At 43.5% G+C, this 108429-nt stretch carries 96 protein-coding genes, 3 pseudogenes and 1 riboswitch; of the genes and pseudogenes, 16 read left to right on the forward strand and 83 right to left on the reverse strand.

Features of this window, described 5'->3' with window-relative positions; translation table 11 throughout:
- Positions 1-118: 118 nt before the first annotated feature.
- The 5 genes and pseudogenes from GVJ38_RS03825 to GVJ38_RS03845 all read right to left on the reverse strand — a co-directional run.
- Positions 119-604, reverse strand: coding sequence for a dihydrofolate reductase (locus GVJ38_RS03825; protein ID WP_159721852.1), 486 nt, complete (start codon positions 602-604; stop codon positions 119-121).
- Between the two features lie 8 nt (positions 605-612).
- Positions 613-1560, reverse strand: coding sequence for a thymidylate synthase (locus GVJ38_RS03830; RefSeq protein WP_159721853.1), 948 nt, complete (start codon positions 1558-1560; stop codon positions 613-615).
- A gap of 14 nt (positions 1561-1574) precedes the next feature.
- Positions 1575-3461 (reverse strand): ABC-F family ATP-binding cassette domain-containing protein, encoded by a 1887-nt coding sequence (locus tag GVJ38_RS03835; protein WP_159721854.1) that lies wholly within the window; start codon positions 3459-3461, stop codon positions 1575-1577.
- A 144-nt stretch (positions 3462-3605) separates the two neighbouring features.
- On the reverse strand, positions 3606-4211 hold the full coding sequence (locus GVJ38_RS03840) for a MarR family winged helix-turn-helix transcriptional regulator (RefSeq protein WP_159721855.1): 606 nt from the start codon (positions 4209-4211) through the stop codon (positions 3606-3608).
- Positions 4212-5063: 852 nt separating this feature from the next.
- Positions 5064-5416, reverse strand: a pseudogene (locus GVJ38_RS03845) (transposase); the annotation flags it as partial.
- Between the two features lie 205 nt (positions 5417-5621).
- Between GVJ38_RS03845 and GVJ38_RS14260 the strand changes: the two are divergent.
- Both GVJ38_RS14260 and GVJ38_RS03855 read left to right on the forward strand, forming a co-directional pair.
- Positions 5622-6212 (forward strand): streptococcin A-M57, encoded by a 591-nt coding sequence (locus GVJ38_RS14260; protein WP_235032806.1) that lies wholly within the window; start codon positions 5622-5624, stop codon positions 6210-6212.
- 2 nt (positions 6213-6214) lie between these two features.
- Positions 6215-6661, forward strand: a complete 447-nt coding sequence (locus tag GVJ38_RS03855; protein ID WP_159721857.1) for a hypothetical protein — start codon at positions 6215-6217, stop codon at positions 6659-6661.
- 351 nt (positions 6662-7012) lie between these two features.
- Here the strand turns inward: GVJ38_RS03855 and GVJ38_RS14265 are convergent.
- The 5 genes and pseudogenes from GVJ38_RS14265 to GVJ38_RS03875 all read right to left on the reverse strand — a co-directional run.
- A pseudogene (locus GVJ38_RS14265) lies at positions 7013-7325 on the reverse strand (IS30 family transposase); the annotation flags it as partial.
- Positions 7326-7486: 161 nt separating this feature from the next.
- Positions 7487-7939: a hypothetical protein gene (locus GVJ38_RS03860; protein WP_159721858.1), complete on the reverse strand. Its 453-nt coding sequence runs from the start codon at positions 7937-7939 to the stop codon at positions 7487-7489.
- A gap of 59 nt (positions 7940-7998) precedes the next feature.
- Positions 7999-8376: a thioesterase family protein gene (locus GVJ38_RS03865; protein ID WP_159721859.1), complete on the reverse strand. Its 378-nt coding sequence runs from the start codon at positions 8374-8376 to the stop codon at positions 7999-8001.
- Between the two features lie 17 nt (positions 8377-8393).
- Positions 8394-9608, reverse strand: a complete 1215-nt coding sequence (locus GVJ38_RS03870) for a CCA tRNA nucleotidyltransferase (RefSeq protein WP_159721860.1) — start codon at positions 9606-9608, stop codon at positions 8394-8396.
- Positions 9605-9952 carry a nucleotide pyrophosphohydrolase gene (locus GVJ38_RS03875; RefSeq protein WP_159721861.1) on the reverse strand — a complete coding sequence of 116 codons (348 nt, stop codon included), beginning with the start codon at positions 9950-9952 and terminating at the stop codon, positions 9605-9607. Before GVJ38_RS03875 ends, GVJ38_RS03870 begins: the two co-directional genes overlap by 4 nt.
- 237 nt (positions 9953-10189) lie before the next feature.
- Here GVJ38_RS03875 and GVJ38_RS03880 point away from each other — a divergent pair, with 237 nt between their 5' ends.
- Positions 10190-11092, forward strand: a complete 903-nt coding sequence (locus GVJ38_RS03880) for a YitT family protein (RefSeq protein ID WP_159721862.1) — start codon at positions 10190-10192, stop codon at positions 11090-11092.
- Positions 11093-11313: 221 nt separating this feature from the next.
- Here the strand turns inward: GVJ38_RS03880 and GVJ38_RS03885 are convergent, their stop codons facing one another.
- From GVJ38_RS03885 to GVJ38_RS03900, 4 genes and pseudogenes are all read right to left on the reverse strand, one after another.
- Positions 11314-11550: a hypothetical protein gene (locus tag GVJ38_RS03885; RefSeq protein ID WP_159721863.1), complete on the reverse strand. Its 237-nt coding sequence runs from the start codon at positions 11548-11550 to the stop codon at positions 11314-11316.
- A 170-nt stretch (positions 11551-11720) separates the two neighbouring features.
- The gene (locus GVJ38_RS03890; protein ID WP_159721864.1) at positions 11721-12044 is read right to left on the reverse strand and encodes a hypothetical protein; all 324 of its coding nucleotides are present in this window, start codon (positions 12042-12044) and stop codon (positions 11721-11723) included.
- Positions 12045-12295: 251 nt separating this feature from the next.
- Entirely contained in the window at positions 12296-14428 is a 2133-nt protein-coding gene (locus GVJ38_RS03895; protein WP_159721865.1) for a peptide cleavage/export ABC transporter, read from the reverse strand.
- A 341-nt stretch (positions 14429-14769) separates the two neighbouring features.
- Positions 14770-14958, reverse strand: a pseudogene (locus GVJ38_RS03900) (response regulator); the annotation flags it as partial.
- Between the two features lie 492 nt (positions 14959-15450).
- On the opposite strand from GVJ38_RS03900, the gene GVJ38_RS03905 reads away from it, so the two are divergent.
- Complete coding sequence (locus GVJ38_RS03905; protein ID WP_159721866.1) at positions 15451-15636, forward strand: Blp family class II bacteriocin; 186 nt, start codon at positions 15451-15453, stop codon at positions 15634-15636.
- A 23-nt stretch (positions 15637-15659) separates the two neighbouring features.
- Complete coding sequence (locus GVJ38_RS03910) at positions 15660-15941, forward strand: hypothetical protein (protein WP_159721867.1); 282 nt, start codon at positions 15660-15662, stop codon at positions 15939-15941.
- Positions 15942-16431: 490 nt separating this feature from the next.
- Here GVJ38_RS03910 and GVJ38_RS03915 read toward each other — a convergent pair whose 3' ends face one another.
- From GVJ38_RS03915 to GVJ38_RS03950, 8 genes are all read right to left on the reverse strand, one after another.
- Complete coding sequence (locus GVJ38_RS03915; RefSeq protein WP_159721868.1) at positions 16432-17175, reverse strand: response regulator transcription factor; 744 nt, start codon at positions 17173-17175, stop codon at positions 16432-16434.
- 58 nt (positions 17176-17233) lie between these two features.
- Positions 17234-18487 (reverse strand): sensor histidine kinase, encoded by a 1254-nt coding sequence (locus tag GVJ38_RS03920; protein ID WP_159721869.1) that lies wholly within the window; start codon positions 18485-18487, stop codon positions 17234-17236.
- Positions 18488-19888: 1401 nt separating this feature from the next.
- Positions 19889-22192: an InlB B-repeat-containing protein gene (locus GVJ38_RS03925; protein ID WP_159721870.1), complete on the reverse strand. Its 2304-nt coding sequence runs from the start codon at positions 22190-22192 to the stop codon at positions 19889-19891.
- A gap of 209 nt (positions 22193-22401) precedes the next feature.
- Positions 22402-24786: an InlB B-repeat-containing protein gene (locus tag GVJ38_RS03930; RefSeq protein ID WP_159721871.1), complete on the reverse strand. Its 2385-nt coding sequence runs from the start codon at positions 24784-24786 to the stop codon at positions 22402-22404.
- A gap of 193 nt (positions 24787-24979) precedes the next feature.
- On the reverse strand, positions 24980-27340 hold the full coding sequence (locus GVJ38_RS03935) for an InlB B-repeat-containing protein (RefSeq protein WP_159721872.1): 2361 nt from the start codon (positions 27338-27340) through the stop codon (positions 24980-24982).
- Positions 27341-27486: 146 nt separating this feature from the next.
- Complete coding sequence (locus tag GVJ38_RS03940; protein WP_159721873.1) at positions 27487-28050, reverse strand: YpiB family protein; 564 nt, start codon at positions 28048-28050, stop codon at positions 27487-27489.
- A gap of 16 nt (positions 28051-28066) precedes the next feature.
- Complete coding sequence (locus tag GVJ38_RS03945) at positions 28067-29317, reverse strand: tetratricopeptide repeat protein (protein WP_159721874.1); 1251 nt, start codon at positions 29315-29317, stop codon at positions 28067-28069.
- Positions 29318-30370, reverse strand: a complete 1053-nt coding sequence (locus GVJ38_RS03950; protein WP_159721875.1) for a hypothetical protein — start codon at positions 30368-30370, stop codon at positions 29318-29320.
- A gap of 293 nt (positions 30371-30663) precedes the next feature.
- Between GVJ38_RS03950 and GVJ38_RS03955 the strand changes: the two genes are divergently transcribed.
- The 4 genes from GVJ38_RS03955 (at position 30664) to GVJ38_RS03970 (ending at position 34190) form a co-directional block, all read left to right on the forward strand.
- The gene (locus GVJ38_RS03955) at positions 30664-30834 is read left to right on the forward strand and encodes a hypothetical protein (protein WP_159721876.1); all 171 of its coding nucleotides are present in this window, start codon (positions 30664-30666) and stop codon (positions 30832-30834) included.
- A 223-nt stretch (positions 30835-31057) separates the two neighbouring features.
- Entirely contained in the window at positions 31058-31981 is a 924-nt protein-coding gene (locus tag GVJ38_RS14145) for a hypothetical protein (RefSeq protein ID WP_200849451.1), read from the forward strand.
- Positions 31982-32240: 259 nt separating this feature from the next.
- Complete coding sequence (locus GVJ38_RS03965) at positions 32241-33191, forward strand: Ltp family lipoprotein (protein ID WP_159721877.1); 951 nt, start codon at positions 32241-32243, stop codon at positions 33189-33191.
- A 69-nt stretch (positions 33192-33260) separates the two neighbouring features.
- Positions 33261-34190 carry an SHOCT domain-containing protein gene (locus GVJ38_RS03970; RefSeq protein ID WP_159721878.1) on the forward strand — a complete coding sequence of 310 codons (930 nt, stop codon included), beginning with the start codon at positions 33261-33263 and terminating at the stop codon, positions 34188-34190.
- Between the two features lie 189 nt (positions 34191-34379).
- Here GVJ38_RS03970 and GVJ38_RS03975 read toward each other — a convergent pair whose 3' ends face one another.
- From GVJ38_RS03975 to GVJ38_RS04035, 13 genes are all read right to left on the reverse strand, one after another.
- The gene (locus tag GVJ38_RS03975) at positions 34380-34739 is read right to left on the reverse strand and encodes an MmcQ/YjbR family DNA-binding protein (RefSeq protein WP_159721879.1); all 360 of its coding nucleotides are present in this window, start codon (positions 34737-34739) and stop codon (positions 34380-34382) included.
- A gap of 81 nt (positions 34740-34820) precedes the next feature.
- On the reverse strand, positions 34821-35096 hold the full coding sequence (locus GVJ38_RS03980; RefSeq protein ID WP_159721880.1) for an HU family DNA-binding protein: 276 nt from the start codon (positions 35094-35096) through the stop codon (positions 34821-34823).
- 295 nt (positions 35097-35391) lie between these two features.
- A complete protein-coding gene (locus GVJ38_RS03985) occupies positions 35392-35685 on the reverse strand; it encodes a hypothetical protein (protein ID WP_159721881.1) in 294 nt (97 codons plus the stop codon).
- 4 nt (positions 35686-35689) lie between these two features.
- Positions 35690-36934 (reverse strand): replicative DNA helicase, encoded by a 1245-nt coding sequence (locus GVJ38_RS03990; RefSeq protein WP_159721882.1) that lies wholly within the window; start codon positions 36932-36934, stop codon positions 35690-35692.
- Between the two features lies 1 nt (position 36935).
- Positions 36936-37646, reverse strand: coding sequence for a conserved phage C-terminal domain-containing protein (locus GVJ38_RS03995; RefSeq protein ID WP_159721883.1), 711 nt, complete (start codon positions 37644-37646; stop codon positions 36936-36938).
- 239 nt (positions 37647-37885) lie between these two features.
- Complete coding sequence (der, locus tag GVJ38_RS04000; protein ID WP_159721884.1) at positions 37886-39196, reverse strand: ribosome biogenesis GTPase Der; 1311 nt, start codon at positions 39194-39196, stop codon at positions 37886-37888.
- A gap of 116 nt (positions 39197-39312) precedes the next feature.
- Positions 39313-41700: a leucine-rich repeat protein gene (locus GVJ38_RS04005; RefSeq protein WP_159721885.1), complete on the reverse strand. Its 2388-nt coding sequence runs from the start codon at positions 41698-41700 to the stop codon at positions 39313-39315.
- A gap of 212 nt (positions 41701-41912) precedes the next feature.
- On the reverse strand, positions 41913-44279 hold the full coding sequence (locus GVJ38_RS04010) for a leucine-rich repeat protein (RefSeq protein WP_159721886.1): 2367 nt from the start codon (positions 44277-44279) through the stop codon (positions 41913-41915).
- Between the two features lie 507 nt (positions 44280-44786).
- Positions 44787-46007, reverse strand: coding sequence for a 30S ribosomal protein S1 (rpsA, locus tag GVJ38_RS04015; protein WP_159721887.1), 1221 nt, complete (start codon positions 46005-46007; stop codon positions 44787-44789).
- Positions 46008-46149: 142 nt separating this feature from the next.
- Positions 46150-46821 carry a (d)CMP kinase gene (gene cmk / locus GVJ38_RS04020; RefSeq protein WP_159721888.1) on the reverse strand — a complete coding sequence of 224 codons (672 nt, stop codon included), beginning with the start codon at positions 46819-46821 and terminating at the stop codon, positions 46150-46152.
- A gap of 348 nt (positions 46822-47169) precedes the next feature.
- A complete protein-coding gene (locus GVJ38_RS04025; protein WP_159721889.1) occupies positions 47170-48111 on the reverse strand; it encodes a LysM peptidoglycan-binding domain-containing protein in 942 nt (313 codons plus the stop codon).
- Between the two features lie 105 nt (positions 48112-48216).
- The gene (locus GVJ38_RS04030) at positions 48217-49608 is read right to left on the reverse strand and encodes a RecQ family ATP-dependent DNA helicase (RefSeq protein WP_159721890.1); all 1392 of its coding nucleotides are present in this window, start codon (positions 49606-49608) and stop codon (positions 48217-48219) included.
- Positions 49599-50585: a helix-turn-helix domain-containing protein gene (locus tag GVJ38_RS04035; RefSeq protein ID WP_159721891.1), complete on the reverse strand. Its 987-nt coding sequence runs from the start codon at positions 50583-50585 to the stop codon at positions 49599-49601. Before GVJ38_RS04035 ends, GVJ38_RS04030 begins: the two co-directional genes overlap by 10 nt.
- Positions 50586-50609: 24 nt before the next feature.
- Here GVJ38_RS04035 and GVJ38_RS04040 point away from each other — a divergent pair, with 24 nt between their 5' ends.
- Positions 50610-50825, forward strand: coding sequence for a ferredoxin (locus tag GVJ38_RS04040; RefSeq protein ID WP_159721892.1), 216 nt, complete (start codon positions 50610-50612; stop codon positions 50823-50825).
- Between the two features lie 126 nt (positions 50826-50951).
- Here GVJ38_RS04040 and GVJ38_RS04045 read toward each other — a convergent pair whose 3' ends face one another.
- The 11 genes from GVJ38_RS04045 to GVJ38_RS04095 all read right to left on the reverse strand — a co-directional run bounded on the left by GVJ38_RS04045 (position 50952) and on the right by GVJ38_RS04095 (position 60982).
- On the reverse strand, positions 50952-51554 hold the full coding sequence (locus GVJ38_RS04045; RefSeq protein WP_159721893.1) for an ECF transporter S component: 603 nt from the start codon (positions 51552-51554) through the stop codon (positions 50952-50954).
- 191 nt (positions 51555-51745) lie between these two features.
- A riboswitch (FMN riboswitch) is annotated at positions 51746-51864 on the reverse strand.
- 64 nt (positions 51865-51928) lie between these two features.
- Entirely contained in the window at positions 51929-52645 is a 717-nt protein-coding gene (locus GVJ38_RS04050; RefSeq protein ID WP_159721894.1) for a pseudouridine synthase, read from the reverse strand.
- Positions 52624-53226 (reverse strand): SMC-Scp complex subunit ScpB, encoded by a 603-nt coding sequence (gene scpB, locus GVJ38_RS04055; RefSeq protein WP_159721895.1) that lies wholly within the window; start codon positions 53224-53226, stop codon positions 52624-52626. Before scpB ends, GVJ38_RS04050 begins: the two co-directional genes overlap by 22 nt.
- Complete coding sequence (locus tag GVJ38_RS04060) at positions 53223-53969, reverse strand: segregation/condensation protein A (RefSeq protein WP_159721896.1); 747 nt, start codon at positions 53967-53969, stop codon at positions 53223-53225. The genes scpB and GVJ38_RS04060 overlap by 4 nt, the downstream gene beginning before the upstream one ends.
- Positions 53969-54325 (reverse strand): GNAT family N-acetyltransferase, encoded by a 357-nt coding sequence (locus GVJ38_RS04065; RefSeq protein WP_159721897.1) that lies wholly within the window; start codon positions 54323-54325, stop codon positions 53969-53971. Before GVJ38_RS04065 ends, GVJ38_RS04060 begins: the two co-directional genes overlap by 1 nt.
- 78 nt (positions 54326-54403) lie before the next feature.
- A complete protein-coding gene (gene xerD / locus GVJ38_RS04070) occupies positions 54404-55294 on the reverse strand; it encodes a site-specific tyrosine recombinase XerD (RefSeq protein ID WP_159721944.1) in 891 nt (296 codons plus the stop codon).
- A gap of 172 nt (positions 55295-55466) precedes the next feature.
- The gene (gene fur / locus GVJ38_RS04075; protein ID WP_159721898.1) at positions 55467-55922 is read right to left on the reverse strand and encodes a ferric iron uptake transcriptional regulator; all 456 of its coding nucleotides are present in this window, start codon (positions 55920-55922) and stop codon (positions 55467-55469) included.
- Between the two features lie 112 nt (positions 55923-56034).
- On the reverse strand, positions 56035-56895 hold the full coding sequence (locus GVJ38_RS04080; protein ID WP_159721899.1) for a CvfB family protein: 861 nt from the start codon (positions 56893-56895) through the stop codon (positions 56035-56037).
- Between the two features lie 137 nt (positions 56896-57032).
- Positions 57033-58142, reverse strand: coding sequence for an RNA polymerase sigma factor RpoD (gene rpoD, locus GVJ38_RS04085; protein WP_159721900.1), 1110 nt, complete (start codon positions 58140-58142; stop codon positions 57033-57035).
- Between the two features lie 22 nt (positions 58143-58164).
- On the reverse strand, positions 58165-59976 hold the full coding sequence (gene dnaG / locus GVJ38_RS04090; RefSeq protein WP_159721901.1) for a DNA primase: 1812 nt from the start codon (positions 59974-59976) through the stop codon (positions 58165-58167).
- A gap of 367 nt (positions 59977-60343) precedes the next feature.
- Positions 60344-60982 (reverse strand): lysozyme family protein, encoded by a 639-nt coding sequence (locus GVJ38_RS04095; protein WP_159721902.1) that lies wholly within the window; start codon positions 60980-60982, stop codon positions 60344-60346.
- Between the two features lie 169 nt (positions 60983-61151).
- Here GVJ38_RS04095 and GVJ38_RS04100 point away from each other — a divergent pair, with 169 nt between their 5' ends.
- Positions 61152-61874, forward strand: a complete 723-nt coding sequence (locus GVJ38_RS04100; RefSeq protein ID WP_159721903.1) for an alpha/beta fold hydrolase — start codon at positions 61152-61154, stop codon at positions 61872-61874.
- A 5-nt stretch (positions 61875-61879) separates the two neighbouring features.
- The gene (mprF, locus tag GVJ38_RS04105; protein WP_159721904.1) at positions 61880-64465 is read left to right on the forward strand and encodes a bifunctional lysylphosphatidylglycerol flippase/synthetase MprF; all 2586 of its coding nucleotides are present in this window, start codon (positions 61880-61882) and stop codon (positions 64463-64465) included.
- A gap of 102 nt (positions 64466-64567) precedes the next feature.
- On the opposite strand, the gene dnaJ is transcribed toward mprF, so the two are convergent.
- From dnaJ to rpsB, 25 genes are all read right to left on the reverse strand, one after another.
- A complete protein-coding gene (gene dnaJ / locus GVJ38_RS04110; RefSeq protein WP_159721905.1) occupies positions 64568-65734 on the reverse strand; it encodes a molecular chaperone DnaJ in 1167 nt (388 codons plus the stop codon).
- 207 nt (positions 65735-65941) lie between these two features.
- Positions 65942-67786, reverse strand: coding sequence for a molecular chaperone DnaK (gene dnaK, locus GVJ38_RS04115; RefSeq protein WP_159721906.1), 1845 nt, complete (start codon positions 67784-67786; stop codon positions 65942-65944).
- A gap of 52 nt (positions 67787-67838) precedes the next feature.
- A complete protein-coding gene (gene grpE / locus GVJ38_RS04120; RefSeq protein WP_159721907.1) occupies positions 67839-68408 on the reverse strand; it encodes a nucleotide exchange factor GrpE in 570 nt (189 codons plus the stop codon).
- A gap of 20 nt (positions 68409-68428) precedes the next feature.
- Positions 68429-69478, reverse strand: a complete 1050-nt coding sequence (gene hrcA, locus GVJ38_RS04125; RefSeq protein ID WP_159721908.1) for a heat-inducible transcriptional repressor HrcA — start codon at positions 69476-69478, stop codon at positions 68429-68431.
- A 120-nt stretch (positions 69479-69598) separates the two neighbouring features.
- Positions 69599-70756 carry a radical SAM family heme chaperone HemW gene (gene hemW / locus GVJ38_RS04130; RefSeq protein ID WP_159721945.1) on the reverse strand — a complete coding sequence of 386 codons (1158 nt, stop codon included), beginning with the start codon at positions 70754-70756 and terminating at the stop codon, positions 69599-69601.
- A gap of 407 nt (positions 70757-71163) precedes the next feature.
- Entirely contained in the window at positions 71164-72120 is a 957-nt protein-coding gene (ribF, locus tag GVJ38_RS04135; protein ID WP_159721946.1) for a riboflavin biosynthesis protein RibF, read from the reverse strand.
- Between the two features lie 2 nt (positions 72121-72122).
- Positions 72123-73055, reverse strand: a complete 933-nt coding sequence (truB, locus tag GVJ38_RS04140; protein WP_159721909.1) for a tRNA pseudouridine(55) synthase TruB — start codon at positions 73053-73055, stop codon at positions 72123-72125.
- Positions 73056-73198: 143 nt separating this feature from the next.
- Positions 73199-73531 carry a DUF805 domain-containing protein gene (locus tag GVJ38_RS04145; protein ID WP_159721910.1) on the reverse strand — a complete coding sequence of 111 codons (333 nt, stop codon included), beginning with the start codon at positions 73529-73531 and terminating at the stop codon, positions 73199-73201.
- A gap of 116 nt (positions 73532-73647) precedes the next feature.
- Positions 73648-75714 (reverse strand): cation:proton antiporter, encoded by a 2067-nt coding sequence (locus GVJ38_RS04150; RefSeq protein WP_159721911.1) that lies wholly within the window; start codon positions 75712-75714, stop codon positions 73648-73650.
- 4 nt (positions 75715-75718) lie between these two features.
- Positions 75719-76009, reverse strand: coding sequence for a hypothetical protein (locus tag GVJ38_RS04155; protein ID WP_159721912.1), 291 nt, complete (start codon positions 76007-76009; stop codon positions 75719-75721).
- A 211-nt stretch (positions 76010-76220) separates the two neighbouring features.
- Positions 76221-76568 carry a 30S ribosome-binding factor RbfA gene (rbfA, locus tag GVJ38_RS04160; protein WP_159721913.1) on the reverse strand — a complete coding sequence of 116 codons (348 nt, stop codon included), beginning with the start codon at positions 76566-76568 and terminating at the stop codon, positions 76221-76223.
- Between the two features lie 176 nt (positions 76569-76744).
- A complete protein-coding gene (infB, locus tag GVJ38_RS04165) occupies positions 76745-79387 on the reverse strand; it encodes a translation initiation factor IF-2 (RefSeq protein ID WP_159721914.1) in 2643 nt (880 codons plus the stop codon).
- 12 nt (positions 79388-79399) lie between these two features.
- Complete coding sequence (locus tag GVJ38_RS04170; RefSeq protein ID WP_159721915.1) at positions 79400-79702, reverse strand: YlxQ-related RNA-binding protein; 303 nt, start codon at positions 79700-79702, stop codon at positions 79400-79402.
- Complete coding sequence (rnpM, locus tag GVJ38_RS04175; RefSeq protein ID WP_159721916.1) at positions 79695-79991, reverse strand: RNase P modulator RnpM; 297 nt, start codon at positions 79989-79991, stop codon at positions 79695-79697. Before rnpM ends, GVJ38_RS04170 begins: the two co-directional genes overlap by 8 nt.
- 17 nt (positions 79992-80008) lie before the next feature.
- A complete protein-coding gene (nusA, locus tag GVJ38_RS04180; protein WP_159721917.1) occupies positions 80009-81283 on the reverse strand; it encodes a transcription termination factor NusA in 1275 nt (424 codons plus the stop codon).
- An 11-nt stretch (positions 81284-81294) separates the two neighbouring features.
- Positions 81295-81768: a ribosome maturation factor RimP gene (rimP, locus tag GVJ38_RS04185; RefSeq protein ID WP_159721918.1), complete on the reverse strand. Its 474-nt coding sequence runs from the start codon at positions 81766-81768 to the stop codon at positions 81295-81297.
- A 159-nt stretch (positions 81769-81927) separates the two neighbouring features.
- Positions 81928-86271, reverse strand: coding sequence for a PolC-type DNA polymerase III (locus GVJ38_RS04190; protein WP_159721919.1), 4344 nt, complete (start codon positions 86269-86271; stop codon positions 81928-81930).
- 160 nt (positions 86272-86431) lie between these two features.
- On the reverse strand, positions 86432-87700 hold the full coding sequence (rseP, locus tag GVJ38_RS04195) for an RIP metalloprotease RseP (protein ID WP_159721920.1): 1269 nt from the start codon (positions 87698-87700) through the stop codon (positions 86432-86434).
- Positions 87701-87875: 175 nt separating this feature from the next.
- A complete protein-coding gene (locus tag GVJ38_RS04200) occupies positions 87876-88667 on the reverse strand; it encodes a phosphatidate cytidylyltransferase (protein WP_159721921.1) in 792 nt (263 codons plus the stop codon).
- Entirely contained in the window at positions 88664-89464 is an 801-nt protein-coding gene (locus GVJ38_RS04205) for an isoprenyl transferase (RefSeq protein WP_159721922.1), read from the reverse strand. The genes GVJ38_RS04200 and GVJ38_RS04205 overlap by 4 nt, the downstream gene beginning before the upstream one ends.
- A gap of 280 nt (positions 89465-89744) precedes the next feature.
- Complete coding sequence (locus tag GVJ38_RS04210) at positions 89745-90347, reverse strand: DJ-1/PfpI family protein (RefSeq protein ID WP_159721923.1); 603 nt, start codon at positions 90345-90347, stop codon at positions 89745-89747.
- A gap of 128 nt (positions 90348-90475) precedes the next feature.
- On the reverse strand, positions 90476-91033 hold the full coding sequence (gene frr / locus GVJ38_RS04215; RefSeq protein WP_159721924.1) for a ribosome recycling factor: 558 nt from the start codon (positions 91031-91033) through the stop codon (positions 90476-90478).
- Between the two features lies 1 nt (position 91034).
- A complete protein-coding gene (pyrH, locus tag GVJ38_RS04220) occupies positions 91035-91757 on the reverse strand; it encodes a UMP kinase (protein WP_159721925.1) in 723 nt (240 codons plus the stop codon).
- 138 nt (positions 91758-91895) lie between these two features.
- Complete coding sequence (gene tsf / locus GVJ38_RS04225) at positions 91896-92777, reverse strand: translation elongation factor Ts (protein ID WP_159721926.1); 882 nt, start codon at positions 92775-92777, stop codon at positions 91896-91898.
- Between the two features lie 76 nt (positions 92778-92853).
- On the reverse strand, positions 92854-93651 hold the full coding sequence (gene rpsB / locus GVJ38_RS04230; protein WP_159721927.1) for a 30S ribosomal protein S2: 798 nt from the start codon (positions 93649-93651) through the stop codon (positions 92854-92856).
- Positions 93652-93933: 282 nt separating this feature from the next.
- Between rpsB and GVJ38_RS04235 the strand changes: the two genes are divergently transcribed.
- Positions 93934-94410 carry an arginine repressor gene (locus GVJ38_RS04235; RefSeq protein WP_159721928.1) on the forward strand — a complete coding sequence of 159 codons (477 nt, stop codon included), beginning with the start codon at positions 93934-93936 and terminating at the stop codon, positions 94408-94410.
- A 92-nt stretch (positions 94411-94502) separates the two neighbouring features.
- Here GVJ38_RS04235 and GVJ38_RS04240 read toward each other — a convergent pair whose 3' ends face one another.
- The 4 genes from GVJ38_RS04240 to argF form a co-directional block, all read right to left on the reverse strand.
- Entirely contained in the window at positions 94503-95555 is a 1053-nt protein-coding gene (locus GVJ38_RS04240) for a BMP family lipoprotein (RefSeq protein WP_159721929.1), read from the reverse strand.
- Positions 95556-95772: 217 nt separating this feature from the next.
- Entirely contained in the window at positions 95773-96036 is a 264-nt protein-coding gene (locus GVJ38_RS04245) for a hypothetical protein (RefSeq protein ID WP_159721930.1), read from the reverse strand.
- Between the two features lie 56 nt (positions 96037-96092).
- Complete coding sequence (gene argS / locus GVJ38_RS04250) at positions 96093-97784, reverse strand: arginine--tRNA ligase (protein WP_159721931.1); 1692 nt, start codon at positions 97782-97784, stop codon at positions 96093-96095.
- A 266-nt stretch (positions 97785-98050) separates the two neighbouring features.
- Positions 98051-99061 (reverse strand): ornithine carbamoyltransferase, encoded by a 1011-nt coding sequence (argF, locus tag GVJ38_RS04255; protein WP_159721932.1) that lies wholly within the window; start codon positions 99059-99061, stop codon positions 98051-98053.
- 222 nt (positions 99062-99283) lie between these two features.
- Between argF and GVJ38_RS04260 the strand changes: the two genes are divergently transcribed.
- Both GVJ38_RS04260 and GVJ38_RS04265 read left to right on the forward strand, forming a co-directional pair.
- Complete coding sequence (locus GVJ38_RS04260; RefSeq protein ID WP_159721933.1) at positions 99284-100249, forward strand: nucleoside hydrolase; 966 nt, start codon at positions 99284-99286, stop codon at positions 100247-100249.
- 8 nt (positions 100250-100257) lie between these two features.
- A complete protein-coding gene (locus GVJ38_RS04265; protein ID WP_159721947.1) occupies positions 100258-100812 on the forward strand; it encodes an ECF transporter S component in 555 nt (184 codons plus the stop codon).
- 58 nt (positions 100813-100870) lie between these two features.
- Here GVJ38_RS04265 and tsaD read toward each other — a convergent pair whose 3' ends face one another.
- The 7 genes from tsaD to galE all read right to left on the reverse strand — a co-directional run bounded on the left by tsaD (position 100871) and on the right by galE (position 107370).
- Positions 100871-101896: a tRNA (adenosine(37)-N6)-threonylcarbamoyltransferase complex transferase subunit TsaD gene (gene tsaD, locus GVJ38_RS04270; protein ID WP_159721934.1), complete on the reverse strand. Its 1026-nt coding sequence runs from the start codon at positions 101894-101896 to the stop codon at positions 100871-100873.
- On the reverse strand, positions 101889-102323 hold the full coding sequence (gene rimI, locus GVJ38_RS04275) for a ribosomal protein S18-alanine N-acetyltransferase (protein WP_159721935.1): 435 nt from the start codon (positions 102321-102323) through the stop codon (positions 101889-101891). Before rimI (GVJ38_RS04275) ends, tsaD begins: the two co-directional genes overlap by 8 nt.
- 1 nt (position 102324) lies before the next feature.
- Positions 102325-102870, reverse strand: a complete 546-nt coding sequence (rimI, locus tag GVJ38_RS04280) for a ribosomal protein S18-alanine N-acetyltransferase (protein WP_159721936.1) — start codon at positions 102868-102870, stop codon at positions 102325-102327.
- Positions 102854-103561, reverse strand: coding sequence for a tRNA (adenosine(37)-N6)-threonylcarbamoyltransferase complex dimerization subunit type 1 TsaB (tsaB, locus tag GVJ38_RS04285; RefSeq protein WP_159721937.1), 708 nt, complete (start codon positions 103559-103561; stop codon positions 102854-102856). The genes rimI (GVJ38_RS04280) and tsaB overlap by 17 nt, the downstream gene beginning before the upstream one ends.
- Before the next feature lie 159 nt (positions 103562-103720).
- Entirely contained in the window at positions 103721-104704 is a 984-nt protein-coding gene (locus tag GVJ38_RS04290) for a LacI family DNA-binding transcriptional regulator (protein ID WP_159721938.1), read from the reverse strand.
- 12 nt (positions 104705-104716) lie between these two features.
- On the reverse strand, positions 104717-106198 hold the full coding sequence (gene galT / locus GVJ38_RS04295; protein WP_159721939.1) for a UDP-glucose--hexose-1-phosphate uridylyltransferase: 1482 nt from the start codon (positions 106196-106198) through the stop codon (positions 104717-104719).
- A gap of 176 nt (positions 106199-106374) precedes the next feature.
- The gene (gene galE / locus GVJ38_RS04300; RefSeq protein WP_159721940.1) at positions 106375-107370 is read right to left on the reverse strand and encodes a UDP-glucose 4-epimerase GalE; all 996 of its coding nucleotides are present in this window, start codon (positions 107368-107370) and stop codon (positions 106375-106377) included.
- A gap of 210 nt (positions 107371-107580) precedes the next feature.
- Here galE and GVJ38_RS04305 point away from each other — a divergent pair, with 210 nt between their 5' ends.
- Positions 107581-107748 (forward strand): DUF3042 family protein, encoded by a 168-nt coding sequence (locus GVJ38_RS04305; protein ID WP_159721941.1) that lies wholly within the window; start codon positions 107581-107583, stop codon positions 107746-107748.
- An 82-nt stretch (positions 107749-107830) separates the two neighbouring features.
- Here GVJ38_RS04305 and GVJ38_RS04310 read toward each other — a convergent pair whose 3' ends face one another.
- The gene (locus tag GVJ38_RS04310; RefSeq protein WP_159721942.1) at positions 107831-108181 is read right to left on the reverse strand and encodes a DUF488 domain-containing protein; all 351 of its coding nucleotides are present in this window, start codon (positions 108179-108181) and stop codon (positions 107831-107833) included.
- Between the last annotated feature and the right edge of the window lie 248 nt (positions 108182-108429).

The raw sequence follows: 108429 nt of genomic DNA on the forward strand, positions 1-108429 counted from the left end.
AATTTAATAAAACGTACAATTTCTGGAATAAAAGTCATCCGCTGCGTAAGCATTCGACTTTTTTGCAATTTTGAATGAAACATAGTTTTCAGATTTTTCTGAAATTATTTGTGCAACACTAGTGATACGTCTCAAAATAATAGGGATAGGGATTGTTGGCATCTTTTTCGCCGACTTTTTTTTCCACTAAGTGCCAGCGGGTCCAATCAATTTCCGGAAAATACGCGTCGCCGGTAAATTCCGCATCGATCAACGTGCGATAGAGACGATCACAGTTAGGAATAAATTCTTCGTAAACTGCCGCGCCGCCTGCGATAAAGACATCTTGCTCACAGCGGGCCGCGTAATCTAAGACCGCTTGTTTGTCGTGGAGCACTATGACGCCAGCTGGTGCGATGTAATCTTTCGCACGTGTCAACACGATCGTTTGACGGTTAGGCAGCGGCCGGCTCCCCATCCCTTCAAACGTTTTACGCCCCATTACAAGTGTCTGATGTTCCGTCATCTGTTTGAAAAATTTCAAATCATTTGGCAAATGCCACGGCAAGCGGTTGGCTTTACCGATCAAGCCATTTTTAGCTTGCGCCCAAATTGCAATTAACATCGCGTCACCTAAACAGCTACCGGCGCTTTGATCGCCGGTGCTGGGTCGTAGCCTTCTACTTTAATGTCATCCAGCTCAAAGTCAAAGATCGATTGCTTGTCTGGATTTAATTTCAAGGTCGGAAAGGCTTTTGGCGTCCGCGTCAATTGTTCTTTCATTTGCTCGATGTGATTCAAATACAGATGCACATCGCCAAACGTATGAACGAAATCCCCAACTTCGAGGCCGGTCTCGTGGGCGATCAAATGCGTCAACAGCGCGTAGCTAGCGATATTAAACGGCACTCCTAAAAAGACATCGGCACTGCGCTGATACAGCTGACAACTGAGCTTGCCGTTATTGACGTAAAATTGGAACAACGTGTGGCACGGCGGTAGTGCCATCGTCGGTACGTCTTCAGGATTCCAAGCTGATACGATCAAGCGGCGCGAATCAGGATTTTTTTTGATCATCTCGATCACATCCCCTAATTGATCGATAAAACCGCCCTCTTTTTTCTCCCAGTGACGCCACTGGGAACCATAAATGTGCCCCAGATCACCAAATTTTTCCGCAAAGTCTGCGTCGTCTACGATCTGCTGACAAAAAGCTTTCAACTCTTGCTGGTATTGCTGATTGAACGCTTCATCGACTAGCGCTCGCCGGCCAAAATCAGTCATATCCGGTCCGGTGTAGTCTGGAGAATTGACGTAACGCTCAAAGGCCCACTCGTCCCAAATATGATTGTTATGTTGTAACAAATAGCGAATATTCGTGTCGCCTTTTAAAAACCACAGCAATTCACTTTTGATCAAGCCAAACGGAACTTTTTTCGTCGTTAACAAAGGAAATCCTTCCTGCAAATCAAAACGCATTTGGTAGCCGAATAAACTTTTGGTCCCGGTACCGGTGCGGTCGCTTTTTTCATGGCCTGTCTCTAACAATTTCCGGCCGAGATCTAAATACGCTTGTTCCATTTTATTTGTCTCCTTTATTGATCCGCTCGTTCGCTCAAATATTCCCAGCGGTCCATTTTTTCTTCTAGGGCTGCCTCGGTATCCGTGACAGCTTGCTGTAATTCTTGCAATTTGGTGAAATCATCACCTTGGTGGTTCATGTCTTCTTTTAACTGTTCGATTTTTTCTTCTAATGCGGCGATCTCATCTTCGATCACTGCCCACTCTTTTTGTTCATTGTACGATAATTTTTTCTTTTTCGGCTGCGTCTTTGCGGCATCAGTTTTTGTTTTGACTGGTTTCAAATTTTTTTCAGTTGCTTGCTCTTGGGCTAAAAAATCAGTGATTGAGCCAAAATAACGTTCGATCACACCGTTGCCTTCAAAGATCAACAATTTCTCAGCGACTTTATCTAAGAAATAGCGATCATGAGACACCGTGATGACCGTTCCAGCAAAATCACGCAAATAATCTTCCAACACTGTCAAAGTCGCGATATCTAAATCATTAGTTGGTTCATCTAATAACAATACATTCGGCTGTTGGATCAATAATTTCAATAAATACAAGCGACGTTTTTCGCCACCGGATAATTTTTTGATCAACGTACCGTGCATAAAACGTGGAAATAAAAAACGTTCCAACAATTCAGCGACACTGATCTGCGTCCCATCGGCTTGTTTGACCTCGCTTGCGGCTTCTTGCAAATAACTGATCATCCGCTTGTCAGGGTCCAACGCTTCATTTTGCTGCGTGTAATAAGCCAACTTAACTGTCTCACCGACTTCTAACACGCCAGCATCAAGCGGAATGCGCCCGGCTAAAATGTTCAACAAGGTCGATTTACCCGCGCCGTTTTTCCCCGTGATCCCTAGCCGTTCCCGTGCTTGGATCAACAGATCGAAATGCTGCAAGATCGTTTTACCATCGATCGTGTAGCTCGCGTCTTTTAATTCCAAAACTTTTTTACCTAAACGGGTCGTGGCGATCGTCATTTCCAATTGCTCATTGGCTTCGACTTGATTGAGATTTTCTTTCAAATCTTCAAAGCGATTGATGCGGGCTTGCTGTTTTGTCGTGCGGGCTTTCGCTCCGGCTCGCATCCAAGCCAGCTCTTGTTTATATAACTGCTGCCGCTTGTTTTCTTGTTCGGCTTCCACTCGATCCCGCTCCGCTTTTTGTTCGATATACGCTTCATAGTTGCCGGTATATTCATACAATTTTCCAAACGACAATTCAAAGATCCGTGTCGTGACGCGATCTAAAAAGTAACGATCATGGGTCACCATCAACAGTGCACCAGTGTAATGCTTCAAATAATTTTCCAGCCACTCGATCGCATCATAGTCCAAGTGGTTGGTGGGCTCGTCTAATAATAACAGATCTGGCGCATCGATCAAGACTTGCGCGAGACCGACGCGTTTGACTTGACCTCCTGAAAGCTCGCCGATTTTTTTCTCTAACGTGGCGATCCCTAATTTTTGCAAGATCGCTTTGGCCTCGGAATCCGCATTCCACGCATCTTCTTTATTCATCGCTTCTTCGGCTTTAGTGTAGCGAGCCAATAACGTTTCATCAGTCGGCGCTTCATTTAACGCTAACAGCGCCGCTTCATACGCGCGAACGGTTTGCATCAACGGATTATTGCCGGCAAAAACTGCGTCTAACACCGTCGTCTCCGGCGAAAACGTTTGCGTTTGCGCTAAATACCCAATGCGATAATCATTCGGCTGTTCAATCGCCGACACATCTCCGTCGCCGCTATCCAGTCCGGCTAAAATATTCAACAAACTCGTCTTACCGGTCCCGTTGACGCCAATCAAACCGATGCGATCTTTTTCGTGGATCATAAACGAGATCCGATCAAACAACGTCTTATCACCAAACGTCTTATGTAAAGCTGTTACTTTCAATTCTTTCATCTGCGCCACCTCGAAATTTCTCTAAGCCATTGTAACAAAAAAAAAGGAAATGCGACACATCTTTGTGCCACATTTCCTGGGACTTGCTAATTGGTAGGCCAGCTAGATTTCTCCCGCTGACTTTTTGCTTATTTTATTTTTCGGCTATTCACCAAAATCAAAATCATGGAAATGCCGCATCCCATCATGGGGACCGCCGTGACCATGGCCATGCATCCCGCCATGACCGTGTCCGCCGCCGCAGCCAGGACCAAAGCCTGGATGTCCGCCAAAGCCGCCGCGACCACCGCCAAAACCAGCAAAATTATCTTGTTCAGGCGCATCACCGATCTGGTCTTTGATTGCGTCATTCAACTTGTCCAGTAAACGGCTGAACTCTGCTTTTTCTTCCTCAGAAAAATCCGCGAACAGTTCATCATCAAATTGAGGTCGTTCGCCAACTTTTTCAGCTTCGGCTTGACCTAGTTCCGTTAAATGGATGATCATCACGCGGCCGTCTTCTTCTGATGGTGTGCGGGTGATCCATTCTTTGTCTTCCATTTTTTTCAACAGTTCACCAACGGATTGAGGCCGCATGCCTAAAACAAAGGTCAATTCTTTTTGGCTGATCTCCGGATTCAATTTCAATAACGCTAAGACCCGACCTTGTCCGCGATGAGGACCAAAAGCTTGGCCTTTGCCCATCTTACTATGGAAGTAACGGTGCAATTCTCGTTGGGTATTCATAAAATCATTCATCATGTTTGACATAATATTCGCTCCTTTAAGTAATTAAGGTACCTTACAAAAAGAAGTATACAGGTACCTGATCGTTTTGACAAGAGATAAACCGCAATTTATTACGGTACCTTATTTATTTCTTAATGATTGGGGCATTCATTAAAAAGTATGTACTCTCATATGTCTGTTTTTCTGTGCCACGCTTAACTTACCAAGGAGATAGCAATGCTAGCAACTAATTACAGTGATTTTCGCAAAAATCTGAACAGCTAGCTGGATTCCATTGACTAATACGTTCAGGATGATTTACTGACGTTTCAAGATTATTTTTATCTCTTGAAATCAGCATGTGGTATATTCAACTTGTTTCAAAAATAGCCTTACAAGAAGGAGAGATTCCCATCAACAAATTAGAATTAAACACTAAAGAATTGCAAAAGCTCCACGGAGGATGCATACGTCACTAAAAACTGCACACAGCATAGAGAGAGGTCACGCTTTTGAAACACTTAGTTAAAAAAACAAGAACGCAATCAGCATTTTTTATTGTACTCATGTATCTAGCAACAAAAGATGCCTTTAATATGTGCAATTTTTTATTGGGTACGAGTATTGCATGTAGTTTCTTTTTTTAGGGAATTATTTGTATGATAAGAAAAGCTGAGCGAAACCGTTTGACTCTCAAAAAATAAGGTGAAGACTCTAGCAAAACCTCCCCTCTTTCTTCATCTTATTTCCGAAGCTAGCTATTTTTAGACTTGGGATCACAAATTTTTTATTGGTCCCAAATGTCAAATTAAGTTGGACAAATCATTTTCATTCATGTAACTCAAAAAAACTTCCAATGGTGTTCGATAATTCAATGACTTTTAATGTAAGAACATCGAAGAACCCTTTTTCAAACATCCGATAAAGCGTACGTACTGAACAATTGATTGGATACTCTGCTCGACCGATAATCACATCCGGCACCACCCTTGAGCCACTTTCTTTTAAATGTAGTCTGTTTGTTCAGAAGCTAAGAGGATTGGATGTCTACCGCACCGAGTCTTGTTTTGTTTGTACTGTTGGTAATAATCTAAAACAGTGTTTCCTTGTTCTAAAAAGTGATACACCTTGTAAATCGTTTGTTTTGAACGCTGTAAGTTGCGTGCAACTGAGGTAACCGGGGCACCAATTTTGAAATAAGAGGCTATCATCACGAGTTCGTCTGTTGTAAGATGGGCATAGGTCATTTGTACTCACTCCTTATAATTCTTTGGTCGGAACTATTTTGAGCGTAGCACAAATGACTTTTTAACTGTCTAGCTTAATTTTACAATTAACGATTCAAAAAAATTAACTTTTGAATAATCAGAAAATTAAAAAGACATTTACAATTTATTTTTTATTTGATTTAATTAGAAATGTAGCAAAAATAACTTATTAGGAGTGGGAAAAATGTTTAAAAAGTCAAAGGTTTTTTGCTTTATCGCAACTGCTTTGTTGGGAATAACACCATTAATCACTAGTGCTTCAGGTGCTTTCGCTGCTGAGGTAGCATCACAGGAAATAACAAATAAAAATATTCAAACTGATAACGAAATATCTGATGAAGAACTAGTTTCTGAACTTAGATTTTACTTTGAAGAAGCTGGTTACTTAGATAGTAATAACCAGTATGTAATAACTGATCTGCAAGCATTGCAAGCAAGACGAAATATAGGGGGAGATAGAGCGTTAGCAGCTGATTTTTTCTTTAATACTTTAGTTTCTCCACAATTGCAGCGTAACGGATTTGGAGAGTATGCTAAATGTGTAATTTTGAATTCTATTCCATTTGGAAGTATTGTCTATGACTGTTTAACTGGCCAATCAAAACTTCAAGCATTTGTGAATGCTCTTGCTAGTAAAAATTTTGATTATGCTGTTGATATGTTAAAAGGTATTGCTGCTACAGTCTTAACTCCGGCGCAGTTAGCAAAATTTAATTGGGTAGTAATAGTAGTTTCGGTCGGAGCAACAGCGGTTTCTTGTGCGGCTGGTAGATAAAATTGTCATATGAAACAAGTCAGTATGAAGAATTTATCAAAAAAATAGGTTTAGTGCCTAATCATAATTTTTGTTTAGGATTTAGATATCCAAGTAAAATTATTGATTGGATAAAAATGCCAATTATAGACGCATTGATTTATAAAGTCGATTTACTTATTTTTACGGAGAATGAAATGATTGTTAAGAGAATTGGTTCTATATTTTCTACAGATGGATTAGATGATAATAATATTTATAAAGATTATTTTAGAATAAAAAAGTCTGATATAAAAAGCTTTTCTATAGAAAAAAGAACTACGATCAGCCCTCAAATAAGCTATTGGCTAAAAATTAAAATTTCTAATAGAAAAAGAAGTCTAATCTTTTTAATTTTTGAGAACACAACAATTCCATCATCAAATATACAATTCCTTATCAAAAGTAATTTTTGTGGACTCCGTTCATAAAGGTGCTTTGTTTCAATAAGAAAAGATTAGTTTTCCAAATATGTTAGCGGGTTTCTGGGTTTCTAAGCCTAATTGTTAAATCGAGAGTCTATCTAAGTAGCTATTCTAGATAGATTCTTTTTTTGTAATGTTGTACTTTGAAGAATTGAATCATTTATTATAATGTACTTCTCCTGTGTTTGAGTCATATTAGGAACACAAACTGTCTTTAGGGTAATATGAACAAGGTTATCGAGGCTGAGAAACCGTATGAATAAAGGAACTTTGGGCTATTTTGGCCCGAAGCTAAACGCCGCTTTTCTACCGGATTAAAAAACTCTGCATGGTGTCTTGCAGGGGTGAGGCGTTAACTGAATAATTGATTGGATACTCTGCTCGACCGATAATCACATCCGGCACCACCCTTGAGCCACTTTCTTTTAAATGTAGTCTGTTTGTTCAGAAGCTAAGAGGATTGGATGTCTACCGCACCGAGTCTTGTTTTGTTTGTACTGTTGGTAATAATCTAAAACAGTGTTTCCTTGTTCTAAAAAGTGATACACCTTGTAAATCGTTTGTTTTGAACGCTGTAAGTTGCGTGCAACTGAGGTAACCGGGGGGCACCAATTTTGAAATAAGAGGCTATTATCACGAGTTCGTCTGTTGTAAGATGAGTATAGGTCATTTGTACTCACTCCTTATAACTCTTTGGTCGGAACTATTTTGAGCGTAGCACAAATGACTTTTTAACTGTCTAGCTTAATTTTACAATTGGCGTGATAAAATTTTATCATCCCTCAAGCAAAAAAACTTCCAACTGCTTACGCTCGTTGGAAGTTTTTTGCTTTAAAATTCGCCGCCATACACCATATCGACATCTTTTTCGGGATCGATCACGATGTAGAGGTTGTTCGTTTTTTCTGAGATCTTCGTTGATTGGTAAATATTGTCCAAGCCTTCATTGTCTTTATCTTTATACGGGAAGTACACTAGATCAGGTCGACCAGTATGGTACAAGATCTCCATGCGTTCGATGTCTTCGAATTTTGTCGCGCGTTCAAACATCCCCATCTCTAAGCCGCCAAGGTTGATATCAGATGTCAACACGTGATCACCTTCTTGGTAGATCTCGACTTTGAAGCCGGCACACGGATGGATCTCAACAAATTCACTGCCATGGATGCGGCCAAAACTCGTCGTGATGTGTTTGATCCACAGATCGCCGATAAAGCGCCGTTCGATCGTCCACGTCTCACCATTGCGGAAATAAAACTTTAATGCTGTCATTTCTCTTGCCATGCTCATTCTCCTCACAATTCTCTTAATGCTTTCATTTTATCACAACTAGAAGTAAACGGTCACACATTCTGATCTTGCGCTAATTTTTCCATAAAATGAGCAGCGTTGACGATCACCCGCTGATGCTGGGCTTCCCCGACTTTGCGGGTGCCGTCTGTTGCGGTCAATTGAAAATCAACGCGATTTTTGTGCTGCGCGCAGATTTCTGCTGTCACCGTGATCGTTGCCCCCACACGGCTAGGTGCTAAATGTTTTAGCTCCATCGTAAAGCCAACGCTAGTTTGTTCTGGTTGTAACACATCGGCTAACAGTTCTTTGGCACAATTTTCAAACATCGCGACCAAACTAGGTGTCGCCAACACGTCCAAATCTCCAGAGCCGACGTGTTTAGCTGTTTGTTGCTCGGTCACAGAATAGTCTTTGACCAATTGTTCCATCTTAATGTCCTTCTTTCTTATTCATTTGGTTGAGCAAATGTTTTGGCTGCAGCGATCAAGGCATCGGCTTTATTTTCCAAACGTCTTTCCACGACCGCGCGTTCTAAATGTTGGAGCGTCTCATGAATCCACGGTCCGCGCGGCAATGTGATTTCCTGTAACAAGTCACTACCTTTTACCGCCAAGTCTTTCAATGAATGCAGCGGCAGATTTTGATAGACCAGTCGCACGCGGGGCAAATTCGGTTCTTGTCCGTAATACCGCAACAAATATTCCGTTGAAAGTGCCAGCTCCCGCCCTAACTGATACAGCGTCCACTCGTCCCACTCTTGTTTTTTACGAAAGGCTAATGCGGGAACCATTTGCCGGACATCTTTGATCAGTTGATTGGAACATTTCCACTCTTTTAAAAATGGCGCAATCTCGTTTTCAGCTAACCGCAGCTCCATCACTAACAACGTCCACGCTTGGCGCTCAGTTGGGATCGCCGGGCCTGTGAGATCCGCAAACCGCAACAACGCTTCGCCGGCTTCTCGCAATCCCGGGCAATATTCGTAACACTCTGATTCCACAAACGACGCCAGGCCTGCTTGGCGAAATGAGCCGATCAACAATTTGACGAACTCGACATTGATCCGCTCAACAGAAATTTTTGCCAGAAGCGAATGGTATTCATGGATCGCTTCAAAGGTTTCATTTTCCAAATTAAAACCCAGCTGACTGACAAATCGCAACGCCCGCATCATCCGCAACGCGTCTTCATGAAACCGTTCGTAAGGATTGCCCACCGCGCGCAAGACTTTGTTCCGCAAATCGACTAACCCGTCAAATAAATCGATCACCGTGCCATCGATCCCGACTGCTAGTGCGTTGATGGTAAAATCGCGCCGTTTCAAATCTTCTTTTAACGACCGAACAAACTCCACCGAATCCGGCCGGCGGTAATCTTGATAGGTTGATTCCGTCCGAAACGTCGTGACTTCATACGTGTCTTCGCGAGTCACCACCATCACCGTGCCGTGATCGATCCCGACATCGATCGTCCGCTGGAATAAACTTTTGACCTCAGCGGGAAACGCGCTAGTGGCGATATCAACATCATGGATCGGTTTATTCAGTAGGATGTCTCGCACACTACCGCCGACATAATACGCTTCAAAGCCAGCTTGTTGCAACGTTCGCATGATCGGCAGCGCCCCTTGAAATTCTAACGGTAACGTTTCTAATCTCATTTTTCTGCTCCTGTCTGACCATCTTTGCGCGGAAATCGAAATTGATCGCGCGCGTAAAATTTCTGCATATTGGCATTGAAACTTTCCGTTAGATCAATGTCTAGTGAATTGGCCATGATCAAAGTCACGAACAACACATCGCCTAATTCTTCTTGGACTGTTTTTGGTTGCTCACTCGTTTTTTTCGGTTTCTCACCGTAGTAATGGTTGATCTCACGGGCCAACTCCCCGACTTCTTCGGTCAAACGTGCCATCTGAGCCAGCGGTGTAAAATAACCGGCTTTAAATTGCTGGATATACGCATCAACTTCTTGCTGCATCGCAACTAAAGTTTTTTCTTCCATCGAATCACCTCAAAACTATCTTAACAAAAAACACTCCGCTTTCCCATCATGTTGTTGTAACCGATGAAACTTCATGCTATGTTAGAAGAGAATAAGACGCGTCAAGCAGATCATAAGCGGCAAATCAAGAGGCGGTGCAGCAGTTCATTTCTGTTTCCCGCTAGCTGGAAGAGAAGTAGCTTCCAGTTTCTTGGTTTGTCCTTCTTCTTGTCTGGTGCGATTAAGGAGGTAGTTAGTATGGAAACAACAACGACTATGACGCGGATCAAAGAGATCTTTTTCATCGTCGTCGGCACGGCGATCTACGCGTTTGGGCTGGTGTATTTGAATATCGCCAATCATTTAGCAGAAGGCGGCGTGACCGGGATTACCTTGATCATCCGAGCGCTTTTCGGGATCGATCCCGCTTATACGACGCTTTTGATCAATATCCCGCTGATTTTGATCGGGGGCAAAATTTTAGGGAAACGTTCGTTTTATTACACGATCTTAGGAACGGTGTGCTTGTCTGCTTTTTTATGGATCTGGCAGCGCGTACCCTTTACCATCAATTTGGATCACGATCTGTTTATCGTCTCACTGTTAGCCGGGATCTTCGCCGGTTTTGGTAGCGGCTTAGTCTATCGCTACGGCGGAACGACCGGAGGAGCCGATGTCGTCGCGCGAATTTTGGAACAAAAAAAAGGCCTCACGATGGGGAAATCACTCTTAGTTTTTGACGCGATCGTCTTGTTGTGCTCGCTTTCGTATCTTGATTTGAAACGCATGATGTACACGTTGATCGTTTCGTTTGTATTTTCTCGGGTCGTCGATATCTTATCTTCTGGTGGTTATGCCGCAAAAGGTGTGATGGTCATCTCCAACCGCAGCGAAGAGATCGCGCAACTATTGATGGAGCATTTGGAACGCGGCGTGACGTATTTGCACGGTGAAGGCGGCTTCTCGTCTGATCTGAAAAAAATCATCTACATCGTCGTCTCGCCACAAGAGATGAACGAGTTGAAAAAAATCATCAATACCGTCGATGAAAAAGCCTTCATCTCCATCATCAATGTGCATGATGTCGAAGGCGAAGGCTTTACTTTCTTAAAACCCCAACGTCGAAAATTCCGCTTGAAAAAGCCGAAGAAAGTTGGCTAGAAAAGTTCGCAGCTGCTGAGGCTGTGAACTTTTTTTGTGGTAAAAAAACGAATAACTTTGAGGAAAAATCGGATGATCAGCATGACAGATCACCCGTTCAAACTATCAGACAGGCATTGAAAGAATAGAAATTTATTTACTACGTTTTTTGACACGATAAAGGCCTAAGATTCTTTTGCTATTGTGCTTAGGGTTCTTGTGAATGAGGTAAAGAATCATTCTTAATTGAGCAAAATATCTTTCAAACTGTTCCAATAGGTTTTCTTGCCAACAATAAGGGATAATTCTCCCGTCAATCCATAACGATTATTGAAATTTTTAGGTGAGGCCAAAATACCATTAACGATGCAAAAAGCTCCTTGCTTAGAAGTGTTACTAGTCTCGGAAATTTCAGTTAAAGTGCCTTTAATAACAGTTGGAGCCACACCTTTTTTATCTAATTTAAAATGAACTTCCATTCCTGTTCTAACTGACGTCATTTCATTGGCCGGTATTAAAGTTTTATTTTTTATATAAGCTTCTGTTAACTCAGATAACTTTTGCTTTGTTGAAGCTATTACTTGTTCTTTTATTTACTTTATCTTTTCATTTTAACTCTTTTTTTCATTATCAGAGCTGATTGGAACAACTAATTTTGCTTGTTCACCTTGAATTCGTTCGATTTCTTTTTTAGCTGTGCAATTTGTTCATCAATCGTTGCTAAAATCATTGCTTTTAGCTGATTTTTTTGTTCTTCTGGTGTATCCGATAATTGAAACTGCCAAGATTGATACTTTGTTTGTAGTTCATTAGAGAATCCTTGAACATTTTGTTGACTTATCCATACAGAACGAACAGCTCCCCATTCATTCTGCTCATTTTGATATATGTTTAATTGCTGGGAAAGCTGTATTTGAGTTTGTTGGTAGCTCTGCTGCGCCTTTTGATTTGTTTCTATACTTTGTTTATTCACATAGTTACTAGATGCCTTCTCCGCCAATAAACTGTTTAGCTGATTGCTATTATCATCTCCTGAAAAGAGATTTCTACCTTGAGTTAAATTATCAATAAATAATTGACCTGCTTTCTTTTGTTCATCAATTGTTTTATTTGTTTGTTCAAGTTGGCGTTTTTCATTAACTAAATTAGCATTATCGAATTTCTAAGTATAAATATTAGAATAATCTGACCACTCTTGTTTTCCATCGTTACCTTCTCCCCATACTAAATTTCCCAAAGTTTTTGGTAAATACCTTGATTAAATCTCAAAAAATCATGTGATCCCTGCTCTACAAAATAGCCTTCATGAAGGACAAGTATTTGATCACACGTTTTAGCAATCGGTAAGCGATGAGTAATAAAAAGTAAGGTTTTATCTTTAAGGTTAAGAAGATACTCTAAAATCATATGTTCCAACAATGTGTCCAATCCGCTAGTCGCTTCATCTAAGATAAGAATATCAGCATCCTTTAACAATGCCCTAGCGATTGCTAATCTTTGTCGTTGCCCCCCAGATAAATTGGCTCCACCTTCTTCTAACACTGTTTCAAAACGCAAGGGTTGTTCATTGATAAAATTACTAAGTTGGACAGCATGACAAACTTCTAGGACTTCATCAAAACTTGGAGAAAAAGGTAAGCCAAAGGTTAAGTTCTCAAAAATTGTTCCACTAAAGAAAAAAGATTCTTGCGGAACATATGTTACATGTTCTCGTAATTGTTTATAGTCAATGTCTAAATGATTGATTTCTCCATACTGAATTGCGCCTCCTGTAGGCAAATAGAAATTTACAAGTAATTTCGCTAATGTTGATTTGCCAGAACCACTTACCCCCACCAAAGCTATTTTACTATTTGCAGGAATAGTGCAAGAAATATTTTTTAACGTAGATTCTTTCATATTATAGGAAAAAGATAGATTATTTATCTTAATTCCTTGTTGAAAGTTATCGTTAGAAATACTACGATTGACTCCAATATTCACTTGTTCTGACTCAATGGCAAAGACTTCATTTAATCGTTTATTAGCTACTTGAGCAGTTTGCATCTTTACTTGTAAATCAATAATATTTTGTAATGGATCTGTAAAAAATACAAGTAACGCATTATATGTGATGAGTTGCCCTAAAGTAATTGTACCCTCCATTACGTAATAAGATCCTAACCAAAGAATTAACGCATTACTAATTAATTGGATGATGTGTTTTAGTCCTTGTTGTGCGTTTCCTAAAGTAATAGTACGGAGAGACTTTTTCATTAGCTTAATAAATTCTCGATTTACGTGATCATATACCTTTTCTTCCCCACTATAAGCTTTAATTGTTTCCATGCCTTTAAGGCTCTCAATGATACTTGAATTCAGTGTGGCTCCCGCAGACATTTCTTCTTGATTCGCTTTTTCATAACTTTTGACAAAAGCTAAAATTGCCACGAGGTAAAAAGGTAAAGAAGCCACAGTGATAAAAAAGAGGGTTGCATTTTGAATAGCTAATGTAGTCCCAACTATTAAGACCATTCCGATATCTAGAAAGGCAGAAAGAGTAGCGCCAGTCAAAGCATCAATAACTTTATTCGCATCTAAGAAACGTGAAATAATTTCTCCTGATTTTCGCGTTGCAAAAAAGGTCATGGGAAGCGACAAAACATGTTTAAAGTAGCTCAACATGATCGCCATACTCATTCGTTGCCCTAAAATTACTAATAGATAGCTGCGGCTATATTCAAAAAGAACTCTGAATAAATAGACAATTATTAACCCAATAGAAATAACATTTAATGTTGACTTAGCTTGGTTAGGTATAAAATAATCTAAGATTCCTTGATAGTAATAAGAACTGCCAATACCAAATAAAGTGATGAAAAATGCTGCCAAAACGATATGAAAAACTAAATTCCTTTGTTGCCAAATAATTGGTAAAAACGAACTTAAACCAGCAGCTTTTTCTTTGTTAGGCGTATAAGAATCCTTGGGAGTGGGCAGAAGTAATACACCAGTCCATTCTTCTGAGAAGTCATCAATTTTCTTTCTACTTTTTCCCTTTGCTGGATCTGCGATAAGTAACTGCTCGCCAATGATTCCATATACAACTACATAATGCATGTGACTGTTATCAACAATTACGTGAGCAATCAACGGGATCGGAAGTTCTTTCTCTTGCCATACATTTTTTTCTGCCTGAATAGCTAAACAGTCAAAATCCAATTTTTCCATTGCTGTTTTTAGTCCAAAAACCGAGGTTCCTCTCAAGTCTGTCCCTGAAAATTCACGGAGTTTATGGAAGGAAATCTCTGTTTTATAGTATTTTAAAATCATAGCTAAGCAAGCGACACCACAATCTTTTTCATCTAGTTGCCGCATTCAAGAAAACGTTTTCATGAGCTAGTTTTTATCCTTTCCAATAATGAACTGATTACTTCTTCAATAATTCTTTATTTTGGAATCTTCTCAATCGAATAATTTCTTGTTACCTTTGGTTCAAAATAGAGTCCTCATTCTTTAAAGTCAAACTCCACTATCTGTAGGAAAATTAGTCAAACATTTCTGGCTTGCACGAAATAATTACAGGTAGCGTCTGCTATCTCACCTAATTTCCTAGAAAATTTATATTGACTGTTTTTGTCGTTTAGACCGACTCAATGAGGAGTGTAGTGGGTTCAACAAAATAGATTTCTTACCTAGCAACCGGAAAAAATTGTGAGCTGATTGAAAACAGAATCTTTTGTGACAAAGCCTAAAGCTTTGATGTGATGTTGAATTGTTAGCGGAATCAATTCATCATGTGTCGTGATAAAAATAATTTTGGCTTGAACATCTTTTTCCCGGATCTCTTCTGCAAGATCAATTCCATTCATCGTATGATTTAAATCAATATCGAGAAAATAAATTCCCTATCTCGGTAAGATATTTCCAAAATAAGTAATAAGCATATATAAGAATGATATTCGATCTCCCACTAGATAGCTGGACTATAAAAGTAATCGGTAAAATAAACATGATAACTGATGCTCGCTTCTTAATTATTACACGTTTATTCACTGCTAAAAACAATTCATAAAAAATAGCAGATCTCGAAATAATCATAAGCTATACACTATCGTCTCTATTCAACTCAAATTCATCTAGCGACTTTTTTCACTAGTTTTTATTTTCACAGTCAACACTCCCCCATTGTCAATAACTTAAGAGTAGTATGCCATAACTTTAAAATTAAAAGGGAAGTCTTCCTGAACCTCAGGGGAACTATTCCTGAATGAAGTATTTTACCGAAATAAACCATTTAAGAAGAAAAACCACGGGTTCAGGAAGGATTTTTCAAGAGAAAAAAAGTTATGATATAGTCACGTTGTACCAAAAAATAATTAGAAGGAGCGTGTTAAAACATGCAAAATGTTAAAGAATTGACTGTTCAAGAAATGCAAAAAACTATCGGTGGTGACGATGTAAATTGCGCCATTAACACAGTAGGTGGAGCATTAACCGGAGGCTTTGGCGGAGGTGTTGTGGGATTTTTTGGATCATGTGTTAGATGGGGATATAATAAAAAACCTCAACATGGTTGGCATTAATAGGTTTTATAGGAGATAACTCCATGACTGATAAGAAAAAATCAAAGGTAGTTTTTTATAGTTTTGGAATTATAGGATTATTTTTGAATAAACTAAAAAGAAATAATTCTATTCTCCGAAGTAAAAAGAAAATTTTTTTTATAGCATCAATGATCTTTGCCCTATCATTAATTTATATGGACATAGTTCTATATTTGTTTGGATACAGTATGCCTAAACAAAAAATGATATATTTTAGCATAATTTCAGTTTTTAGTATATTGTATGGCATTTCTGCAGCCAATTATTTTCATAAATCCAAATAAATAGTTGTCAAGTACCGCAGAGCATAGATAAACACCGTTTCAAGCAGTTAATAATGGCTTGAGACGGTGTTTTCTTTTTGAAAAATTATTTAATTGGGTTAATTCTAATTTCTATCATCAAATCCTATCAGGAACTTTTCCGTTCTTCTATAACCAGCTAATTTATTTAAATTCATTGTGGCAAAAACAAGCATCACACAATATTGATATTTTTAACAATCTACGAAGCCTTTTCCAACGTAAGCCATGTTTTTCTTTTCCACCTGAGAAAACTAGCTCAATAATCTCTTTTCAGCTTTGTCTGAGAACGGATGTAAAACCAAAATAATTTCTAAAATCTGTCGTTCGTTTACGAATCATACGCGAAACTCCTTGATATCACTGTATTGTTATTTATGCTGTACTAAAAAAGACTGTAAACTTAAATCATTTGCACAATTTTGTCTACAGTCTAATAAACTAGTTTGTATTCTTTCAAATAATGTACTGATTATTTTTTCAATAACTCTTTTATTTTTGAAGCCTTTCCAATCGAATAATGTCTTGCTACATTTGGTTCAAAATAGAGTTTTCGTGTTTTAAAATCAAACTCTTTCACCTGTCGAAGATTGGCTAAACATTTCCGACTCACGCGAAATAATTGCGGGTAGGACTCTGCTAACTCACTTAGTTTTCCATAAAATTCATATTGACCACTTTTGGTACGTAGCGCGACTCGATGGGGAAGTGTAGCAGATTCAACAAAATAGATTTCTTGCATAGCGACGGTAAAAGATTGTGAACCAATCGAAAATAGAAATGCTTGATCTTGATCAACCCTTGTCGCATCAATTCTTTGTTGAGCAAGAAGTAATAATTCGATAATTTCTGCCCGATAGCTCTCCAATGATTGATCTTTTACTACAAAGCCTAACGTTTCGACACGACGTTTCATTGTTAGCGGAATCAGTTCATCATGTGTCGTGATGAAAATAATTTTGGCTTGAACATCTTTTTCCCGAATCTCTTCTGCAAGATCAATTCCATTCATCGTATGATTTAAATCAATATCGAGAAAATAAATTCCCTGCTTCGGTTGGAAGTTTTCCAGATGTTTCGTCACTTCTAGCGGACTTTGGGTCTTTAGTTGGATCTCAAATAGCTCGTTATGAAAAAGGATAAAATTTTGAATAATGGTCTCTAATTGATTTAACTGAATTATTTGATCTTCACAAATGATAATTGGATAAGTCATCAGATCACCTCGGATATTTCATTAAAAGTAGCTGCGTAGAAAAGATCGTCTCTGTTTTTTAGTACTGAATAAACATATTCGGATTCTTTTTATTGAAGTCTTGAATGGTATGCAAACCTATACCTGAATGGCCTTCTTTGGTTGATAGTCCTTTTCTAGGTAATGCATCAATTGCGATAGCCGTTTGGTGATAGCTGTTTTCAATCAAAAACTCCAATTGAGATTCATCCTGATAGATCATTAAGGATAAGCTCATTTCATGGCTTTCTCTAGCTGCTTCGATGGCATTATCCAACAAAATTCCCATTATTCGCACACAGTCAAAAATTGGGATCGGAACGTCCGCTATTGCTTTTGAACATTCAAACTGACAAGAAACCTTTTGTTCATTGGCTTGATCAAATTTTGAAATCAAGAGACTTTTTAGATAATCATTTTTTAGATTGTTAAAATCACTATAATCAAACGGTTTATTCGAAAGATACGTTGCGGAATATACTTCAAGGTTAATTATTTGATTAAGTAATATTGAATTATTCTCCAGCTCCGCAGCTTCTTTCAAGCTTAATAATAGATTTTTATAGTCATGTCTAAATTTAATAAGTTGTTCTTGGCTTTGTTCCAATCGTTCAGTATATTTTTTCAAGCTAATCAACTGTTGTTGCTCCAGTTGTTGTCGGTAGTTCTCTTTTTGGCTAGTAAGCATTTTAAAAAATAGAAACAGTACGATCCCCGTTTGAATGACTAAAAAAACAATCAATCCTATAACAAAATGATCACAAGCATTATAATAGTGAGCAGCATAAGGAATTAAAAACAACATTAAGAACAGCATTAAAAACAGATAGAGCAGTAAAAAAGAGGTTGACTGAGAGCTATATTTTCCAACGAATGAATAGAGCTTCTTCTTATAAAAAAATAGATAACTACCTATGATTAGTGACTTAAAGAAAAGTTGGATAAAAACACGATTAAAGCCTACTGCATACTCGTCTGAAACAAAAAATAGTATGAGCATTGAGCTAAAAATAGAAACGATATAGGTAATGGACATACAGATAAGTAAGTCATTTAAAAGAACATAATCATTTTTCCCTTTTGTTTTTAATAATAAATAACTGAACAAGATAGGAATCATTTCCGCTAAGTCATTAAAGAACTGAGCCATAAAAGTAATCGGCAAACCACACATGGCAACTAGTACTCGCTTTTTACTAGTTCCTTGATTATTCACGGTTAAAAATAAGCCATAAAAAAATAGACTATCTATGAACAATCGTAAAACAGATATGTTTGACTCAATTTGAATCATTTAAAATAACTCCTTCCAATAGAAATTTATTAGAAGAAAATACAACTTCAACATTTTTAAGTAATATTTCCAGTCGGATTGACGTAATTTTTGCTGCTGTTCCTAGCTTTTATCAGTTTAAATTTTTTAGTATCTAGCAACTTTTTTAATTACGTTTTATTTTCTTAACTAATATCCTTTCGTAATTAATCAAATAGTCTGCCATAGATTTAAAATTAAAGGGAAAGAATTCCTGAACTCCAGTAAATCATTCCTGAATACCTATCTCGGGCCCATTTTTTTCGCTTAAGAAGAAAAACTACCGTGTTCAAGCAGAGAGAAATAAGTTATAATCTATTCGTTTTGTTCTGAAAAACAAGTAGAAGACGCGCTTGAAAGCCGGAAAAAGTAACTGGATTGACTATGAAAAAGTATAAATCGATTAGTAATAATGAATTGAGAAAATTTGATGGAAGTAAGAAAGCGCAGGAAGCTCAATTCCATTATCGAATTGGAGCTAAGTATCATCAGAAGTGTGTGTGTGTTTAGCTGGTGGCTAGAAAAAAGTGCCAAATTCCTAAATCAATAACTTGGACAAAAAGGCAAATGCTTGATCAAACGAATAAGACAATTTTTGTGATCGTCTCTTTATTCAGCAAAAAAACAGCTCTATAAACTGACTCGGAGCAAATAGATTGATGAGGAATAGAAAGCTATTTTGAGAATTATACAAAAATAACTTAAGAAATGGAACATTTTTTTAGCGCATAATCAAATAATCTTTATTTATTTTGAACTTTGCAGTAAAAGCCGACATTTCAAAGAAAATAGCATCTCGGTTTATTATTTCGACAGATCTAATTTTAATCAAGCCCAATCGCACTTGAATAAGTTGATTAGTAACCATTCTTTTTATTATAAATAAGCTATTCCTCAACTTGGCTAACCCTATCCTTGAGGAATTATTATCTCGGGGAAGTTGTATTGAGCTATTTAAGCCGCGAACATACTATGCCCCATCCATTAATAACTAACACCATGCTGTTTCCTTAGTTTCAGAATGGCCATATAATTTCAGAACGCTTTATTTTTGATGCAATAGTCGGTTATCTCTTTTACAAGGACTAATACATCTTTGCTTATATCGTCACTGTTTAATAAATATCACAATTATCTTAAATTAATTTAGCTTAAGGCCCATTTATTTCACTGATCAAAAAATTGAATGTGGCGGTCAGCTAGCTATTTCAATGTGCGTAATGATGGGCTAAGCACTGTACTTTTTGAAATTTATGTACTCAACCAATGAGTCTATCTTGCTTCAAAAATTAAACAAAAAAATCCCAAGCAACAGCTCGCACCGTTACTTGGGATTTTTGTTTCATTTACTTTTTTGCCACGGAAAAACTTACTCAATTCACTTTATTCCGCTCCTGCTGGTTCAACACCATAAAACGCGATGCCTTCATCTAACCAGCCTTGGCCTTCTAACCATTTGGCTTCCGCTTGGCTCTTGGTGAATAAATGGCTGCTGGAATCTTTGGCGTTTGGATTGAAGACGCGGTAGATGGGCACGGCTTTATTGGTTTCATCGGAATAAAACCCAATGCCTTCATCGCGCCAACCCGCTTTGACCACGTCATCGCGTTCCGGTACGTCTTTGGTGTAAAAATGCTCGCCGGAATTTGGATTGTAGACCCGATAAACTGGCGTGCCTTTTTTCGGTGTAGTCCACGCCGTCCCTTCATCTTTCCAACTTAACGAGATCAACCAATCCCGTTCTTGTGCACTTTTCGTATAGAAATGTTCACCGGAATTTGGATTGTACAATCGATACAACGGCTCTTGGCCAACATCTTCTGGCGTTTCTGATTTCCATTTGGCATACAACGTGAAATTCGTTTCGATCGGCTGATTGAAATCATAGGCTTTCGTTAACGCCGCGTCGGTGTACCAACCGTCAAAAGTATAACCTTTCTTCGTTGGGTCGGTTGGCTTTTGTAGCTGTTCGCCTTTTCGCACCGTTAACGGCGTAATACTTGAGCCGCCATTCACATCAAAGGTCACGGTCTCATGTTCCACTGGTGCTTCATTGTGCCGCCAACCAGCCTGCAAGGTCATGTTTTCGGTGACTGGTTTCGTGAAATCATAGGAATGATTCAGATCAGAACTCGGGAACCAACCTAAGAATGTATAATCCGCTCGTTTAGGATCGGCTGGTTTTTTCAGCGAATCCCCTTCGATTACCGTTTCGGAAAAGATTCTGCCGCCGCCAGCTGGATCAAAAGTTACGGTGTATTTGTCTTTGATTTGGAGGGTAAAATTTTTAGTGGTGCTCCCGTTATTGTTGATCGCTTTGATCGTGATCGGAAATGTTCCTGCTTCAGTCGGTGTACCTAGAAAGCGACCTTGTTTTTCATCAAAGCCCATGCCCTTTGGTAGATTGCCGGTCACTTCGTAGAGATACACGTCACTTTTGGCTACCACCGTCTCATTATAAGGCTCGCCAATCACGCCACTTGGCAAATCAGTCGTTTCAAACTGCGGTGCTAGTAAGACGCCGGGTTCGAATTTTTGATTCACTGCATCCCACTTAAATAAATAGTTTTGGGCGGCGTCGCCTTCCCCGATCGTTGCGATCCGATCTGCACCATTTTCTAAATAAAAATAAAAATTATGATCATCAGGGTGGTTATCGGTCAAAGTAAAAGCACTTTGTCCCGGTAATTGAACTTTTGTCGGCAACGAAATGTTGGTGGCATCCAGTGTCCCAAAACTGTGGTTCGCCGGCGCGATCGTATCGTAGTGCGTCGGATCAAGTTTGACACTGCCGCCGTTGATGGTCAGACTCGTTTTTATCGCGCCACCTGCTTGCTCCGGTGCATCGTCGGTAACGGTCAAAGTCCCGCCATTTACCACTGCCGATTCCGGATCTAATGAATAAATGCCATAGACGGAACCTTCACAAATCACTTGTCCACCATTAAGTTCAAACGAGGTTTTAGCTTGTTGGCCTAAGATCCCCATCCCGAGCTGACCGTTTAATGTCAGCTTGCCGCCATTTACTTGAAGCTGATTGGGTTCAGCTAGGTCGCCGGTATAGCCACCACTTGGAGCAGTAACTTTCATTTGCCCACTATTAAGGGTAATATTGCCGGACATTCCAGTCACAGTACTGGTGATTTGCATTGAGCTGTCTGCCGCACGATTGATGGTGAAATTTCCATTCAGTCCCACGGGCACAGCTGAAGCATCTCCCACTGCCGCAATTGCCAAAGTGCCGCTACCCGTGATGATCGCACTAGCTCCCGGCATCGTAGACAGCCCAGCATCAGTTATTTGCCCAGTCGTTGCACAATTACCGATAAAGTTTAAAATTTGTCCTGTCCCGGCACTGACTTTCATGCCGACATCGGTTTTGACATTGTCCAGCGTCAAGTTGACTGCCTCGGTCGTATTGATCACGATCCCTTGCGTACTACTAGTCGTGACGCCTGGTTTCATGCGAATCGTATACGTGCCGCCTTTAATAAATTCGACAACATGCATGCCTTGTTGATAACCGTCCTGATCCCCTTGAATCTCATAATCGCCAAATTCATGCCAGTCAGTCGTTGCCGCGTACGCCACGTGACTGTCGCTTGCGTGATCCAAGATTGGCAAGGCTGTGCTCAAGTGAAAACCTAATACTAAACTAGCCAATAAAATCGCTTTTCCACACTTCATTTTCTTCCTCCTTTACTGATGGCTTAAAAACATTACTCATTAATTAAATTACGTTCTAATTTGAGTATAGCAAAATTAACAAAAATTATGAATTGATTAGAATTTTTTGCTCTTCGCACACAAAAAATCCCAAGCAACAGCTCACACCGTTACTTGGGAAATTTTTATTTGATCGTCGGTTCGCCACGGAAAAACTTACTCGATTCACTTTATTCCGCTCCTGCTGGTTCAACACCGTAAAACGCGATGTTTTCATCCAGCCAGCCTTTAGTTGTTAGCCAATTGACTTCGGCTTGACTCTTTGTAAACAAGTGGCTGCTGGTATTTTGAGCGTTTGGATTGAAGACGCGATAGATCGGTACGGCTTTATTGGTTTCATCGGAATAAAACCCAATACCTTCATCGCGCCAACCCGCTTTGACTACATCATCGCGTTCCGCTGCATCTTTGGTGTAGAAATGCTCGCCGGAATTTGGATTGTACACCCGATAAACCGGCGTACCTTTTTTCGGTGTGATCCACGCGGTGCCTTCATCTTTCCAACTTAAGGAGATCAACCAATCCCGCTCTTGTGCACTTTTCGTGTAGAAATGTTCACCGGAATTTGGATTATACAGTCGATACAACGGCTCTTGGCCAGCATCTTCTGGCGTTTCTGATTTCCATTTGGCATATAATGTGAAATTCGTTTCGATCGGTTGATTGAAGTCATAGGCTTTCGTTAACGCCGCATCGGTATACCAACCATCAAAAGTATAACCTTTCTTCGTCGGGTCGGTTGGTTTTTGCAGGCGCTCGCCTTTTCTCACTGTTAGTGGCGTAATACTTGAGCCGCCATTGGAATCAAAAGTGATCGTCTCGTGTTCAATTGGTGCTTCATTGTGCCGCCAGCCAGCCTGCAAGGTCATGTTTTCGGTGACTGGTTTGGTGAAATCATACGAGTGATTCAGATCTTTTTCCGGGAACCAACCTAAAAACGTATAATCCGCTCGTTTGGGATCGGCTGGTTTTTTCAGCGAATCCCCTTCGATTACCGTTTCGGAAAAGATTCTGCCGCCACCTGCTGGATCAAAGGTCACGGTGTATTTGTTTTTGACCTGTAACGTGAAAGTTTTTTCGGTATCCCAACCAAGATTGTTGGCTTTGATCGTGACGGTGTAGGTCCCAGCTTCAGTCGGAGTCCCAGAAAGCGCGCCGGTTTTCGCATCAAAATTCATCCCGGTTGGCAACTTGCCATCCAGTTCATAACTGTCAGCGTTTTTAGCCGTGATTGTTTGATTGTACACATCACCCACAACCGCAGCTGGTAAATCCGTCGTGTCAAAGACTGGTTTCGGAATCAAAACGCCCGGTTCGAATTTCTGATTGGCGGCATCCCATTTGAATAAATATTTTTCCATTTGGTCGCCATCACCAATTGATGCGATCCGATTCGCACCATTTTCCAAGTAGAAATAAAAATTATTGTCATTTGGATGGTGGTCTGTCAATTCAAACGCTTTTTGTCCTGGCAATTGGACAGTTGTCGGCAACGTGATATTCGTTCCGTCTAACGTGCCAAAACTGTGATTTACCGGCGCGATTGTACCATAGTGATCAAAATTGAATTTAACACTACCACCATTGATATTGAAATTAGGTTTTGGCTGATCTGCTATCCAATCCCAATCTTCCCCATCGCGCAATGTAAGAGTTCCACCATTAATAGCAACTTTTGTAGCACTATCAGCTGATAATCCAATAATAGCACCATCGCTTATCACTTCTCCGCCGTTCATTTCAAATGTACTACCATTAATGATTTGAATTCCTGCAGATATATGCTCAAGATCACCCAGTTGAACTTTCCCACCATTGATCTGGAGCTTTTTAGTAGATGTAGAAGAATACTCTGTAGATTTGTAACACGAATCACCCATCACTTTAATATTTCCACTATTAATTGTAGCATTTCCTTCTATCCCAAATACAGCACCCTGTGCTTCCATCAATCCAGTTGGACCACGATTAATCGTCACTTGTCCACTACCGTCATAGTTCGGACCATCATCAGCACCATCAATTCCTCGAGCATAACCTGTCTCTGGAGCGCCAGAAAATATCAATGGGTCATTCCCACGAATTTCAACAGAAGTCCCATTGTAAGTCGTCAAACCACTTTGAGACCCTCTGATTTGACAGTCCCCAACAAAATCTAGGACGTGCCCCACTCCATTAAATACTCGAATCCCTGATAACGTACCGCTGTCTTTCAAGGTTTGAATCTTAACTTGATCAAAGGTCAAATTAACCGGCTCATCCGATTTAATATAGATACCAGTCAAACTATTTTTAATTTGATCAACATTTTTGATTGTGTAATTTCCACCTTTAGTAAAAACTAACGGTGGAGATTTTGGATACTTCCCCGAGTCATCTAATGTAAAGCCACTCGGATCACCTTGCACCTCAAAATCTCCAATTTGCTTCCACTCGTCTTCTGCCGCATACGCCACATGACTACCACTTACTTGATTTGATCCTGGCACGAACATACTCAACTGAAATCCCAATACCAAACTAGCTAATAAAATAAATTTTCCTTTATACTGCATTCCGTTTCCGCCTCCTTCTTTCAATGCTACCTCTACCTTTTAGAAAACGCTAGTTACTTTTTTAACTAAACTATTAATTAAATTATATCAAAGTGAATTAAAATTATGAATTGATTAGAATTTTTTGCTCTTCGCACACAAAAAATCCCAAGCAACAGCTCGCACCATTACTTGGGAAAATTTTATTTTAACTTTATTCCGCTCCTGCTGGTTCAACACCGTAAAACGCGATGTTTTCATCCAGCCAGCCTTTCGTTGTCAGCCCATTGACTTCGGCTTGACTCTTCGTAAATAAGTGGCTGCTCGTGTTTTTAGCGTTTGGATTAAAGACGCGGTAGATCGGTACGGCCTTATTGGTTTCATCAGAATAAAAACCGATGCCTTCATCGCGCCAACCGGCTTTGACTACGTCATCACGTTCCGCTGCGTCTTTGGTGTAGAAATGTTCACCGGAATTTGGATTATACACGCGATAAACGGGCGTGCCTTTTTTCGGTGTGATCCACGCGGTGCCTTCATCTTTCCAACTTAATGAGATCAACCAATCTCGTTCTTTTGCACTTTTCGTGTAGAAGTGTTCACCGGAATTTGGATTGTACAACCGATACAACGGCTCTTGGCCAGCATCTTCTGGGGTCTCTGATTTCCATTTGGCATATAATGTGAAGTTCGTTTCGATGGGCTGACTGAAATCATAGGCTTTCGTCAATGCCGCATCGGTGTACCAACCATCAAAGGTGTAGCCTTTCTTTGTTGGGTCGGTTGGCTTTTGTAGCTGTTCGCCTTTTCTGACGGTGAGTGGCGCGACACTCGAGCCGCCATTGGAATCAAAAGTGATCGTCTCGTGTTCAATCGGCGCTTCATTGTGGCGCCAACCCGCATGTAACGTCATATTTTCCGTGACAGGTTTGGTGAAATCATAGGAGTGATTCAGATCTTTTTCCGGGAACCAACCTAAGAATGTATAATCCGCTCGTTTAGGATCGGCTGGTTTTTTCAGCGAATCCCCTTCGACTACTGTTTCGGAAAAGATCTTGCCGCCACCTGCTGGATCAAAGGTCACAGTGTATTTATCTTTGACCTCAAGTACATAACCAGCGGTCAGATCCCAGCCAGCATTGTGAGCGATGATTTTAAAATCAAACGTGCCCGCTTGCGTCGGTGTTCCAGAAAGCACGCCGGTTTTTGAATCAAAATTCATCCCGGTTGGCAACTTGCCATCCAGCTCATAACTGTCCGCATTTTTAGCCGTGATCGTTTGATTGTACGCATCACCCACAACCGTTGCTGGTAAATCCGTCGTGTCAAATACTGGTTTCGGAATCAAAACGCCCGGTTCGAATTTTTGATTGGCGGCATCCCATTTGAACAAATAGTGCTGCTCCGCATCGCCTGTCCCAATCTTCGCTACTCGATCCGCGCCATTTTCCAAGTAGAAATAAAAATTATTATCGTCTGGATGGTGATCTGTCAATTCAAACGCTTTTTGTCCCGGCAGCTGGACAGTTGTCGGCAACGTGATATTCGTTCCATCTAACGTGCCGAAGCTGTGATTTGTCGGTAGTAAGTTATAATGGGTCGGGTCGAGTTTGACACTGCCGCCGTTGATCTGCAAGCTTGGTTTTTCCCCACCAAATGTTTCAACCGCTTCTTGATAACGCGGGCCATCAACTAGCGTCAACGTTCCACCATTGACTGTCGCCGCATCAGATGCATTACCAACAGTAACTAGCCCAGCAGCAGTTCCCGTACAGGTCACTTGTCCGCCATTTATTTCAAAACTACTGGGCTGCTTACCTGACATATTTAGCAACGTTACACCTGCTGCATCTGAATCAGCACCTAGCTGGACTTTTCCACCATTGATGGTGAGTTTCGATTGTGGAACATCTTGATAAGGGTAGCCCCCCATGAAACCTGCGCCATTTCCAAAAGAAGACGCGGCGATATTGCCACTGTTGATGGTGATCGTCCCCGCTAGACCACTAGCCGAACCTTGTGCGGTCATCACGCCATTAGGACCACGTGCAATCGCGACATTATTGCCTTTCAACCCTGCTGTTGGGTTAGCAACGATATCATCATATTCTCCACCTTGAGTCAGCAGTGGATCATCACCTTTCAAGGTCAAGTTTTCACCTTGAATCCCTGCTTTATTGCCATAAATATCACTATCTCGCTCCATCGTGATGGTACTGGGAGCCTTCCCGCTAGTCACTAGTGGCGTCTCCGAACCTCGCATGATCGTGTACATGTTTAACGTCAAATCAACGGCGCCATTATCCGTGTTGACATCGACTGTGGGGCCATTTGAAACTTGTTGCCGAATTGCATAATTCCCGCCTTTTTTGATCTTCACTGAATAGATTTCTGCCTCATAGCCAGATGGGTCACCTTTGATCTGGTAACCGCCTTCATCTTGCCATGTGTCTGATGTTGCCGTAGCCTCCACTTGACTTGTAGCGCCTTCACTCCAATTAAATAGTTGAACGGTTCCAAACAAGAGAAGTCCGAACATCCCGGTTGTCAATGCAATCTGTTTCCCTTTTCTCATCATTTTGCCACCTCACTTCATAGTTTATTCATTAAGTGTAGCAAATTTTAATCTTTTTTTGAATTAATTTGAATGACGTGATGATTTTCAGACACAAAAAAACCACCCCAACGCTTGTGAATTTCAGTTGCGCGGGGCGGTTACAGTTATTGATTTTTCGTCAGCAGTTCCGAGCGTTGCAATTGCAAACGGTTGACCTCATCAGACAGTTCCAAAAACGCTTCGTGGTCACCATTTTCCAACGCAGTATCGATCTGATGGTAAACTAGTTTGATCTTTGCCTCCAGCTCTTCCAGCGCCAAGTAAGCTTCCACTTCACTGACGATCGACTCGCTGACTTGGTCATTCCAAGACGCTTCGGGATTGTCTTCCAAAACGGACAAATAACGTTCATTTTGCCACGCGTTGGGGAAACTGCATTCTAAATACAGCGGCTGCTGCCAGTGGAGACGGATCTCGTGAAAGATCTGGTCGCTGTTGTGAAAAGCTTGCCCTTGGATAAACAGCGTCATCGCGTCATCTTTTTGTGTGATATCCCGCAAAAGCAGTCCGCGCTTGGTGACATCGACTTGCTCGGTGATATGAACATTTTTCAAAATCGCTTCGTGGTTGATCAAGTAGTTCAAGATCCAGATGACTTCCCGGCGCTTAAAAGATACATTATTGATCAACCAAACGAGAAATTCGCGTTTTTCCGCAACATCAATCATCTGATCCACTCCTCTTTTAATTCAGGTCTTCTAATAGTGACAAGATTTCCAAGTCCCCCGGCTCTAAGGCTAGATACGCTGTTAAGACGTCGCGGGCTTCTGTCAGTTTGCCATCTTCTCGTAAAAATAGTCCGTACTGTTTCAAAAAATCCGGTTCATGCTGCAAACTTTCCGCCGCGGCTTTGAACGCTTTTGCGGCTTGTTCGAAGTCTTCTAATTCATTATACGCTTGCGCTAGATTCCATTCCGCGTACGGATTATCTAATTCATCCATTTGCTGGATCATGTCGATCGCCTTTTCATACTCGCCTTCATTCAAATACAAATTACTCAACGTCAAACGTGTCTCATCGGTTTTTTCCCCAACAACAAGCGCGTCTTGTAAATAGTTTTCCGCAAGCGTCCGGTCATGCAACCGATACGCTAGTTCAGAAGCTAAATGCAACAGCTCGACTTGATACGGATTTTCTTTGATCCCAGTTTCTGCGGCGGTCAACGCTTCTTCGATTCGCTCTTCGTCTTTTAACGCCGTCGCTAAATAAAAATACAACGACTGGTAATGGGGATCAAGGGCTGCCAACTCTTCAAAGTAGGTGATCGCATTTTGCGCATCATGCAGCTGATAATACGTGAACGCCAACTGGAACAAGCGATCCGCCGTTTTTTCTTCAGCTAACGCTTGTTTTAAAAACGGGATCGCTTCTTCAAAGCCACCCATCAAACTATAAGCGGTCCCGATCCGTTCATCCAGTGAGATCCCCACTAGTTCCGTGATCCCTTGTTTTTCCAGCTGACCGTATTCATCGATCGCTTCACCTAATTGGTTATTGGAAAAATGCAATTCAGCAAGCGCAAAGGTGATCATCGGCTCTTCTGGCAGCAAAGCTTTCGCTTGCAACAATTTTGCCTCACTGACTTCGGGAATCCCTAACACTTGATACAAGTCCGCTGTCACCAATAAACTTTCCGGATAATGTTCACTGTCAGCCGGGATTTTTTCCAAGTAATCAAACGCTTGGTCGATATCGTCATCTTCAATCGCGATCTCCGCTAACGGCAAATAATAAATCGCTTGGTCTGGCGCATCATGGATCAACTTCACGTAGACTTTTTTCGCTTCGGCTAAAAAGCCAAGGTTTTGCAATTGTTCAGCTAGTTCGGCCAACACATCAGCTGAATCATGCTGCAAGGCTTGATTCAACAACTGATCCGCTGATTCTAATTCTTCATTTTCTAAAGCGTGCAACATCTGTTCACTATACGTCATTTATTTCCCTCTGATCTTTTCTACTAATTGGTGGTACCTGTCAAACACCGCAGCGAGCTCACGTTCGGTGGGAACTTGCGGCAAGTCGAGCTGACCGATTTTTTTCAGCGGTCGCGGCGGCTTTTTTTGCGCGAAGGCGATCACTTGCTGCCCGTATTCAGCCGTGGAGATTTCTTGCGGCAACGCCAGCGGATAGCCTAAGTGGTACAACCATACCACAAAATTTTTGAAATTAAAATCCAGCTCACTCACTTCAGCGCTCCAAGCCAACGTGAACACTAAGCCAAACATCCGCTTCATACTATCTGACAATAAATGCCCATTGGAAGTGGCAAAAAACGCCTGCTCGAACAACTGGCCAAATGCGCGGATCTCACGACCTTGACCTTCGTAATACTGCAACAGCGGCGCGATAAAAGCGGCAAATGACTGATTCAACAACTGCTGCTGGTTAGGGTAACTGCGGTAAAGTTCCGACAAAAAATCCGGTGCCGCCACCACACCACAAGAAATCAAGGTCAACAGATCCACCAGTTTCCCATCAGTCTGCTGATCTGCCAACGTGTGATCAAACAAAATCTGCTGCGGCGCACTAGTGACTTGTAGCACCGTCTTTTGGGTCACCGGTTCGACGATCGTCGCGTCAAAGGTCAAACTTTGCGCCAGTGCCCGCAGTGACATCGGGATCAGCCACAACTGGGAATCTAATGGCGAGACATGTTGCAAAAAGGTCGCAAGCTCCATGATCCCTTCATTGCCTAAGCCGATATAAAGCGTCTTTTGCGTAGTCGAAAAACGCAACTGTGACCGCGCAAAATCCAACAGCTGGTCGAGCCGATTGCAATACCGTTCATTGGGCGTGATCAGCCAGTCTTGCGGGTTGTCTGAGGCGATCAACTGCGCAAATTTATCCGCGTAGCGATCATAATACCGCTGATTACCGCACCAGATCACATGTCGCTCATGAAAAAGCTGTTCGCGTAACATCGCGGCAAACGTCTGCCCATAAATCACCTGACTTTTTTCATTACTCTGTTGAAATTCAACTTGCATCGCGCCCACCTCGTTGGGTTTATTTTATAATAGAAGGTATGATCAAGGCAAGCTGGGGCTATGCTAGGCAGTTAGTTCGTAAAAAAAGTCCCAAATGTAATTGAAACAAAAATCCCTCCCTTTCCTGCAGTCCTTCCCACAACATTTCTTTCCACCGTCTTTCACAAAAACCAAAAGCAGATTTATTTTTGCGACTTTAACTCGAGATTTCAGTGTTAGGATAAAATTGGCGAAACAAGTTGGCAAACTGACTCGCCAAATAAATCGGCTCTTAGGAAAGGAGTGTTTTGTTCATGCAACGTTTAGACCATATCTTTTTTTGGTCGTTCCTCTGCTTAGCCATGCTTTTATTTTTAGCTGGCACGCCTTGGCAACTGGCGCTCGTGGTGCTGGCGAGCTTAGTACCTTTCGTCGGGCTCTTGCAACTAGGAAAACGCGGAACGGAAAAAATTTTGCACCATTGAAAAATGGAATGAAGCATTTGATTTTAGGTACATAGTATTTGGTTATGTAAACTTCAAAAAACGAAATAACCCTCGCCAGCCATACCGAAATTGTGGCTGGCTATTTGGCGTGGTAAAAATTCCGCACGCAAGTTCCGTCTCGCTTTTTTAAGACGCATTTGCTACACTAAATGAAAGCGCAATAATCAATTAAAACGAAATTTTTTATCTTAGGAGGCTGCTTATGAAAAAAACGATTTTATTGAGTTTAGGGGGCGCACTTTTGGGGATGAGTCTACTCGCTGCTGCCCAAGACGCCAACGCCGCGGAGATGTATCGCTTGTACAATCCGAATAGCTCGGAGCATTTTTACACCGGCAATCGCGGGGAGAGCGATCATTTGCGTAGCCTCGGTTGGCAATATGAAGGGATCGGTTGGATCGCACCAGAAGACGGCTTACCCGTCCACCGCTTGTATAACCCGAACACCGGCGACCACCACTACACCGTTGATGAAGGGGAACATGATTTTCTGATTTCCAAAGGCTGGCGCGCAGAAGGCATCAGCTGGCATTCGCAAAACGCCGGACTTCCCGTCTATCGCTTGTATAATCCGAACCAATTAGGCGCTGGTACTCACCACTACACGTTAAGTGAAGGCGAACGCGACTCGTTGATCAAACTGGGCTGGAGTTCAGAAGGCATCGGCTGGTTTGCGGAAAGTTCGCCGCAATATCCTTACGCCGTCGCTTTAAATGATTTTGTCGGTACGAAAACGTTCGCGTCAAACGGGATGAACGTGCCAAACGAGATCAAATGGGAATTTAACGCGCTACCAAGTTCAACAGAAGGTACCTTGTCCTTTATTTCTCGCGGTCCGAATGGGGCACAAAGTCAAACTGTTTATCGCGCGAATGTCCGCCAAGTAGCAACGAAAAATCTGCGGGTCTTTCCAGTGATCGGCTCTAACAATCAAACTCCCCACCAAGTTTCCGTCAACACACAGCTACAACTCGGCGAAAAAATCTCCGGTGACAGCCGTGATCTGACCGGCGATCTGTATGCTTATTACAACAATCAAGGCGGCATTTCGCTGATCACACCAAACTACGCTGGCAATGTGCCAGAAGACCAACGCGATGTGATGCTGGAATACTTACCGAACTAAAGATTGAGATAGTTGGAAAAGAGGTTTAACCCTCCCGCAAAGTTAACTTTGTGGGAGGGTTTTATTTTATGCTTTATTATTAGGTAGTAGCAAATAAAAAATCCATGTACCGTACCTATTATTGAAATCAGCCAACAACTTCGTCCAATCTCAAAATTAATAACACTTATAACAAGAGTTCTGAAAATAACAATTCCTTTCTCTTTGATATAATTAAATTGTATTAAAAAACAATTAATTTAAAAGGAGAGATCATTGTATGAGTACTGTATTAGGGTTGTTGTTTTTTGGTGGCGTATTTTGTATTTGGTATTTTGTGAAGAGAAAACCTGATAAACGTAAACGTAACATTGCAATTGCCACAGCCGGAGTAGCGTTAGTGGGAGGACTTTTATTTGGTAATGAGCCTGAGGAAAGAGCGGATACAAAGAGTATTGAATCAACTCAAAAAAGCTCGCTACCAAAAACCGGCTCTTCTTCATCAGAAAACAAAAACTCAGTTGAAGAAAGTACAATTCAAAGTAGCAGCACAAGCACTTTATCGTCAGCTGCTGAAGTTCAAGAAAGCAAAGCAAGCTCTGAATCAGCTAAAGTCGATGTCACGTTAGAAGCGCCTGCAGAAGTTGAAGCTGATCCTAATAACCAAGCGACCATCGCGGGGAAAACGACTCCAAATGCACGCGTTAGTGTAGGACTTGGTGTTATAGGCGATTCAACTACAGCAGATGGAGAAGGGAATTTTTCATTGACGCATGAATTATCTAAACAAGAAGAAGATTCTATTACCCTCTATGCGACTCTTGACGGCAGCACTGAAAGTACTAAGGTCAAAGTAAGACCAAACTCTGAAAAAGTTGCTCAACAAGAAGCTGAAAAACAGCGTGAAGCAGAAGAAGCTAGTCTTCCAGTAGAATATAGGTCAGCTTTAAATAAAGCGAAAAGTTATGCTACTTCCATGAATATGTCTAGACAACGAGTTCATGATCAATTGACTTCTGAATACGGCGAACAATTCAGTCCAGAAGCAGCTCAATATGCCATGGATAATTTGCATGGAATCGATTGGAATGCGAATGCATTAGAAAAAGCAAAAAGTTATCAAGAAATGGATATGTCACCAGATCGGATCAGAGATCAATTAACCTCTGAACACGGTGAACAATTCACGCCTGAAGAAGCCGATTATGCTATGCAACATTTGAATCAATAAAACAGCTATTGATTGCATCTCCGGCATAAGCGTGTCGGAGATAGTTAAATTTAGGAGGTAGATTATTGAATGGAACAATGTCAATTATGTGGTGATGGTCTAAAATTTTTAAATACCGTTACTTTACCTACAAAAGAAAAGATCTGTGATACTTGTAAAACGAAAGCGAAAAAGGATTTAGGTCTGGGCTTCTTTTCATCCTTTGAATACTCGCTAGATGATATTTACAGTATGTATGAAGTAAATGGAGTCGATTTAAGAGCACTGCATCAACAAAAGAAAGACTTTCTAGCTATCATAAACAGTCAACCCACTACTTTTGAAAGAAGGATCTATATTGCTGGTGGTAATAACTTGATCGCAACTTCTACCGACTCAAAAGTCTATCAGCTAGACGACGAACGTATTTATTTCAAAGATAACTATGAAGAATTTTATTATCTTATTTCACTTGAATTTGAAGGACCGCGTTTTAAAAATGTTACATCGCACTCCTCCACCGAAACCATCAATAATAAGTATACTGAAAAAGAACGAAAAAAAGGCAAAGGCGGCAAAGTTGTAGCGGGAGCAGTTCTAGGAAACTTGATGGTCCCTGGTCTAGGAGCAGCTGTTGGCGCTTATGCAGGTAGTAAAGGTAAGGATAAAAAAAAGAAAAAAGGCAGTCAAAAAATTACTAATCATGCTCAGTCGAATGTTACAACTAAAGAGGTGGAAGAAAAGTCGATTTGTTATCTGGAGTTACTTAGAATCTCTGATAACAAGCAGATCAAGATTACAATCAAAGCAGACAGCAATGATTTTCATGCCTTAGGGGGGCTTTCAATTCGCGAAAATATCCCTGCTGAAAATGTTGACTCGGGTAATCTTGAAAACAACAAAATTACTCGTTCTGAAGCAATTCAAGAGCTAAAAAATTTAAAAGAACTATTAGACCTTGGTGTTTTGACACAAGCAGAGTTTGATGAAAAACGAAAAACTTATATAGATTTTTTATAATGAATTCATCTAGTTAATAGTTCAAAGTTTTCTTACCCTTTTCTGATGAGTTTCAGTTGCGTTCGATTCGCACATGGAGAATAATTAAAATTACTAAAAGATAGTCAATCAAAAGTTTTTTACTCCATAAAAAACCGCCCAGTCCTTCAGCTCAGCGGTTTTTTTATTTGCTCTACTGACACCTTTGACTCACTTACGCGTCAATTCATAACTATCTTGCAGCAAATTAGTTAGTTGTTTGATGTCAATTGTTCCGTCCAATAAAACAGTGAGCCAATGACTTTTATTCATGTGGTAAGCTGGCAAGTACCCAGCCGATTTTTTTAAGATCGTGATGATCTCCGGATCGGCTTTCACATCCAAAATATCGATGCGACCTGTCGCGTTGATTCCCAGATTGCGTTTTTCAACGGTCATCACTAAGCCAAACCATTTGCCGGTCCCTTGATGGCGCAGTGCCACATAGTCGGGAAATTTTTTAAATGGTGAATCTACTTGGATAGCGGTCAACGTCTTTGCATAGTCAATGATCGTCTGTTTGATATTCATTTATTTTTCTGCCCCTTTTTACTTTTATAACCAACAAAAAAACCGCCCCGACCTTTCAGCCTCAGCGGTTTTAGTGAGATACTATTTAACGGCATCTTTTAATGCTTTACCTGGTTTGAACGCAGGTACTTTGCTTGCTGGGATCTCGATTTCTTCGCCAGTTTGTGGGTTGCGCCCTTTACGAGCCGCACGTTCACGTACTTCGAAGTTACCAAAACCGATCAATTGAACTTTTTCTCCGTCAGCTAATGCTTCTTGGATCGTTGAGAAAACAGCGTCAACAGCAGCAGTCGCGTCTTTTTTAGTTAAGTCAGTCGCAGTTGCAACTTTTTCGATCAATTCTGCTTTGTTTGCCATGAATGGATTCACCTCCTGGGAAATGATTGCCTCTAACCGCTGAGTGGTCCAGTGATTAGAACTAAATATTGATTTGGTCAATATTCTGTTACAACGATAGCACATGAAACCTATGATAGCAAGGTTTTTAGCGATTAAACTCGTAAAATTCATGTTCCTTTCAGCAAAGAACGATAATGTTTGTTTCTCAAAGTAAAATGTGCTAAAATGCCGGTTTCTTCCCTTTTTGTCTTTGATCTTGTCGTAGCTTTCCCGTTCATGACGGTCCTTTTTTTATTTTCTTTTGTTGTCCAGCTTACTTTTTGATCGCTTTTAAATTCGCCAAATACTCGGCCACCACGGATTCACCGTCTTCTAGAATGCGATAGCCCAGCAGCTTTTCATGGCGCGCCCAATCGATGGCTTCCCAGATGGCGGCGATCTTTCGCTCTTCGGTCAACTGGTAAGAACGCGTCTGTTGCCAATTCAAGGCAGCTAATTGATCTAAAAAATGCTGTTGTCGTTTGGCTTCGTTTAAACATACGCAGACGAGTTCGCTTTCCGTCAAATTTTCTGCAGCCATGATTTCGTGATAGTCTTGTTCATTCATTTTCTCACCCACTTTGCTCGGTAAAGGTCATAGTAGCCCCGTCAAAGTTAAAACTGCGACGAGCTAAGCCACCTTCACGATTTTTTCGAAAGATAAATTGGATCTGTCCTGGCTGGTCTTCAGTCGGATATAAAAAACCCACCACATTGGAGTCTTGTTCGATCGAACCGGATTCTCGCAAGTCGCTTAAGACCGGAATTTTTTCGGCCCGTGCTTCGATTTCTCGATTCAACTGCGACAACAAGACGATCGCGATCCCTAATTCATTGGCAAGTAATTTCAGCTGGCGAGTGATTTCTTCGATTTGTAAGCGCCGCTCCAAACGTCCGGTCTGGGGTACCGTGATCAGCCCCAAATAATCGATCACCACCAAATGCTGCGCTTGTCCGCTAGCGTTCACGTGCTGGCGGATCTCTTGGCAAATCGTCAACAGATCAAAACTGCGGTCATACACATTTAGCTCATAATCAGCTAACTGCTGCAACGCGCCTTGCACTTTTTGGATCTGGTCTGGCGTCAAACGCAACGCTGGATCACGTAATTTTTTCCCGTCGATCTGAGTCAGATGCGCCAAAAAACGTTGCAGCAATTCTTTTTTGGTCATCTCTAACGTAAAAATATCCACCGCCAAACTGGTATTTTTCGCAAGGGCAGTCAAGACGAGATTCACCGCCGCAAATGCAGTCTTGCCCACGCTCGGGCGCGCGCCGATCGTAAACAGCATTCCCGGTGACAAGCCGCCGAGCATTTGATCAAACAAGCGATAGCTTTTGATCGTCTCGACTTTTTGAACGGCAAACAGCTCTGCATGATAGCGCTGCAATGTCGCCGTCAGCTTCCCAGTCTCTCGGACGTTACTTTTTTCTTGCAGCAGCAATGAATAATCCAGCAAGGTGGCTAATGTTTTTTGCTTTGGCTTTTGGCTGTACTCGTAGCAAAGCGCCCGCAGATTTTTTTCTAAAAAACACCGCTCTAGCTGCTGGACTTTGTGGCGAAAATGTTCCGTCGTCACCAGTTCCGCTTTTAAATTTGACAGTTGGCTGGCCGTGATTTCTTCATGTCCAGCTTCGATCAAAACTCGCGCCACATCAAAAATCGAATCAAAACGCCCGTCCAACTGCTGGATCGCGTGAAAAATCCGCTGATACATCGGCTGACTGAACCAGCGAGCGTTCAGTGTGAGGACGTGAAACAAGGTCGGTTTGGCTAATAAACTGGCGATGATCTCGCGTTCGATCTGGTTTTCCATGCTACCCCTCCTGTTCACAAACGACAGCATCATCAACGAAATAAGGCACTTCCATTTGCGAGTCTTTCGGCAGGGCTTCGTTCAAATACTGATCGAACTTATTGCCAAACAATGTGGCCGGTCGCAAATATTTCTCCAGCTCCGTTCCGAGCCACTGTGCGCATTTCACATCGATCACCTGCCGGAAATCGTTTAAGTCGCAGCCTTCGTTGAACCGAGCGGCGATCAATTTCTGATTGGCTCGCACATTTTTGTACTGCCGCTTCGCTTTTTGATTCAAGTAATCGAGGATCGTTTGGTACGGCGTTTTCGTTTTGGCCTGCCCCACTGATAAAGAGTTCTTTCTGGTATTATTCGGTTTAGTATTATTAGTGCCTACATTTTGTTGGGTCGTTTTTTCTGTGCACTCATTATGATCGGACGGAAAATTAGGCAGACCGTGGTCCAAAAAATAAGTATTGGTACTAAACTTTGTCCGCTTCACTTCATGACGGATTACCAAGATCTGTCGCTCGATCAACTGCCGCCGATGCCGCAATAAACGACTTTCACTCATCCCCAATTCGCGCGCCATCCGTACAAGAGACGGATACGCTTGATTTGTTTTGCCGGCATACGCACTCAAATAAGCATAGATCGCTTTGGCTTCTGCCGTTAAGTTGGGATCGCTCATGATCGCGTGGGCGACGATCCCATACCCGATATTTTTCATCGCTGACACTCCTTCGTTTTTAACATTCCCCACTCCTTGGCCAAAAAAGCGGTGATTGCTTTTGGCTTACATAGATATAAACGAAAGAAAAGTCAAAAAACCAACCTCAACCCAGAAAAAAGATTTATTTTTTTCTTCCCCCATAAACTGGCAAAATAAAAAATCGCGTTTGCTGAATACTTTGACACAACCCGTAACCCCAAAAAAAGACCTCCTGCTGGACAGGAAGTCTTTCCACTTTATTTGCGGCGGCGCGCGATCACGCGGATCGGTGTGCCTTCAAAACCAAATGCTTTGCGGATCTGATTTTCTAAAAAGCGCGCGTATGAAAAATGCATCAGCTCTTCTTCGTTGACGAAAATAATAAAGGTCGGCGGTTTGACCGCCACTTGAGTCGCATAAAAAATCTTCAAGCGTTTGCCTTTGTCGGTCGGCGTCGGATTGATCGCCACCGCATCCATGATCACATCATTTAAGACCGATGAAGTGATCCGCAAGTTTTGATTCATGCTGACATCTTCGATCATCGCCGGCAATTTGTTCAAGCGCTGTTTCGTTTCCGCTGAAACAAAAATGATCGGCGCGTAATCCAAATATTGGAAATTATCGCGAATATCTTGTTCGAACTCTTTCATCGTGTTGGTATCTTTTTTCACCAAGTCCCACTTGTTGACGACGATCACGATCCCGCGCCCGGCCTCATGGGCGTACCCGGCGATTTTTTTGTCTTGCTCGCGAATGCCTTCTTCACCATTCAACACGACTAAGACGACATCAGAACGATCGATCGCCCGCATCGCCCGCATCACACTGTATTTCTCCGTATTCTCGTAGACTTTGCCTCGCTTGCGCATCCCAGCAGTGTCGATCATGGTGAACTCTTGTCCGTTTTCTGCGGTGAAATGCGTGTCTACTGCATCGCGGGTCGTCCCTTCGATATCAGAGACGATCACCCGGTCCTCGCCTAAGATCGCATTGATCAGAGAAGACTTGCCGACGTTTGGCCGACCGATCAAGCTGAACTTGATGGTGTCGTCTTCTTCCTCAGCGTCTTCTGTAGGAAAATGTTTCACTGCTTCATCGAGCACATCTCCCAGTCCGATCCCATGACTACCTGATACTGGGAACGGTTCCCCCAGGCCCAACGCGTAAAATTCATAGATCTCACTGCGCATCTCGGGATTGTCGACTTTATTCACCACTAAGATCACCGGTTTTTTACTGCGGTATAAAATTTTTGCCACCGCTTCATCGGCATCGGTCACGCCTTCACGACCGCTAGTCACCAGTAAAATCACATCCGCTTCTTCAATTGCGATCTGTGCTTGTTGTTTGATCTGTTCCATGAACGGTTCATCGCCGATATCGATCCCACCAGTATCAATGATCGAAAACTCGTGATCAAGCCAGTCACCTCGTGCGTAGATCCGGTCGCGCGTCACGCCGGGGGTATCTTCGACAATCGAAATCCGTTCGCCGGCGATCCGGTTAAATAACGTAGACTTTCCGACATTTGGCCGGCCGACGATCGCGATAGTTGGATTTGCCATAATTTTTGCTCCTTTACGTTAAGCTACGCTAAATTGCCGTAACTTTTTCAAATTCTCTTTAGTTTAACGAAGAAACTCCCTTCTTGCAAGAAGAAGGGAGTGAAAGTTTTGCGAAATTAATATAACTGGAAGCCGGTACCTTCTGTATGCCAACCGACATTTGCCAACTGGTCTCGCTCCGTAGCATGTTGCGTGTAGTGATGGGCACCTGCCACCGCATTTGGATTGTACAAACGGAACACATCCTGCTCGCCACCTGAAGCAAACGCCGTGCCCTCGGTTTGCCAGCCAAGACTAGCTAAATGATCCCGTTCTTGAGCCGATGTAGTGTAATGATGATCGCCAACATTTGGATTATACAAGCGATAGACTGCTTCGCCTTTTTCGGCTGCGCTACCGAGCACACCTTCATACTGCCAGCCCTGCGTCACTAAATGATCTTTTTCGGGTGTACTCAAAGTATAAAAATGTTCTCCGGAATTGGGATTATAGAGCCGATGCAAGACTTCCGTTTTCACCGGTTGCGCCACTTTACGGAAAATCGCCCGGTAAGTCGTGTCTTTCGTCACTTTTATTTCCGCAAAATTCGCAATCGTCGCACCCGTTTCATCTACCCAGCGCGAAAAGATATAACCTTCATTGGCTTGCGGGGTCGGGATCTTGTCTCCTGGTAGCAGTTCATTTTCCGTGACTTCAAGTTTGGTCTCGCCAACCAATTTTCCGTTGCCATCTGTGGTGAAATTCATCGTGTATTTGACTGCGGCGGGGTCTACTTTCACCGTAAAGTCTTGGACGAAATCAGTTGTTTGTGACGTACCCTGTTTGACGATCGCTTGCAGCTTCACTTCACCGGCTTGTTCAGCAGTCAACTGATCGCCAACTAAAGTCACACCGGCTTGCTGGGCTGCTAATTTCCACGTCAACTTTTTATTCGTCGCGTTACTTGGATTGACTTTTCCAGTCAGTTTTAGGGTCTCGCCGGCGGTCATTTTAGTCGGCAACGCCGTGATCGAGGTGACGGCGCGGAAAGTCGGAGCGGGTTTTGGCTCAACGGTCACCGTAAAATCTTTCACATAAATCACTTGCGGTGTGGTACCAGTTTCATGATCGGTCACCGTGGAATCAGTCACTTTCGCTCGCATCTTGAAGGTGCCTGCTTGACTAGCCGATAATCTTTTCGTTGCCGGATCATAACTAACGCCTACTGGTGCATCTAATAGCTCATAATTAACTGCTTTTGTGCTCGGATCAGCTGACTCGATCTTTTCTTCGATCGTTACCGGAACCCCTGCCGTTAACCGCTCAGGTAGATCCGTGAGATCTGTTACCGGATCAAATTCCTCAAAGTCCCAATGATCCAGTTGAGGAGTACCAAAACTTCCTTGATTATACGTTGTAGCATCACGGGGATAGTACAGTGTACCTGAGTTTTCAATATTAACGAATGGATTATCTGTTAAGGTTGGTGCCGTTGGGTTTGTGAAAATCAGAGTTGTGATAGAACTTGTATTAAACATTGCTGGCACGGGCTCACCCGTTAAGTCCGTTAAACTTTGTGGGAAGGCTACCGTTTTTAAGTTGGAATAGCTCTGCAAATTACCTGTAAAACTTGTTAATTGTGAAGGTTCGACAAATTGTACAGCTGAGATACTTGTTCCATGGAATACATTTGCCGAGATCGTCGACACGCCACTAGGAATTACTACTTCACCACTCAAACCACTACAATTATAAAAGGCAGACCATCCGATACTTGTCAAACTAGCTGGTAACTTCAAATTACCAGAAAATCCACTACAATCAGCAAAGGCATACTTTCCGATACTTGTCAAACTAGCTGGTAACTTCAAATTACCAGAAAATCTATCACAACTTAAAAAGGCACACTCTCCAATATGTGTCAAACCAGCTGGCAAATTCAATTCACCAGAAAATCCTTTACAATCCCAAAAGGCACCCTCTCCAATATGTGTCAAACCAGCTGGCAAATTCAATTCACCAGAAAATCCTTTACAACCCCAAAAGGCACCCTCTCCAATATGTGTCAAACCAGCTGGCAAATTCAACTCACCACTTAAATTATCACAACTATCAAAGGCAGAGGCTCCGATCTTTTTCAGATTCGTTGCTTGTGAAAAATCCACTTGTTTAAGATTGGAATATTTCGGGCCAGGATAAGCCCCAAATGCCCCATCCCCAATCTCTGTCACCGGCAGTCCGTCGATCGTAGCTGGAATGGTCAAGGCTAAGTCAGACGTATTTGCTCCTTGTTGTGATAAGCCGGTAATAATTGCCTTATCCTCAACCACTCTATACGTGACATCTTCCCATTCTTGATCTACTTGAGTTCCTACCTTATTTTCTACTGAAACACTTGCCTCGCTATAGCCTGCGCGCAATTCTTTTTTCACAGGTGCATGTTCTTCGGCGCGGGCTTGCAACAAGCCGAGTTGTGTACTGCACAATAAACTAGCCACTAAACCAACTTTAACGATTTTTTGCATGTCACTTCCTCCTTATGAATGTAAAACCGAGTTCTTCCCAGTTCTATTACTTCCAGTATAGCAAGTGACGAGTCACAGTACCTAATCAGACCTCTGTTATTTATTCTTACATTTTGTAAATGATTTGAAATCACATCGCCCACTAGCTCTCAGCACACAAAAAAAGTTAGTCTGACTGTTTGTCAGACTAACTTTTCATTTAACTTAAGCTGTTAATACAACCAGAAGCCAGTCCCTTCTGTGTGCCAGCCAAGTGTTTGCAACCAATCTCGTTCAGCAGTACTTGGCGTATAGAAGTGCGCGCCGGCGATCGCATTTGGATTGTACAAACGATACAAGGCTTTGTTCCCACCAGAGTAAAAGGCGGTCCCTTCTGCTTGCCAGCCGACACTGACTAAATGATCCCGTTCAGCGGCACTCGTCGTGTAGTGATGGTCACCGGCATTTTTGTTATATAAACGGAATACCGGTACGCCGGTTTGTTGATTCAATGGTGCGTTTCCGACTACGCCTTCGTCTTGCCAACCAAGTGTCACGAGTCCCGTTTTTTCAGCGGCAGCCCACGTGTAGAAATGTTCACCGGAATTAGGGTTATACAAGCGATACAATGGTGTCGTTTGAACGATTGGCGAGATCTTTTGGAAGATCGCTTTATAGGTCATATTTTTCGTTACGGCTTGTTGCGCAAAATTGGTGACTGTCTTACCGTTTTGATCTTCCCAACGTGAAAAGAGATAGCCATCATTAGCTTGCGGTGTTGGAAGTTGAGCAGTCGAGATCGTTTCATTATCCGCGACTTCGATTTGCGTCGCACCGTTTAATTTACCATTGCCATCAGTGGTGAAGTTCACGATGTGACGGACTGCCGCAGGTTCAACGGTTACGGTAAAGTCTTGGACGAAATCTTGCGTGCGCGCCGCACCATTTTTCACGACCGCTTGCAAATTCACTGCACCGGCTTGTTTGGCAGTCAATTGATTTTCTTTGAGTGTTACGCCAGCTGGTGCGCCGACTAAACGCCATGTCAGATCTTGGTTCGTCGCATTACTAGGCGTCACGGTCCCGGCTAAAGTCAACGTTTCGCCTGCGGTCATTTGACTTGGCAGATCCGTGATGGCACGAACCGGATAAAAATCAGGTCGTTTTGGTTTGACCGCTAGAGTAAAGAGTTGTTCAAAGTCACTGCCATTTGCATTACCGCCTTTCACGGTCGCCTTAAGCTGGATAGTTCCAAGTTCGGTCGCAGTCAATTGGTTGCCGGTTAGCGTTACACCGTCTGGTTGATCCACTAAAGACCACGTGACGGTTTTATTCGTCGCATCGGTTGGGGTCACTTGATCAGATAACATCACGGTACTACCCACGGTCATCGTAGTCGGTACATTTTTAATGCCAGTCACCGCTTGATTGATAACATTGATGGTAAAGAGTTTATCCCGCCAATAATCTGGTGCATTCAGATTCGCATGCTCTTGGTTGCGCACTGTTTCTTCGACAACAACTTTCCCTAACTTAGTCGCCGTCAAGTGCGTTCCGACTAATGAAGCCCCCGCGGTATTACGAACGATCTCCCAAGTAGGGGTCGTTTCAAATTCATGCGCTGGATCGGCTACAGTGGATGCTAAGTCTAACACAGGCTTGTTGATGATCAGTGAATCGCTAAATTTTGGTGTGAAGTTGACTGTTTTATAATCGTAACCGACAATCGGCCAATTCGCTGCGTCGGCTGTGATCGGTCCACCAAACTCTGCCCGTTTTGCTTCATACGCTGCTTGTGAACCCATCGGAACAAAAATCTTCCCACTAGCATTTACTCCCTCAAAGGCAGGGGAAAATTTATTAACATCAAAAGCTGGTGGCACAGCTCCCAAAAATGTCACCCGTTTCAAATTAGTTCCGTTAAAAGTCTCTTGCCCGATCGAAGTCAATGTACTCGGTAATGTGATCGACTGCAAATTCGAGCTGCCATCAAAGACCCCACGATAGCTCGCCGATTGATCCAGCCGTTGCAAATTAGCCGGTAATTTGACCGACTCTAAAGCTGTACATTCAAGAAAAGTAGATGACTTTAATTGCGTTAGTTGCGTACTGTTGGAAAGATCCGCACTCGTAATATTTGTATTGGCAAAGGCCCCGACTCCCAGTGACTGCAAAGTAGCGGGCAATTGAAGTATCCCTTTGAGATTGGTGCGGGCAAACGCTGTACTTCCAATCATGACTAAATTCGAAGCGTTTGAAAAATCGACGGTGGTTATATTTTTATCCACAGCCGCTTCCCCTTCATCACTTCTAAGAAGATTCCCGAAAGCTTCATTTGCGATCTCTGTTACGGGCAAGCCATCGATCTCAGCTGGAATAGTCAGCACTAGGTTTGGAGTCGCTTTTCCCTGTGGTGACAAGCCAGTGATCGTCACTTGTCCTCGATCTACTTGATAAGTCAAATCCCCAGCTACTAAATCATCGACTTGGGTAGTGACACTACTAGTTGGTGGTTGTCCCGCGGCTTGAACTGTTAGCGCTCCCAATTGCAAACCAAAAAATAAACTTACCGCGAGACTTGTTTTAATAAGTTTTAGCATGATGCTCACTCCTCATGATTTTGAAAACAGTTCAAGTAGCGCACTGTTTTTACACCCTTAGTATACAACTGCTCACCTGTTTAGCTAGCTTAATTTGCTTTGCCCTTCACCAAACTTTAAAAAAGTTGAGTTTTCTTATTTATTTGATTGTTCAACTGCAAAAAAGACCTAAGAAAAGACAAATTTTGTAATCGCGACGTGCCAGTTGCCCACTAAAAAAAGTTAGCCCAACTGTTGTTAGACTAACTTACTCCATTAACATACACTCCACTCGCTCACACTCGCCCAGTGATTAAAGTCAGCAATTACTAACTACATTAATCAGACACTCCGCTCCCGTTGGTCACCCAGTGGATTGTATCGGCAAGTCAGTTGCCGACATAATCCAAAAAACTCCGTTCAGCAGTTGCCAAACGGAGTTTCTCGAACTTTTTATTCAGAAAGATTGCGCATGAAGGTGCGCTATATGTTTAGTTTCGTACCGAGGCACGAAACTTAACACCAAAATTATTGATTGTCTTTATCGTCGTTGTCTTTTAACGCATCGCCGATCATGTCGCCCATCGTAAAGCCGGTATTTTCTTCTGGCATATCATAAGAATCTGGTTCAGGTTCTGTATGTTCTTCTTCTGGTTTTTCTTCCAGTGCTTTGATGGATAATGCGACCCGATGATCTTCAGGATGCACTTCTAAGACTTTGACTTTGACTTTATCGCCTTCCGCTAAAACTTCATGCGGTGTCGCGATGTGTTTGTGTGAGATTTGTGAGATGTGGACTAAACCTTCCACCCCTGGGAAGATCTCAACAAATGCCCCGAAGCTCGTCAAACGTTTGACAGTACCTTCTAAGACTGTACCAGGCGCCGCTTTTTCTGCGATGTCGGTCCAAGGTCCAGGCAAGTTTGCTTTGATGGAAAGTGAGATCCGTTCACGATCTGGATCAACGCCTAAGACTTTCACTTCGACTTCATCGCCAACGCTCAACACGTCAGATGGTTTGTCGACATGGCTGTGAGAAATCTCAGAAACGTGGACTAAGCCATCGATCCCGCCAAGGTCAACGAACGCGCCAAAGTCAGTCAAACGCGCAACTTTACCTTTCACGACGTCGCCTTCATGAAGGTTCGCCATTACTTCTTTTTTCTGTTCCGCTTTTTCAGCTTCCACAACTGCTTTGTGAGATAAGATCAAACGGTTTTCTGATGGTTCGATCTCCATGATCTTGAATTGTAACGTCTTGCCTTTGTACTCAGAAAAATCATCGACGAAATGGTCATCGATCATAGAGGCAGGAACAAAGCCACGCACACCAACGTCAACGACTAATCCACCTTTGACCGTGCTAGTAACTGGCGCTTCGATGATCTTACCTTCTTCGTATTCTTTTTCGATGTCTTCCCAGACTTTTTTCGCATCTAAGCGACGTTTCGAAAGTAGATAGCTACCGTTTTCTTTATCTTTTCCGATCGTAGAGATGACTACAAGATCTAGTTCGTCGCCGACTTTCACGACCTCGTTGATGTCTTCGACTGGCAAAGTAGAAAGCTCTTTAGCTGGAACAACTCCCTCGACTCCAGTTCCTTCGATCCCGATGATGGCTTGCTTATCTTCAATCTTAAGCACCTCACCTTTGACGATATCGCCGACTTTTACTTCATGCACGTCTTTTAATGCATCTTCCATGGATAAATTTTCATTGTCCATTTGGTTTTGATCTAATTCTGTCATGACGTTTGTCCTCCTAACCAACAATTACGTAAATAGACTACACTATCTATTCTAAAATATTACACTGGAAAAATAAAGCGATTTCTCTTGAAATATCAAAAAACGCGATTTTATCACAAAAAGTGAAAACTTTTCTTAGAAATTAATAACCTTTTTGTGCGATGATTTCTTTGATTTTTGAAACGACTTGTTGAATATTCATACCAGTCGTATCGACTAAAATTGCATCTTGTGCTTGCACTAGCGGTGAGACTTCACGATGCGAATCCAAATAATCTCGTTTAGCGATCGCCTCTTTTAACGTTTCAAACTCTGTCGTGATGCCTTTTTCCTGATTTTCTTTATAGCGGCGCTGAGCCCGTTCTTCGACACTTGCCACGAGGAAAATTTTCACCTCGGCCTCAGGTAACACCGTCGTCCCGATGTCGCGGCCGTCCATCACGATGCCGCCGGTCTTGGCTAAGTCTTGCTGGAGCTCGACTAATTTTTCCCGCACAGCTTTTTGCGCGGAAACTTCCGAAACGGCAGCCGTCACATCGTTTTGCCGAATTTCTTTGGTGACTTCTTGCTCGCCGACAAACACGCGCTGACCGGTTGCAGCTTGCTTGAAGCGCACCGGAAATTTTTCTAACAACGCGACTAAGCCGGCTTCGTCATTTAACGCAACATTCTGGGTCAACGCCAAATACGTCACCGCCCGATACATCGCGCCTGTGTCCACGTAAATAAACTGAAAATCGTTAGCCAAAATCTTTGCCACCGTACTCTTACCAGAAGACGCCGGTCCGTCGATTGCAATTGAAATGTTTTCCATCTTAACATCCTTTCGCCAAATAATAAGCCGCGACCTGCTAAGAGATCACGGCAAATCAAAAATTACATTTTACTTATCCCTGGGAGCTTAACAGTCCATTTCGCTTTTCTTTGTCTAGCTACGTAAACGAGCTTCTCGGCTGTAAGTTTCCTTGATTTGTTGGCAAAGCGCGCCAAAAATTCAAGGCAGACTTGCCGCTCGAAGCTGACCCGTTTGCTTCGCTTTTCTTATTGTCTAGCTATATGGACTAACTCCTCGGTGATAAGATCCAGCAATTTGTTGGCAAAGTCCGCCAAAAAATTTGCAGGTTACTTATCACTCGGAGCTTAGCAGTCCATTTCGCTTTTCTTATTGCACTCTGACTGATTGGCCGGGTTGGAAGAAGTAGTCGTTCATAGTCATCCCGTTCAATTGTAAAAGTTGCTCAACTGATACGCCGTAACGATCCGCGATTTGGCGTGGGCCATCGCCTGGGTTTACGACACCGTATTGACCAGACCCATCTTGTGGTGCGCCTTGATGTCCGGCAGCTCCAGCTTGGTTAGTTTGTTGACCGTTTTGACCGGCCGTTCCATTTTGATTCGTGCCAGCTGCTTGCTGGTTCGCGCCATTTTGGATCGGATTGCCGTATTGATCATATTGCGTTTGTTGGTCGTTGGTTTGTTGACCAGCTGTTTGACCATTTGCATTTTGACCATTTTGTGTAGCGGCTTGATTTTGTTGCGCTTGTTGATTGGCCGCTGCTTGTTGTTGCGCTTGCGCTTGTTGCGCCGCTTCTTTTGACGCTTGGGTGGCTTCAGCTTTTTTCTTGCTAGCTGCTGTTTTCGCTGCTTCTTTTGATGCTTGAGCTGCTTTTTCTTTTGACTCTTGGGCCGCTTTTTCCGCCGAAGCTTTTGAACGACTCGCCGCTACTTGTGATGAATCTGGACCTTTAGCACTTTGATCACCAGTATCACGGGTCAGCCAGAAATAAGCACCAGCTGGGATCAAAATCAATAATAAGAGCAAGGCTACTAAAATACTTAAAAATTTCGTGTTGCCGTTATTGCCGCCATTGCCCCCACTACCACTACTACCGCCTCGGCTCGCTTTCGCTTTGGTTGCGCCAGCTGTGCCAGCTGCTCTAGCCGTATTTTTAGCATTTTCTGTTGCTTGACTCGCAGTTTCATTTGCAGAATCAGCCGTATCGCGAGCTGTTTTTTTCGCTTCTTCCGCTTCTTCGGTGGCATAGATCTGCTGATCCCACGGTTCGTTGTTGGCTCCGTGATTACGATCTCGTCGACTTACCATCAAATCCCTCCTTATTACTATCAGCGACAATTATACCACAGGAAAAAAAAAAAGCGATGGTTATTCAAAAAAGCGCAGGAAACTGATCAGCTCCTGCGCTTTCCATCAAAACAATCGCCCCAAGATCTCCTGCCACGGCTGCTTTTTCAACGCTTGCGTTGTGCCTTCTGTTGCAGCTAGCTCTTTTGCAGTTACTAAATGCGCACCGTCATGATCACAGCAGTTCGCAGGTTTGTTGACCAGCGTCTCATCAAAATAGTGCAAGAGTTTTTCTCGGCGGCAGCCGGTAGTTTCGATATAATCCAGCATCGCCTGCACTTGCTGGCGGCGGGTTTCCTCTCGCTGTTCCAACAGCTGCAAGAGGGATTCTTTTTGGTGGGGAAAAAAACGTGCCCACTTTTCGATCAGCGGGTCTTGACTTTGAACTGCCGGATCAGCATTGACCACTTCAAAAACTTTTTTCGCTTCTCGTGTCTGCTGCTGCAAAAAATAATGGATCTGTTCATCGTCTTTTTCATATAACAAAATCGCTTGCGCTGGCAAGCCGTCTCGCCCGGCGCGCCCGATTTCTTGCAAATAATTTTCCGGTGAGTCCGGCAGATCATAATGGATCACAAACCGGATGTCGGCTTTATTGATCCCCATGCCAAACGCGTTGGTAGCTACTAAAAGCTGCAACTGCCCGCTTAAAAATTGCTGCTGCAACACGCGCCGTTCTTGCCCAGACAGACCGCCATGATAAAATGCCACCGCGTATTGGTCTTTTAAATGTTGATAGAGCTGCTGGACTTTTTTGCGGGTCGCACAATAAATGATCCCCGAACCGGTCAATTTCGCCAATAAATCTGTTAGCTGCGCCTCTTTTTCTCCGCGGACCACAAATAACGCCACATTCGGGCGGTCAGCTGAATAAACGACTTCTGAGGCCGCGCCGTCAAACACTAATCGTTGAATGTCTTGCCGCACTTTTTTCGTGGCCGTCGCCGTCAACGCTAAAACGGGAAACGTTTGGTTAAGCTGTGCGATCCCGTCTGCTAATTTCAAATATTCCGGTCGAAAATCAATTCCCCACTGAGAGACGCAATGGGCTTCATCCACCACTAACAACGCCAACTGACACTGCTTTAACGCCTGAAGTGTCGCCTCGTTGACAAACATCTCGGGACTCATGAAAATAAATTTATACTGCGCTAAATGTGCCAAGGCCCACTGCTTTTCACTGTAACTGAGCAAACTATTCAGCGCCACCGCTCGTTTTTCGCCCAATTGCTGCAGTTGCAACAATTGGTCTTCCATCAGTGAGATCAGCGGTGAAATGATCACGACACTGCCCGCTAAAAGTTCCCCTGTCAATTGATAACATAACGATTTTCCCGTTCCAGTGGGCAACATCCCCAACACGGGATCACCGGCTAACAACTGCTGGATGATCTCTTTTTGGCCGGGCCGAAACGTGGCATAGCCAAAGCGTTGCTGTAAGATTTTTTCTAGTTCCATCTAGTCTGTTTCACCTCTTTGATCTGGGACAACCGAAAATTCAAATAACTCACATCAAAATCTTGATACTGTAAATCACGGACAGCCTCTCCGGTCACACCCGTGGCTAATTCGAACCGCTCAAAAGGAAAGTTCGCATCCAAGAGCGCCCACTCCAACAAATGATCAGTGATCGTGCCTTCTTTTAATTGGCGTTTAGTCATGATCGCCTTCACTGAATCCCCTGCTAAAAACAATTGACGAGTCAGTAGCATACTGTGATTGTAATTTTTTTGATCGGCAGCGACGATTAGCGGATACAGACTGGGAAACTGTCGCACATGCGCAAGCAATAAATCTTGTTGGCTAGCAGTATATAACTTGTCCCATGGTGTATTCTGCCAAGCTGATGGCAATAATTGAAACGCGGTTTGTCCATTTTGCTGAAAGCCCGTCAACTGATTGGCTAAAAAATCCGCACTGGCTTCTGGCAATTTCGCAAACAGTGCGGTCAATTCTTGTGGAAATTTCTCTAACAGATCCGCCGGTGCTTGAGCTAAAAAGTGTTTGACTTGGGTCAGATACAGCGGCCGATTTTCTAGCGGCACATAATCCTTTTGCCCATGAGCTAAAAAACTCAGCACTTGAATGCCAAAGTTCAACAGCTGCCAGCATTCTTGGCGCATCCGACCATAGCGAAAACTATTTAATCCTACTAATGGCGTAAAATCATGCTGCGCTAATTCGGCTTGCCCGCTTGTCGTCAACTGGCCAAAACTTTCCGTGCGAGTAATCCAGCCGTTTTTTTCTAGTTGCGCGATAGCTCGTTTAAAACGTTCATTTTTTAAGTCGGGCAAGAGTCCGCAAACGTTCAAATTGTCATAAAAAAAACCGTGAAGTAACACCGAACTCGTGCGCCGCCCCGTCAGTAATTGGTATAAAGTTGAGATCCGCAGCTTGTAGCCGCTCGCAAATAACGTTAAAATAAATAAGTCCATCATAACTCCTTAGAAGGTGAAACTATGCAATGTAAAATCATCCCGGAAGAATGTATCGCGTGCGGCTTGTGTCAATTGATCGCGCCCAGCGTGTTTGATTACGATGATAATGGGATCGTTCACTTTGTCGATGAACCGCATGCGATCCACGAATTTATCCCAAAATCCGCTGAGACTTCCGTGCGGCAAGCCGCTAAAGAATGCCCCGCCCATGTCATTTTTCCGTCTGATTCAGTATAACGCAAAACAAAATCCGTCACCACTCTTGTAAGTTACGCAAGCTAGACTGGTTTTACGCGTAAAAAAAGTCCTACTTCTTTCTCGATTGAAAAGAAGTGGGACCTTTTTTAGTATCTGTTTGCAAAATTAAAGGGAATGGTGCCCATGAGTCTGAACGACTTTTTTAGAAAGCCAAGGCACGAGTTTGGCGTGGAGTGCTAAAAACGCGACACTCACTAAGACCCCTTTGATTAAGTTGAAGGGAACGACCCCGACTAAAACGTAGCGGCCAAGACTCATCCCGAGCATTTGCCCAGCCGATAATCCAAAAGCGGCTAAATACAGCGGTGTGATAATAAAATAGTTGGCGATACTCATAAAGACCGTCATCAAGATAATCCCCAAGCTCACACCGAAAAATTTATTAGCTGAGTTGTGTTTTTCTTTGTTGAACAAATAATAGATCGGCAATGTAAAGATCGTCGTGGCTAAAAAGCTCGCCGCGTCTCCGATCAGATTGTTGACGGAAAAGCCCGTCAAAGTCAAATGCAACAACGAACGCACAAATGCCGTCGCGATCCCAGCCACCGGACCAAAGATAAACATGTTGATGATCACAGGGATATCACTGAAATCGACTTTCAAAAAGGGAAACATCGGGACGATCGGAAAAGCAATAAATTGCAAGATCAATCCCATCGCGGCACACACGGCTACAGCGGTCATCTTTTGTAACTTCACGTTCTTCATCAAAAAATTCCTCCTAGTTTCAGGAATTCATCTTCACGAACTATTTGAGTAAGCTTCATTAGAAAAGACATCAGTCAACAACAATTGCCTCGGTCAGCTAGCTTGCGGCGTTTGTTCAAAACCACGCCCATCCCAACAAAAAAACTCTATGCAACTTCAGCGCATAGAGTTATTTGATCTGCTCAAATAAGCCCTATCTTCTACCATCCAGACTGTACTGTCGGTTTCGGATTTGCACCGAATCAACTGCTTGCGCAGGTCGTGGACTATCACCACCGGTCGGGAATTGCACCCTGCCCTGAAGACGAACCTTGATCTATTTTTTTTTACATTCATACTTTAACAAATTTACTAACAAAATACAAGGAAAAGGTTTACTTGGATTGTCCCAGCAAACTTTTGATCTCTTTTGGATGCAAACGCCGGTAATCTCCTGGCTGCAATCCTTTTAATGTCAACTCGCCATAACGTTCTCGTTTTAATTTTTGCACCGGCAGATTGACTGCGGCCAGCATATTTTTGACTTGGTGATTACGGCCTTCATGGATCGTTAGTTCTACGATCGAGGTTTCAGCTTTTTTATCCGTCGACAAAATATTGTAACGCGCTGGTGCGGTCTTGCGGCCTTCAATCCGGACACCTTTACGCAATGGTTGCAACGTTTGTTTATCCGCGATCCCTTTGACCTTGGCCACATAAACTTTTTCGACTTCGTGTTTCGGATGGGCCAATTTTTGGGAAAAATCGCCATCATTAGTCAGCAGTAAAATGCCAGAAGTATCATAATCCAACCGACCGACTGGATAGATCCGTTCGGGGACTTCCGCAAAATAATCCGTCACGACCGCCCGATTTTTATCATCTGAGACCGCTGAGATCACGCCCCGCGGTTTGTAAAATAAATAATAGACCGGCTCTTCTTGATAGATTGGGACCCCGTCGACTTCGACGCGATCTTTTTTTCCGACCTTGGTTCCTAATTCATTGACCACTTCGCCATTGACGCGAACGCGCCCGGCGGTGATATAGTCTTCGGCTTTGCGCCGTGATGCGATGCCGGCGTGGGCGATCACTTTTTGTAGTCTTTCCATTCTTCTTCATCCTCTTTCTTAAAGCGATCGTAAAACAAATCTAGCGGCGCTTCATCTTCGGCTAGATCTTCTTCCATCTGCTGGACATCCGGCAGTTCGCTCAAATCTTTCAATCCAAAATAATCCATAAAATAATCCGTCGTGCCATATAAAATCGCACGCCCCGGTCCATCCACCCGGCCGACTTCAGCGATCAATTGCCGGGCCGTCAATGTCTGAACAGCGCCACTGGACTGCACGCCCCGTAATTCATCGACTTCACTTCGAGTGATGGGTTGTTTATACGCGATAATGGAGAGCGTTTCTAAAGCAGCTTGACTCAATTTAGCGGCCACTGGTGAGCGGGCAAAATCTTTTAACAGCGGCGCGAAGTCTTTTTTAGTCGTCAACACAAAATGCTGTCCCACTTCTAAAATCGTCAGTGCCGCGTCAGGATTTTTGGCGTACGTCTGATTCAACTCCTGCAACGCCGCGTAACAATCTGCCGTCTCCAATCCAACGGCAAACGCCAATTCTTCTAAGCCGATGCCATCTGCGCCAACGACAAACAACAACGCTTCTAAATGGCTCAACACACTCATGCCAATGCTCCTTTTGCGATCACGATCGGGCCATACGTTTCATCTTGTACAGCTTGCGCGATCTGTTTTTTCATTAATTCTAACAGCGCCATAAACGTCGTCACCACTTCTTCTTTCGTGTAATGGACGAAAAGCTCCGTCAATGTCAAACTAGCTCCCGGTGCTAATTTTTTCACTTGCAGCGTGATCTGCTGGACTTTTTCAGTGATCGAGATCGTTTCAGTCCCGATACTGGTTGCTTGCGGGACTTGTTGTCTTTGGCGTTTCAATACGTCATGTAACGCTAAAAACAAATCGATCGAATTGAATTTTCCTGCAGGCAATGGCGCCAGCGTTTCCTCGTATTCCGTCAGATCTTGCGGCGGTTTAGCAAAATGCAGCTGGCGTTCCGTTTCTTTTTCTGCCAACACTTCCGCAGCATATTTATACTTGCGGTATTCTAATAATTGCTGCACGAGGGCATCGCGAGGATCTTCGCCGACTTCTTCTTCATAATCATAAATGACTTCTGGTTTGGGTAAGAGCAGCTGGCTTTTGATCGCCATCAGCGTTGCCGCCATCACCAAATACTCGCCAGCGACTTCAAGCTCCAACGTCTTCATCGCGTGGATGAACTCCATGTACTGCTCGGTGATTTCCGCGATCGGGATATCATAAATGTCGATCTCCAACTCTTGGATCAAATGCAGCAGCAGATCCAGCGGGCCTTCAAAGATATCGAGTTTTAAATTGATCGCATCCACTACTTGCGCGCCCGCCATTTCTGGATGAAGGTTTCGGTCATCTTCGTCGGGTAGATCGTCTGTTCCGGGTACAGCGCTTGAAGTTCATTTAACATCTCAAAACCGAGACCTTCTCCACGATACGACGGATTCAAACTGATATCATGCACGACGATCCCTTCGGCAGTCAATTCGACTCCGATCACGCCTTGGACATTTTCATTGCCTTCACAATAATAACAGTACAGTTGGAACTGCTCATTTTGTTCATACGTGTCGATTTCTTTTAACAAATGCTGCTGGTCTTTCAAATTACGATGGAAACTTAACAGCCCCATCGCGATCTTACGTTGATTACTTCGATATTCTGCGAGCATTTTATCCTCCTCAATAACTATCCGCTGTTCAACTAACTCAACGGGCTAACACTAGAATTTTCACCACTCATCAACACCTTACGCCCGCGGGAAAAATTCTTTGTAGACCTCGGTCATACGGCGTTTGGTGACATGGGTATAAATCTGGGTCGTGGAAATATCCGCGTGCCCTAACAACTCTTGCACCGTTCTGAGATCCGCGCCATTTTCTAACAAATGCGTCGCGAAACTATGGCGCAACGTGTGGGGGGTCACATCTTTTTTGATTCCCGCTTTTAACACGAGCTGCTTCAAATTTTTCCAGATCCCTTGCCGTGACAAACCATGCCCATGATTGTTGACAAACAAATGCACTTCTTGCGGCGTTTTTTTCGTCAATAGTGGCCGAGCTTCTGCCAAATAGCGCTCGATCCAATGAATCGCGTAATCCCCTAACGGTACGATCCGCTCTTTGTCACCTTTACCAATCGTTTGCAACAAACCCATCTCCAAATGCAGATCCCCTAGCTTCAAACCGATCAACTCACTGACCCGCAACCCGGTGGCGTACATCACTTCCAAGATCGCACGGTCGCGAATCCCCAAAGTCGTCGTGGTATCCGGCGTTGCGATCAAGCGCTCCACTTCGGCTAACGATAAAATCTGTGGCAGCTTCTGGGCACGCTTTGGACTATCGATATGCTGCATCGGATCATGATCCGTGTAACGCTCTTGCCGTAAAAATTGATGGAAGCGCCGCAAACTGGTGATCATGCGAGCAAGTGTCGTGGCAGCTTTGCCTTCTGCTTTTAGCTGTTCCAAAAACTGCACGACCAAATAACGCTCCACTTTTTGCCAATCCGTCGCCCCTTGCTGTTTTAAAAACGCGACGTACTGAGTGAGATCCCGCTCATAACTTTTGCGCGTGTTGAGGGAAAGCCCTCGCTCGACCGCTAAATAATGCAAATATTCGTTGATCTGCTCTTCCAAATTTTCACCGCTTTCTAACGCTTGACTCAAAAGCTGAACGAGCTCGCTCCGCTTTTCTTTTGTTCTAGCTGCACAAGCTCTCGCAACTTTTCAACTTCAATATAAAAGTCCCTTGCAACGAGACAAGGGACTCATGCTGGTCTATTATAACCGATTTCGGTCGATTTCTAAACTATTGCTTTTTCTTTTGCTGGCACGCTTGGCAAATCCCGTGGAAAGTCAGCCGGTGATCTTTGACTTGAAAATGGTAACGGCTTTCCACCACTTGCTCGACTTCTCCCAGCAGATCTTCTTCGATCTCTTCAATATTGCCGCATTCCAAACATAATAAATGATGATGGAAATGTTTCGCGCCTTCTTTGCGTAAGTCATACCGCGCTAACCCATCATCAAAACTGATCTTGTCAACGATATGCAATTCCGTCAAAATCTCCAACGTTCGATAGACTGTCGCTAACCCGATCTCGGGACTTTTTCGTTTGACTAAAAAATAAATTTCTTCCGCGGATAAGTGATCTTTTTCATTCTCCAATAGAACTAACAGCGTCGCTTCCCGTTGCGGCGTCAATTTGAATCCAGAATCGTGAAGTTGTTTCTTTGTTTTTTTCAATGCTAACGCTGCATTCATGGTCAGATCCTCCTGGGTATTTATAATGATTACAAATAAAAAGCAAACTAAATTCTTCGTTTAGTTAGAATCATTATAAGTTATCCCCAGAGTTTCCGCAACCTATTCTCAATTAGCTTTTATTTTTTAAGCGAATCTTTCCTTCTGTTTGCTCGATCCGTTTTTCTTTTAACAGATGACCGATCGCCCGTTTGAACTGGCCTTTACTGATGCCAAATGCCGCTTTGATCTCATCAGGCGCAGATTTGTCCCAATACGGCAATTCATGGGTGGCATTGCGTTCTAACATCGTCAAGATCAGTGCCGCGTCATCGTTGATCATTTCATAAGCGCGCGGCTTCAATGATAAATTCAACACGCCATCAGGTCGCACACCGATCACGCGCGCTTGGACGACTTCTCCAAGCCTTGGTTCTCGGTAACGCTCAGATGGATGGACAAAGCCAATGTACAGATCATCCGTCAGTAAATACGTGCCGGCAACTTTCAATAAATAAACAGTCCCGGTCTTGTCTTCATTTTGCATCTCCGCTGTTCCGGGACGACTCATGGAACGAAACTGCGTATCATCGGCTAACACGCCCCAGATCCGCTCTTTTTCATCGATTCGCAAGCTGATCAATAACCGGTCACCGCGTTTTGGCCACAATTCTTTCATAGCAGGCATATCATCCATCGAAACGACCACATCTTTATTTTCCAAGCCGATATCGACAAACACGCCAAGATCACGCCGCACATCCGTCACGGTACCAAAACCAAAATTTCCGATTCGCACTTGCGGGATCGTTTCGGTAAACACGGCATGGTGATTTTGATCGACATACGCAAAACCTTCTACCGCATCCCCGATCGCGTGTTTCGTTTCGCCTTTTTGCAACCGAAACGTGATGCCATTTTTTTGGACGAGGTACTCACGGTCATTTTCATCGATGATCAATGCCGTAAACACTTGACCTAATAATTCATTCATATCAAAAACTCCTCTTCTTGCTCTTTTCCATTTTAATCTATCACAGCTGACAGCCGCTTGAAAGTCAAAAATAAACTTTCAGCCACTTCAGAAAAAAAAAGCACTCACTGCAACTCGCAGCAAGTGCCTCGCATCGTTTATTCTAAGAAATCTTTTAATTGTTTAGAACGAGATGGATGACGCAATTTCCGCAATGCTTTGGCTTCGATCTGACGAATCCGCTCGCGCGTTACGCCGAAGACTTTGCCGACTTCTTCTAACGTGCGCGTCCGGCCATCATCTAGCCCAAAACGCAAACGCAAGACATTTTCTTCCCGGTCAGTCAATGTGTCTAACACATCTTCTAACTGTTCTTTCAACATCTCAGAAGCCGCATGTTCAGCCGGGCTCGTCGCCTCTTGGTCTTCGATGAAATCACCTAAATGGGAATCATCTTCTTCACCGATCGGCGTTTCCAATGAGACAGGCTCTTGTGCGATCTTCAAGATCTCCCGCACTTTTTCAGTCGGTAGATCCATCTCCGCTCCAATCTCTTCAGGTGTTGGTTCGCGGCCTAGATCTTGCAGTAATTGCCGTTGCACCCGGATCAATTTGTTGATCGTTTCCACCATATGCACAGGGATTCGGATCGTCCGCGCTTGGTCAGCGATCGCCCGCGTGATGGCTTGGCGAATCCACCACGTTGCGTACGTGGAGAATTTGAACCCTTTACGGTAATCAAATTTTTCAACAGCTTTCATCAAGCCCATGTTACCTTCTTGGATCAGATCTAAAAATTGCATGCCGCGACCGACATAGCGTTTGGCGATACTGACGACTAGCCGTAAGTTGGCTTCCGCTAAACGTTGTTTGGCTTCTTGGTCGCCTTCTTCGATCTGCAAAGCCAGTTGGACTTCTTCTTCGGCGGTCAACAATGGTACCCGGCCGATCTCTTTTAGATACATCCGCACAGGGTCGTTGATCTTCACACCAGTTGGGGCGGACAGATCTTCATTTTTAGCTTTTTTAGCCGCTTTTTCGTTGACTTTCAAGCTCGCTTTGGATGGTTCACCATTTTCATCGACGACACTAATCCCAGCATCTTCGACTTTTTGGATCAATTCATCCATCGCTTCGGCATTTAATGAAAAAGGAGTCGCCAGTTTGTTGGTCAATTCGTCATATTCGACTTGGCCTAACGGTTTTTTCTCCTTGATCAATGCGGTTAAAGCTTTTTTATATTCGTTGTTCCCTTTTACGTCTGCCATAAAATAAATGCCCCTTTCACTTTTAGGCTTGTTTTAAGCGCTTCGTCAGTTCAATGATCTGGATCGTAAGCTCTAATTCTCGTTGCTGGTTGCCGGCTTTTCTGGCTTCAAGCTGCTCTTTTTGGCGTTGTTTTATTTCATCAGCGATGCCAGCTTGACCGATCACCTGCATCAGATCCACGAGCTCTTGTTCGGTACTGTGTTCTGTCAGATCCAGCTCAGAGATCTCAATGACCAATTGCTTTAAATGATCTTCTTTCAAGTAATTCAAAAAATCGGCTAACACGAACGTATCTTGTGTCGTCAAATAACTGTCGATGTATAACAGCAACTCTTGATAAGCATCATGGATGAACTGGAAATCTTCACTCACTAACAACTCCCGCGTCGCTCGTTCATACATCACCCGATAAATCAACATCTGTTCAGCCTTTTCTTCTCTGGTCAACATTTTTTTGACGTTTGGCGCGACCACAGCGACCGTTTTAGTTTGCGATTGGCGCACCTCATGGCGTTGTTGCTGCCGTAATTGTCGCAACTGCTGTTTGAGACTGGCTTTATCTAAACTAAATTCAGTCGCCAACTGTCCCAGATAAAGATCTTGCTCGATCGGCGAACGAACGAACGCCAAATCTTGCAACACATCAGCTAAATAATCCAAGCGATCTTTCTCATTTTCCAAGTTCCACTGACTGCGCTTAAAGGTCATCTTGAAGACGAACGTCGTCTTGCGTCCATGCTGGAGCAGATTTTGTAATTCTTTTGCTCCGTACTTACGCAAATACTCATCCGGGTCCAATTTTTCCGGCACGATCACGGCCGCTAGTTGCAAACGGCTGTGGTTTTTCAGGCTGTCTAACGCACGGTTAGTCGCAGCCAGACCAGGATCATCGCCATCATACGCCACGACGACTTGACTTGCCACCCGTTCGATGGCGGTGATCTGCTGATCCGTCAAACTCGTCCCCATCGACGCCAGACCATTTTTGATCCCGGCTTGCCAAGCTGCCAAAACATCCATAAACCCTTCAAATAAAATTGCTTCGCCGCTTTTTCTGATCTCACCGCGCGCTTTGTCAAAATTGAACAACACTTGCCGCTTGTTGAATAGCTCCGTTTCCGGTGAGTTCAAATACTTCGGCTGATCCGCTCCGTCAAACTCTTTTGTCGGTAAAAACCGCCCCGAAAATCCGATCGTCTGTCCCCGCGCGTCATTTAGCGGAAACATGACCCGCTGATAAAATCGATCGCTGAAACTGCCGTCATCCCGAGCGATGAACAAACCGCTTTTCGCTAGCACATCAGCCGACAGCTCTTCTTGTTTAGCGACTTGGACTAAAAAATCCCGTTGATTCGGCGCAAAACCGATTTTAAATTCTGCGATCAGTTCATCACTTAGCCCACGTTCATGTAAATATTGTAATGCCGGTTCGCCGACTTTGGTATGAACGAGCAAATGATGGTACAGCTCGCGAACTTTTTCATGGAGCTTCAACAACGGCTGATTTTTCGACTCGACTTTAGGCTCGCTTGAAATCTCGATTGCTAGCGGGATCTGTTCTAAGTCCGCCACTTTTTTCACAGCTTCCGGGAAACTAATCCCGTCTAACTCTTGCAAAAACGTAAAGACATTGCCGCCTTTGCCGCAGCCAAAACAATGAAAGATCTGTTTGTCTGCTGCGACGGTAAAAGAAGGCGTCTTTTCTTCATGAAACGGACAGAGACCTAAATAATTTTTACCGGATTTTTTCAACTGGACGTATTGTCCGATCACTTCAACAATATCCGTCTTTTCCCGAACTTCCTCGATCACTTGTTGGGGAATCCTTTGCAAGAAGCGTCACCTCATTTTTCTGATAACAGCTGTAAAAATCGCCCCAATACTTCGTTGATCAGCGCGACTTCTAGGCAAAATTATACAGCTATCATTTTAGCACAAATCAGCGGAATTTCAAGCTTTCTGTTTGATTACTCATAAGTTTTTCTAATGAAGAAAAATCTGGACCGCGCTCCAAATTTTTTTCCTTTCAAACGTCCTCACCAACTAAAAAAAGCCAAAAGAAAAACGACTCAGTAACTGAATCGCTGTGCCTTCTTAGCTGGACGTATAAGTTTAAAGCGTAGGTCCAGTTGAAGTTGCTACCTTCGACTGAGCCCAAACGGTGAAACGAACACTAATAAATGCAAGAGTAAATGCAGGCTCAGCCCCCACCGTTTTTCACTTTATGATACGCTTCGACGATTTGCTGGTTCATCTTCACGACGTTTGCGTAAAACATATTGCCGCCGTTTTTATACAAGTAGCCACCGTTATAAAAAAGCGATTGGAGCTTCATATAGCGGTACTGACTTTTTTGCTTATTGCCTAACACTGGTGACAGGACATCACGAGAATAATTTTCCGCTAGCTCCACCGTATTTTTTCCACCGTGTTTGGCGACGTAATCGATATATTGCAAGCCAAAATTGTACGCTTGGACCGCCGTATTCAAATCACAATCCGCTTTTTTAGCGGCTTGGTACGTCTCAGCAAAATGTTTGACTCCATTCTCGATACTTTCGGCTTTGGTCGCGATCTTGCCTTGATCACCATACGCGCTTTCCGAACTTTGCATCAGGTCAGTCCCCCGACCTTTTGATTCGGTCATCATGATTCCCAAGATCACATTCGTATACGGTTTGACACCGTATTTTGCCGCACTTTTTTCCACCACTGAACGATAGCTGTCGACTTGTTTAGCGTGCTTCACCGTTCGGAACAATAAAAAACCGCCCAGCAGCAGGGCAGCGACTACCAGTAACACAAAAATAATTTTCAATCCACGTTTGACTTTTTCCATCTACATCATCCAAGCTCTCTAGTTTGTTCCATCTTACTAGAAATTCCAGTGATTTAAAAATAAAAAATGCTGTGTTTTAGACTTCTTTAACTTCCTTGCAAAAATGTCACACTCAAAACGTTGTGAATGTTATGTAAAAATCGGTATACTAGAGCTAGTAGGTGATAGTGTGAATAGTGAACAAAAATTCGCCTTGCTGCCCGATGGTTCCAAAATCTATTATGAAACGATCGGCCAAGGCCCCGCGCTGTTTTTGCTTCATGGCAATGGCGGCAGCGGAAAATATTTTTCCAATCAAATCGAAAGTTTCAGTCAGCACTTCAAAGTGTTCGTGGTAGACAGCCGCGGTCATGGCCGTTCCACCAACACGCAAAAAGAAACCAGCTTTAGTTTGATGGCCGCAGACTTACACCAGATCATGGAACAAGAACACGTCGTTCGAGCAGATCTGTTAGGCTTTAGCGATGGCGCCAATCTCGCAATGGTCTTTGCCCACTTGTATCCAGAAAAAGTCGATCATTTAGTCTTGAATGCCGGCAATACCGATCCCCATGGCGTGCGGCTCTTACCCCACCTTGCCAGTTATGTGCAATACGGGATCGTCTGGCTAGGTGCTTTTGTGGATACTGGCATGCGCAATTTTTTGCCGATCTTGCGCTTGTTGTTTCGCGATATCGGCTTAACGGAAAAAGATCTGAATGCCATCACGGCCAAAACGCTTGTCATCGTCGGCAAACACGATGTGATCAAAACGAAACACTCCATGTACATCGCTCGTTCGATCCCCAACGCGAGTTTTGTGATCGTCTCTGGTCAAGGACACATGTTTGCGCGGCGCAATCCGAAACGCTTCAACCAAGAAGTCTTGCAATTTTTATTAGAAAGGTCGTGAGTGCTGTGGAAAAAATCACCCGCTGGTTCAAAGACCACGCCGGTAAATTAAAAATCATCTTCTTACTTTCAGTGATCGTCGTCGTCGCTTTCGAACTGATGAATATCGCCAAAACCATCTCACCAGATCAATTGGCCGCAACGTTCAGTAACGTTCCCAAAACACGATTAGCCTTGATGGCCGTGATCGGTCTCATCTCGATTGTCCCAATGCTGGGGTATGATTTTACGTTAAACGAGATCTTAGGCCAAAAACCGAAAAAAATGTATATTTTCGAAACGAGTTGGCTGATCAACACGTTAAACAACATCGCCGGGTTCGGCGGCTTTATCAGTGCCGGCTTGCGTTCTGAGTTTTATGGCAAAAAAAATTCCGGCAAGTCCGTCGTCAAAGCGTTATCGAAAATTTTAGTCTTCACCTTATCCGGACTTTCGATCTATGCGCTGATCTCCTTTTTCTTAGTTATTTTCGGTCAGACGAAACCGTATTTAAAACAGTATTGGATCTGGCTGATCGCAGGCGGCTTATATTTTCCCATCGTTTTTGGTTTGAGTATTTTCGGCCGCGGCGAATATTTAGGGGATTTGAAATCGAGTCAACGGTTGAAACTAGTTGGTTCCTCCTTTTTGGAATGGACAGGGGTCTTAGTCAGTTTTATCACGACCGGACTTTTGATGGGCGTCAATTTAGAGATCCGCGAAGTCGTACCACTATTCATTGCGGCAACGGTCATCGGGATCGCTTCAATGATTCCCGGGGAGCTGGGCAGTTTTGATGTCATGATGATCATCGGCTTATCAGCTTTAAATGTCGAACGCGAAACTGTCGTGGCTTGGATCTTGCTGTTCCGGTTATTTTATTACCTCATCCCATTTGCGATCGGGTTGGTCTTACTCTTTAAAAATCTCGGTGGTACCATCAACGAACGTTATGACGGCATCCCGCTGAATCTCTTACAAGAACTCTCCCACAAATTGGAAGCTTTCTTTTTATATTTCACTGGCATCATGTTGGTCTTATCAGCAACGATTCCGGAAGCCTTTGTCCGCTTGCCATTTTTACAGCATTTGAATCCGATTCGTTCCCGCGTGATCGTGATCTTTCCTGCAATTTTACTCGGCTATCTTTTGATCATCGCCGGCCGCGGAATCGCCGCGCGGGTCGCTCGAGCGTACAAACCGACTCTCATCTTAGTCTTTTTGACGTTTCTGTACGCCATCAACGCCGGCTTTCGCTGGTCGACCGGCTTCTTTTTAGCACTCTTGTTTATCTTTGTGATCTTTTCGAAAAAAGAATTGTACCGCAAACAGCTGGTTTATTCGGCGGAGTGGCTGACGATCGACGGCATTATCATCGGTGGATTAGCAATTCTTTACATCGTGATCGGCGTCTACAACAGTCCGACGATTCATCACCGGCATCACATGCCAGAATTTTTCCTTTTCCCAAATGAAAAAATTTGGATGGTAGGTCTAGTTGCCATCGGAATCGTGTCGGTGATCGTTTTAGGCTTGATCAATTATTTGAAAGGCGAGCGGTACAAAGTCGGCGGCGTGGTAGATGAAGCACGAATCAACCATATTTTAACTACTTATGGCGGCAATCCCGATAGCCAACTCGTCTTCTTACATGACAAAGACGCCTTTTTCTATAATGATGGTAAAGAAGATACGGTCTTTTTCCAAATGGCGACTTTCAACAACAAAATTTTAGTCATGGGCGATCCGTCTGGCAAAAAGGCTGATTTCGAAGCCGCACTTGAGACGTTGTTGCACGAGGCAGATCAGTACAATTATTTACCGGTCTTTTACGAAAACAGCGAAGAGATTGTGATGTTGCTTCATGAGTTTGGGTATGACTTCATCAAATTCGGTGAAAAAGCCCACGTCCATTTGCCAGACTTTACGTTAACCGGCAAAAAGATGAAAGGCCAACGCGCGACCATCAACCGCACGATCCGTGACGGCTTCCAATTCGACATCATCAAGCCACCATTTTCTCAAGCGACGATGCAGCAACTGAAACACATTTCAGACGCCTGGCTCAACGGCCGCAAAGAAAAAGGCTTCTCATTAGGTTTCTTCTCAGAACCTTACTTGCAACGCGCGCCGATCGCCGTCGTCAAAAATGCTGAGGGCGAGCTCGTCGCGTTCGCTAATTTTATGCCGACTTACACTAAAGAAGTCGGCACGATCGATCTGATGCGCCACGATCCGGAAAAAGCCCCCAGCGGTGTGATGGATTTTCTGTTCATCAATTTGTTCCAACAATTAGGGGCTGAAGGGTATCAATACTTCGATCTCGGGATGGCACCTCTTGCAAATGTCGGGACTTCCCGCAAAAGTTTTATCCAAGAGCGCTTCGCTTATCTCGTCTATAATTTTGGTTCCCGCTTTTATTCCTTTGAAGGTTTAAAAGAGTACAAAGACAAATATGCCACTAAATGGAGCCCGCGCTACGTGTTGTATTCACGAGACAGCTGGATCGCCTATGTGATGATCGCGCTACTCGTAGTCGACAACGCACCGGTCCAAGGTGAAAAAGAACTCCGCGGGATCAAAAAATTTTTAGTCAAAGCAAGCGGTCAATAAAATAAACGTGTAAAAGCCCCGTTACTTCTTTCAGGTAACGGGGCTTTTTGGAGCGCTCAACCAAAAAATAGATCTGAGCATTCGCCCAGATCTATTTTTCATTTATTTTTTACCGCCAAAAGCATCTTTGACTTTGCCAAAGAAGCCTTCATCTTTTTGTTCAGACACGTTTTGGCCACCTGCTTTAGCAAATGCCCGTAAAGCTTCTCGTTGTTCATCATTAAGATTTTTCGGCGTGATGATCTTCACGGTAACTTGTTGATCACCAGTCGTATTTCCTCGCAAGCGCGGTGCACCTTTGCCCCGCAACCGGAATTTCGTTCCAGTTTGCGTTCCAGCTGGGATCTTCAATTTCACATCACCGTGAACAGTTGGTACCGCTACTTCATCCCCTAGCGCTGCTTGCACGAAACTTAGCGGCAACGTGTAATAGATCTCAGAGCCATCCCGGTCAAAAATATCACTGGCCGCAACTTTGAAGACCACATACAGATCGCCATAAGGTCCGCCGTTGATACCAGCTTCTCCTTGGCTTGGCACCCGCATTTGTTGGCCGTCTTCAACCCCGGCAGGCACGTTGACTTTCACGCTGTGGGCTTTTTTCTCGTGCCCCGTTCCGTGACAGGTTGGACAAGGTTCTTTGATTTCTTTTCCTGTCCCGTGACAAACATCACACGTTTGGCGACTCATTACACGGCCCAGCGGTGTTTGCCGTTCCACATTGATCGTGCCTGCGCCGTGACATTTGTGACAAACTTCTGGTTGCGTTCCTGGTTTAGCCCCAGAACCATCACACGTATGACATACTTCTTCGCGGTTATACTTGATGGTTTTTTCAACGCCGAAGATCGCTTCTTCAAATTCCAATTTGACACTGTACTGTAGATCTGACCCTTGACGTGGTGCTGTCGGATCAGCTTGCCGACCGCCGCCACCACCGAAAAAGGATTCAAAAATATCTTCAAATCCAAATCCGCCGCCGCCAGAAAATCCACCGCCATCAAACCCGCCAAATCCACCAGCGCCACCGCCGCCGTAATTTGGATCGGTACCGGCATGACCGTATTGATCATACGCCGCACGTTTTTGCGGATCACTCAAAATCTCGTAAGCTTCTGAGATCTCTTTGAATTTATCTTCCGCGTCGGGCGCTTTATTGATATCAGGATGGTATTTTTTGGAAAGCTTGCGGTATGCTTTTTTGATTTCATCATCCGAAGCCCCTTTTTCAACTCCCAGGACTTCGTAATAATCACGTTTGGTTGCCATTGGCTTCCCTCCATATTTCGTTAAGATCGTTAGTATTGTATCACAACTTGTAAAAAAACCGCATGGCCTGCACCAATTTTTAAGAAAACTTCCGTTAAAGACACCAGTTAGACCTGCTGCTTAAAAAACAAAAAGCCAAAGCGATGACTTTGGCTTTTTGTTGCGCTGTAAACTAATCACTTCGATCAGTTTTACAACTGCGACTAACTATTTTTTATCATCATCGTCGTCTACTTCTTCAAAATCAGCATCTACGACATCATCTGAACCATCTTTTGCATCTGAGGCAGCATTTGGATCAGCTTGTTGTTGTTGTTGAGCTGCTTGTTCGTAAAGTTTTACGGTTAAGTTTTGAACGATCTCGTTTAACGCATCCCGTTTTTCTTTCATTTGTTCCACGTCGTTTGCTTCAACGGCGGCTTTCAATTCGTCACGGGCAGCTTCAGCTTTTTTGACTTCGTCTTCGCTGACTTTACCGTCTAATTCTTTCAACGTTTTGTCAACTGAGAAGAGTAATGCATCCACATCATTACGTAGATCGACTTCTTCTTTCCGTTGTTTATCGGCTTCAGCATTTGCTTCGGCGTCTTTAACCATCCGGTCGATCTCATCATCTGACAGACCAGAAGAAGATTTGATGGTGATCTTTTGTTCTTTTTGCGTTCCTAAGTCTTTTGCAGAAACATTGACGATCCCGTTTTTATCGATATCAAATGTTACTTCGATTTGTGGGATACCACGTGGAGCTGGCGGGATATCCGTCAATTGGAAGCGGCCTAATGTTTTATTATCAGCTGCCATTGGACGTTCACCTTGCAAGACATGGATGTCTACAGCAGGTTGGTTGTCAGCGGCAGTTGAGAAGACTTGTGATTTAGAAGTTGGGATCGTCGTGTTGCGGTCGATCAATTTCGTGAACACGCCACCCATTGTTTCGATCCCTAGTGATAATGGTGTCACATCAAGTAAAACGACATCTTTAACGTCACCTGTGATGACCCCACCTTGGATCGCAGCACCCATAGCGACTACTTCATCTGGGTTGACTGATTTATTTGGTTCTTTACCAGTTTCTTTCCGAACCGCTTCAACAACGGCTGGAATCCGCGTTGAACCACCGACTAAGATCACTTCGTCAACTTCTGATTGTGAAAGTCCAGCATCTTTTAACGCTTGGCGGACTGGTGTTTTTGTCCGTTCCACTAAGTCAGCTGTGATTTCATCAAATTTTGCCCGAGACAATGTCGTTTCCAAATGCAATGGACCCGCATCGCCGGCTGTGATAAATGGTAAGCTGATTTGGGTTGAGCTAACCCCAGATAAATCTTTTTTCGCTTTTTCAGCGGCGTCTTTCAAACGTTGCATCGCCATTTTATCTAATGAAAGGTCGATCCCGTTTTGTTGTTTGAAATCAGCAACTAAGTAATCGATGATCTTATTATCAAAATCATCCCCACCTAGATGGTTGTCTCCAGCTGTTGACAAGACGTCAAACACGCCATCGCCTAATTCAAGGATTGAAACATCAAATGTCCCACCACCAAGGTCAAAGACTAAGATTTTTTGATCTTGATCAGTTTTATCTAAGCCATAAGCTAACGCTGCGGCAGTTGGTTCGTTGACGATCCGTTCCACTTCAAGACCTGCGATTTTACCAGCATCTTTTGTTGCTTGACGTTGTGAGTCATTGAAGTAAGCCGGAACAGTAATAACTGCTTTTTCAACTGTTTCGCCTAGATAATCTTCGGCAAACCCTTTGATGTATTGTAAGATCATCGCTGAGATTTCTTGTGGTGTGTAAGATTTGCCTTCCACTTCCACTTTGTAACCTGCTTCACCCATATGGCGTTTGATCGATGAAACGGTGTTTGGATTCGTTACGGCTTGGCGTTTCGCCACTTCGCCGACTTGGATCTCACCATTTTTAAATGATACAACAGAAGGTGTCGTCCGATTGCCTTCTGGATTGGCAATGATTTTTGCTTCATTTCCTTCTAAGACAGCTACTGCTGAGTTCGTTGTTCCTAGGTCGATACCGATAATTTTACTCATAACAAAAGTCTCCTTTTAAACTTATTTAAACGTTAACACGTAACTTGCTTATTTATTGTGCGACGATGACCATCGCAGGTCGCAACACACGATCATGAAGTTGATAGCCTTTTTGTAAAACTTCGACTATCGTTTCACTCGGTGTCTCGTCACTTGCGGGGATCGTTTGCACCGCTTGATGGATATTCGGATCAAAAGTCTCACCTTGTGCTGAGATCTCTTTGATGCCTTCTTCTTTTAAAGCGACAGCCAAACTTTCTAAGACCATCTCCACCCCTTTTTTCAGGCTCGCACCTTGCTCGTCATTGATTTCTGTTTGCAAAGCTCGTTCTAAATTATCCATCACCGGCAACAATTTCTTGCCGAGATCTTGCGAGCGGTATTTCACCAAACTCTCGTGCTCTGCTTTATTGCGGCGGCTGATGTTGGCGACTTCCGCTTGCGCACGTAAGAATTTATCTTCCATCTCATCTAACTGCGCTTTTAACGTGTCGACCTCCGATGCTGCTACCACTTCTTCGGTTTCTTCAACTTCGGCTTCGGTTACCGAATCAGTTGCTGCAGTATTTTCAGTCGCTTGCTCGTCAGCTGTTTGTTCTGCTTGTTTTTCTTCTTCTGCCACTTGCTATCCTTCCTTTCTGATCAGGAATCGTGATTCGTATAATCTAATGAACGATAATAATCGTTTAGGGCGCTCGTCAATTCGTGGCGAAAAGCTTCGAGTAAACCGACTAATTTTGAATACGGCATCGAAGTCGGGCCAAGTAAAGCGATCGTCCCGCGTCCATGATCTTTGATTTCATAATTTGCTTGAATGATACTGAGATCATCAAACAATTGGTTGCCTAGCTCACTGCCGATGCGAACATGGATCTGCTCATCTGACGGAAGGAGCAACTGGGTCAACGCTTCGGGATTTTGGATCAATGAATAGATCGATTTGAAACGCCCCACATCTTGGTGCTGCTCAAAATTTAAAATATTCATCCGACCCCCGATAAAGATCTTATCTTCAAACGCTTCATTTAAAATGACATCAAACAAACTGCGAATGCCGTCTGTCGTTTGAAAATAACGATGCAAGATCAACGGGATCTCCGTCCGCAATTTTTGGTAAACGGTCATCAGCGGTTGGCCAACGAGCCGATCATTGATGATGTGAACCATCTTTTCAAGATCTTCTCCTGCAACATTTTCCGGAATGCGAAAGACTTGGCTTTCAACATTACCGCGATCGGTCACGATGATCGCCAAAATCTGACGATTGTTCAATGGTACGATCCGAAAGCCCGTCAACTTACGATCTTTCATCTCAGGTCCCAATGAAAAAGCGGTGTAACTCGTTACTTGCGATAAAATCTCCGCGGATTGCTGAATGATATCATCAATCTCATGAATATCTTTTTGCAGTGAACTGCGAATCGCTGTGATCTCTTGCTTATCCACCTGATCAGGTTGCAACAAGTGATCCACATAGTAACGATAGCCTTGCAATGAGGGAATACGCCCGGAAGAAGAATGGGTTTTTTCCAATAATCCCAGCGCTTCTAAAGCTTTCATATCATTGCGGATCGTTGCTGAACTCGCGTTGACTCCTTCTCCCATGAGGGTTTTAGACCCAACCGGTTGTCCTGTTTCAGTGAAGTCTTGGATGATCAAGCTGAGAATCAATTTTTGTCTTTCTGTTAACATCTAGCTCACCCTTTGTTAGCACTCTTTTATCTTAAGTGCTAACTCGATTATTAATATACCACACTGAACACAGAAGTCAAGGAAAAAACAAAAAAAGTTAGCACTCTGAATAATCGAGTGCTAACTTTGCTTATGATCAAATAAAAAGCGTTCAAAGACATCATTTCCGCGAAAGACACCGGCATCTGTCAGCTGAATACTAGTTTCCGTTTTTGTCAAAAGGCCCGCCGTGACCAATTCGTCGATCACTGCACCATAGACACTCGTCAAACTTTTGCCAAAACGCTGGGCAAAGGTCGCGTAACTGACCCCAGCTTGTTTCCGTAAACCTAAAAATAATTCCTCTTCCATTTGGTTTTCAACGGTCAAAATCTCCCGTTCGATGATCGGCAGTTTTCCAGCTTTTAACGGCTGCAAATAATGCTGGATCGGACCGTGATTTTTATAGCGGACATTTCCTAAATACCCGCTGGCTCCCGCGCCAAAACCGTAATACGGCAAATTATTCCAATAGACTTGATTGTGCTGACTTTCAAAACCGGCCTTCGCAAAATTACTGATTTCATAATGTTCATAGCCGTGCTGTTTCATCGCATCCATCGTCTCTTGAAACATCTGTGCTTCGACTTCTTGTTCCGGCAACTCAAAGCGGCCTTTGCGCACCCAATTCATAAACAGCGTCTTGTTTTCTAAGATCAACGAATACAACGCGTAATGCGGCAGATCCAACGCTAACGCTTGGTTCAATGAATCCCGAAAACTCGCTAAACTTTGGCCAGGCAATGCATAGATCAAATCGATCGAGACATTGGAAAATCCATGTTGGGCCACTAAATCTAACGTCTCATACACTTCTTTAGCGGTATGCTTACGCCCGATTTTTTTCAACAAGCGATCATCAAACGTCTGGACGCCCATCGACAAGCGGTTGACACCATAATTTTTCAAGACCGCTAACTTATCAGCCGTCAAATCACCAGGATTGGCCTCCACCGTGAACTCACCTGACTGATACGGCAAGCGCTTGGTTACTCCGGCTAATAAAACATCCAGCTGTTGGGCTGACAAAGCTGTCGGAGTACCGCCGCCGATATACAGCGTCTTCGTTTCAGTTACCGGCTGTTGTTCTAAAGTCAGCTCAATTTCTTTTAGCAGCGCTTGCAGATAGTCATCTACCGGCTGCCCTTTTAAAAAAACTTTATTAAAGTCGCAGTAGTAACAGATATGTTCACAGAATGGTATGTGAATGTAGGCTGAGATACTATTTTGATTGATTATTTGATTTGCTTTCACTGTGCTGTTCCTCTCAAAATATCTGGCTCGTTCAAGTTGCTGTTTCGAAGCGAGCCTGCGCCTAGTTTAACATAGACGACAGGACAAAAACAGGTGATGGGGTTAGTGAACATTTTCCTTTCAACTAACTTTTCTTTTCAACAGATTGTTCAAATCGCGTAACAACTAGTTTTTTTAATTCGTCAACTCCTCTTTGGCAAGTCGCTACGTTCAATGTAAACTGAACTTTCTCATCATTTGATTTACTTAGCATATACTATTTCAAAAAGTAATGCTAAATAGTTTTCCCAATGCATCTAGCTGTCTAAATAATCGTTAGCCAGCTGCAAACAAGCCTTCTGAAGAAAAAATCGCTTCTTCAAAAGGCTTGCTGACCCATTATTAGTTACCCACTAGTCAGCAGAAAAATTTATTTTTCTCTCAAAATATTCTCTTGTTGCTTGTTTATCCGCTTTTAATTGCGTGATCAGGGCGTCAGCCGAATCAAAAGCAACTTGCTCTCGCAAAAAGGCATTCCACGAAACGGCGACTTCTTCGCCATAGATTGCTTCATCAAAATCTAAAATGTTGATCTCAACTGTCAATTCACGGTTCGGGCCAAAGGTATCGTTGTGGCCGATGGAACCCATCGCTTGATACCACTTGCCACCGACTTGAAGCTCGCACGCGTAGACGCCTTCTTTTGGCAATAAAACGTGTGGAGCGACTTGGATATTGGCCGTTGGAAAACCTAGTTCACGTCCGCGGGCATCGCCGTGGATCACGACACCTGGCGTTTGATAGACGTAACCCAACAATTCCGCGGCCGTTTCCACTTTACCGGCTAATAACAACTGTCGAATCCGCGTCGAGCTGACTTTTTCTCCCTGGTCTTCTAATTTATCCACCACGACTGTTTCAAAGCGATCGTGAGCATACTCAGGCAATTGCGCGACACTTGCGACGGCTTTTTTGCCATACGTATAATCAAAGCCAGCTACGACCACTTGTGCATGAAGTCCGACGATATATTGATCAACGAACGCTTGGGGAGACAAGCCTGCAAAACTTGAAGTAAATGCGACTTCATATAACAGATCAACGCCGCATTTCTCCATCAACATTTCTTTTTCATTGAGTGTCGACAAATATTGGATCGGTTGGGTGAATTTTTGAAAAACTACTGCTGGATGTTGGTTAAACGTCATCACCGCTAACTGTAGTCCGCGTTCAGCCGCGATTTTTTTTCCGGTTGCAATCACTTGCTGATGCCCGCGGTGGACGCCATCAAAAAAACCTAACACTAAGACAACATCCCCTGCCGGAATTTGTTGCGGCTGATAAGGATGTCTGAGTTTGATCGTTTTCATCATCAATTGCCTCCTACTTCATTACGAATGACTTTGCGCGGTTTGAGCCACGCTTTTTTTTCGGGATGGGCTTCATACAAGCTGACCAATTTTTCATGATAGAAAAAAGCTAAGAGCGATCCTTGCTCCAATTGAGCTGAAAAATCTTTTGCTGGCAGCATCTGCCCGTTTTTCACTTTTTGCCATAACGCATCATCTAGCTCGACGCGGGGAAAATCAGCAACTGCATTTTCTAACGGTTGTAAAACAGTCGCAAATTTTCCGCTAGCTACGAGATCTGCGACTTGAGTCAAAGTGACTGCTTGTCCGGCGACAAACCCACCGCTTGCCGTTCGCGTCAAATCTGACATGTGAGCCGGATAACCCAGCGCAGCACCTAAATCGACCGCTAAGGTACGCACGTAAGTCCCTTTACCGCAGACAACGCGAAACCGCCAACTTTGCGTGTTAGTTTGCGTATCGAACTTCGGTTGGCTCACGCGTTCAAACGTTTTGATCTCAGCTTTTCGTTGCGGACGTTCCACCATCTCACCGGCACGCGCGTACTCGTATAACTTGCGACCGTTGACTTTTACCGCCGAATACATCGGCGGGATCTGAGTGATCGTCCCGACGAATTTTGCCATCGCCGTATCGATCGCTTTTTCTGGTAACGCTGCGGTCACCGCAGTACGTTCCACCACGTCACCGCTTGCGTCTTCTGTCGTCGTCGCAAAGCCCAGCGTGATCTCACCTTCATAAATTTTTTGATTGTCTTGCATAAATTCGATCACTTTCGTCCCTTTACCGATACAAATCGGCAACACGCCATCCACATCTGGATCAAGAGTCCCACCATGACCGATCTTTTTCATTTTTAAAATTTTACGTAGCTTAAAGACACAATCGTGACTAGTCAAGCCGCGTTCTTTCCATAATGGTAAAATACCATCCATCTTCTGGCCTCATTTCTTGAAAATTCAACGATGCCATTATACCATAGCCGCAAAAAAAGCTGAACGGGTGGGCTTGGGATTTACGAAAGTCACGTGAAACTAAAAAAATCTGCCTGACACAATGTCAGACAGATCGATCAACATTAAGAAAGACAATTTTTAGTCGGGTGCGTTTTTTTCGTGAACAATAAATAAATGACATACAGCGGACCAACTAGCGGGATGAACCATAAGACGGATTGCCATTTTTGGTACCCATTTTGGCGCAACCGCAACGTCACCACATACAAAAAGAACAACAATACCGCTAGTTTAAGACTAAAGATAAACGGTGACCCGCTCCACGTCGGATTGTCCCAAGCCGGCCCCAAACTAACATATTTGGAAAAGCAAAACGCATATATCATTCCGGCTCCGATCAGTTCGCCTAACTCTAATTCCCGCTCAAAATGCCACCAACGACGTTTTTCATTCATGTCTCCACTTCCTTTTTAACCAAGTATAACAAGAAATCAGCAAGCTCGTTGCGCTTTATTTTTATCGGCGTTTAAAAAAAACAGACACGAAAATTTTCGCGTCTGTTTGAGTCATTCTATTTATTTTTGTGTTGCCGTTTTTTTCGCCAAGCATAGCGGATCGAAGGCTCAGTCGGTTGCTGCATCGCGTAAGATTCCAGCAAATTCACCCGATGCCGATATTCATTAGCTGAAAAAGTCGTGATCTGATCAGCTTCTTCGTACTCGTCAATGATCTTGCGTTCCAAATAATACCCGCGGATCAACTCTTTTGTATACAGCGGATCTTGCTGGATCAAAATCGTACCAAACAAACCGCGAGTCGAAACTTGTTCCATCAAATTTTTTCGTTCAGCGACAAAAAAGTCGATCAACTCTTCATCATACACATCGCGCAAGTTTTCCAAACTTTCTAAAATCGCGCGGCTGTTGCGTAAAAAGACTTCATGGACCGCAGTCAAGTCGCGACTATCCACGATATCTTCCCGATTTTGTCGGCGCTGCCAATACATTTTCGGATGCAAGATGACCCGGACTAACCGCGTGCCTACGATCAACCAAAAACCTAGAAATGATAAAACTTGGCGTTTGACAGAATCTTGGAATTTCGCGATAAAGCGTGAATATAAACGATACGATTCCACATTGATCTGTCGTTTGCGGAAACTTTCGTCTAATCCATCGCGCTCGATGGAGATCATGGAAGCTTGGATCTCTTGAAATTCTTGTTGGCTACTTTCCGGCATCGTTTCATTGAACAGCTCTTGGATTCGATTTTGATAATTGGTGATCACCGATTGCAAGGCAAGCTGTTCTTTTTCGCTCAGATCCGGATTTTTCAGATCTTCTTCTAAATTCGCGATCACCGATTGGAAGATTTCCATCAATTTCGGACTACCTGGGGGGATTACCTCACCGTCTGATAAAATCGGCAAGACGATCATCCCGATAATCAAACTCAAAAAAGTCACACAAGCGGTGATAAACAGCAGTAGTGAACGTTCTCGAAATTCGATACCGTTGATAGTGGTCGGTAAAATGAAGATCGTGGCGATACTGACCGTTCCTTTTACACCGCCGATCGTCAAGATCAACCGTTCTTTCAATTGTTTTTTCGTTTGTGAGAAGCCTTTTCGAACGAAGAAAAAGAGACTCACAAACACAAAACGAATCACAAATAATAGCAGCGTCAAAACGATCACGATCGTAAACATTTGCAAATTCGAATACGCGCGGCTATTCCAGATCGGAGAAAAAACTTGTGATAATTCGATCCCTAAAAATAAAAAGACAAGCGCGTTTAGCGTAAAGCCGATCGTCTGCCACGTCGTTTCCGTTACATTGGATAAGCGTGCGTCAAACAAACTAATTTTACGAAATTTATTGGCTTGCATTACCCCAGCCACTACCGCTGCGATAATCCCAGAAAAATGAAAGACTTCTGCCAATAGATACGCTAAAAACGGTAACAATAGACCGATCAAAAAATACGCCGTAATGTCCCGAGCCGAGATTTGTTCGATCAACTTGATGACTTGGCGTTTGATGTAAGCCACTAAAAATCCGAGCGCCACTCCGCCAAGACTAGAGATCACTAGCCGACTGGATGCTTCTGCCAACGAAAATTGCCCCGTGAGTAATGTTGCGACCGCAAACTGAAACGCCGTAACACCCGACGCATCATTTAACAGTCCTTCACCTTCTAAAACATGCATCACCGAATCGGGAATCTTTAAGCGTTTAGCCAGTGAACCCACAGCTACTGCATCAGTCGGACCTAACGAGGCCCCAAAAGCCAGACACGCAGCTAGCGGGATCGTCGGCATAAAGGCGTGCAAAGCAAAACCCATACCCACTAAAGTTAAGATGACCCCAACAAAAGCTAAAAATAAAATCATCCCAAAATGTTGTAAGATTGCTGGGATATCGGCCGTCTCACCTTCGCGAAAAAGTAGCGGCGCGATAATCATCACCAAAAAAATCTCTGGTTCAAAGGTGATCGAACTGCCCACATGGGTCAAGCCTAATAAGATCCCCAAAATGATCTGGATCATAAAAATCGGGACCGCCGGCAATGCTTTGGCTAAGATGTTCGACAAGGTGATCACTACGGCCAAAATGACGATGATCTCAATTAAATCCATCGCCTCACCTCCTGATTTTTGTTTGTTTGTACTTCATGATCAACTTCAAAAAGTCACGCTTTTTGTTGATGATCTTCTCTTCAAGTTCTGCTAAATCTTTTTGGTCATCATCTAATGACAATTGCGCCCGTTTGGTTTCCATCCGCAGCAGTTCATGTTTGATCCGCTCGGTCCGATGGAAGAGCAGTAAATTGCTTTTTTTCATACAGCGCCGCAATTCTTTTCGTTCCTCTGGCGTCAAATTTCCATATTCTTCATGCAATTGACGCATTCGTTCTTCAAATTGGGTCGTCATTTCCCCCAGCTCCCCCTTATTACGCAAAAATTTCAAAAACAATGTCCACTTTAACAGGCTTAGCAGTAGATTGCAAAAGGTATTCACAAAAACTTAATGATTCCCTTTACTTATTATAGTAGAAAAACAAATCAAAAAAAAGCGAGCCCAAATCAGTTGTCCAACACAACGTCAAATCGAGCTCACTTTTCCGACTTTCCTTTTTAAAAAGCTAGTCTTTGTTTAGATCGCGGATCATCTGATCGATTTTTGAACCGTACTCTACGGATTCATCCAATTCGAAAAATATCTCCGGCGTCTTGTAGATGGATAGCGCATGACCTAGCTCACGTCGGATCAGACCTTTTGCTTTTTCCAATCCGTGTTGCGCTTTTTCTTTATCGGATGCTTTGTCTGACAACAAACTGTAAAAAATCGTGGCTTGTTGCAAATCACCTGTCACATGGACATCGGTGATATTGACATCTTGCACCCGCGGATCACGCACTTTTTTCCGTAAAATATCGTTGACCTCTTTTAAAATCTCCTGCGCCACGCGCCGATCACGATAATTAGGCAAATCGATCGCCTCCTTCTTCGTATTAAGGTAAGAAGTTTTTGTAAAACTTCTCTCGATTCTCAGGCCGTATACCATTCCACTATTTAAATTCTTAAGTGGAACTGGCAGCCTTCTTTGTATTCACAGAGAAGCGGAAGTCGTTTCAGCTCGTGAAGCGACGACTAGGCTCCCCTGCGTTACGCTTTTTTGATTTCTTCCATGATGAATGCTTCGATGCTGTCATCGACTTTAAGGTCATTGAAGTTTTCGATCATGGCGCCACATTCATAGCCCATCTTGACTTCTTTGACATCATCTTTGAACCGTTTCAAGCTGGCAAGTTTGCCTTCATAAATGACGATGCCATCCCGGATCACCCGCACGCCGCTATCTCGATGGATCGAACCTTCTGTCACATAGCAACCTGCGATAGTGCCGACCTTAGAAACTTTATACGTTTCACGAACCACCATTTGACCGGTGATTTTTTCTTCGTATTCAGGATCGAGCATCCCTTTCATCGCCGTTTCAATTTCTTCGATCGCTTTGTAGATGATCCGATGCAAACGAATATCAACTTCTTCTGATTCTGCTTGTTGACGCGCTTGCGGTGTTGGCCGGACGTTAAACCCAATGATGATCGCGTTACTTGCCGCAGCTAGTGTCACGTCGCTTTCATTGATGGCCCCAACAGCAGAATGGACGATGTTCACGCGAACGCCTTCTACATCGATTTTTTGTAACGATGCAGCTAAAGCTTCGGCTGAACCTTGCACATCGGCTTTGATGATGACATTGACTTCTTTCAATTCGCCTTCTTTAAGCGATTCGAATAAGTTGTCTAATGTCACGCGTGTCGTCACATTGCGGTGTTCTTGCAACGCACGTTTTGCCCGTTCTTCACCGGCTGCCCGGGCTGTTTTTTCATCTTCAAAGACGGCAAAATGATCGCCGGCTTGTGGCACTTCATTCAATCCAGTGATTTCCACTGGTGTGGCTGGACCGGCTGCTTTTTCACGGCGGCCGATGTCATTGGTCATGACCCGAACACGACCGTACGCATTTCCGACGACGATTGGATCGCCGACTTTCAACGTTCCTTGTTGGACCAATAACGTTGAAACGGGACCTTTCCCTTTATCCAAACGTGCTTCGATGACCGTTCCGATCGCCCGCGCCGTTGGATCAGCTTTCAAATCTTCCACTTCGGCAACTAACAGGATCATTTCCAATAGTTCTTCGATATTTTGATTGAACTTCGCTGAGATCTCCACAAAGATCGTATCGCCACCCCAAGCTTCAGGGATCAATTCGTATTCACTCAACTCTTGCATCACGTGTTCAGGATTAGCGCCTGGTTTATCGATCTTGTTGACCGCGACGATAATCGGAACACCGGCAGCTTTTGCGTGGTTGATGGCTTCGACTGTTTGCGGCATCACACCGTCATCGGCTGCAACGACTAAAATCGTAATATCCGTGATCGAAGCGCCCCGTGCCCGCATGCTCGTGAAGGCCGCGTGCCCTGGTGTATCTAAGAAAGTAATCGGTTTGCCGTTGATATCGATTTGGTAAGCCCCGATATGCTGCGTGATCCCGCCAGCTTCACCACTAGTTACCCGTGAATGCCGTAACGTATCAAGTAACGTTGTTTTCCCGTGATCGACGTGACCCATGATAGTAACAACTGGTGGCCGTGGGACTAATTTTTCTTCGTTGACTTCATCTGGTTCAAAGAAGCGATCAATATCGGCAATATCGATTTGAACTTTTTCTTCGGCTTCCATACCATAATCAGTCGCTAGTAATTCGATCGTTTCTTTATCTAGTGGTTGGTTTTGGTTGACCATCACACCCATCATAAAGAGTTTTTTGATGATCTCAGCTGGCTCGCGGTGGATCTTTTTAGCGATCTCCGCAACGTTCATGCCTTCTGTGTATTCCAATACATCTGGTAATTCCCGGAATTTACGTGGTGGCACAGCTGGTTTATTACTTGTTTGTTGTTTGCCGCGTTTGCCTTTTTTGTTGAATTTATTTCGACGGTTTCCACCAAAATTATTGCGATTTTGGTTGCCATAATTATTTTTCTTGTTGCGGTTTTGGCTTTGGTTTGAACCGCCTTGGCCTTGCGTACTACCGCTCGTTTGACGATTGCCTTGCGTATTGCTTTGGCTGCCTTGACGATTTTGGTTTTGGTTCGAACTCGTATTGGTGCGATTGCTCGTTTGATTACTGCGTTGACCTTGGCTTTGCGTAGTTGAACGTTGACCGCCTTGGCTAGCATTTTGAGTGCGTTGGCCACCTTGAGTGCCTTGGTTAGAGCGTTGGCCACTCGTTTGATTGTTCCGCGTTTGGTTCGTGCGGTTAGTGTTGGAACCACTTTGAGCGTTCCGGTTTTGATTGGATTGGTTGCCTTGGCTGTTGCGGTTTTGGCCATTGCCTTGGTTGTTCCGGTTTTGGTTCGTATTTTGAGAACCCTGGCTGTTACTTTGATTGTTGCGGTTACCTTGTGCATTCCCGCGATTTTGGTTGGTTGGTTTAGTTGTATTTTCTTTTTTCAAATTAGTTTGATTTCCTTTTCTGTTTTGGAAATTAGGGTTGTTCTTTGAACTTTTTCCATGGATTTTTGGTTTCGTTTCGTGCTGGTTAGCTGATGGGTTTGCGGGTGCTTTGGCTTGCGAAGAAGGAAAAGCCTGTTTTAATTTTGATTCGTCAGCCGTCGACAATGCGCCCATATGGTTTTTGACATCGATCCCCATTGATTGTGCTTTTTCGACAACTTCCTTACTCGATTGATTGATTTCTTTCGCAAATTCGTATACTCGTTTTTTTCCCATGCAATCACCTTCCTAACCTGTTATTAACGTCCTCAATTTTTTCGCGAAACCGGCATCTGTCACCCCGATGACTTTGCGCGGTTTACCGATCGCACCTGACAATTCGCTTTGCGTGAATCCGGCGTGATAAGGCGTTTGATAAAATGTACTTTTATCAGCTAATTTTTTTTTCGTGTTCTCACTGGCATCTGAAGCCACAAGCGTCAAATAAACGCGGCCGCGGCGGATCTCATTGACCGTCAGCTCTTCACCGGTGATCAACTTACCTGCCCGCATGGCTAGCCCTAATAAATTCAAGGCTTTTTGCTTATTCATTTTCGAAAAGCTCTTTTCTCGCTTTTTGATGGCTGACATAGTCAAACAATTCTTGGTAAAATTCATCGCTCAACTTCGTTTCTAACACGCGATCTAAAACATGTTTTTCCCAAGCTTGTTTGACTTCTGCAGGCTCTAATGCGACATACGCGCCTCGACCGGGCTTTTTACCCGTTGGATCGATAGAGACTTCGCCTTCTTTGGACTTGGCGATCCGAACCAATTCTTTTTTTGGTTTCAACTCGCCGGAAACGACCGACTTACGTAAAGGGATCTTTCTTTTTTTCATCGTGTTCCTCCTACGTATTAGTTTTCTTCCTGCTCGGTGTTATCTAGTGCAACATTTTCGATATCGTCTTCGGTCATGTCTGGTGTGACCGTTTCATCATCAGCCGGTGCAGGTGCTTCAACTGGTGCTGTTTCAGTTGATTCATTGGCTTCAGTCGCTTCACTTTCAGCCGCTGTTTCACTGGCATTTGGTTGTTCTTCTGCTAAACCAGCCGGTGATTCATCAAAATCGCCGTCGTCATAGTTTTCGTAAAATTCAGCCATGTCTGATTCCGCTTTGATATCGATCTTATGCGCGGTTAGTTTTGCCGCCAAACGTGCATTTTGTCCTCGTTTACCGATCGCAAGTGATAATTGATAATCAGGTACGACGACCGTGCAGACTTTTGGATTGTTCGTGTCGAAAATGACATCTTCCACTTGAGCTGGATTCAACGCATTGGCGATGAACACAGCTGGGTCTTCATTCCATTCCACGATATCCATGTTTTCGCCTTTCAATTCGTTGACGATCGCTTGGACTCGTTGCCCTTTTGGTCCGACACAAGTCCCAACTGGATCGATGTTCGGATCATGCGAGCGCACCGCAACTTTCGCTCGGTCGCCAGCTTCTCTGGCAATGCTCATGATCTCCACGATTCCATCATATACTTCTGGGACTTCTTGTTCAAATAAACGCTTCAATAGATCTGGATGACTGCGGCTGACAAAGACTTGCGGACCTTTAGAAGTATTTTCAACTCGTGACACATAGACTTTGATCCGATCATGCGGTTGGTAGCGTTCATTCGGAATCTGATCTTGTTTTGATAAAACCGCTTCGATCTTACCTAAGTTCACGTAGATATAGCGATTATCTTGCCGCTCTACGACACCTTGCATGATATCATTTTCATACGCGCTGTATTCATTATAAATGATCGTTCGTTCTGCTTCTCGCACCCGTTGCAAGATCACTTGCTTCGCCGTTTGCGCTGCGATCCGACCGAAATCTTTTGGTGTGACTTCAAATCGGATCGTATCACCGATCTCATAAGCTGGGTTGATCTTCAACGCTTCTTTTAATGAAACTTCTAATTGCGAGTCCATCACTTCTTCGGTCACTTCTTTGACCGCATAAACGTGGATATCGCCTTTTTTCTCATTGAATTCGACTTCCACATTTTGTGATTGACCATAGTGCCGTTTATATGCGGAGACTAAGGCTGCTTCTAACGCTTCGATCACAACTTCTTTTGAGATCCCTTTTTCAGCTTCTAAAGCGTCTAAAGCATTTAGCATTTCTTTACTCATTGTTTTTCCTCCTAAAACTCAATCGCCAAGCGCGCTTTTGCGATGTTAGATCGCGCAAACGTGATGTCTTTTGTTCTCGTTTTGATCTTCACGGTCAACGTCAGTTCCGTGTCGCTCAGCTCTTTTAAAAAGCCTTCATATTGTTTTTGGCCGTCGACATTTTGATACAACGAGACATGGATATATTGTCCCAGCGCATTTTGATAGTCTTGTTCTTTTTTCAGCGGCCGTTCAGCACCGGGAGAAGAGACTTCAAGAAAATAGGCTTGGGGAATCGGATCAGGCTCCATTTGATCAAGTTTTTCACTCAATTTCTCACTGACAAAAGCACATTCTTCAATGTCGATCCCGCCTTCTTTATCGATAAAAACGCGTAAAAACCAACTCTTGCCTTCTTTCACAAACTCTACTTCCACCAATTCAAACTGTTGCGCGTCTAAAATCGGTGTCACCAGTTCTGTCACTGTTTCAACTACACTGCTCAAACACTCGGCCTCCCTTTAACTGTTTCAGCGATTTTTGCCATTAAAAAGAGTGAGCGAAAATTCCGCTCACTCACCTTCACTGTCTGATTACACTAGCTACTCTAACACATTTTACGTAAAACTTCAACTCACACAACTAAAAGCCGGCGTTCTTCTGTTTTACATATCGAATAACGAAAGCTGATTTTCATCAGGTAGATCTTTTAACACACCATTGTCATTCATATATTCAATCAATGTCTTGGATACTTTCCCGCGGTTAGCCAGATCTTCTTTAGATAAAAAGATCCCATCTTTGCGCGCTTCCACGATTTGTTTGGCTACGTTTAAGCCAAGACCCGGCACCGCACGAAACGGCGCGATCAATGTATCACCGTCGATCACAAAATCACTGGCATCTGATTTGTACAAATCGATCATGCCAAAGTTGAAACCGCGCTCCAACATTTCATTACACAATTCTAAAACCGTCAGCTGATTTTTTTCTTTCGTGGATGCATCCATCCCTTTATCCGTGATAGCTTTCATGGCAGCTTTAACAGCGTCTTTGCCTTTTGCCATCGCCACAAGATCAAAATCATCAGCCCGCACGGAGAAATAAGCACAGTAATACAAGATCGGATAATAAACTTTGAAATACGCTACCCGCAACGCCATCAACACATAGGCGGCCGCATGGGCTTTCGGGAACATGTATTTGATCTTCGAACACGAATCGATATACCAATCAGGTACATTGTTTTCTTTCATCGCCGCTAAAAATTTATTTCGTTGCTCCTCATCGATTTTTGACCATTTTCCTTTTCGCACCGTTTCCATAATCGTAAAAGCAGTACCTGGATCAAGTCCGGCATGCATAAGATAAACCATGATGTCATCCCGACAACCGATCACTTCTGATAAGGTCGCTTTGCCTTGTGCGATCAATTCTTCAGCATTGCCCAACCACACATCCGTCCCGTGGGATAAACCAGAGATCTGCAACAATTCCGCAAATGTCGAAGGCCGCGTTTCTTCTAACATCCCGCGCACAAAACGCGTCCCAAATTCTGGGATGCCTAACGTGCCGGTCTTTGAATAAATTTGTTCCGGTTCCACGCCTAAAACGTGCGGCCCTGCAAAGATCTTCATCACTTCTGGATCATCAGTCGGGATCGTTTTCGGATCGACGCCGGATAATTCTTGTAACATCCGGATCACCGTCGGATCATCGTGACCTAAAATATCAAGTTTCAACACATTATCATGGATTGAGTGGAAATCAAAGTGGGTCGTCTTCCATTCGGCATCCCGATCATCGGCTGGAAATTGGATCGGTGTGAAGTCATACACATCCATGTAATCCGGAATAACGATAATCCCGCCCGGATGCTGACCCGTCGTTCGTTTGACTCCAGTTGCACCTTTAGCTAGGCGATCAACTTCGGCATTGCGAAATTGTAAATTATGATCTCGTTCATAACCTTTCACAAAACCATAAGCTGTTTTGTCGGCAACGGTTCCGATCGTACCAGCTCGATACACATAGTCTTCCCCGAACAATACTTTCGTATAATTATGGGCTTCTGGTTGGTAATCCCCCGAGAAATTCAAATCGATATCGGGGACTTTATCTCCATGGAAGCCTAAGAAAGTTTCAAACGGGATATCATGCCCATCTTTATTCAGCCGGGCGCCACACTTGGGACATTTTTTTTCAGGCATATCAAACCCCGAACCATAAGAGCCATCTTCAAAAAATTCCGAGTACTGGCACTCTGGACAATAATAATGCGGCGGCAGTGGATTGACCTCGGTGATCCCGGTCATCGTCGCGACAAAACTGGAACCCACTGATCCCCGCGAACCAACTAAATACCCATCCGCATTACTTTTATGCACTAGCTTTTGGGCGATCAAATAAATGACCGAAAAGCCGTTCCCGATAATGGAGGTCAATTCTTTTTCCAAGCGCTTTTCAATGATCTCCGGCAGTGGATCGCCATAAAGTTCTTTTGCCCGCGTATAACTCAACGCTTTGATCTCTTCTTCTGAGCCAGGGATCTTCGGCGTGTACAATTTATCTTTGACCGGAATGACTTCTTCACAACTGTCGGCCAATTGATTCGGTGCATCGATCACGATCTCTTTTGCAACGTCTGCCGGCAAAAAGTCAAACGCGGCTAACATTTCATCGGTCGTCCGGAAATGAACATCTGGTAAGCTGTGACGATTTAATGGATTGGCCCCACCCATTGAGTTGACCAAAATTTTGCGGTAAATCGCATCTTGTTCATTTAAATAATGCACATCGCCAGTTGCCACGACCGGTTTATCTAACTCATGCCCGATACGGATCAAATGATTCAAAATATCTTCTAGATCCGCTTCGCTTTTGACTAATTCTTGTTCCAATAAAGGCGCGTAAACGGCTTTTGGCATCACTTCGATGTAATCGTAAAAAGCGGCTTTGTTTTTCGCTTCTTCCGCCCCTTTTTGCATCATCGCTTCAAAAATCTCACCTTGTGAACAAGCCGAGCCGACTAACAGATTTTCCCGCAGCTTTTTCAATAATGACCGGGGAACTCGCGGCACCCGTTCAAAGTATTCGATATTAGAAGCGGAGATCAACTTGAACAGATCTTTTAAACCCGCTTGATTTTTCGCTAAGATCGTCGCATGAAACGGCCGCGCACGTTTATACGAATCCCCTTCACCGACATGATCGTTTAATTGATCATGGAAAAACATTTCGTGATTTTCCATCGCTTCTTTGACAAAGATCCACGCTAAATGTCCTGTGGCTTCCGCATCATAGACTGCTCGGTGATGTTGCTCTAAGCCAACACCGAATTTTTTCGTCAGCACACCTAACCCAAACCGTTTGAATTGCGGATACAAATACCGTGCTAGTTCCAACGTATCAATGACTGGATTTATCGCTTCTGGCATGTCGTGTCGCGCATAACTGGTATTTAAAAAGCCCATATCAAAAGTCGCGTTGTGAGCCACTAAGATCGTATCTTCACTAAAAGCGTGAAATAATTTCAAGACTTCTTCTTCTGATTTTGAACCGCGGACCATCTCGTCGGTGATCCCAGTCAAATTGATCGTCGTTTCCGATAATGGATGCCCCGGATCGATAAATTCTTCAAAGGTCTCAATCACGTTCCCTTTGTGCATCTTAACGGCCGCCAGTTCAATGATCGTATCATAAACCGCCGAAAGTCCCGTCGTTTCCACGTCAAAGACGACATAAGTGGCATCGGTCAAACTGACATGTTGATCATTGTAAGCGATCGGTACCCCGTCATCGACGACATTGGCCTCGACACCATAAATGATTTTCACGCCCGCTTTTTTCCCAGCCGCATGCGCTTCAGGAAATGATTGAGCACCGCCGTGATCGGTAATAGCGATGGCTTTATGCCCCCATTTCCCCGCTTGAGTCACCAGATCAGCGGCACTATTCGTCGCGTCCATCGTACTCATATTGGTATGCAAATGCAGCTCCACCCGTTTTTCTTTGGCGGTGTCTTTTCGTTCTGGATGTTTGACTTCTTGCAAGTCTTGCCCATTCATCACCAGATCCCGCATGAACGTATCTTCTTGGATACTCCCACGAACTTTCAACCAGCTACCTTTTGAAATCGCATCAAAGATCTGTTCGTCTTTTTCACCGTTAGAAAACTTCTTCACAACAAACGATGACGTATAGTCCGTCAATTTCAAGATCAAAATTTTCCGTTTCGAACGCAGCTCCCGCACTTCTTTATCGAAAATATAACCTTCGATCGTGATCCGGCGTTCTTCTTCTAAAATATTGCCCATCGGTGTGATCACTTCATCAGCCGGAATGTTGCGCCCCATTTGGATCGGCCCATCAAAGTCAGCGGCTTTCGCTTTTTTCTCTTGTTTTTTCGTTTCATATTGAGCGATTGCTTCAGCGGCTTGTTCTTGCATGGCTTGCTGCTGCTCTTGTTTGCGTTCTTCAAATAACTCTAAGACCCGCTGTTGTTTGACTTCATCCACGATCGGTTCGATCCGTAATTTTGGAAAACCGTACGCTACCAAATTTTCTTCGATCAATGGTAAGTACTGCTGTTTTAAAAATGGGATCACCGTTTGATTGTCGATGGCTAAGACGATTTTTTGCTCTTGCATCACCGGCAGTGGCTTGCTCAACACTTGTTTGACCAGCGGCGTGTCGCAATCTTGTTCCCGGAGCGCGATTTGCCAGTATTGCTGCAATAATTTTTCGTCAAACGTCTGATCAGCTGCAACGATATGTAAACGGACAGCTGCGATCTGGCGAAAGGCTAATTGCAGCTTCTGATAAAAACTATAAAATAATTTTGCCGGTAAAATCGACGGCGTTTGGATAAAAAATTCCCACACTCGTGATTTCTCGTGGACAATCACTTCTTTGATCTCAGCTTGTTGGATCAAAGGCTCTTGTTGCTCGGCTGGTGTCAATTGGATCTGTTCCAATAATTTGGCGAACAACTCACGATTCTCAGACAAATGAACATCTCCTCACTCTTTGCAGTACTTTCTAGTATACTCATTTTTGACTGGCTTTGCATTAAAAAATTCTCAAAGGCTAGGTGAGAAAAACGTGCCTACCAAATTTAAAACTAAAAAAAGCCCCAGAAGTTTCCTTCTAGGACTAACTACGCGATAGTTAAAAGAAAAAGCGTTGGATATCATTCCATGTGACTAAGATCATGAGCACCATGATGAACACAAAACCGGCCATCGTGATCATGCCTTCTTTTTCAGGATCTAATGGTTTGCCTCGCACCGCTTCAATCAGATTCAACACGATCTTTCCTCCATCAAAGGCTGGAATCGGCAGCAAGTTGACGATCCCGAGGTTGACAGATAAAAAGGCCATCAAACTGATCACGGTAATGATTCCTTGACTAGCGGCTTCAGAAGACATCTTATACATCATCACCGGCCCGCCCAATTTATTCAAACTAAAACCAGTGAACAAACCACCCAGCGCTTTAAAGATTTGCACGAACATGTTGCCGGTCTGAGTAAACCCATACGCAAACTTATCCGCAAGGCCCGTCTTCATATAAGCTTGAATCCCGATCTGTCCTGACTTTTGACCGTTTGACTCAACAGTTCTAGGTGTGACCGTGATTTTCTTTTGCTGACCGCCTTGTTTGATCGTCATTGGGACTTTTTTACCGGGACTTTTGATGATCTCACTAGTCAGATCATCCCAGTTGCTGACTTTTTGATGGTTGATCGTCAGGATCTCCGCATTGCTTTTGATTCCCGCTTTAGCCGCTGGACTATCAGCTTGAACTTGTCCGATTTGATTCGTGTCGTAATTAGGAACGCCGCCTTGGACAAACGCCATAATGATAAACAACAAGATCGTCAATAAAAAGTTATTCATCGGACCGGCAAAATTCGTCAAGATTCGTTGACCGATCTTAGCTGATTGGAATTGCACATCTTTTGGTGCGATCCGCACTTCGGTTCCACTTTCTTCGATCACAGTTGCATCGTGTTCCACCGCATAGGTCATGGCTTTTCTTTCATCGCCGTTGATATAACCCGTCAGAGTCAACGTATTGGTCAAATCCGCTTCGACTAATTCCAGCGGGATACTATTAGGCAATTGGATCTTTTTGCTGACATTGATCCGTTGAACTTTATTGTCTGACGTCAATTCCACCGACAGCGGCGTGCCGGGATTTAATTCAGTCTCTTCATCTTCCAGACCAGCCATCCGCACGTATCCGCCGATGGGGAGGAGTCGTAATGTATAAGTAGTGCCATCTTTGCCCATATGAGCTAACAGCTTTGGACCCATCCCGATCGAAAATTCTCGAACTAAGATCCCTGCTCGTTTAGCGAAAAAGAAATGCCCGAATTCATGGACAATAACTAAAACGCCGAAAACGATAATAAATGTAATAATCGTACGCATAATTTTCCTGCCTTCATTATAATTTCAGTTTAAACTGATTCTATCACATTTCTTAAATCTGTCCCAATTTCACAACGAGTTTCATAATTTCTTATGAAAAAGGCGTTGCACCTCACGGACTAATCTTTCCAACAAAAAAAGCTGCAACCTTCTAGGCTACAGCTCAAACTTCGGTTTAAAAGACACCTAATAAATGCATCACTGGAAAGACAAACAACATACTATCAAATCGGTCTAAGATCCCGCCGTGACCCGGTAAGATCTTACCGGAGTCTTTCACATCATAATGTCGTTTGATGGCTGATTCTACCAAGTCACCAAATTGGCCGACGATCGAAAAGATCACCGTAAAGAGCATCATGGTCACTAAGTTTTGCGAGAATAGATTCGGTTGAACGATCAAAAAAATCACCGCGACGATCACGGCACATAAGATCCCGCCTAATGCGCCTTCCACCGTTTTATTCGGTGAGATGTCCGGCCATAATTTTCGTTTCCCGATCTTGCGGCCTACCATATAAGCACCGATGTCTGTCGCCCAAACGATGAAAAAGGCAAAGATCAACACGGCTAAACTATCGCGGCGCGCGGTGACGAGATTTTGAAAACCCATCCCGACATACAAACTGACTAAAACTGGAAAGCCAGCTTCATCAAACGTATACGTGTTTTTTGAGATCACCGAAAAGCCTAAAATGATCATGACTGTCAAATAATACAATAAGAAATCATTGCTTTCATTTAAAAACGGCAGCCATTGCGTCACTGGTAAGACCAGTACGACAGCACCGATGATCGACAGCACCCCTTCAAAACTTACGATCGCTAAATTTCGCATGCGGAACAATTCATACACTCCGACTGCAGCTAAGGCAGCCGCTGCGATATCTAACGTCAAGCCGCCCACATACAAGATCGGGATAAAGATGATCAGCGCGATAACAGCGGTAATCACTCGTTGTTTCATTTCTTCTCCTCCTCATTCAAACCACCGAAGCGGCGATTACGTTGTTGGAACGCGGCGATGGCAGCTTCCAAATGTTCCCCGTCAAAATCTGGCCACAATGCTTTGGTAAAATACAATTCGCTATAAGCCAATTGCCAAAGTAAAAAATTGCTGATTCGTTCTTCACCGCTCGTGCGGATCACGAGTTCTGGATCGCGCAAGTCAGCTGGCAAAAAACCCGTCATCAAATGATCGGCAATTGTTTTTTCATCAATCTGATCAGCGGCTAATTGATCCGTTTCGACCAGTTTGGAGATTTCTCGGACCGCACTGACGATTTCTGCTCGGCTGCCATAATTCAAAGCAAAATTCAAGATCAGCCCATCATTGTCTTTCGTTTGTTCCATCGCGTCTTCTACCGCTTTTTGAGTATGTTCTGGCAAATATTCTTCATAGCCCATCACTTTGACTTGAACGTTTTCTGCAATCAATTCGGGAACGAACGTATCAAAAAAATCCACCGGCAGCTGCATCAAGAAATTCACTTCATCAGCTGGCCGTTTCCAATTTTCAGTTGAAAAAGCATACAACGTCAGCACTTTAACGCCTAAGCGGTTAGCGTGTTTCGTGATTTTTTTGACGGTCTCCATGCCTTCTTTGTGCCCGGCTACCCGCGGCAAACGGCGATTTTTCGCCCAGCGGCCATTGCCATCCATAATGATTGCGATGTGTTTTGGCAAGTTACCGTCAGGATCAAATTCAAATTGGCTCTCATCCGGTGTATATTTTTCCTTTTGCGGGAAAAAACGCAATACCATGTTCTTCACTCCTCTTTACTTTGTTACGCTTAACGAAGCTCCAGCTTTTCTGAAACTATTTTTACAAAACATCAAAAGTATTATAACAGTAAAAAAATAGTTTTCCTATGAAATTTACGGCTATTAAGTTTTTTTCAACCTTTTTTCAGTCCAGCATTTCAGTTCAACTTCATTCAGCATACTCGAAAAAGCCAAAAAAGAAATCCGGCTTAAGCAGGAGAACGCAAAAAAAAGCAAGCCGCAACTTGCTTTAGTCTCAAACTTGGATCACGCTTTTTTTCTAATCAGCGGCTGGTTGGAACGGATCACCGTAACGCTTCACATATTCATAATAACCTAACCGATATAAATCCGTCTGCTGATTAACAGTTTCGGCGGGTAAAAAGTGGATCATTTTTAAAACGGCATTGCAAAATGCTAACGCTGCCGTACCATTTGCAGTAACTAAATGCTGATCGGTCACGACTTGTTGCTGACAAAAAGCTACAGGGTTTGTATACTTCGGAAAGTCTTGCCATAAAAATTGCGCATTTCCCGTGTGCTGGTAGCCACTTAATAACCCTTCTCGCGCTAAAAAGTCGACTGCTCCACAAATGGCTGCAACAGGTTGCTGCTTTTGCAATCGCTCCGCCACTAAATTTTTTAAAGTAGGAAGTTCGATCGTCCAAGAATTGCCGCCGATCAATACTAACAAATCGATTTCTTTTGGTAACTCAGGTAACACATAATCACTTTTAAGCGTAAAGCCACCGATACTTACGACTTCTTTACCAGTCGAAGCCGTCTTGATCTGCCAAGTAGGATCGCCATTTAGCAGACTTGACAAGTGGGCGGGTTCCCAATCTGCAAACTCATTTAATAAAACAAAAAGTGCTGTTTTCACTGAAAAGAACCTCTCTTTCTCTTTCAGGTTACCTTTGATCTGCGTTAAATTCAAGTACGAGGACATGGCTGATTTTACCGTAAAAAAAGAAGCAAGCCGCAACTTACTTCTTTTAGATAATAAACATCTTAGACTTCTAATAATTCTTTTTCTTTTTCAGCTACGATCGCATCGATTTTTTCGATGTTTTTATCCGTCAACGTTTGCACATCTTTTTCTGCATTGCGCAAATCGTCTTCGGTGATGTCGCCATTTTTTTGTTGTTTCTTATAATCATCCATCGCATCACGACGCGCGTTACGGACCGCAACTTTAGCTGTTTCAGCTTCTTTTTTCACTTCTTTAGCTAACTCTTTCCGACGTTCTTCAGTCAATTGTGGAATCACTAACCGAATCACCGTACCATCATTAGCTGGGTTCAAGCCGATATCACTAGCCATGATCGCTTTTTCAATCTCTTTTAACGTAGTTTTATCAAATGGTGTGATCATGATGACCCGTGCTTCTGGGATCGCGATGGAAGCCAATTGATTGATCGGTGTTGGTGCACCGTAGTAATTAACCGTGATCCGATCTAGTAAACTCGCGTTAGCTCGGCCGGCTCTGATCTGGCCAAGTTGGCGTTGTAAGGCTTCTTCTGCCTTTTTCATTTTGTCAGTCGTTGCAGTCATAATTGTATCTGCCATGTTATTTCCCCCTCACAGTTGTTCCGATATTTTCGCCTAAAACGACGCGTTTAATATTACCTGGTTGATTCAAATTGAAGACGACTAATGGGATATCATTATCCATTGAAAGTGAGCTAGCTGTTGAATCCATGACTTGTAATCCTTTGGCGATCACATCTAGATGCGTCAATTCATCATACTTCACTGCATTCTCATCTAATTTAGGATCAGCTGAGTAGACACCGTCGACATTATTTTTTGCCATCAAGATGACATCTGCATTGACTTCAGCAGCCCGTAAAGCCGCAGTCGTGTCAGTTGAAAAATAAGGATTGCCCGTTCCGCCGGCAAAGATCACGATCCGACCTTTTTCTAAATGCCGTTCCGCTTTACGACGGATATAAGGCTCTGCGATCTGCCGCATCTCAATCGAAGTTTGTACGCGTGTTGGCACGTCGATATTTTCCAGCGCATCTTGCAAAGCTAACGCGTTCATCACCGTTGCTAACATGCCCATATAGTCGGCTTGCGCACGTTCCATTCCCATCTGCGCACCGATCTGACCGCGCCAAATGTTACCGCCACCGACGATGATCGCCATCTCGACGCCTAAATCGTGGACTTCTTTGATCTCTTCCACGATATCTTTGATCACAGGTGGATTGATCCCAAATTTTTCTTCACCAGCTAACGCTTCGCCACTGAGTTTCAATACTACGCGTTTATATTTTGGTTCGTTCATGTTTGAATTCCTCCACTGTTTGCTCTACTGCTAGTTTAGCATACTTTGTCTTTGAAACCAGCCAAAACATCTGTTTAAATCTTAAAAAAAGGGAGCGCACAGCACTGTGCGTTCCCGACTGTCCATGCAGACAGAAATTTATTTTTTGATTTGGCTCATAACTTCTTCAACAAAGTTATCTTCGCGTTTTTCGATTCCTTCGCCGACTTCAAAGCGAACGAAAGTTTCAACTTTTGCGCCTTTTGAAGCTACATATTTTTCGACGGTCATATCAGGATCTTTAACGAATGGTTGGTCAACCAAAGCGATTTCTGCTTTGAATTTGTGCAAGCGACCTTCTACCATTTTTTCAACGATTTTAGCTGGTTTGCCTTCGTTTAAAGCTTGTTCAGTTAACACAGCTTTTTCGTGTTCTAATTCTGATTCAGGGATTTGACTTTCGTTGACATAACGAGGGTTGATCGCTGCCACGTGCATCGCGATATCGCGCGCAACTTCTTCGTCCGTCGTGCCGTCTAAAACAGTGACAACTGCGATGCGTCCGCCCATGTGTAAGTAGCCGCCAAATGCAGCGTTATCGCCTTTTTCCAAAACTTGGAAACGACGGAAGCTGATTTTTTCACCGATGACTTGAGTTGCTTCGATCAATTCGTCTGCAATCGTCCCTTTGTCCGTTTTGATCGCCATCGCTGCATCCATGTCAGCTGGTTTGTGTTCAGCGACTAAAGCTGCGATTTCTTTAACTAATTCTTGGAACATTTCATTTTTAGAAACGAAGTCTGTTTCTGAGTTGATCTCAACGATTGCTGCTGTATTTCCGTTAACGGCAACAGAAGCTAAACCTTCTGCTGCAACGCGGTCATTTTTCTTCGCAGCTTTAGCCATTCCTTTTTCGCGTAAAAGATCGACTGCTTTGTCCATGTCGCCTTCTACTTCAACTAATGCTTTTTTCGCATCCATCATCCCGACACCAGTTGCGTCGCGGAGTTCTTTTACCATTTTAGCTGTTACGTCTGCCATTTTGGGGCCTCCTTAATTTTTCTAAAAAAGCTGCTTCAAAGTAAATAGGCTTTTTCTTTGAAGCAGCTAGGATTTCTTATTCAGCTGATTCAGTAGATTGGTTGTCGCCTTCTACTACATCAACGATTTCTTCGATTGAAGTTGCAGTTTCGCCGTTTTCAGTTGCGAAATCGTCTTCCGCTACTTGATCTTCACCTTGGTTACCTTCGATGAATGCATCAGCCATTTTCGCTGTGATCAATTTCACCGCGCGGATCGCATCGTCATTTGATGGGATCACAACATCGATTTCGTCTGGGTCACAGTTTGTATCGACCATGGCAACGATCGGAATATTTAATTTGTGCGCTTCTTGAACTGCAATACGTTCTTTACGAGGGTCAACGATGTACATTACATCTGGAATGCGAGGCATATCTGCGATCCCGCCTAAGAATTTTTCAAGACGTTCACGTTGTTTGTTCAAACCAACGACTTCTTTCTTAGGTAGTACATCAAATGTACCATCTTGTTCCATCGTGTTGATTTGTTTCAAACGAGCGATCCGTTTTTGGATCGTATCCCAGTTTGTCAACGTTCCACCTAACCAACGATGGTTAACGTAGAATTGACCAGCGCGAGTTGCTTCTTCTTTGATTGCTTCTTGGGCTTGTTTTTTCGTCCCAACGAATAATGCTACACCGCCATCTTCGGCTACATTTTTCATGTAGTCATAAGCTGCATCGACTAATTTAACTGTTTTTTGTAAGTCGATGATGTAGATTCCGTTCCGTTCTGTGAAGATATATTTCTTCATTTTTGGGTTCCAGCGACGTGTTTGGTGACCGAAGTGGACGCCGGCTTCTAGTAATTGTTTCATAGACAATACTGACATGTGTGTTTCCTCCAATAGGTTTTTATTTTTCCCTCTCCTGTTCCTTAAAGCTCACGGACCAGACTTTAAAAAAAGCACCTTGGCCGCAATAGTTCAGGATGTGGATTTGTGGGCAGTCTTCCTGCACACAATTAGTAATTATAAAGGAAATAATGCTAAAAAGCAACCATTTTTTAGTTTCCACTCAACTCCCGAATTTTTCAATAAATATTACTAAAGCACCGCTAAATTTTCCAAGTTCTGCTATAATCAGTGTATAAAAATCAATTAGGAGAGTCTTTTATGCGTAAAAAAGAACGCCATGAACTGATAAAAAAAATTATCCGGGAAAATCCCATCCGCAATCAAAATCAACTGATGGAGATGCTTAACCAAGCGGGAGTCTCCGCAACACAAGCCACCATCTCACGGGATATCCGTGATTTGAAGATCGTCAAATCCATCGATTCGACTGGCGAGCCGCGCTTTGAATTATTCCAAAGCCCCAAAGATGAACAGAGTCAAGATGAAGATACGAAACGGTTGATCCGTATGATCGAAGAAGTGATCGTCAAAGTCGATCAAGTTCAATTCATGACCATCATCCACACCTTACCAGATAACGCCCACTTATTTGCTTCAGTCTTAGATGATATCCATAGCGAGGCGATCACCGCGACGATGGCTAGCTTTGACACGATCATCGTGATCTCAAAAACTGAAGAGCAAGCCGCTTCTGTTGTCGAATTTTTAAAAGATCCGTTACAGCATTCTTTATAGACGAAAAGCCCCGCCACAACGTATTTTGTGGCGGGGCTTTTTTCAGCTATCTAGCGCTGGTTGGCTAGACTGTTCGTTGATTTTTCGCCCGTTTATTTTTCTGGCACGATTAATTTGCCGCTGATGATTTCAGCTTGCGCTTGTTGGACGGCTTGATAAGCTTCTGCCGATAGATTGCCTCGAGTGACTTCCACACCTTTTTCTTTCAATCCGACGACGACTTCTTTGCCACCAGGAAAATGATGCGCTTTTGCAGCTTGCGCGATTTTTTCGACTACCGTACCGACATTTTTCTTCGTGGAGGTTAAGGTGAAATTACTTTTTTGTCCGTCTTTTGCAACATATTCGCCTTCAGCAACTTGATCGCGATCAACACCGATCACCCACACTTTAGCGTCGGCAATTTGATTTTCATTGCGCGCTTTGGCCTCTTGGAAAACACCTGCACCGGTGATCCCAGCGGCTTGGTAGATCGCATCGGCGCCATTTTCATACATGGCAGCGGCGATCGCTTTTCCTTTATCCGGCGAGTCAAAAGAAGCGGCATATTGGCGATCGACTTTGATCTCTTTGTGTAACGCCGCGCCACCAGCTTTTACCCCGGCCGCAAAGCCTTTTTCAAACCGCGCGATCACCGGCCCTTCCATCCCACCGATGAAACCGACTTGATTTGTTTTCGTCGTGTAAGCTGCCGCCAGTCCCACTAAATACGCACTCTCGTGATCTTTGAATGTTGCGGAAGTGACATTTTTCATGCCTTTGATCGACCCATCGACTAAAGCAAAATTCAGTTGCGGATTTTTTTTAGCAGCTTCTTTGATTTCTTCTGCTTGTAAATAACTCAAGTTGATGATGGTATTGAACCCGTTTTCCACGGCTTTATTGACGTTGGTCATATTGTCTTGCGGTTCGTTGGTTTCGATATATAGATAATCTTGATTTTTTTTGAGTCCGTGTTTTTTGCCCCACGCATCCAGCCCTTCCCAGCCAGATTGATTGAAGGCGCGATCGTCTACTCCGCCAAAGCCTAAGATCAACGCGATCTTCACTTTTTGGTGCTGGATCGTTTTACCATTGGAGGTGGAACACCCCGCTAACAAAATGAACAACGTGGCAGTGACCACTCCTAAAAAAAACTTTTTCACTTTTTTCTACTCCTGTCATGACAGATTTAACAGAGTGAGTATAGCATAAGCAGAACTGTCATGACAGTTAGAATTAGATGAAAATCCGATTCGATCACGTTAGCTTTTCAAATTTTGCCAAAGGTCGTTGCTAAAACAGTCAACACTTTTTTACGATTTTTCAGTCAGCCGTTCAGAAATAGCACTTCATTTTTTACCATACAAAAACTCAGACCGACTAAAGCCGATGATCGTCGCCAATTTGACTGGATCTAAATGATATTTTTCCCCATAAGTATTCAATCTTCGCGCAAACGGTCATGTATCTAACTTTTCCCCCAATCGCAATCGTTACTAAGAGTAAACAAAACGCGGCGACTTTCCAATACCACGCACGCGTACTAAACAAAACCCGATAAAATGGAAATCCCACACCTAAACTCATCAGCCCGCCAAATAAGAACGGCTGACAAAAATGATTGCGCTGCTTATTTTGACTCACGACCCGCGCTCCTTAAAAAAAGAAGCAAGACCCAAATCGGCCTCACTTCTTTTAAGTTACATTTTATTCGGTGCATGAACTCCGAGTAAGCGCAAATCTTCTTTTAACAGTGTCGTCACGGCATAGACTAACGCTAACCGCGCTTCTTTTTGATCGTCTTCAACTAAGATCTTCGTGTGCGCGTAATATTTATTGAACGCTTGGGCAACTTTGATGGCGTGTTTGGCGATCACAGATGGTTCGTATGTTGCGGCGGCTTGCATCACTACCTCAGGATAGCTTTGCAACAGTTTGATGATCTCCCAGCTATCCGCGTCGTTTAACGCATACAATGTTTCAGCTGCTGGCACAAAACCGGCTTTTTCTAAGATCGTCATCGCCCGCGCATGGGTATATTGCACGTAAGGTCCAGTCTCGCCTTCAAAGCGCACGACTTCTTCTAAGTTGAAATCAAAATTATTCAAGCGATCGTTTTTCAAATCGTGGAAGACTACGGCTCCGACACCGACTTGATGGGCCACTTCGTCTTTGTTTGGCAAGTCAGGATTTTTTTCAACGATCTGCTGTTTGGCTGATCGGACCGCTTCATTCAACACTTCTTCTAATAAAACGATCTTCCCTTTACGCGTCGATAATTTTTTCCCATCTTTTGTGATCAAGCCAAATGGCACATGATAAATATCATCCGCCCAGTCAAAGCCCATTTCTTTTAAGACTGCTTTTAACTGTTTGAAGTGATTGCTTTGTTCGTTGCCCACGACATAGATGGATTTGACGAAATTGTATTCCCGTTTGCGGTACAAAGCCGCAGCCAAGTCACGCGTGATATAAAGTGTCGCGCCATCAGTTTTTTTGATCAATGCGGGATTGAGATCATAAGCGGTCAAGTCGACGATTTCTGCACCTTTATCTTCTTTTAATAAATGTTTTTCTTCCAATAATTCCACGACTTCTGCCATCTTGTCGTTGTAAAAAGCTTCGCCGTTGAAAGAATCAAAGTCGATCTCTAACATTTGATAGATTTTGTTGAATTCTTTTAGCGATTCGCTGCGGAACCACTGCCATAATTCGATCGCTTCAGCATCATCTTCTTCTAATTTTTTGAACCACGCCCGCGCTTCATCATTTAATTCCGGTTCTGTTTCAGCTTTTTCGTGGAAATCAATGTACAAACGCAATAATTCTGCGATCGGATCAGCTTTGACTTTAGCTTCTGAGCCCCACTTTTTATAAGCTACGATCAATTTCCCAAATTGCGTGCCCCAGTCGCCTAAGTGATTGATGCGGATCGGATCATAGCCGATCTTTTCTAAAATAAACCCGATCGAATTACCGATCACCGTTGAACGTAAATGGCCCATCGAGATTGGTTTCGCGATATTTGGTGAAGACATATCGATGGGAACGGCACCGTGATTGCCGATCGTACTATCCCCATAATGATTTTGTTCTTTCACGATTTGTTTCAACACGATACTGGAGATCACTTCTTTGTTCATAAAAAAGTTCAAGTAAGGGCCGACGACTTCGACTTTTTCAAAACTTGTCGGATCGATTTTTTCCGCTAATTCACTGGCGATCTGTTGCGGTGCTTTCCGATAAACTTTTGCTAAGGCAAAGGTGGGAAACGCCACATCTCCATGGTCGGTTGATTTGGGATTTTCCAATAATTGTCTGACTTCTTCTAATGGTAAAACTTCTTTGACTACCTCGTATACGGCTTTAGCGACGATTTCTTTATTATTCATCCTGTTTCCTCCTTAAACTGAAACGCAAAAAAAGTCCCTGATAACTTATCAGAGACGAGAATTCCCGCGGTACCACTCTTGTTGTCTAAAAGACCACTTTGCTATAACGGTAGCAGCCGTCTGCTGTTTAAAAAGTGCGCCCTCTATTTTTGTTTATTCGGCTCTCACCTGCCCGAACTCGCTGAAAAACAGCCATAGACTTCTCTTTTTAACAGATCTTCTATTCGTGCTTTTCATAGTACCAAAGAAAACAGGATTCGTAAAGACTAGACCTTAGGAATAAACAAATTCCCTAAAGTCGCTGCCATGATGGCTTTGATGGAATGCATCCGGTTTTCAGCTTGTTGGAATTGATGGGCGTAGGGAGCATTGAAAACTTCATCGGTCACTTCCATTTCAGTCAAACCGTATTTTGCTTGGATCTCTTGAGCCACCTCGGTATTCAAATCATGAAAAGCTGGCAAGCAATGTAAAAAGATCGCGTGACTACCCGCTTGATCCATCAACGCTTGATTGACCTGGTACGGTTGCAACAACTTGATCCGCGCTTCATACTCACTTTCTTCTCCCATTGAGACCCAAACATCAGTATAAACGACATCGACGCCTTGCACCCCGGCGGTAATGTCTGAAGTGATCACTAATTCCGCGCCGGATTCAGCCGCTTTTTGTTTTGCCAAGCTTTGGATCTCAGCGGATGGAGCTAAACTTTCCGGGGTGACGATCTGAACGTTGACCCCTAAGATCGCCCCAGTCACTAAGAGTGAATTGGCCATGTTGTTCCGACCATCTCCCACATACGCAACCGTCAAGCCAGCCGTTTTGCCAAAAATTTCTTTGATCGTCATAAAGTCGGCGATCATCTGTGTCGGGTGCCACTCATCGGTCAACCCATTCCAAACGGGTACGCCAGAATATTTAGCTAAGGATTCCACATTTTTTTGCGAAAAGCCCCGGAACTCAATCCCATCGAACATACTGCCTAAAACTTTCGCAGTATCGGCTACGGATTCTTTTTTCCCTAACTGGATATCATTTTTACCTAAATATTCAGGGTGTGCACCTAGATCGATCGCCGCCGTCGTAAAAGCAGAACGCGTCCGAGTCGACGTTTTTTCAAACAACAGCGCGATATTTTTGCCGGCTAAATAGTGATGGGGGATATTTTTTTGTTTCAATGCTTTCAGATGGATCGCAAAATCGATCAAATACTCGAGCTCGGCTTTTGTGAAGTCGATTTCTTTTAAAAAGCTTTTTCCTTGAAAAACTGAATTCATGTCGCTCACTCCTGCTTTGTATATTTAAACATATTATCGCTTAAAATATTTATTTTTATACATTCTACTCGATAATCAGAAAAATTACAACCATGACTAGCCTTTCCACTTAAATTCCTCTATGATAAGAGCGTGCATTTAAAATCGAGGGGGACCTCGGACTGGTTCGAAAACTTCCCAGGATAATAAACTAAGTATCTCAAAGAAAGGAGATTAGAGAAAATGCAAAAAGTCATTTTAGATTGCGATCCCGGAATCGATGATGCACTCGCCATCGAATTCGCTTTAAAAGCTAAAGAACTTGATGTCATCGCTTTGACGATCGTTTGCGGAAATGTTCCGACTGAATTAGGCGTAGAGAATGCGTTTAAAGTTTTAGAGCGTTGCGGCCGCTTAGACATTCCCGTTTATGCTGGTGCGACCCAGCCGTTGCAAAAAAAATTCATTTCCGCCCAAGATACCCACGGCGAAGATGGATTAGGTGAATCAGGGATCAAACGCCAAAGCATCGTCCAACCAGCCGGTGATGCGATTGCTTTTTTAGCGGAATTTTTCAGCACAAAACAAGCAGTCAGTGTGATTGCTCTAGGCCCTTTGACTAATATTGCTCGAGCTTTACAGCAAAACCCGCAACTCGGCAGCAACCTCGAGCGTTTTGTTTCAATGGGCGGCACCTATAAAAGTCATGGCAATTGTTCCCCAGTCGCTGAATTTAATTATTGGTGTGATCCTCATGCGGCGGCGATCGTCTATGAACGATTAGGCTGTCCGATCGAAATGGTCGGCCTAGATGTGACTCGTGAGATCGTCTTGACGCCGAATATTTTAGAATACTGTTTGCGAATGGCACCTGAGACAGGGAACTATTTACGGCAGATCACACGCTTTTATTTTGATTTTCACTGGACCCACGAACATTTATTGGGCTGTGTCATCAATGATCCGTTAGCTGTCGCGTATTTTATCGATCCGACATTATGTGGTGGCTTTGACAGTTACGTGGCCGTTGATACGACTGGCCTCAGTGAGGGTCAGACCTTGGTCGATGCGTATGATTTTTGGCAAAAACCAACTAACACGAAAATTTTGACTTCCACTGATCCAACCCGCTTTTTCCAACAGTTTTTGACCGTCCTTTTAAATGCACCAGCCAAAACACTTGCGGCTGACTCCCATTTATTAGGATAGGATGAACGATTTTGAAAAAAACAACTAAAACTTTAGTCATCATGGCGCTTTCGATCGCCTTAAATATCGTCGTTGGAAATGTCGTTTTATTGTTGAAATTACCGATTTATTTAGATACATTAGGCACGATGTTAACGAGTCTTTTATTTGGCCCGATCGCCGGAATGAGCGTCGGCTTAGCCAGCGGCGTGATCACCGGTGTCACCGCGGATCTGTACTCCCTTTACTTTTCACCGGTCCAGATCGCAGTCGGATTGATGACTGGACTGTTATTCCATCGCCAAGTAGCTTGTCCTTTTTGGCTCAAAGTCTTAGGTGTGGCACTGCCAGGCACTTTAATTGCCAGCAGTATCACCGTCTTATTATTTGGCGGGATCACCTCATCTGGCTCTAGTTTGATCGTTCAATTGTTGACCGGTCTTGGTCTCAATCAAACGCTGAGTGTCTTTTTGATCCAGCTCGTTACCGATTATGCCGATCGCTTCATCGCGCTAAGTTTAGTCCTAGCTACTGTGCGTTTGCTGCCCGGTTACCGAAAACTCGTTACCCCCAAAAATAAATAAGCCAATCAAAAAGTCCAGCAGTCAAAGCGGTTTTAACCCACTGACTGCTGGACTTTTTTTATAATACGCGTTCAAAAGCTAAACTGGGATCAGCATTTAAAGCTAAAGACGCTTGGTGGTGTTTTGCTAATTCAACATGCGCTGCCGCCCCGATCATCGCGGCATTATCACCGCATAAACGTAGTGGCGGGATGATCAGTTCCACCGCCGGTAAGGTCGTAGCTAATGCTTTTTGCAATTCATGCCGCAAGCCTTGATTTGCGGCCACTCCCCCGGCTAAGATCACTTGTTTCACGGAATACTGTTGGCACGCCCGCACTGTTTTGGTCACCAAAACTTCGACGACACTTGCTTGAAAACTAGCGGCTAGATCTGCCCGGTCCAACGTTTCCCCGCGTTGCTCCGCATTGTGGACTAAGTTGATGAATGCACTTTTCAAACCGCTAAAACTAAAATCGTAATTGTCTTCTTGTAACATCGCTCGAGGAAAATGATACGTATCTTTTCCGGTATGTGCTAATTCATCCAACGCTTTGCCACTAGGATACGGCAAACCCAAGACTCGGCCGACTTTATCGTAAGCCTCACCGGCAGCATCATCGCGGGTCTCACCGATGATCTCATACGCGCCATCTTCTTGCATATAAACTAATTCCGTGTGCCCACCGCTGACTAACAGCGAAAGCAATGGAAAGCGCAACGGTTGGACTAACCGCGCAGCATAAATGTGTCCTGCCATATGATTGATCGGTAGTAGCGGCAATTGATGCGCCCACGCAAAGGCTTTCGCTGCACTCAAGCCGATCAATAGAGCACCGACTAAGCCAGGACCATACGTCACGGCTACCGCGGTCAACTCTTTTGGTTCGATCTGAGCTTCAGCTAACGCATCTTCTAAACACAACGTGATCTGTTCGACGTGATGCCGACTCGCAACTTCCGGCACCACTCCGCCAAACCGCTTATGACTTTTGATTTGTGATGCGACGATATTCGACAAGATCTTTTCGCCATTTTCGATCACGGCGACACTCGTCTCGTCACAACTTGATTCGACAGCTAAGATCAATTCTCGTTCAGACATCTTTTTCCCCTACTTTCAAATTCATGACCCAGGCATCTTCAGTTGGCTCATGGTAATAATTTTTACGAACAGCTAGCACATCAAAGCCAAATTTACGATACAAGTGTTGTGCTTTGAGATTGCTGGCTCGGACTTCTAAAAAAATTTGCGTGGCTTTCGTTTGTTGCGCATGCACCAGTAGTTTAGTCAGCAATCGACTAGCTAAACCTTGCTGATGACAGGCCGGACACGTTGCGACATTAGTGATCTCGATCTCGTCACAGACTTGATGAATGCCTAAAAAAGCCAACAGTTGCTCATCATTTCGCTCACAAAAATAATGACTGTGGCCCAACGCCAAGTCACTTGCAAATTGCTTTTTCTTCCACGGTGAGCCTTTGGGATACGCCTGTTGACTGACGTGCCATAACTCTTCTGCCAGTTCCATCTTATGCTTCCTTTAACACTTTGATCATCTCAAGTGCATCTTCTTTATTTTCAGTGTAATAGTTATGACGAATGCGATGAGATTCAAACCCCATTCGTCGATACAAACGCTGGGCATCTCGGTTACTGACGCGAACTTCCAGCGACATTTTCGTACAGCCATTCATTATAGCGAATTTTTCCACTTCGTCAATCAAAAAACTGCCGATGCCACAGCCTTGGCTTTCTGGCTTGACGGCGATATTAGTGATATGACAATCTTCTCCGATCACGCGGCCGCCGATAAAACCGGCGATCTGCTCATGATGGACTAAACAAATATACAAATGAACGATCGGGGAGTGGATCTCCGATAAAAAAGCGCTTTTCGTCCACGGCGTCTCACCGTGGTACACTTCTCGTTCTAGTGCAATCAACTCTTTGACATCTTCATCACTGATCTCACGCACAACATAGCGTTTTCCAGCTAAGACTTGTTCTTTGGTTGGGTAAAGAAATTTTTTCGTTCCAAAAATAGCTCGGGCTAAACCGCTAAATTTTTTCAACATAATTCTCATCCTCGGGGTGATGGGTCTTCAGCCATTGCTCTTCTGCCTCCACTTTTTTCAAATAAGCCGGTACAAAATTTTGGATATCCGTCGCAGCCGGAGCTACAAAGCCTAGTTTGCCTAATTGCGCAGCATTGGGTAAATTAAGAAAATCGGTCGTTGTGATCTCCGCTTCCGGCAAAGCGGCGGTGATCTGTTCACTGAACTTTTGCGCATCGCCCACAAAGATCGCAGGCTGATCGATTTGCTTCAATAAATCAGCTAGCGCTTGGTGCTGATCTTTTGCCACTAGTTGCAACGTGCCATTGACGTTACGGTAGATCCCGCTATAAACATTGTTGCGACGCGCGTCAAACAGTGGCACGATCCATTTGTCCGTCAGCACATTGGCTGCGATCGTAGCTAAACTGGAGATGCCCACTAACTCGATCTTTAAAGTATCCGCTAAAGTCTTAGCTGTCGTCACGGCGATCCGGATACCCGTGTAAGAACCGGGACCTTCTGCTACTACGATCCGTTCCAGATCACTTGGGGCTAACTCGCAGGCAGCCATCACTTGATCGATAGCCGGCATCAAAGTCAAACTGTGATTGAGCTTCCGGTTCAATTGAAAATTCGCCAACACGTGGTCATCTTCTAATACAGCGACGGCTAGTGTTTGATTGGAAGTATCTAGAGCTAGTATTTTCATAAAAATTTCCTTTCTCCGTTTTCAGTTATCCACATTTTACCACAAAATTCGGCATTTGATTAGAGGAGACTGCGACGACCAAAAATAAAGAACGATCCAACCACTTTTTGGTTGGGATCGTTCTAAAATCTCGTTCGCCACAGCTTGATTCAGTTTCGTTTAATCTGCTGAATCTCGCAAAACAAGCTGCGTACCTAACATGATCTTGCGTGGGACGGGAGCGGCTTCTTTAACTAAGCTCAGCATCGTCTCCAATGCCAATTCTCCCATCCATTCAGTTTCGACTTTGACCGTCGTCAAGGTCGGAAAAACATATTTCGCCACACTGACATCATTGAAGCCGATGACAGAGATGTCTTGAGGGATCTTCAGCCCAGCAGCTTGCAACGCTTGCATCGCACCGATGGCCAGCGCGTCACTAGAAGCAAATAACGCCGTCGGTAATTTTTTCTGACTAGCTAAAAATTCTGCCACTGCTTTTCGACCGGCTTCCACCGAAAATTCAGCACTGAGATGGAATTTTTCATCGTAGAGCTTCAATTGATTCAACTTTTGTTTAAACGCCACGAACCGCGGATCTTCAATCGGTTTATGATTGTGTTTCGTATACTCCAAACCGGATAAGATCCCGATTTTTTCATGTCCTGCTTGGATAAAATGATCAATGACCAAATCAACGCTTTGATTGAAATCTACTACCAGCGAATCTACACCTTGACTCATGGCATCAAAATCCACGAACAATAAATGCGGGTCGACTTGTTTCAACTGTTTGATCTGAGCCGCGTCAAATTTTCCCAATGCGATCGTACCGCTTGTTTGAAATTCGGTCATCTCATCTAGCGCTTCTCGTTTGATCTGGACACCTAATTCTTCCGCTTTTTTTTCGATCCCTAAGCGAATCGCCAAATAGTAAAGATCAGCCAATTCTTCTTCGGCATCGTACCATTGGACTAAGCGAACGACGGTTTTTTCCGGCTTGATCGTCTTTTTATGTTTCGTATAATTCAATGCTTCTGCTACTTCAAAAATCTTTTGCTTGGTTGCTTTACTGACGGATAACTCTGGATCATAATTCAAGACCCGCGAGACCGTCGCCGGTGAAACACCTGCACCTTTTGCAATATCACGGATCGTTGCCATCAATTGTTCCTCCTATAATGTTTGAATGAAACGATCAAATGCGGCTTGGCCGGCTGCATCGCGTTTAAAGACTCCAGCATCTTCTAATACGCGCGCAAAGACTTGACCCACTGCTTGTTGCACGATTGTGGTCACATTTTCTTTAGTAACAGATTGTTTAGCTTTTAATTCATCGGCCCACGCCACATGATAAGCAGCGATCTCATTTGGTTCGTCTAACAAATAGCGTTCCACTTCTTTTAATTCGGCTTTCAGGCGTGGCGGTAACACTGCTAACCCCATCACTTCGATCAATCCGATATTTTCTTTTTTGATATGTTGGACATCTTGATGCGGATGGAAAATCCCATCTGGAAATTCTGCAGACACATTATTGTCCCGTAAGACCAAATCTAATTCATACAGCTCACCGTTTCTCCGAGCGATCGGTGTCACGGTGTGATGCGGTGTCCCATCTTCTGTCTTAGCAACTACTGAGACACTTTCATCAGAATACTCGCGCCAAGCCGTTAAAATATGCTCTGCCGCGTCAACTAAAGTAGCCGTATCTTGGCCTTGTAAGCGGATCACAGACATCGGCCATTTGACGATACCGGCAGTGATTGTGGCAAAGCCTGGTAAATCAAAGCGGCGTTCCATTTTCGCTGTCGCCATCGGAAACGTGTGCCGTCCACCTTGATAATGATCATGGGATAAGATCGACCCCCCCACAATCGGCAAGTCCGCATTCGAACCGACGAAATAGTGCGGTAAGACCTCAATGATCTTCAGCAAACGTTTGAAGGTCGCACGACTGATCTTCATGGGACGATGCTCTTCAGCTAACACGATACAATGTTCGTTGTAATACGCGTAAGGCGAATATTGGAAGCCCCAGCTCTCCCCATCTAAATTCATTCGAATGATCCGGTGATTCGTCCGTGCAGGATAATTCAAGCGGCCTTTATAGCCTTCATTTTCCATACACAACATACATTTAGGATAATTGACTTGGACTGCATTGCGTTCAGCCGCAATCTGTTTAGGATCTTTTTCTGGTTTAGATAAATTGATAGTGATCTCTAAATCACCATATTCCGTCGCAACGGGAAAAATAATATTTTGAGCGATCTCACGCGTTTTGATATAGTTATTTTCTTTACTCAACTGATAAAAGTAGTCCGTTGCTTGTTCTGGATCTTTCGCGTATTTTTCCGCAAAGATCGCATTGATCACAGAAGGCGGCGGAGTCATAAGATCCGTCAATTGCGCTTCTAAAATATCTTTTTCAGCTTGCAGCTCGGTGATCACACCATTTTGGATGGCTTGCGCGACTAACTCTTCCGCTAATTCAACAGCTGGTTCATCCACACAACGAATGTCAGCGGCTTCCAATGAATCTTCTCCGATCAATGCGATCACTCGATTTTCTAAATACAAGCGATCTAGTTTATTCCAGCCTCCGGTTTCGATGGCTAAGGTGATAAAATCTCTGACTGTTTGACTGATTGACATGCTGTTCCTCCTTGTTTGATTGGCTGCTCGCAAATTTTGCACGTTAGCATTCAAGCTGCTAACACTTAGCGACTAAAAAGCTGGTTGCTCAAAGCTTGGCTGTTGCGCCATAGTTTGAACGTCCAGCTACTTGTTTGCTTTGACTAAGCTTCCGTTAAAAACGGTGCTTGTTGGGTTTATTTTTTATCATCGTACCCTTTAGGATGGCTGACATGCCAATTCCAAGCAGTCTCGACAATCGCTTTGATGTCGGTGTATTCCGGCTTCCAGCCTAAAATCGTTTTCGCTTTATCACTAGCAGCCACTAACGTACTAGGATCACCTGCCCGGCGCGGTCCGATCTCAGCCGGGATTTCTTTTTCCGTGACTAGCCGTGCAGCGTCTAACATCTCTTTTACTGAATAGCCGTTATTTGAGCCAAGGTTGAACGTATTGCTTTCGTTACCGGCTTTCAAATATTCCAACGCTAAAATGTGAGCTTGAGCTAAATCTTCTACTTGAACGTAATCCCGAATGCACGTGCCATCTGGTGTGTTGTAGTCATCCCCAAAAATCGTTAAATGATCGCGTTGACCTAATGCGACTTGTAAGATGATCGGAACTAAATGCGTTTCTGGATCGTGATCTTCTCCGATCGTAGCGTCGGCTTTAGCACCCGCAACATTGAAATAGCGAAGTGCCACATAGCGCATCCCGTATGCTTGGTCGCACCATTTCATCATTTTTTCCATCATCAATTTGCTTTCGCCGTAAGGATTTTTCGGATTAGTGGGTGTCGTTTCAGCGATCGGCGACACTTCAGGTTCCCCATACGTGGCAGCTGTTGAAGAAAAGACGATATTTTTTACGCCAAATTCTTCCATCACTTCTAATAAGTGTTCCATCCCGACCACATTGTTGTTGAAATATTTCAACGGTTTTTCCACTGACTCTCCGACAAGTGAGCTAGCGGCAAAATGCACGACGCCTTCGATTTTTTCTTGTTTGAAAACAGTCCGCATAAACGCTTGGTCCCGACAATCACCTTCGTAAAATTTAGCCGCTTCGTGAATCGCTGCTCGGTGCCCAGTCAATAAATTATCCACGACCACCACTTCATACCCTTGGGTGATCAAACGATCGACGGTATGTGATCCAATGTAGCCTGCGCCACCTAAAACTAAAATTGCCATCCTTCTTTTCGCTCCTTTTTCACTGTCCTGATTCGTTCCAACGTTTTTAGTAAACAAAGTGTACTATATTTACTAAACACATGCAAGGGTTTTCTTGCTATTCATATAACTTTAAATTTTCGCGTTTTTCATTCATAATAGAGATATAGTGATGAGAAAAACTGTTTGAATCACTGATAGCTTTTGACTTTAATCAAAGGAGTGAGCAAGATGCGAAAATTTGCAACAGGTTTTTTAAGCGGCACCGTGGCAACTGCGGCGTTAGTAGCCGGCCTAGTGATGGGTGTCAAAAAGAAAGTGATCGACCCGATCGATCAACAAGAATCAAAAATCGACGAGAATCGTAAAAAAGCGCAGCGGAAACGAATCGCTCGTTAAGAAAAATCAAACGAACTCGTTTAAGCTTAAGCCATAAAAAACTGGATCGGTTTTCCGATCCAGTTTTTTTGTTTACTAAATTTTATTTTTCTAACATTTCCTTTAAGATCACCGCTTGATTATGTTCATGATCTTTTGCGCCATAAACGAGTGTGACGACATCGTGTTCTTTCACCCAAGCTTGCAATTGTTTAAATGCGTCTGCTTCAGGTCCAGCCGCGATCTCTTGTTGGTAGCGGGTCTTGAATTCTGGAAATTTTGCTGGGTCGTGCCCGAACCATTTCCGCAGTTCCGTTGTCGGTCCTACTTGTTTCAACCATTCATCTAAATGCGCTTTTTCTTTTGAGACACCTCGCGGCCAGATCCGATCCACTAACACTCGGAAGCCGTCACTGTCTTCTGCTGTTTCATATGCTCGTTTTAATTTGATCATTTTTCTCACCTCACCTTTTAGTGTAGAGGCTTTTTTTGTTTTGAGCAATCAATAACCATTTGAAAACGATCCGCAACTAAAAACGAGCCCGGATTGACCGAGCTCGTTTACGACTTAATCGCACTAGTGTTGCAAAGAACTTCAAATCATTAAAAGCATTGCTATAAAGCTATTCATGTACAAAAAAATCCTTTATACTGTTCTCGGATGACTTATCCAAGACCAATAAAAAGGACCTACGCATGGAT

Origin of the sequence: Enterococcus sp. CSURQ0835 (assembly GCF_902706605.1) — a bacterium.
Taxonomy (GTDB): domain Bacteria; phylum Bacillota; class Bacilli; order Lactobacillales; family Enterococcaceae; genus Enterococcus_A.

Bases quoted from the DNA above. Each gene is read 5' to 3' on its own strand.
- GVJ38_RS03915 (WP_159721868.1), bottom strand. From the start codon at position 17,175: ATGACTTATCCAATTATCATTTGTGAAGATCAAATAATTCAGTTAAAT.
- frr (WP_159721924.1), bottom strand. From the start codon at position 91,033: ATGGCAGATACAATTATGACTGCAACGACTGACAAAATGAAAAAGGCA.
- tsaD (WP_159721934.1), bottom strand. From the start codon at position 101,896: ATGTCTGAACGAGAATTGATCTTAGCTGTCGAATCAAGTTGTGACGAG.
- rpsB (WP_159721927.1), bottom strand. From the start codon at position 93,651: ATGTCAGTATTGTCTATGAAACAATTACTAGAAGCCGGCGTCCACTTC.
- GVJ38_RS03825 (WP_159721852.1), bottom strand. From the start codon at position 604: ATGTTAATTGCAATTTGGGCGCAAGCTAAAAATGGCTTGATCGGTAAA.
- hrcA (WP_159721908.1), bottom strand. From the start codon at position 69,478: ATGTTAACAGAAAGACAAAAATTGATTCTCAGCTTGATCATCCAAGAC.
- der (WP_159721884.1), bottom strand. From the start codon at position 39,196: ATGGCAAATCCAACTATCGCGATCGTCGGCCGGCCAAATGTCGGAAAG.
- GVJ38_RS03945 (WP_159721874.1), bottom strand. From the start codon at position 29,317: ATGACGTATAGTGAACAGATGTTGCACGCTTTAGAAAATGAAGAATTA.
- rseP (WP_159721920.1), bottom strand. From the start codon at position 87,700: ATGCGTACGATTATTACATTTATTATCGTTTTCGGCGTTTTAGTTATT.
- GVJ38_RS03930 (WP_159721871.1), bottom strand. From the start codon at position 24,786: ATGCAGTATAAAGGAAAATTTATTTTATTAGCTAGTTTGGTATTGGGA.
- GVJ38_RS04170 (WP_159721915.1), bottom strand. From the start codon at position 79,702: ATGAATAAGCAAAAAGCCTTGAATTTATTAGGGCTAGCCATGCGGGCA.
- GVJ38_RS03950 (WP_159721875.1), bottom strand. From the start codon at position 30,370: ATGCAAGTTGAATTTCAACAGAGTAATGAAAAAAGTCAGGTGATTTAT.
- GVJ38_RS03935 (WP_159721872.1), bottom strand. From the start codon at position 27,340: ATGAGAAAAGGGAAACAGATTGCATTGACAACCGGGATGTTCGGACTT.
- GVJ38_RS03905 (WP_159721866.1), top strand. From the start codon at position 15,451: ATGCAAAATGTTAAAGAATTGACTGTTCAAGAAATGCAAAAAACTATC.
- GVJ38_RS04305 (WP_159721941.1), top strand. From the start codon at position 107,581: ATGCGAAAATTTGCAACAGGTTTTTTAAGCGGCACCGTGGCAACTGCG.
- GVJ38_RS03895 (WP_159721865.1), bottom strand. From the start codon at position 14,428: ATGCGGCAACTAGATGAAAAAGATTGTGGTGTCGCTTGCTTAGCTATG.
- GVJ38_RS04040 (WP_159721892.1), top strand. From the start codon at position 50,610: ATGCAATGTAAAATCATCCCGGAAGAATGTATCGCGTGCGGCTTGTGT.
- GVJ38_RS04145 (WP_159721910.1), bottom strand. From the start codon at position 73,531: ATGAATGAAAAACGTCGTTGGTGGCATTTTGAGCGGGAATTAGAGTTA.
- GVJ38_RS03940 (WP_159721873.1), bottom strand. From the start codon at position 28,050: ATGATTGATGTTGCGGAAAAACGCGAATTTCTCGTTTGGTTGATCAAT.
- GVJ38_RS03995 (WP_159721883.1), bottom strand. From the start codon at position 37,646: ATGAAAAATATCGGGTATGGGATCGTCGCCCACGCGATCATGAGCGAT.
- GVJ38_RS04260 (WP_159721933.1), top strand. From the start codon at position 99,284: ATGCAAAAAGTCATTTTAGATTGCGATCCCGGAATCGATGATGCACTC.
- GVJ38_RS03910 (WP_159721867.1), top strand. From the start codon at position 15,660: ATGACTGATAAGAAAAAATCAAAGGTAGTTTTTTATAGTTTTGGAATT.
- GVJ38_RS04200 (WP_159721921.1), bottom strand. From the start codon at position 88,667: ATGAAACAACGAGTGATTACCGCTGTTATCGCGCTGATCATCTTTATC.
- fur (WP_159721898.1), bottom strand. From the start codon at position 55,922: ATGAATGCAGCGTTAGCATTGAAAAAAACAAAGAAACAACTTCACGAT.
- GVJ38_RS03975 (WP_159721879.1), bottom strand. From the start codon at position 34,739: ATGAATATCAAACAGACGATCATTGACTATGCAAAGACGTTGACCGCT.
- GVJ38_RS03875 (WP_159721861.1), bottom strand. From the start codon at position 9,952: ATGGAAGAAAAAACTTTAGTTGCGATGCAGCAAGAAGTTGATGCGTAT.
- cmk (WP_159721888.1), bottom strand. From the start codon at position 46,821: ATGGAAAACATTTCAATTGCAATCGACGGACCGGCGTCTTCTGGTAAG.
- GVJ38_RS04025 (WP_159721889.1), bottom strand. From the start codon at position 48,111: ATGGTAAGTCGACGAGATCGTAATCACGGAGCCAACAACGAACCGTGG.
- GVJ38_RS03985 (WP_159721881.1), bottom strand. From the start codon at position 35,685: ATGAATGAACAAGACTATCACGAAATCATGGCTGCAGAAAATTTGACG.
- GVJ38_RS03835 (WP_159721854.1), bottom strand. From the start codon at position 3,461: ATGAAAGAATTGAAAGTAACAGCTTTACATAAGACGTTTGGTGATAAG.
- GVJ38_RS14145 (WP_200849451.1), top strand. From the start codon at position 31,058: ATGAAAAAAACGATTTTATTGAGTTTAGGGGGCGCACTTTTGGGGATG.
- dnaK (WP_159721906.1), bottom strand. From the start codon at position 67,786: ATGAGTAAAATTATCGGTATCGACCTAGGAACAACGAACTCAGCAGTA.
- GVJ38_RS04095 (WP_159721902.1), bottom strand. From the start codon at position 60,982: ATGGAAAAAGTCAAACGTGGATTGAAAATTATTTTTGTGTTACTGGTA.
- GVJ38_RS03980 (WP_159721880.1), bottom strand. From the start codon at position 35,096: ATGGCAAACAAAGCAGAATTGATCGAAAAAGTTGCAACTGCGACTGAC.
- rimI (WP_159721936.1), bottom strand. From the start codon at position 102,870: ATGTTGAAAAAATTTAGCGGTTTAGCCCGAGCTATTTTTGGAACGAAA.
- dnaJ (WP_159721905.1), bottom strand. From the start codon at position 65,734: ATGGCAACCAAACGTGATTATTACGAAGTCCTGGGAGTTGAAAAAGGG.
- tsf (WP_159721926.1), bottom strand. From the start codon at position 92,777: ATGGCAGACGTAACAGCTAAAATGGTAAAAGAACTCCGCGACGCAACT.
- GVJ38_RS04010 (WP_159721886.1), bottom strand. From the start codon at position 44,279: ATGCTAAAACTTATTAAAACAAGTCTCGCGGTAAGTTTATTTTTTGGT.
- rnpM (WP_159721916.1), bottom strand. From the start codon at position 79,991: ATGAAAAAAAGAAAGATCCCTTTACGTAAGTCGGTCGTTTCCGGCGAG.
- GVJ38_RS03830 (WP_159721853.1), bottom strand. From the start codon at position 1,560: ATGGAACAAGCGTATTTAGATCTCGGCCGGAAATTGTTAGAGACAGGC.
- GVJ38_RS04050 (WP_159721894.1), bottom strand. From the start codon at position 52,645: ATGGAAAGACTACAAAAAGTGATCGCCCACGCCGGCATCGCATCACGG.
- GVJ38_RS04045 (WP_159721893.1), bottom strand. From the start codon at position 51,554: ATGAAGAACGTGAAGTTACAAAAGATGACCGCTGTAGCCGTGTGTGCC.
- GVJ38_RS04080 (WP_159721899.1), bottom strand. From the start codon at position 56,895: ATGAATGAATTATTAGGTCAAGTGTTTACGGCATTGATCATCGATGAA.
- GVJ38_RS04150 (WP_159721911.1), bottom strand. From the start codon at position 75,714: ATGGATTTAATTGAGATCATCGTCATTTTGGCCGTAGTGATCACCTTG.
- rimI (WP_159721935.1), bottom strand. From the start codon at position 102,323: ATGGAACTGGCAGAAGAGTTATGGCACGTCAGTCAACAGGCGTATCCC.
- GVJ38_RS03865 (WP_159721859.1), bottom strand. From the start codon at position 8,376: ATGGAACAATTGGTCAAAGACTATTCTGTGACCGAGCAACAAACAGCT.
- GVJ38_RS03860 (WP_159721858.1), bottom strand. From the start codon at position 7,939: ATGGCAAGAGAAATGACAGCATTAAAGTTTTATTTCCGCAATGGTGAG.
- pyrH (WP_159721925.1), bottom strand. From the start codon at position 91,757: ATGAACGAACCAAAATATAAACGCGTAGTATTGAAACTCAGTGGCGAA.
- GVJ38_RS03870 (WP_159721860.1), bottom strand. From the start codon at position 9,608: ATGAGATTAGAAACGTTACCGTTAGAATTTCAAGGGGCGCTGCCGATC.
- truB (WP_159721909.1), bottom strand. From the start codon at position 73,055: ATGGATGGTATTTTACCATTATGGAAAGAACGCGGCTTGACTAGTCAC.
- GVJ38_RS03990 (WP_159721882.1), bottom strand. From the start codon at position 36,934: ATGGAAAACCAGATCGAACGCGAGATCATCGCCAGTTTATTAGCCAAA.
- GVJ38_RS04065 (WP_159721897.1), bottom strand. From the start codon at position 54,325: ATGCTCGCAGAATATCGAAGTAATCAACGTAAGATCGCGATGGGGCTG.
- nusA (WP_159721917.1), bottom strand. From the start codon at position 81,283: ATGAGTAAAGAAATGCTAAATGCTTTAGACGCTTTAGAAGCTGAAAAA.
- ribF (WP_159721946.1), bottom strand. From the start codon at position 72,120: ATGAAAACGATCAAACTCAGACATCCTTATCAGCCGCAACAAATTCCG.
- GVJ38_RS04035 (WP_159721891.1), bottom strand. From the start codon at position 50,585: ATGGACTTATTTATTTTAACGTTATTTGCGAGCGGCTACAAGCTGCGG.
- GVJ38_RS04205 (WP_159721922.1), bottom strand. From the start codon at position 89,464: ATGGTATTGCGTTTTTTCCCGCAAAAGGAAAAATATACACCGGATGAG.
- tsaB (WP_159721937.1), bottom strand. From the start codon at position 103,561: ATGAAAATACTAGCTCTAGATACTTCCAATCAAACACTAGCCGTCGCT.
- GVJ38_RS04310 (WP_159721942.1), bottom strand. From the start codon at position 108,181: ATGATCAAATTAAAACGAGCATATGAAACAGCAGAAGACAGTGACGGC.
- GVJ38_RS04290 (WP_159721938.1), bottom strand. From the start codon at position 104,704: ATGGCAACGATCCGTGATATTGCAAAAGGTGCAGGTGTTTCACCGGCG.
- argS (WP_159721931.1), bottom strand. From the start codon at position 97,784: ATGAATAATAAAGAAATCGTCGCTAAAGCCGTATACGAGGTAGTCAAA.
- scpB (WP_159721895.1), bottom strand. From the start codon at position 53,226: ATGAGTGTGTTGAGCCATTTAGAAGCGTTGTTGTTTGTCGTTGGCGCA.
- galE (WP_159721940.1), bottom strand. From the start codon at position 107,370: ATGGCAATTTTAGTTTTAGGTGGCGCAGGCTACATTGGATCACATACC.
- GVJ38_RS03970 (WP_159721878.1), top strand. From the start codon at position 33,261: ATGGAACAATGTCAATTATGTGGTGATGGTCTAAAATTTTTAAATACC.
- GVJ38_RS03965 (WP_159721877.1), top strand. From the start codon at position 32,241: ATGAGTACTGTATTAGGGTTGTTGTTTTTTGGTGGCGTATTTTGTATT.
- GVJ38_RS03880 (WP_159721862.1), top strand. From the start codon at position 10,190: ATGGAAACAACAACGACTATGACGCGGATCAAAGAGATCTTTTTCATC.
- galT (WP_159721939.1), bottom strand. From the start codon at position 106,198: ATGTCAATCAGTCAAACAGTCAGAGATTTTATCACCTTAGCCATCGAA.
- GVJ38_RS04005 (WP_159721885.1), bottom strand. From the start codon at position 41,700: ATGCAAAAAATCGTTAAAGTTGGTTTAGTGGCTAGTTTATTGTGCAGT.
- GVJ38_RS14260 (WP_235032806.1), top strand. From the start codon at position 5,622: ATGTTTAAAAAGTCAAAGGTTTTTTGCTTTATCGCAACTGCTTTGTTG.
- GVJ38_RS04155 (WP_159721912.1), bottom strand. From the start codon at position 76,009: ATGACGACCCAATTTGAAGAACGAATGCGTCAATTGCATGAAGAATAT.
- rpoD (WP_159721900.1), bottom strand. From the start codon at position 58,142: ATGGCAGACGTAAAAGGGAACAACGAATATAAAAAAGCTTTAACCGCA.
- GVJ38_RS03885 (WP_159721863.1), bottom strand. From the start codon at position 11,550: ATGGAAGTTCATTTTAAATTAGATAAAAAAGGTGTGGCTCCAACTGTT.
- GVJ38_RS03840 (WP_159721855.1), bottom strand. From the start codon at position 4,211: ATGTCAAACATGATGAATGATTTTATGAATACCCAACGAGAATTGCAC.
- GVJ38_RS04235 (WP_159721928.1), top strand. From the start codon at position 93,934: ATGCGTAAAAAAGAACGCCATGAACTGATAAAAAAAATTATCCGGGAA.
- infB (WP_159721914.1), bottom strand. From the start codon at position 79,387: ATGGGAAAAAAACGAGTATACGAATTTGCGAAAGAAATCAATCAATCG.
- rpsA (WP_159721887.1), bottom strand. From the start codon at position 46,007: ATGACAGAATTAGATCAAAACCAAATGGACAATGAAAATTTATCCATG.
- GVJ38_RS03925 (WP_159721870.1), bottom strand. From the start codon at position 22,192: ATGAAGTGTGGAAAAGCGATTTTATTGGCTAGTTTAGTATTAGGTTTT.
- argF (WP_159721932.1), bottom strand. From the start codon at position 99,061: ATGAATTCAGTTTTTCAAGGAAAAAGCTTTTTAAAAGAAATCGACTTC.
- GVJ38_RS04030 (WP_159721890.1), bottom strand. From the start codon at position 49,608: ATGGAACTAGAAAAAATCTTACAGCAACGCTTTGGCTATGCCACGTTT.
- GVJ38_RS03920 (WP_159721869.1), bottom strand. From the start codon at position 18,487: ATGATTCAAATTGAGTCAAACATATCTGTTTTACGATTGTTCATAGAT.
- GVJ38_RS03955 (WP_159721876.1), top strand. From the start codon at position 30,664: ATGCAACGTTTAGACCATATCTTTTTTTGGTCGTTCCTCTGCTTAGCC.